At 62.2% G+C, this 113,001-nt stretch carries 104 protein-coding genes, 4 pseudogenes and 1 riboswitch (1 of these 109 only partly in view); of the genes and pseudogenes, 46 read left to right on the forward strand and 62 right to left on the reverse strand.

Annotated elements, in window-relative coordinates:
* The 5 genes from C5J24_RS23635 to C5J24_RS23655 all read right to left on the reverse strand — a co-directional run.
* Positions 1 to 3,135 (reverse strand): M10 family metallopeptidase C-terminal domain-containing protein (locus C5J24_RS23635; RefSeq protein WP_371674785.1); only part of this gene is annotated, 3,135 nt, incomplete at its 3' end.
* Between the two features lie 801 nt (positions 3,136 to 3,936).
* Positions 3,937 to 5,394, reverse strand: a complete 1,458-nt coding sequence (locus C5J24_RS23640) for an HlyD family type I secretion periplasmic adaptor subunit (RefSeq protein WP_105421458.1) — start codon at positions 5,392 to 5,394, stop codon at positions 3,937 to 3,939.
* Positions 5,391 to 7,538 carry a type I secretion system permease/ATPase gene (locus tag C5J24_RS23645; protein ID WP_105421460.1) on the reverse strand — a complete coding sequence of 716 codons (2,148 nt, stop codon included), beginning with the start codon at positions 7,536 to 7,538 and terminating at the stop codon, positions 5,391 to 5,393. The genes C5J24_RS23640 and C5J24_RS23645 overlap by 4 nt, the downstream gene beginning before the upstream one ends.
* A 528-nt stretch (positions 7,539 to 8,066) precedes the next feature.
* Complete coding sequence (locus C5J24_RS23650) at positions 8,067 to 8,630, reverse strand: YdeI family protein (protein WP_105421462.1); 564 nt, start codon at positions 8,628 to 8,630, stop codon at positions 8,067 to 8,069.
* A 108-nt stretch (positions 8,631 to 8,738) separates the two neighbouring features.
* Positions 8,739 to 9,068, reverse strand: coding sequence for a hypothetical protein (locus tag C5J24_RS23655; RefSeq protein ID WP_105401654.1), 330 nt, complete (start codon positions 9,066 to 9,068; stop codon positions 8,739 to 8,741).
* Positions 9,069 to 9,246: 178 nt separating this feature from the next.
* Here C5J24_RS23655 and C5J24_RS32045 point away from each other — a divergent pair, with 178 nt between their 5' ends.
* The 4 genes from C5J24_RS32045 to C5J24_RS23670 all read left to right on the forward strand — a co-directional run bounded on the left by C5J24_RS32045 (position 9,247) and on the right by C5J24_RS23670 (position 11,297).
* Positions 9,247 to 9,387 carry a hypothetical protein gene (locus C5J24_RS32045; protein ID WP_172724118.1) on the forward strand — a complete coding sequence of 47 codons (141 nt, stop codon included), beginning with the start codon at positions 9,247 to 9,249 and terminating at the stop codon, positions 9,385 to 9,387.
* Between the two features lie 505 nt (positions 9,388 to 9,892).
* Complete coding sequence (locus C5J24_RS23660) at positions 9,893 to 10,171, forward strand: type II toxin-antitoxin system ParD family antitoxin (protein ID WP_105401655.1); 279 nt, start codon at positions 9,893 to 9,895, stop codon at positions 10,169 to 10,171.
* A complete protein-coding gene (locus C5J24_RS23665) occupies positions 10,161 to 10,472 on the forward strand; it encodes a type II toxin-antitoxin system RelE/ParE family toxin (protein ID WP_105421464.1) in 312 nt (103 codons plus the stop codon). Before C5J24_RS23660 ends, C5J24_RS23665 begins: the two co-directional genes overlap by 11 nt.
* A 228-nt stretch (positions 10,473 to 10,700) precedes the next feature.
* A complete protein-coding gene (locus C5J24_RS23670; protein WP_172724119.1) occupies positions 10,701 to 11,297 on the forward strand; it encodes a hypothetical protein in 597 nt (198 codons plus the stop codon).
* Between the two features lie 55 nt (positions 11,298 to 11,352).
* Here C5J24_RS23670 and C5J24_RS32710 read toward each other — a convergent pair whose 3' ends face one another.
* Positions 11,353 to 11,544 carry an SEC-C metal-binding domain-containing protein gene (locus C5J24_RS32710; protein WP_172724120.1) on the reverse strand — a complete coding sequence of 64 codons (192 nt, stop codon included), beginning with the start codon at positions 11,542 to 11,544 and terminating at the stop codon, positions 11,353 to 11,355.
* Between the two features lie 110 nt (positions 11,545 to 11,654).
* Between C5J24_RS32710 and C5J24_RS23680 the strand changes: the two genes are divergently transcribed.
* Positions 11,655 to 11,855 (forward strand): hypothetical protein, encoded by a 201-nt coding sequence (locus C5J24_RS23680; protein WP_105401659.1) that lies wholly within the window; start codon positions 11,655 to 11,657, stop codon positions 11,853 to 11,855.
* Positions 11,856 to 11,902: 47 nt separating this feature from the next.
* Positions 11,903 to 12,214 (forward strand): annotated as a pseudogene (locus tag C5J24_RS32715) (ArdC-like ssDNA-binding domain-containing protein); the annotation flags it as partial.
* Here C5J24_RS32715 and C5J24_RS32720 read toward each other — a convergent pair.
* The gene (locus C5J24_RS32720; RefSeq protein ID WP_371674825.1) at positions 12,196 to 12,501 is read right to left on the reverse strand and encodes a hypothetical protein; all 306 of its coding nucleotides are present in this window, start codon (positions 12,499 to 12,501) and stop codon (positions 12,196 to 12,198) included. The pseudogene C5J24_RS32715 and the gene C5J24_RS32720 sit on opposite strands and share 19 nt — an antisense overlap.
* Here C5J24_RS32720 and C5J24_RS32725 point away from each other — a divergent pair.
* From C5J24_RS32725 to C5J24_RS23700, 3 genes are all read left to right on the forward strand, one after another.
* Positions 12,385 to 12,708, forward strand: coding sequence for a zincin-like metallopeptidase domain-containing protein (locus C5J24_RS32725; RefSeq protein WP_371674821.1), 324 nt, complete (start codon positions 12,385 to 12,387; stop codon positions 12,706 to 12,708). The two genes, C5J24_RS32720 and C5J24_RS32725, sit on opposite strands and share 117 nt — an antisense overlap.
* A 1,591-nt stretch (positions 12,709 to 14,299) precedes the next feature.
* Positions 14,300 to 14,602 carry a BrnT family toxin gene (locus C5J24_RS23695; RefSeq protein ID WP_105401660.1) on the forward strand — a complete coding sequence of 101 codons (303 nt, stop codon included), beginning with the start codon at positions 14,300 to 14,302 and terminating at the stop codon, positions 14,600 to 14,602.
* A complete protein-coding gene (locus tag C5J24_RS23700; protein ID WP_105401661.1) occupies positions 14,586 to 14,864 on the forward strand; it encodes a BrnA antitoxin family protein in 279 nt (92 codons plus the stop codon). Before C5J24_RS23695 ends, C5J24_RS23700 begins: the two co-directional genes overlap by 17 nt.
* Before the next feature lie 289 nt (positions 14,865 to 15,153).
* Here the strand turns inward: C5J24_RS23700 and C5J24_RS23705 are convergent, their stop codons facing one another.
* From C5J24_RS23705 to C5J24_RS23720, 4 genes are all read right to left on the reverse strand, one after another.
* Complete coding sequence (locus C5J24_RS23705; protein WP_105421466.1) at positions 15,154 to 17,370, reverse strand: 3-hydroxyacyl-CoA dehydrogenase NAD-binding domain-containing protein; 2,217 nt, start codon at positions 17,368 to 17,370, stop codon at positions 15,154 to 15,156.
* Between the two features lie 25 nt (positions 17,371 to 17,395).
* Entirely contained in the window at positions 17,396 to 17,596 is a 201-nt protein-coding gene (locus tag C5J24_RS23710) for a hypothetical protein (protein WP_105401663.1), read from the reverse strand.
* Between the two features lie 28 nt (positions 17,597 to 17,624).
* A complete protein-coding gene (locus C5J24_RS23715) occupies positions 17,625 to 18,833 on the reverse strand; it encodes an acetyl-CoA C-acetyltransferase (protein WP_105401664.1) in 1,209 nt (402 codons plus the stop codon).
* A gap of 108 nt (positions 18,834 to 18,941) precedes the next feature.
* Entirely contained in the window at positions 18,942 to 20,735 is a 1,794-nt protein-coding gene (locus C5J24_RS23720) for an acyl-CoA dehydrogenase C-terminal domain-containing protein (protein WP_105401665.1), read from the reverse strand.
* A gap of 490 nt (positions 20,736 to 21,225) precedes the next feature.
* Here C5J24_RS23720 and C5J24_RS23725 point away from each other — a divergent pair, with 490 nt between their 5' ends.
* The 3 genes from C5J24_RS23725 to C5J24_RS23735 all read left to right on the forward strand — a co-directional run bounded on the left by C5J24_RS23725 (position 21,226) and on the right by C5J24_RS23735 (position 27,120).
* A complete protein-coding gene (locus C5J24_RS23725; protein ID WP_105401666.1) occupies positions 21,226 to 25,143 on the forward strand; it encodes a peptidoglycan-binding protein in 3,918 nt (1,305 codons plus the stop codon).
* A gap of 247 nt (positions 25,144 to 25,390) precedes the next feature.
* Entirely contained in the window at positions 25,391 to 26,317 is a 927-nt protein-coding gene (locus C5J24_RS23730; protein WP_037086641.1) for a sulfite exporter TauE/SafE family protein, read from the forward strand.
* Positions 26,317 to 27,120 (forward strand): TIGR02186 family protein, encoded by an 804-nt coding sequence (locus tag C5J24_RS23735; protein WP_105401667.1) that lies wholly within the window; start codon positions 26,317 to 26,319, stop codon positions 27,118 to 27,120. The genes C5J24_RS23730 and C5J24_RS23735 overlap by 1 nt, the downstream gene beginning before the upstream one ends.
* Here the strand turns inward: C5J24_RS23735 and C5J24_RS23740 are convergent, their stop codons facing one another.
* Entirely contained in the window at positions 27,121 to 27,639 is a 519-nt protein-coding gene (locus C5J24_RS23740) for a helix-turn-helix domain-containing protein (RefSeq protein ID WP_105401668.1), read from the reverse strand.
* 94 nt (positions 27,640 to 27,733) lie between these two features.
* Here C5J24_RS23740 and C5J24_RS23745 point away from each other — a divergent pair, with 94 nt between their 5' ends.
* The 4 genes from C5J24_RS23745 (at position 27,734) to C5J24_RS23760 (ending at position 30,262) form a co-directional block, all read left to right on the forward strand.
* Complete coding sequence (locus C5J24_RS23745; RefSeq protein WP_105401669.1) at positions 27,734 to 28,294, forward strand: dihydrofolate reductase family protein; 561 nt, start codon at positions 27,734 to 27,736, stop codon at positions 28,292 to 28,294.
* Positions 28,295 to 28,504: 210 nt separating this feature from the next.
* Positions 28,505 to 29,374, forward strand: coding sequence for an alpha/beta fold hydrolase (locus C5J24_RS23750; protein ID WP_371674822.1), 870 nt, complete (start codon positions 28,505 to 28,507; stop codon positions 29,372 to 29,374).
* A gap of 82 nt (positions 29,375 to 29,456) precedes the next feature.
* Positions 29,457 to 29,894 carry a universal stress protein gene (locus C5J24_RS23755; RefSeq protein ID WP_046665450.1) on the forward strand — a complete coding sequence of 146 codons (438 nt, stop codon included), beginning with the start codon at positions 29,457 to 29,459 and terminating at the stop codon, positions 29,892 to 29,894.
* Between the two features lie 116 nt (positions 29,895 to 30,010).
* Complete coding sequence (locus tag C5J24_RS23760) at positions 30,011 to 30,262, forward strand: hypothetical protein (protein ID WP_041364525.1); 252 nt, start codon at positions 30,011 to 30,013, stop codon at positions 30,260 to 30,262.
* A gap of 141 nt (positions 30,263 to 30,403) precedes the next feature.
* On the opposite strand, the gene pdeM is transcribed toward C5J24_RS23760, so the two are convergent.
* Positions 30,404 to 31,144, reverse strand: coding sequence for a ligase-associated DNA damage response endonuclease PdeM (gene pdeM / locus C5J24_RS23765; RefSeq protein WP_172724129.1), 741 nt, complete (start codon positions 31,142 to 31,144; stop codon positions 30,404 to 30,406).
* Between the two features lie 32 nt (positions 31,145 to 31,176).
* On the reverse strand, positions 31,177 to 33,711 hold the full coding sequence (locus tag C5J24_RS23770) for a ligase-associated DNA damage response DEXH box helicase (RefSeq protein WP_105401673.1): 2,535 nt from the start codon (positions 33,709 to 33,711) through the stop codon (positions 31,177 to 31,179).
* Positions 33,712 to 33,911: 200 nt separating this feature from the next.
* Here C5J24_RS23770 and C5J24_RS23775 point away from each other — a divergent pair, with 200 nt between their 5' ends.
* Positions 33,912 to 34,199, forward strand: coding sequence for a glucosaminidase domain-containing protein (locus C5J24_RS23775; protein ID WP_256386075.1), 288 nt, complete (start codon positions 33,912 to 33,914; stop codon positions 34,197 to 34,199).
* A gap of 156 nt (positions 34,200 to 34,355) precedes the next feature.
* Here C5J24_RS23775 and C5J24_RS23780 read toward each other — a convergent pair whose 3' ends face one another.
* Together C5J24_RS23780 and C5J24_RS23785 are read right to left on the reverse strand one after the other, a co-directional pair.
* Positions 34,356 to 34,883 (reverse strand): RES family NAD+ phosphorylase, encoded by a 528-nt coding sequence (locus C5J24_RS23780; RefSeq protein WP_105401675.1) that lies wholly within the window; start codon positions 34,881 to 34,883, stop codon positions 34,356 to 34,358.
* Entirely contained in the window at positions 34,880 to 35,269 is a 390-nt protein-coding gene (locus tag C5J24_RS23785) for a hypothetical protein (protein WP_105401676.1), read from the reverse strand. The genes C5J24_RS23780 and C5J24_RS23785 overlap by 4 nt, the downstream gene beginning before the upstream one ends.
* 268 nt (positions 35,270 to 35,537) lie before the next feature.
* Here C5J24_RS23785 and C5J24_RS23790 point away from each other — a divergent pair, with 268 nt between their 5' ends.
* The 3 genes from C5J24_RS23790 (at position 35,538) to C5J24_RS23800 (ending at position 37,131) form a co-directional block, all read left to right on the forward strand.
* Complete coding sequence (locus C5J24_RS23790; RefSeq protein WP_105401677.1) at positions 35,538 to 35,957, forward strand: hypothetical protein; 420 nt, start codon at positions 35,538 to 35,540, stop codon at positions 35,955 to 35,957.
* A gap of 161 nt (positions 35,958 to 36,118) precedes the next feature.
* The gene (locus C5J24_RS23795) at positions 36,119 to 36,619 is read left to right on the forward strand and encodes an Rrf2 family transcriptional regulator (protein ID WP_105401678.1); all 501 of its coding nucleotides are present in this window, start codon (positions 36,119 to 36,121) and stop codon (positions 36,617 to 36,619) included.
* A gap of 47 nt (positions 36,620 to 36,666) precedes the next feature.
* A complete protein-coding gene (locus tag C5J24_RS23800) occupies positions 36,667 to 37,131 on the forward strand; it encodes a carboxymuconolactone decarboxylase family protein (RefSeq protein WP_105401679.1) in 465 nt (154 codons plus the stop codon).
* 33 nt (positions 37,132 to 37,164) lie between these two features.
* On the opposite strand, the gene C5J24_RS23805 is transcribed toward C5J24_RS23800, so the two are convergent.
* The 3 genes from C5J24_RS23805 to C5J24_RS23820 all read right to left on the reverse strand — a co-directional run bounded on the left by C5J24_RS23805 (position 37,165) and on the right by C5J24_RS23820 (position 39,766).
* A complete protein-coding gene (locus tag C5J24_RS23805) occupies positions 37,165 to 37,806 on the reverse strand; it encodes a YitT family protein (protein WP_105401680.1) in 642 nt (213 codons plus the stop codon).
* A 476-nt stretch (positions 37,807 to 38,282) separates the two neighbouring features.
* Complete coding sequence (locus C5J24_RS23815; RefSeq protein WP_105401869.1) at positions 38,283 to 38,615, reverse strand: hypothetical protein; 333 nt, start codon at positions 38,613 to 38,615, stop codon at positions 38,283 to 38,285.
* A gap of 200 nt (positions 38,616 to 38,815) precedes the next feature.
* Positions 38,816 to 39,766 (reverse strand): class I SAM-dependent methyltransferase, encoded by a 951-nt coding sequence (locus C5J24_RS23820; RefSeq protein ID WP_105401682.1) that lies wholly within the window; start codon positions 39,764 to 39,766, stop codon positions 38,816 to 38,818.
* Positions 39,767 to 39,894: 128 nt separating this feature from the next.
* On the opposite strand from C5J24_RS23820, the gene C5J24_RS23825 reads away from it, so the two are divergent.
* From C5J24_RS23825 to C5J24_RS23835, 3 genes are read left to right on the forward strand one after another with little or no spacing between them, the layout of a single operon-like run.
* Positions 39,895 to 40,161 carry a DUF6460 domain-containing protein gene (locus C5J24_RS23825; protein WP_105401683.1) on the forward strand — a complete coding sequence of 89 codons (267 nt, stop codon included), beginning with the start codon at positions 39,895 to 39,897 and terminating at the stop codon, positions 40,159 to 40,161.
* A 1-nt stretch (position 40,162) separates the two neighbouring features.
* Positions 40,163 to 40,651 (forward strand): CAP domain-containing protein, encoded by a 489-nt coding sequence (locus C5J24_RS23830; protein WP_105401684.1) that lies wholly within the window; start codon positions 40,163 to 40,165, stop codon positions 40,649 to 40,651.
* A 3-nt stretch (positions 40,652 to 40,654) separates the two neighbouring features.
* Positions 40,655 to 42,013, forward strand: coding sequence for an MATE family efflux transporter (locus tag C5J24_RS23835; RefSeq protein WP_105401685.1), 1,359 nt, complete (start codon positions 40,655 to 40,657; stop codon positions 42,011 to 42,013).
* Here C5J24_RS23835 and C5J24_RS23840 read toward each other — a convergent pair.
* On the reverse strand, positions 41,989 to 43,080 hold the full coding sequence (locus C5J24_RS23840; protein WP_105401686.1) for a quinone-dependent dihydroorotate dehydrogenase: 1,092 nt from the start codon (positions 43,078 to 43,080) through the stop codon (positions 41,989 to 41,991). The two genes, C5J24_RS23835 and C5J24_RS23840, sit on opposite strands and share 25 nt — an antisense overlap.
* Complete coding sequence (locus tag C5J24_RS23845; RefSeq protein ID WP_105435395.1) at positions 43,077 to 43,427, reverse strand: DUF952 domain-containing protein; 351 nt, start codon at positions 43,425 to 43,427, stop codon at positions 43,077 to 43,079. The genes C5J24_RS23840 and C5J24_RS23845 overlap by 4 nt, the downstream gene beginning before the upstream one ends.
* An 82-nt stretch (positions 43,428 to 43,509) precedes the next feature.
* On the opposite strand from C5J24_RS23845, the gene C5J24_RS23850 reads away from it, so the two are divergent.
* From C5J24_RS23850 to C5J24_RS23860, 3 genes are all read left to right on the forward strand, one after another.
* Positions 43,510 to 43,929 carry a hypothetical protein gene (locus tag C5J24_RS23850; RefSeq protein ID WP_105401688.1) on the forward strand — a complete coding sequence of 140 codons (420 nt, stop codon included), beginning with the start codon at positions 43,510 to 43,512 and terminating at the stop codon, positions 43,927 to 43,929.
* Between the two features lie 87 nt (positions 43,930 to 44,016).
* A complete protein-coding gene (locus C5J24_RS23855) occupies positions 44,017 to 44,664 on the forward strand; it encodes a response regulator transcription factor (protein ID WP_105401689.1) in 648 nt (215 codons plus the stop codon).
* Positions 44,665 to 44,884: 220 nt separating this feature from the next.
* Entirely contained in the window at positions 44,885 to 45,550 is a 666-nt protein-coding gene (locus tag C5J24_RS23860) for a helix-turn-helix transcriptional regulator (protein WP_105401690.1), read from the forward strand.
* 33 nt (positions 45,551 to 45,583) lie between these two features.
* Here the strand turns inward: C5J24_RS23860 and C5J24_RS23865 are convergent, their stop codons facing one another.
* Positions 45,584 to 46,468 carry a transporter substrate-binding domain-containing protein gene (locus tag C5J24_RS23865; protein ID WP_105401691.1) on the reverse strand — a complete coding sequence of 295 codons (885 nt, stop codon included), beginning with the start codon at positions 46,466 to 46,468 and terminating at the stop codon, positions 45,584 to 45,586.
* A gap of 1,055 nt (positions 46,469 to 47,523) precedes the next feature.
* Here C5J24_RS23865 and C5J24_RS23875 point away from each other — a divergent pair.
* From C5J24_RS23875 to C5J24_RS23890, 5 genes are all read left to right on the forward strand, one after another.
* Positions 47,524 to 47,808, forward strand: a complete 285-nt coding sequence (locus C5J24_RS23875; protein WP_172724130.1) for a helix-turn-helix domain-containing protein — start codon at positions 47,524 to 47,526, stop codon at positions 47,806 to 47,808.
* Positions 47,798 to 49,120: a type II toxin-antitoxin system HipA family toxin gene (locus tag C5J24_RS23880; protein ID WP_105401694.1), complete on the forward strand. Its 1,323-nt coding sequence runs from the start codon at positions 47,798 to 47,800 to the stop codon at positions 49,118 to 49,120. The genes C5J24_RS23875 and C5J24_RS23880 overlap by 11 nt, the downstream gene beginning before the upstream one ends.
* 259 nt (positions 49,121 to 49,379) lie before the next feature.
* Positions 49,380 to 49,616, forward strand: coding sequence for a hypothetical protein (locus C5J24_RS32050; RefSeq protein ID WP_172724121.1), 237 nt, complete (start codon positions 49,380 to 49,382; stop codon positions 49,614 to 49,616).
* Positions 49,617 to 49,628: 12 nt separating this feature from the next.
* Positions 49,629 to 49,910 carry a hypothetical protein gene (locus C5J24_RS23885; RefSeq protein WP_245441137.1) on the forward strand — a complete coding sequence of 94 codons (282 nt, stop codon included), beginning with the start codon at positions 49,629 to 49,631 and terminating at the stop codon, positions 49,908 to 49,910.
* Between the two features lie 333 nt (positions 49,911 to 50,243).
* Complete coding sequence (locus C5J24_RS23890; protein ID WP_105401695.1) at positions 50,244 to 51,086, forward strand: DMT family transporter; 843 nt, start codon at positions 50,244 to 50,246, stop codon at positions 51,084 to 51,086.
* A 194-nt stretch (positions 51,087 to 51,280) separates the two neighbouring features.
* Here the strand turns inward: C5J24_RS23890 and repC are convergent, their stop codons facing one another.
* The 3 genes from repC to repA all read right to left on the reverse strand — a co-directional run bounded on the left by repC (position 51,281) and on the right by repA (position 54,914).
* Positions 51,281 to 52,555: a plasmid replication protein RepC gene (repC, locus tag C5J24_RS23895; protein WP_105401696.1), complete on the reverse strand. Its 1,275-nt coding sequence runs from the start codon at positions 52,553 to 52,555 to the stop codon at positions 51,281 to 51,283.
* Between the two features lie 153 nt (positions 52,556 to 52,708).
* On the reverse strand, positions 52,709 to 53,716 hold the full coding sequence (gene repB / locus C5J24_RS23900; RefSeq protein ID WP_105401697.1) for a plasmid partitioning protein RepB: 1,008 nt from the start codon (positions 53,714 to 53,716) through the stop codon (positions 52,709 to 52,711).
* A 4-nt stretch (positions 53,717 to 53,720) separates the two neighbouring features.
* Positions 53,721 to 54,914 (reverse strand): plasmid partitioning protein RepA, encoded by a 1,194-nt coding sequence (gene repA, locus C5J24_RS23905; RefSeq protein WP_105401698.1) that lies wholly within the window; start codon positions 54,912 to 54,914, stop codon positions 53,721 to 53,723.
* 345 nt (positions 54,915 to 55,259) lie between these two features.
* Between repA and C5J24_RS23910 the strand changes: the two genes are divergently transcribed.
* Both C5J24_RS23910 and C5J24_RS23915 read left to right on the forward strand, forming a co-directional pair.
* A complete protein-coding gene (locus tag C5J24_RS23910) occupies positions 55,260 to 55,556 on the forward strand; it encodes an Imm53 family immunity protein (protein ID WP_105401699.1) in 297 nt (98 codons plus the stop codon).
* Between the two features lie 50 nt (positions 55,557 to 55,606).
* Positions 55,607 to 56,341 (forward strand): annotated as a pseudogene (locus C5J24_RS23915) (IS5 family transposase).
* A gap of 1,149 nt (positions 56,342 to 57,490) precedes the next feature.
* Here C5J24_RS23915 and C5J24_RS23920 read toward each other — a convergent pair.
* Together C5J24_RS23920 and C5J24_RS23925 are read right to left on the reverse strand one after the other, a co-directional pair.
* Complete coding sequence (locus tag C5J24_RS23920) at positions 57,491 to 58,369, reverse strand: MBL fold metallo-hydrolase (RefSeq protein WP_105401700.1); 879 nt, start codon at positions 58,367 to 58,369, stop codon at positions 57,491 to 57,493.
* Positions 58,362 to 59,861, reverse strand: coding sequence for an aminotransferase class V-fold PLP-dependent enzyme (locus C5J24_RS23925; protein WP_105401701.1), 1,500 nt, complete (start codon positions 59,859 to 59,861; stop codon positions 58,362 to 58,364). Before C5J24_RS23925 ends, C5J24_RS23920 begins: the two co-directional genes overlap by 8 nt.
* A gap of 98 nt (positions 59,862 to 59,959) precedes the next feature.
* On the opposite strand from C5J24_RS23925, the gene C5J24_RS23930 reads away from it, so the two are divergent.
* Together C5J24_RS23930 and C5J24_RS23935 are read left to right on the forward strand one after the other, a co-directional pair.
* Positions 59,960 to 60,442, forward strand: a complete 483-nt coding sequence (locus tag C5J24_RS23930; RefSeq protein WP_105401702.1) for an Lrp/AsnC family transcriptional regulator — start codon at positions 59,960 to 59,962, stop codon at positions 60,440 to 60,442.
* A gap of 246 nt (positions 60,443 to 60,688) precedes the next feature.
* The gene (locus C5J24_RS23935) at positions 60,689 to 62,563 is read left to right on the forward strand and encodes a methyl-accepting chemotaxis protein (protein WP_105421470.1); all 1,875 of its coding nucleotides are present in this window, start codon (positions 60,689 to 60,691) and stop codon (positions 62,561 to 62,563) included.
* Positions 62,564 to 62,710: 147 nt separating this feature from the next.
* On the opposite strand, the pseudogene C5J24_RS23940 reads toward C5J24_RS23935, so the two are convergent.
* The 12 genes and pseudogenes from C5J24_RS23940 to C5J24_RS23995 all read right to left on the reverse strand — a co-directional run.
* Positions 62,711 to 63,112, reverse strand: a pseudogene (locus C5J24_RS23940) (IS6 family transposase); the annotation flags it as partial.
* A 345-nt stretch (positions 63,113 to 63,457) separates the two neighbouring features.
* Positions 63,458 to 63,859: a type II toxin-antitoxin system VapC family toxin gene (locus C5J24_RS23945; protein WP_105401704.1), complete on the reverse strand. Its 402-nt coding sequence runs from the start codon at positions 63,857 to 63,859 to the stop codon at positions 63,458 to 63,460.
* Complete coding sequence (locus tag C5J24_RS23950) at positions 63,859 to 64,095, reverse strand: antitoxin (protein WP_105401705.1); 237 nt, start codon at positions 64,093 to 64,095, stop codon at positions 63,859 to 63,861. The genes C5J24_RS23945 and C5J24_RS23950 overlap by 1 nt, the downstream gene beginning before the upstream one ends.
* 397 nt (positions 64,096 to 64,492) lie before the next feature.
* Positions 64,493 to 65,196, reverse strand: a pseudogene (locus C5J24_RS23955) (IS6 family transposase).
* A 145-nt stretch (positions 65,197 to 65,341) separates the two neighbouring features.
* The gene (locus C5J24_RS23960) at positions 65,342 to 66,898 is read right to left on the reverse strand and encodes a flotillin family protein (protein WP_105401706.1); all 1,557 of its coding nucleotides are present in this window, start codon (positions 66,896 to 66,898) and stop codon (positions 65,342 to 65,344) included.
* Between the two features lie 23 nt (positions 66,899 to 66,921).
* Entirely contained in the window at positions 66,922 to 68,400 is a 1,479-nt protein-coding gene (locus C5J24_RS23965) for an aldehyde dehydrogenase family protein (protein WP_105401707.1), read from the reverse strand.
* Positions 68,401 to 68,412: 12 nt separating this feature from the next.
* The gene (locus C5J24_RS32730) at positions 68,413 to 69,756 is read right to left on the reverse strand and encodes an ABC transporter ATP-binding protein (protein WP_105421472.1); all 1,344 of its coding nucleotides are present in this window, start codon (positions 69,754 to 69,756) and stop codon (positions 68,413 to 68,415) included.
* On the reverse strand, positions 69,749 to 70,480 hold the full coding sequence (locus C5J24_RS23975) for an ABC transporter ATP-binding protein (RefSeq protein ID WP_046606564.1): 732 nt from the start codon (positions 70,478 to 70,480) through the stop codon (positions 69,749 to 69,751). The genes C5J24_RS32730 and C5J24_RS23975 overlap by 8 nt, the downstream gene beginning before the upstream one ends.
* Positions 70,477 to 71,418, reverse strand: coding sequence for a branched-chain amino acid ABC transporter permease (locus tag C5J24_RS23980; protein ID WP_105421474.1), 942 nt, complete (start codon positions 71,416 to 71,418; stop codon positions 70,477 to 70,479). The genes C5J24_RS23975 and C5J24_RS23980 overlap by 4 nt, the downstream gene beginning before the upstream one ends.
* Complete coding sequence (locus C5J24_RS23985; RefSeq protein WP_105421476.1) at positions 71,415 to 72,281, reverse strand: branched-chain amino acid ABC transporter permease; 867 nt, start codon at positions 72,279 to 72,281, stop codon at positions 71,415 to 71,417. Before C5J24_RS23985 ends, C5J24_RS23980 begins: the two co-directional genes overlap by 4 nt.
* A gap of 65 nt (positions 72,282 to 72,346) precedes the next feature.
* Positions 72,347 to 73,549: an amino acid ABC transporter substrate-binding protein gene (locus C5J24_RS23990; protein WP_105421478.1), complete on the reverse strand. Its 1,203-nt coding sequence runs from the start codon at positions 73,547 to 73,549 to the stop codon at positions 72,347 to 72,349.
* Between the two features lie 44 nt (positions 73,550 to 73,593).
* Complete coding sequence (locus tag C5J24_RS23995; protein ID WP_105421480.1) at positions 73,594 to 75,039, reverse strand: aldehyde dehydrogenase family protein; 1,446 nt, start codon at positions 75,037 to 75,039, stop codon at positions 73,594 to 73,596.
* A 142-nt stretch (positions 75,040 to 75,181) separates the two neighbouring features.
* On the opposite strand from C5J24_RS23995, the gene C5J24_RS24000 reads away from it, so the two are divergent.
* The gene (locus tag C5J24_RS24000; RefSeq protein ID WP_105421482.1) at positions 75,182 to 76,105 is read left to right on the forward strand and encodes a helix-turn-helix domain-containing protein; all 924 of its coding nucleotides are present in this window, start codon (positions 75,182 to 75,184) and stop codon (positions 76,103 to 76,105) included.
* On the opposite strand, the gene C5J24_RS24005 is transcribed toward C5J24_RS24000, so the two are convergent.
* Positions 76,090 to 77,205 carry an FAD-binding oxidoreductase gene (locus C5J24_RS24005; RefSeq protein ID WP_105421484.1) on the reverse strand — a complete coding sequence of 372 codons (1,116 nt, stop codon included), beginning with the start codon at positions 77,203 to 77,205 and terminating at the stop codon, positions 76,090 to 76,092. The genes C5J24_RS24000 and C5J24_RS24005 overlap by 16 nt on opposite strands.
* The gene (locus C5J24_RS32055) at positions 77,196 to 77,423 is read right to left on the reverse strand and encodes a hypothetical protein (protein WP_172724122.1); all 228 of its coding nucleotides are present in this window, start codon (positions 77,421 to 77,423) and stop codon (positions 77,196 to 77,198) included. Before C5J24_RS32055 ends, C5J24_RS24005 begins: the two co-directional genes overlap by 10 nt.
* Here C5J24_RS32055 and C5J24_RS24010 point away from each other — a divergent pair.
* From C5J24_RS24010 to C5J24_RS24025, 4 genes are read left to right on the forward strand one after another with little or no spacing between them, the layout of a single operon-like run.
* Positions 77,422 to 79,506 carry a hydantoinase/oxoprolinase family protein gene (locus tag C5J24_RS24010; RefSeq protein ID WP_105421486.1) on the forward strand — a complete coding sequence of 695 codons (2,085 nt, stop codon included), beginning with the start codon at positions 77,422 to 77,424 and terminating at the stop codon, positions 79,504 to 79,506. The two genes, C5J24_RS32055 and C5J24_RS24010, sit on opposite strands and share 2 nt — an antisense overlap.
* A 6-nt stretch (positions 79,507 to 79,512) precedes the next feature.
* The gene (locus tag C5J24_RS24015; RefSeq protein ID WP_105421488.1) at positions 79,513 to 81,501 is read left to right on the forward strand and encodes a hydantoinase B/oxoprolinase family protein; all 1,989 of its coding nucleotides are present in this window, start codon (positions 79,513 to 79,515) and stop codon (positions 81,499 to 81,501) included.
* Complete coding sequence (locus C5J24_RS24020) at positions 81,498 to 81,821, forward strand: (2Fe-2S)-binding protein (RefSeq protein ID WP_105421490.1); 324 nt, start codon at positions 81,498 to 81,500, stop codon at positions 81,819 to 81,821. The genes C5J24_RS24015 and C5J24_RS24020 overlap by 4 nt, the downstream gene beginning before the upstream one ends.
* Entirely contained in the window at positions 81,818 to 83,185 is a 1,368-nt protein-coding gene (locus C5J24_RS24025) for an NAD(P)/FAD-dependent oxidoreductase (RefSeq protein WP_105421492.1), read from the forward strand. The genes C5J24_RS24020 and C5J24_RS24025 overlap by 4 nt, the downstream gene beginning before the upstream one ends.
* A gap of 18 nt (positions 83,186 to 83,203) precedes the next feature.
* Here C5J24_RS24025 and C5J24_RS24030 read toward each other — a convergent pair whose 3' ends face one another.
* Together C5J24_RS24030 and C5J24_RS24035 are read right to left on the reverse strand one after the other, a co-directional pair.
* On the reverse strand, positions 83,204 to 84,109 hold the full coding sequence (locus C5J24_RS24030) for a LysR family transcriptional regulator (protein WP_105421494.1): 906 nt from the start codon (positions 84,107 to 84,109) through the stop codon (positions 83,204 to 83,206).
* A 56-nt stretch (positions 84,110 to 84,165) separates the two neighbouring features.
* Entirely contained in the window at positions 84,166 to 85,491 is a 1,326-nt protein-coding gene (locus C5J24_RS24035) for an FAD-binding oxidoreductase (RefSeq protein ID WP_105421496.1), read from the reverse strand.
* A gap of 235 nt (positions 85,492 to 85,726) precedes the next feature.
* Here C5J24_RS24035 and C5J24_RS24040 point away from each other — a divergent pair, with 235 nt between their 5' ends.
* Positions 85,727 to 86,203 carry an Lrp/AsnC family transcriptional regulator gene (locus tag C5J24_RS24040; protein ID WP_037086105.1) on the forward strand — a complete coding sequence of 159 codons (477 nt, stop codon included), beginning with the start codon at positions 85,727 to 85,729 and terminating at the stop codon, positions 86,201 to 86,203.
* Between the two features lie 53 nt (positions 86,204 to 86,256).
* Here the strand turns inward: C5J24_RS24040 and C5J24_RS24045 are convergent, their stop codons facing one another.
* From C5J24_RS24045 to C5J24_RS24075, 7 genes are all read right to left on the reverse strand, one after another.
* Positions 86,257 to 87,915, reverse strand: coding sequence for an ABC transporter ATP-binding protein (locus tag C5J24_RS24045; RefSeq protein WP_105421498.1), 1,659 nt, complete (start codon positions 87,913 to 87,915; stop codon positions 86,257 to 86,259).
* On the reverse strand, positions 87,916 to 88,764 hold the full coding sequence (locus C5J24_RS24050; RefSeq protein WP_105421691.1) for an ABC transporter permease: 849 nt from the start codon (positions 88,762 to 88,764) through the stop codon (positions 87,916 to 87,918).
* Positions 88,761 to 89,753, reverse strand: a complete 993-nt coding sequence (locus tag C5J24_RS24055; RefSeq protein ID WP_371674798.1) for an ABC transporter permease — start codon at positions 89,751 to 89,753, stop codon at positions 88,761 to 88,763. Before C5J24_RS24055 ends, C5J24_RS24050 begins: the two co-directional genes overlap by 4 nt.
* Before the next feature lie 78 nt (positions 89,754 to 89,831).
* Positions 89,832 to 91,442, reverse strand: a complete 1,611-nt coding sequence (locus C5J24_RS24060; protein ID WP_105421502.1) for an ABC transporter substrate-binding protein — start codon at positions 91,440 to 91,442, stop codon at positions 89,832 to 89,834.
* Between the two features lie 78 nt (positions 91,443 to 91,520).
* Entirely contained in the window at positions 91,521 to 92,237 is a 717-nt protein-coding gene (locus tag C5J24_RS24065) for an HAD-IA family hydrolase (protein WP_172724123.1), read from the reverse strand.
* A gap of 235 nt (positions 92,238 to 92,472) precedes the next feature.
* Positions 92,473 to 93,849, reverse strand: a complete 1,377-nt coding sequence (locus C5J24_RS24070) for an aspartate aminotransferase family protein (RefSeq protein ID WP_105421506.1) — start codon at positions 93,847 to 93,849, stop codon at positions 92,473 to 92,475.
* 13 nt (positions 93,850 to 93,862) lie between these two features.
* Complete coding sequence (locus C5J24_RS24075) at positions 93,863 to 94,699, reverse strand: GNAT family N-acetyltransferase (RefSeq protein ID WP_105421508.1); 837 nt, start codon at positions 94,697 to 94,699, stop codon at positions 93,863 to 93,865.
* Between the two features lie 326 nt (positions 94,700 to 95,025).
* On the opposite strand from C5J24_RS24075, the gene C5J24_RS24080 reads away from it, so the two are divergent.
* Both C5J24_RS24080 and C5J24_RS24085 read left to right on the forward strand, forming a co-directional pair.
* Entirely contained in the window at positions 95,026 to 95,694 is a 669-nt protein-coding gene (locus tag C5J24_RS24080) for a haloacid dehalogenase type II (protein ID WP_105421692.1), read from the forward strand.
* A gap of 15 nt (positions 95,695 to 95,709) precedes the next feature.
* On the forward strand, positions 95,710 to 96,984 hold the full coding sequence (locus tag C5J24_RS24085; RefSeq protein WP_105421510.1) for an FAD-binding oxidoreductase: 1,275 nt from the start codon (positions 95,710 to 95,712) through the stop codon (positions 96,982 to 96,984).
* 90 nt (positions 96,985 to 97,074) lie between these two features.
* On the opposite strand, the gene C5J24_RS24090 is transcribed toward C5J24_RS24085, so the two are convergent.
* The 6 genes from C5J24_RS24090 to argE form a co-directional block, all read right to left on the reverse strand.
* Positions 97,075 to 98,532 (reverse strand): NAD-dependent succinate-semialdehyde dehydrogenase, encoded by a 1,458-nt coding sequence (locus C5J24_RS24090; RefSeq protein WP_105421513.1) that lies wholly within the window; start codon positions 98,530 to 98,532, stop codon positions 97,075 to 97,077.
* A 23-nt stretch (positions 98,533 to 98,555) separates the two neighbouring features.
* A complete protein-coding gene (locus C5J24_RS24095; RefSeq protein WP_105421515.1) occupies positions 98,556 to 99,596 on the reverse strand; it encodes a tartrate dehydrogenase in 1,041 nt (346 codons plus the stop codon).
* Positions 99,597 to 99,607: 11 nt separating this feature from the next.
* Positions 99,608 to 101,071 (reverse strand): aldehyde dehydrogenase, encoded by a 1,464-nt coding sequence (locus tag C5J24_RS24100; RefSeq protein WP_105421517.1) that lies wholly within the window; start codon positions 101,069 to 101,071, stop codon positions 99,608 to 99,610.
* A 160-nt stretch (positions 101,072 to 101,231) separates the two neighbouring features.
* Positions 101,232 to 101,588, reverse strand: a complete 357-nt coding sequence (locus tag C5J24_RS24105; protein WP_105421519.1) for a cupin domain-containing protein — start codon at positions 101,586 to 101,588, stop codon at positions 101,232 to 101,234.
* Positions 101,589 to 101,612: 24 nt separating this feature from the next.
* Complete coding sequence (locus C5J24_RS24110) at positions 101,613 to 102,536, reverse strand: glyoxylate/hydroxypyruvate reductase A (RefSeq protein ID WP_105421693.1); 924 nt, start codon at positions 102,534 to 102,536, stop codon at positions 101,613 to 101,615.
* Positions 102,537 to 102,555: 19 nt separating this feature from the next.
* Positions 102,556 to 103,689 (reverse strand): acetylornithine deacetylase, encoded by a 1,134-nt coding sequence (gene argE / locus C5J24_RS24115; protein ID WP_105421521.1) that lies wholly within the window; start codon positions 103,687 to 103,689, stop codon positions 102,556 to 102,558.
* Between the two features lie 279 nt (positions 103,690 to 103,968).
* On the opposite strand from argE, the gene C5J24_RS24120 reads away from it, so the two are divergent.
* Positions 103,969 to 104,844 (forward strand): GNAT family N-acetyltransferase, encoded by an 876-nt coding sequence (locus tag C5J24_RS24120; protein ID WP_371674801.1) that lies wholly within the window; start codon positions 103,969 to 103,971, stop codon positions 104,842 to 104,844.
* 203 nt (positions 104,845 to 105,047) lie between these two features.
* Positions 105,048 to 105,602: a DUF3299 domain-containing protein gene (locus C5J24_RS24125; RefSeq protein WP_105401734.1), complete on the forward strand. Its 555-nt coding sequence runs from the start codon at positions 105,048 to 105,050 to the stop codon at positions 105,600 to 105,602.
* Positions 105,603 to 105,679: 77 nt separating this feature from the next.
* Here the strand turns inward: C5J24_RS24125 and C5J24_RS24130 are convergent, their stop codons facing one another.
* From C5J24_RS24130 to aztD, 5 genes are all read right to left on the reverse strand, one after another.
* Positions 105,680 to 106,444, reverse strand: coding sequence for an ABC transporter permease (locus C5J24_RS24130; protein ID WP_105421525.1), 765 nt, complete (start codon positions 106,442 to 106,444; stop codon positions 105,680 to 105,682).
* Entirely contained in the window at positions 106,444 to 107,358 is a 915-nt protein-coding gene (locus C5J24_RS24135; protein WP_245446783.1) for an ABC transporter permease, read from the reverse strand. Before C5J24_RS24135 ends, C5J24_RS24130 begins: the two co-directional genes overlap by 1 nt.
* An 8-nt stretch (positions 107,359 to 107,366) precedes the next feature.
* The gene (locus tag C5J24_RS24140) at positions 107,367 to 108,863 is read right to left on the reverse strand and encodes an ABC transporter substrate-binding protein (RefSeq protein WP_105421527.1); all 1,497 of its coding nucleotides are present in this window, start codon (positions 108,861 to 108,863) and stop codon (positions 107,367 to 107,369) included.
* The gene (locus C5J24_RS24145) at positions 108,860 to 109,669 is read right to left on the reverse strand and encodes a (2Fe-2S) ferredoxin domain-containing protein (protein ID WP_245446767.1); all 810 of its coding nucleotides are present in this window, start codon (positions 109,667 to 109,669) and stop codon (positions 108,860 to 108,862) included. Before C5J24_RS24145 ends, C5J24_RS24140 begins: the two co-directional genes overlap by 4 nt.
* 96 nt (positions 109,670 to 109,765) lie before the next feature.
* A riboswitch (cobalamin riboswitch) is annotated at positions 109,766 to 109,960 on the reverse strand.
* Between the two features lie 93 nt (positions 109,961 to 110,053).
* Positions 110,054 to 111,292, reverse strand: a complete 1,239-nt coding sequence (gene aztD, locus C5J24_RS24150; RefSeq protein ID WP_105421529.1) for a zinc metallochaperone AztD — start codon at positions 111,290 to 111,292, stop codon at positions 110,054 to 110,056.
* 344 nt (positions 111,293 to 111,636) lie between these two features.
* Here aztD and C5J24_RS24155 point away from each other — a divergent pair, with 344 nt between their 5' ends.
* The gene (locus tag C5J24_RS24155) at positions 111,637 to 112,620 is read left to right on the forward strand and encodes a substrate-binding domain-containing protein (protein WP_105421531.1); all 984 of its coding nucleotides are present in this window, start codon (positions 111,637 to 111,639) and stop codon (positions 112,618 to 112,620) included.
* A 75-nt stretch (positions 112,621 to 112,695) separates the two neighbouring features.
* Here C5J24_RS24155 and C5J24_RS24160 read toward each other — a convergent pair whose 3' ends face one another.
* On the reverse strand, positions 112,696 to 113,001 hold the final stretch of the coding sequence (locus C5J24_RS24160) for an ABC transporter substrate-binding protein (RefSeq protein ID WP_105421533.1). It continues 960 nt past the right edge of the window; 306 of the gene's 1,266 nt are visible here — the last part of the coding sequence; its start codon lies off the right edge, out of view — the gene reads right to left on this strand; the stop codon is at positions 112,696 to 112,698.

Consider the following 113,001-nt stretch of genomic DNA (forward strand, 5'->3'; position numbering starts at 1 on the left):
GTCATTGCCCGCCCCACCGGTGATCGTGTTGGCGAGCCCATTGCCGGTGCCGGTGAAGTTTTCAGATCCCGTGTAGGTGAAATTCTCGATATTCGCCAATGCAGCAATCGAATAGGTAGCGAGCGACGTCCGGATCTCGTCCGTGCCGGCACCGGCTGCCTCCGTAACCACATCGGTCGCCATGTCGACGATGTAGATATCGTTGCCGAGCCCGCCGACCAACGTGTCGGCGCCGGCGCCACCGTCAAGGGTATCATTGCCGGCGCCGGCAATGATGGTATTCTTCTGCGAATTGCCGGTGGCGCTGAAGTTGCCAGCACCGGTAAAGATCAGATTCTCGACGTTCGAGAATTGCACGAGAGAGTAGCTCGCGAGCGTCGTCTTGATGAGGTCAATGCCTCCTCCGACATCTTCGATCACCAGATCATCGACATTGTCGACAATGTACGTGTCGTTCGCGCGACCACCCTGCAGCGCATCCGCCCCAGCACCGCCATCAAGCGTATTCGCAGCCAGGAGAGAGCCGACGATCGTATTGTTCAAGCCGTTGCCTGTTCCAGTGAAGGCAGCCGTCCCCGTATAGCTGAGGTTCTCGACGTTGGCCCTCGACGCCAGCGAATAACTGGCCAGCGCGGTCCTGACGGTATCGATGCCCTCGTCGGCGTTTTCGGTGACGGCGTCGGCGGCATTGTCGACGATATAGGTATCGTCGCCGGTGCCGCCGATCAGGACATCGGCGCCGGCCTTGCCGTCCAGCGTGTCGTCGCCACCGCCGCCCGACAGCGTGTCGACGGCAGCCCCGCCGGTGATGACGTTGCTGAGGGCATTGCCCGTCCCGGCATAGGCCACCGCCCCGGTGAAGGTCAGGTTCTCGACATTGTCGGCAAGCGTGTAGCTCGCCAGTGCCGTCTGCACCGTGTCGGCGCCCTGCGCGGCACTCTCGACGATGGCGTCGGCAGCGTTGTCGATGACGTAGATGTCGTTGCCCAGACCGCCGATCAGCGTGTCGGCGCCAGCCCCGCCGTTCAGCGTGTCATTGCCGGTGCCGCCGGTGATCGTGTTGGCAAGTACATTGCCGGTGCCGGCGAAGTTGCCGCTGCCGGTATAGACGAGGTTCTCGACATTGGCGGCAAGCGTCAGCGCGGCAAGTCCGGTCTGGACCGTGTCGCTGCCCTCGTTTGCCAGCTCCGTCACCACGTCGGTGGCGATGTCGACGATGTAGGTATCGTCGCCGGTGCCACCGATCAGCGCGTCGGCGCCTGTCCCGCCATCCAGCGTGTCATTGCCGGAACCACCGGAAACGACGTTCGCCAGAGCATTCCCGGTCCCCACAAAGTCGCCGGCGCCAATGAAGGTCAACTTCTCGACATGGGCGATACTGGTCAATTCATAAGTGGAAAGCACCGTCTTGATCAGATCGGTGCCTGCGTTGGCGGCTTCGGAAACGATGTCGTCCAGGTCATCGACGATGTAGGTGTCGTTGCCAACGCCGCCAATCAACGTGTCGGCGCCGGCGCCGCCGTCGAGGATATCGGCGGCCGCGCCGCCCCGGATCGTGTTGTCGAGGCCATTGCCGGTCCCGGTGAATGCCGCCACGCCGGTATAGGTCAGGTTCTCGACATCGGCGACCGCCGCCAGCGTGTAGCTGGCGAGTGCGGTCTTTATCGTATCCGTGCCTTCATCAGCGTTTTCGGTGACGATATCGCCGACGTTGTCGACCACATAGGTGTCGTCGCCGCTGCCGCCGATCAGCGTGTCGGCGCCGGCCCCGCCGCTCAGCGTGTCATTGCCCGCCCCACCGGTGATCGTGTTGGCAAGCACATTGCCGGTGCCCGAGAAGTTGCCGATGCCGGTGTAGGTGAGATTCTCGACATTGGCACTGAGCGCATAACTTGCAATCGCTGTCTGGACGGTGTCGGTTCCTCCATTCAGGTTCTCGATCACAATGTCGGTCGCGATATCGACCACATAGAGATCGTCGCCCACCCCGCCCGACATCGAGTCGGAACCAGCGCCTCCAATCAACGTGTCGTCGCCTGCACCGCCGCCAAGCGAATCATTTCCGCCGTTACCCCAAAGGGTATTGCTTACTTCGTTGCCGACAATCGTGTCGTGGCCGGAGCCTGCCTGAACATTCTCGACCAGCGACGCAAGGTTGTTGTGATAAAGCAGCGCGTTGAAAATGTTACCGCGGGCATAACCATTGTTCAGGCTACCGCCCAGGTCGGCCAACTGGGCTTGGGAAAAGAAAGAGTAGCCCCCGGCTCTCAGGTCGATTCTAAGCCGGGTGGTATAGGCGCTCAGGTCATAGGTATCGACGCCGCCGCCGTCCCAGATCGTTGCGAATATCCTGTTAGCATTGGGCGTGATGGCCGCGACGCCATTGACATAGGTAACGCCCTCATTCGGATTCCACTTATAGGTGGTATCGTCACCGTTGGTCGTATAGTCCGCGCCATACATTTCCTGCAGAGCGGCGATGTCGAGCATCATGAAGCTCTGTGGCGCACTATTCTGCTCGTATTCGTAGCCGTTCGGAACGTCTCCGATATATGTGCGGTAGGTCATGATCGTATATTCGAGAGAATCGTAACTGCTCGGCACGATCTTCGGATTGCCATTGCTGTCCGGTTCATGAGCATGTTTCAGGCCCAGAGCGTGACCCAGTTCATGCGCCAACGTATGTCCCGCATAGTTGCCGAACTCCGGAAACCGATAATCATCGTTAGTGCCAGCATATTCCGTCCCGAACCAGATATCGCCGCCGGCGCTGCCGGTGCTGGGAAAATAGGCCCATGCCGTCGAAAGATCAGGGTCGGATGACTGAGCAAATCGCACCGTTGCAGTGTTTACGTCTCCGACCACAAAATCGGCGTTGGTAAATCCTTCTATGGAGAAACCGTCATTCGCCGTGTTTCCATAGGATTGTTCCATGAGGATCAAGGCAGCAGCCTGCTGCTGCGAAGAAATCGAGGAGAAACCGAAATCTCTCTCTCCACTATACGAGTACGAGGTCGAGCTGGTGGGAAACGCATAGGTTATCGTACCGTCCCACGCGTAGCCGCTGATAAGCCCGTCGATTTTCTGATCTCCGGTCAAAGGCACATTCTTTGTGGAAGTGATAATGCCCGTCATAAAATCCCTGCCTGCTATTCTACTCGATCATGGGTTATGCAGCTTCCCTGTGCTCCAGGTGAGCGGCCGAAGCATTTATTGGGGAACCAGTGGACTACATATCCTAGTTCCCGATTCGAGTGAGGTTACGGATTCGTGCAATAAGCTCCAGAATCTGCATCGAACATATCCAAATTAACACTGACGAAAGCCCGAAGGCCCAAAAGTAATATATAATATCATAGTTCTTATCACCAAGTACATAGCTTGCGACTCTGCAGTTTTTATCAACGCAATCCCTTTGCCTGTACTTGTAAATCGCGAAACAAACAAACAACGGTGGAATAAAAATTAGAAGTAGTCTAGTTACTATTGTTGAAGTCAATTCTTCAACTGGTGCTGACCTTAATTTCGAGTAGATTCCTGACATATTTACCATTAACACCAAAAGAAGAAAAGCCGAAAGAGAGGCAACCGAGAATTCACGAATATTAGGCTCGGATCCAAACACAAGGAGCGCTATTGATACGCAAAATGAGCAAATTATAGTTGCAGATAGCAGCACCACTCCCGTCGGCATCGATCTGAACAGAGATAAAGTATAGAAAAATGCCGCGGCACAGAGCATCGCGATTGATGCGGGTCCAAACGGCCAAGGGAGCGAAAGGTCCATTACATGTCCTTTTCCAAAGGGCGGCACTTAAGTCTCAGTACATTCCACGACACGCCGTTGCGTCCACCGCTTTTCCCTGTTCGATCGCGACCTGAGGAGAATGGTGCTCGGGGCCGGTAGCGCGAGTTGCCGGTATAGCCGCAAGCGGTTCATCGTTCATGCATCGCTTCCTCCGCGACCTCAACCAGCGGCGAAAACACATACTCGAGTATCCGGCGCTCTCCCGTGCGAACCTCCGCGGTCGCCGACATGCCCGAACTGAGCTTGAACTCGCGTCCGTCCGCCGAAACCCGGTCGGCATCCAGGCTCAACGTCACCGGAAACACCAGGTTCTGCATTCTTTCGGCGCCGCCGAAGACGCTCCCCGCAAGCCTTGCTGCGGCATCGCCTTCACGGCGCGCGGCGTCGGGTTCCGGAATGGCATCCGCCGCAATTTTCGTGACACGGGCCGGGATGGTGCCATAGCGGGTAAAGGGAAAGGCTTCGAGCTTGACGACGGCCTCCTGGCCAAGCTTGATAAAGCCGATATCCTTGTTCAAGACGTAGACCTCGAGTTCCAGTGCGCTGCCCTCGGGCACGACGCGCATGACGTCCTGACCGACGCTCACCACTTGCCCGACACTGGTGATCGACGATGCCTGTACCGTGCCGGCAATCGGGCTGCGCAGCGTCATCTGCTCCCGCGAATTTCTTGCCTTCGTCAGGCGCTGCTCAAGCTCCTCGACCCGACGCTCCGCATCGCCGAGTCGCGCGAGGTGGTCGCTTAGAAACGCCCGCGTTACCCTGTCCTTCTCCCGCGCAAAGACCTCGATGCTTGCCACGGCGTCGGCAAGCCGGCCCTCCTGCATTGCAAGCTGCGTCGCCTGCTCCTTCAGCGTTTCCGTCGCGTCGATGACGCTTGCCATCGTCCCGGCATCCTTTGACGCGAGTGCGCTACGCATCGTCACGCGCTCGTTCAGCGTTTCGACCAGGGAATTCTGAGCCGCAAGCGTCACATTCAGACGATCGCGTTCCACTTCCTTCTGGTGCTTCTGAGCCGCAAGCGAGGCGACTGCGGCCTGGTGTTGTTCAAGATCTCCCCGGAGAATGCCGTCTTCCCTCCGGCGCAGCTCATCGGGCACATCCGCGTCCCAGTCGATCATCGGCAACGGCGCGTTCGGCACGCGCGAATGGACATGATCCACGATCGCTTTGCGGCGCCGGACCTCGGCACGCATGGACGCCAGGCCCTTTGCCGCATCCGTCTCATCGGCAATGGCATCGGTCGGATCGAGCCCAAGGAGGATATCGCCCTTTTCGACATGGGTACCGTTTGGCGGCGGAAGCTCCTTCACCTTGCCGGTCAGCAGCGGCTGGACGACCTTGACGCGCCCGGTCGGCTGGAGTTTGCCGTGGGCGGCAGCGATAATGTCGATGCGGCCGACATAGGACCAGACCAAAGCCGTTGCGGTGAAGGCGCAAATGATCAGGATCAGCGCCATGCGCACCGGCGAGGGTGGCGTCTCCAGGACTTCCAGAGCGGGCGCCAGGAACTCGTGATCGGACCGCTCTGCGGGCCTCATCGGAAGGTCGGCATATCGGGCGGTCGTGGCGGGCGCTTTCCTCATGCCCCGCCCCTGTCGTTCTGCAGGGCCCAAAGCCGCGCATAAAGCCCGTCCGGACGCTTGAGCAGTTCCTCATGACTGCCCATTTCGGCAATCCGCCCATCCGCAATGCCGATGATCCTGCTGCACGGCCTGATGGCGGCGAGCCGGTGTGCGATGATGATCACCGTCCTGCCCCGAGCGATCTGGTGCATGTTCGTCTGGACGACCCGCTCGCTCTCATAGTCAAGCGCGCTGGTCGCCTCGTCGAAGATCAGGATCGGCGGGTTCGTCGCAAGAGCTCGGGCAATCGCGATGCGTTGCCTTTGGCCGCCGGAAAGGTTGGCGCCCCGCTCCTCGATCATCGTGTCATAACCCTGGGGCAGCCGGGTGATGAATTCGTCTGCGCCGGCGAGCTTGGCAACGGCGATCACCTGGGCGCGGTGCATCGCAGGATTTGAGAAGGCGATATTGTCGTGGATCGTCCGATTGAAGAGAAGGTTCTCCTGCAGCACGACACCGATGTGGCTGCGCAGCCAGGCCGGGTCGAGCTGCGAGAGGTCGGCGCCGTCGAGCAGCACCTGTCCCTCTTCCGGGATATAGAGGCGCTGGACGAGCTTGGTGAGGGTCGATTTGCCGGAACCGGAGGCGCCGACGATGCCGATGACCTCGCCGGGATGAATGTCGAGAGAGATGTTCTTTAAAACCTCGGGCAAACCGGGCCGGTAGCGGAATGTGACATTGCGAAACTGGATCATACCCTTGGGTGGCGGAAGCGCCATGCGGGCGCCGGGGTGCCGTTCGATCGGCGTGTTCAGGATGTCGCCAAGGCGGTCGATGGAGATCTGCACCTGCTGAAAATCCTGCCAGAGCTGCGACAACCTCAAAACCGGCTGGGTCACCTGACCGGCGATCATATTGAAGGCGACGAGCGAGCCGACCGAAAGTTCACCGTCGATGACCGCCTTGGCCCCGAAAAGCAGCAGGGCCGCCGTCGAAAGCTTGCTCACGTACTGGATGGCGTTCTGGCCGCCGGCACTGAGCAGCGTGGTATCGAAAGCCGTCCGTACATAGGCCGCAAGCTTTTCTTCCCATTGCGCCTGCATGATCGGCTCGACGGCTGAAGCCTTGACGGTGTGGACGCCGACGATCGCTTCGACGAGGAACTGCTGGCTAGCGGCACCGCGATTGAACTTCTCCTTGACCAACTCCCGCAGCGGCGGACGCACGACCATGCCGATCAGCATATAGATCGGGATCGCGGCAACCACGATCAGCGTCAGCTTCCAGGAATAGGCGAAGAGCACCGCGATGAAGACGAAGGTGAACAGAAGGTCGATCGCCGAAAACAGCCCCTGCCCGGTCAGGAAAGCGCGGATGGTCTCGAGCTCGCGGACACGTGCCACCGTCTGGCCGGCGGACCGGGTCTCGAAATAGCCAAGCGGCAGCCGCAATAGATGGTGGAACAGCCGCTGACCGAGTTCGACGTCGATCCTGTTGGTCGTATGGGCCAGCGCGTAAGTCCGCAGATATTGAAGCACGACATCGAAGAGGCCGATGATGGCGATGCCGGCCACCAGCACGAACAATGTCGAGTAGCCTTTGTGCGTCAGGACCTTGTCGACGACGACCTGGAAAAATAGCGGGGTCACCAGTGCGAATATCTGCACGAAAAGCGAGGCGAGCAGAACATGCGCCAGCGGCTTTCGATATCGCCAGATGGATGGCACAAACCACTTGAACCCGAATTCCCGCGGATCCGAGCCCTCGCCGCCGAGCCGCCGCCCGACGAGAAGGACACTCCCTCCGATCTCCGATGCGATGTCCTCTGGCTCGATTTCCCGATCGACCCGCGTGACGGGATCAATCAGCCGGTACTTTCCGGAGGGATTGAGGCCGCCAAGCACCTGGAAAGCACCGCCTTTCACCCGCACGATTGCCGGCACCGGAATTGTCCGCAGCCGACGTTCGCTGACCTTCTCGACCGGGCGGGCTTTAAGGCCAATCAGCCTGGCGGCACGCTGCAGATCAAGCGCCTGCGAGGGCCGACCCTTCAGGGCGAGATCATGTTGCAGTTGCTGAGGGTCGGCTGCGATCCGGTAGAAAGCCGCAATGCCGCACAGCGCACGGAGGCCGGAGTCGAGCTGCTGCGAAACGACGCCATCCATGCCGCGAAACAATCCCCTGAGCGTTTTCTTTGCCTGTGCAAGGCACCCTTCCCCGCAGCCGTTGCCGACGGTTTGCGCCTGCAGATGTAGGCGGATTCACATCTGCAATCTATGGGAATATTGCACTCGCGAGATTTCGGGATGGCGTGTGACGTATTACCCACGACTCACAACCACGGCGCGACGCTTGCTACTCCATGATTAGCGATACGGACACCCCGCTCCCTTTTCTCATTGTCTCGATAAGATCAATCTATGGCGTCGCAGTCACCTTGGATTTATCGCCAGAGATATCCCTAAGATATACAACTGTGATAAATTCTGATGCGAACGGTCGGTGCTAATGGACTTCCACGCTTTTCGCCGAACCGCTGCGATCTTCTTGATGTAGCCAAGCCTTTTGAGGCACTGGATGAACGCCGCGTATGCTCGTAGCGGAACTTTCCGCTATCAGCCCCAAAGCGGATCGGGAGGCCTCATTTCCTGGACAAGGTATAGATTCTTTTTTGAATCGCCGCCTTGGGCCGCCTATTTGGGTTTTTCTAGTTTCGCGACCGCCTTTTCGAGCCGCGCGCCGCGGATTTCCGGGGTCCTAGCCTTGAGGAGCGGAAGCACCACCGCATACTGGCCGGTCTTGTCGAGCTTTTCGAAGGTTGCGGCGGCGGTGGCATTTTCAGCGAGCGCCGCCAGCAGGTCGTCCGGCAGGCCGGCCTCGCGCTGCGGCGCATAAGCGGCCGCCCAGCGTCCGTCGGCTTTGGCCGCCTCGACCTCCGCCAGCCCCGCCGGCTGCATCCGCCCGGCCTGCGTCAGCGCTGCCACCCGATCGACATTGAGCTTCGACCACGGGCTTTTGGCACGACGCGGCGAATACCGCTGCAGATAGGAGGTCGCGTCGAAGCCTTTGCGCTGGCTGTCGATCCAGCCATGGCAGAGCGCCTCGTCCAGCGCCTCGTCGATGGTGATCAGGGTCCGCTTCGGATTCTTCTTGCCGATCTTCAGCCAGACGCCGGACGAGGTGGCATGGTGAGCGGAAAGCCAGGAGGCCCAATCCGCGGGATCGGTGAAGGCGACGGCTTCGGTGGCAAGGTCCATGGGCGGCTCCCGGTTGGCGAACTGCCGATCCAGATGGCAGCCATTGCTCGTTGGGTTGGAAGATTGGCGGGGTGGCGGTCGGATGACAAGCCCCGGCGCCTGGCGCGATCAGTGGTAGCCGAGCGACCTCAACGTCATGTCCATCCAGAAGAAACCGGTGACCGCAGCCACGGCGATGATCGCAAACAAGATCCACCCCGCCGTCGTCAACGTGCTGCGCTCGACATCGCGATAGGGATAGCGGTTGCCGGTGAAGAGCAAATAGAGGCCGAAAACCGCGCACACCGCCAGCAGAACAACGACGCGCGGCATCCATGTGACGGTGTCGGCGTCCAAATTCGCCTGCTGAAGCGGCTGCCATATGGCCGACCACCCCACGGCCGCGCCGACAACCAGGGCCAGCAAGCCACCCAGACGATATTTTACCTCTCCAAACATGACCCCTCCTGCAACCTGAGATTTGCGAATGCGGGGAAGATAGAAGGAAAAACGGCGTTGGGGAAGCGCGCCGGGAGGCGGCAAGGAGTGCACATAGACGACGGACCCTTTCTCCGTTCCCCTGCAATTTCTCGATTTCGGCAGTGCCCAGTCCTTCCCGCTTTAGCAGGATGTCGTCATGAACCAGATTGTCATAAAGATCGGGAAACACGGCCATCCGCCAGTCATCCAGGCCCAGCATGAAAAGCGGGTCCAATTGCGACGAAAAGGTGCGCTGGATAGAGGCATATCGATTGAGGAGGGTGCCTATAATTTGTAGATCATACGATTCCTTTAGCTTGCCACGCAAAGGCTCACCACTATCGGGCATAAGAAGTGTGCCCATGCTCTGGTTTAACGCCAAGACAGGAAGAATATCGGCTGGAAACGGCGCGGCCAGATGGATCATCAGCACCGCCTCGCGCGCGTAGGCGGTGCGCTCCATTTTAGGTAAATGTTTCCCCGATCCGTTTCGAAGCGATGGATTTTTGCCCCGGTACAGCACGGATCAACTTCGGTAGGCTCAACACGCGATAGGCGTGAGCCGCCAACCATTCTTCCGCCCAAATAATTGTTGGATCCATGCTGAAGACTAGCGTTCCGACGGCTACCTCTGGCAAGCGTCCCGCCTGCACACGGTCTGGACTGAAAGGACTTCACTACCGAGCATGCAGCAGTAGGTGGCGATAGTGAAGAACGGTCAACCTAAGCCAGCCTTCCATAATTGTTGCCGGCGCTGTCAGTTGGTGGTAATAATTACTACCATAAGCGGATGGAGGTCAACCATGGCCAATGTTGAAAAAGTCAGCGTCTCGATGACACCGCAGCACGCCGAGCTGTTACGCGATGCCGTCAAAAGCGGCGCTTATGCCAGCGGAAGCGAAGTCGTCCGCGAAGCCATGCGCGACTGGTCGGCCAAATGGATGCAGAAGCGTGAGGATATCGCCAAACTGCGAGCCATGTGGAACGAGGGCAAGGCCAGCGGTCCCGCTATCGACGTGGATTTTGACGCTGCGCTGGATGAAGCGCGCGAGGAACTGTCTGCCGCGACCGATGCCCGCTAGACTTGTTTGGACACCGAAGGCCCGTGCCGACGTCAAGAAAATCTACGTCGATATCGGCAAAGACCAGCCCCGCAGCGCGGAGCGGTATTTCGCCAATTTCCGCTACAAGGCGGAAATGCTGATCGAGCATCCTCGCTTGGGCGAGCGCCATCCGGAAATCTTCCGTACCGCCCGGATGCTGGTCGAAGCGCCTTATGTCATCCTCTATGAGACCCTGCCGGACACTGACGAGGGCAATATCCATATGGTCGAAATCGTGCGGGTGGTGGATGGTCGGCGCGACCTTTCAGCACTGTTTTAACGCCGAACGGCGTCTGCGGAACGCACGGTGCCGTCTGGCACTCCAAATAGAGTTTAAGGTTTTGCGAGCCAGATCTCCGCAGGCACCTGCGCCTCGACCCCCTAAAAACCGGCGTCGGACGGCGACCCATAGGCTGAAACCGGTTCAGGCCAGAAATGCCCATGAATCATGAACCAAATCGCAACTTACACCGCCTATTTTCCATTGTGGTGATAGGGGGCGAATGACATGATTGCAGATATCGCACGGGCAGCGACAACAGGATTCGGTGCCAGCTTCGGGCGTGATGTGTACAGATCAGCGAAGAAGAATCCGTTGTTGTTCGTCGCCATAGGGGCGGGCCTGCTTGTATTCGGTTGGCGCAACCTCTTCATGGGTATCGGCCGTAGCGCCCTTTATTTCTTCTTCGTGAACCTGATCGGCTCCTTGGTGATGATTGTCGTCGGTGGAGGCTTAGTCATGACCGCGGCCCTGATCTTCGAAGATAAGCATTCGGCATCAAATGCGGCGGTTGGCTGGGGATTCCTTGCAGTGAGTGTCCTTTCTCTGGTCGGCATCCTCTGGGGCCTCCAGAGCCGCCGGGCCAAGGCGCACCGCATCGGAATCGAACGCCGAAACGTGGCATTCCTCGCGGCGCACGGTTTCACCGACGCCGGTTTTGAAAGCACGAATCTTCAGGACGCCGAGGGGCATATTCTCAAGTTAATCGAGCAGACGGACGATCGCCTGGTATTTTCCGTTGCAGGGCGGCGAGGTTTGCGAGCCGCAATCCGTATCGAAGACGGTGAGATGGTATCTTATACGGGCGTCGTGAAAGCCGCCTGAGGGAAGAGATTTCGCCCCCCTGCAGTCCCGTATCCATCGTCTATCAATCCACCGACTACCTCCCCGCGATCCCGCCGTGGCAATGCTTGAATTTCTTGCCACTTCCGCAAAAACAACGGTCATTTCTCTTCGTATACCTTATCGCCAGCTGGTAGCTGATGCGGGCATTTTCCGCTTGCAGAAGTTCTATCCGCCTGCTGAGCTCCGGTGTCACCTGGATCTGCCCAACGCCACGCAGCGTGTTCATCAGGCCATTGTGCCTCTTCGCATTGTCAAAAAGAGCCTGGATTAACGGGGCATGGGCGAGTGCAAGAGGATGATTATCGTGGCGCACTCCTTCGTTTTCGAAATCATAGAATGCAGTGGGATCTTCAAAAAAAGGCGATGAGTGATGTCGGGAAACTGGGTGGGCGTAACATCCAGTCAATTTCCTGCGGCATCTTCATGAACGGCATGATGCTCAGCTCCGAGATACACGCCCGGCCACTCTCAGATCGCCCAGCCGAAGACAACCCGACCACCTTCGTTCTGGACCTTAAGGGCACCGGTATCCGGTAAGATTGGCAAAAGGCTTGACCTGCCTGCTTCGCAGGCGAGGCTTTCCCATGAAACAGGACATTTACGAGAAGATCACCAACCACATCGTCGCCGAACTGGAAAAAGGCGTCAGGCCGTGGATGCAGCCATGGAACGCAGAACATACGGCAGGCCGGATCACGAGGCCCTTGCGGGCAAACGGTGTTGCCTATCGCGGCATCAACACGATCATGCTCTAGTCGGAGGCGGTCACAAAAGGGTATGCCGCGCCGATCTGGATGACGTAGAAGCAGTGCGCGGAACTTGGCGGGCATGTCAGGAAGAGCGAACAGGGCAGCCTTGTCGTCTATGCCAGCACGCTTCACCGCAGCGAGGCCGACGAGGCGAGCGGGGAAGAGGTCGAGCGCGATATTCCCTTCATAAAGGGATACACGGTCTTTAACGTCGAGCAGATCGAGGGATTGCCGGAACAGTACACCCGACCGGCGCTGGCGATCCTTGATCCGGTGCAGCGCATGCGGATGCGGAGGCCTTCTTTGCTGCTACCGGCATCGAGGTTGGCCATGGCGGCAACCGGGCGTTCTATTCCGAAAGCGTTGACCGGGTGCAGATGCCATTCGTCGAGACGTTCAGGGATGCCGAACGCTATTACGCCACGTTGGCCCATCAAGAAATTCACGCGACAAAGCACAAGAGCCGCCTCGCCCGCGATCTTGGCCGAGCCAGCTCTGTGCGCATCTGGCATGGGCGTTTTACGAATTCAGGCTGGATTTCCTATGGCCTATTCGACGGCAAGACGTTTCGGACCCATATAGACAACTTCTTTAATCGCCGGAGGCTTGCCGGGGTGCCACCTTCCCCAAATCGTAGGTGACCTGGGAACGGCGTGCGAAGTTGGCTTTTGGAACGTGGTTTAACGGCACCATGGACGTGGTGTCGGCGGACATCCGTTTGCGCCACAGACAAGAGGAACGGCTAGGCCCTCAGAGATCAAGGTCTGCCCAACATCGCGGCCGTTCACCTTAAGCGTCCCGCAACTCCTACCATGATTGCACTTCTTGGTGCCCTCGGTCCCAGGCGCACATGCACAGGCAACAAGCTTCACATCGGTTGAGGTTGCCGTCGCCACCAATTCCCTGAGACGCTCGGTTGCCCTGTTTCCAAGCGCGGCCTCACGGGAGCATCGCGGTTCGAACTTCTCTGGCGTGTTGAAGCCTACCAAACGAACCCGAGTCCCGTCATCCAGACGTATCGTATCCCCGTCAGTAATGGAGAAATTTGCACCACCCCGCTTCGCCGAAGCTCCGGGCTGCGGCGCGACGGAAGAACTCTTGAGCGTAATGTCCTCGGTGGTCGCATCAGGGGCCAAAAAGATTCCGAGAAAACCAACGATCATCACCATTACCAACGAACCGAGCGTGAGCCCACGTCCAAGAGTGGGCACTGAGCGGAACGCACGCGGGGGCCGCAAGAGATAACGGGGACGGAATGGATTGCTGACGCGGAAGGGGTTGCGGTGCAGAGGATTTCGCCCGCGTGGGCGCTGAACTCTTGATGGGCCACGCGGCGACGGTGGATACGGCTCAGGTCGCGGATTGTCAGCAACAATCCCAAGGTTCGGCCGTTCCGTTGGCGTCTGCGTAAGGCGCTTCAACATGGAAAGCTGTTTGTCACTGAGCCTGGTTCGAATCCCGTAGCGACTGATCTTATTTCGAATATCGCTTAGAAAGCGCCTCTGCCAATCTGTCAGAATCTCGTTTGAGAGCACTTCATCGATTCGACCTTTCATTTCAGCAATTTCAGTCTCGCTTAGCATTCCTCATCCCGGACGGCTGTATCTCAGTGGCTTACACCAGGTCGAAGTTCTTTAGAATTGGCCGGAGCAAGCGTTAGCTCGTCTGCCTGCTGATAGTTGATGGCGAGACAGTAGATCACCTGCGATACCTTAAGTCTCTGACATAGGAATCGGACGATACCAGTAGCGAAGCTTAGATCACGCAGTTGCTCGAGGTCTTGGGGACACTTCTCCCGCACTTAGCGGGCGCTCGTCAATCCGGCCAGACTTCGCTCACGCGCAGGTCAGTATTGAGGATGCATATATGTTGTGAGGCAAGGGATAGCTGCCTGATATCCTCCGCCCGGCATGCTGTGCTGACGAGAACAAATCATCCGCACCACGTCTCCAAAGGCTCGGCAAGCAATGGTGGGGTATTTCTCATGCGGGCACGCAAAACCTGGGACAAGAAACGGTAAGACTACGCTGGCCTCACACGCACACTTTCTCGCACAGCTCGATTTCTGCTATATTTATTTCTTTATCGTCATATACATAGCTATTGGCCACATGGATTTTGATACCGCCGTTAAGCACCAACGGGGCGCAGGATCCGGTTTTGGAAAAGCATCTTCCTCCTTCATTTCTCCTCCTGTCTTGAACTCAGCGTATATTATGGCAATATACATCGATGATCGATTGGGAACGGATTGCCGGATTCGAGTGGGACGAAGGAAATGCCCGCAAGAGTGCCGACAAACACGACGTAAGCCAGAGCGAAGCCGAGCAGGTGTTTTTTAACGAACCGCTGCTGATGGTGCCCGATCTGAGGCATAGTTTTTCAGAGCAGCGCATTCATGCGCTTGGTCGCACCGATGACGGAAGGTTGCTCCATATTACCTTCACGCTTCGGGCAAACGAAACGAGAATCCGGGTGATCTCCGCCCGGGATATGAGCCGGAAGGAGCGGAGCTATTATGAGCAGGAGGCCTGATCCCGTGCCGCACTTCAGTACGGAAGCCGAAGAGCGGGCTTATTGGGAACACAATGATTCCGCCGATCATGTCGACTGGAGCAAGGCAGCCAAAGTGCGATTGCCGAACCTGAAGCCGTCGTCCACGTCAATCTCATTGCGTCTGCCCAACTCGCTTCTGGAACAGATCAAGGTCGCCGCTGGCAGGCGTGATGTCCCATACCAGTCGCTGATCAAGATCTGGCTTGCCGAGAAGATCGAGACATCTGGAGCAAAGCGATAGTCTCTCGAGCCGGCGTGGGACACGGCAATGAGGGATCCCGGTGGCACAGGACATGGCGGCCGGAAGCCTCTACCGCGAGAACCACGCTAGATATGCCGTGAGCGCAATTTTGCCTCCTATCGGTACAAAAGGCGCACGGGGTTGATCTTCGCCAAAGAGTGCGCCTAATGCATCCACGCAGCCGCCAACGGCGACGAGCATTGGGTGCCTGGTTCCTCAGACGCCGCAGCTCGATGATACGACCAGCACTGCCGGGTCCAGCCTGTCCTTGGAACGCCTGTTCGCAGCCTTACGCCGCCTCCCCCACCTTCGCATAGGGGTCAAACCGCCCGTAAAAGGTCTCGCCCTTCGCCGCCATGTCCTTCAGGAGCGGCGTCGGCTTGAAGTGCGGGCCGCAGCTTGCGGCCAGTTTTTCGCAGAGCGCGACAAAGTTCTTCACGCCCATGCCGTCGATGTAGGAGAGCGTGCCGCCGGTATAGGGGGCGAAGCCGAAGCCGAGGATGGAGCCGACATCGGCTTCGCGCGGATCGGTGACGATGCCTTCCTCGACGGTGCGGGCGGCTTCGAGCGCGATCGTCACCAGCAGGCGCTGTTTGAGGACGGCGACATCGACCTCCGAGGCCTTTTTCTGCGGGTAGAGGGTTTTTAGCTCGGGCCAGAGGAATTTCTTGGCGGGCTTGGCCGGGTATTCGTAAAAGCCCTTGGAATTCTTGCGGCCGCGACGGTCGAACACGTCGACCATCTGGTCGACCAGCGCCATGTGCTCCGCCTTGACCGCATTGGGGCCGAGATCGGCGATCGAGGCCTTCATGATCTTCTGGGACAGATCGACGGCGACCTCGTCGTTGAGCGATAGCGGACCGACCGGCATGCCGGCCATTTTCGCGGCATTTTCGATCATCGCCGCCGGCACGCCCTCGGTCAGCATGTCATAGGCTTCGTTGATATACCGGAAGACGCAGCGGTTGACATAAAAGCCGCGGGTATCGTTGACGACGATCGGGGTCTTCTTGATCGCGGCGACGAAATCGAGCGCCACGGCCAGCGCCTTGTCTCCCGATTTTTCGCCGAGAATGACCTCGGTCAGCATCATCTTTTCGACCGGCGAAAAGAAATGCACGCCGATGAACTGGTCGGCGCGCTTCGAATTCTCGGCGAGGCCGGTGATCGGCAGGGTGGAGGTGTTGGAGGCAAAGATGGTGGTTTGCGGGATGACCGCTTCGACCGCCTCGATGACCGCCTTCTTGACAGCGCGATCCTCGAACACCGCCTCGACGACGAGGCTTGCATCCGACAGCGTCTGGTAATCCGGCGTCGGGGTGATCAGCGACAGCAGCTTTTCGCCCTCCTCCTTGGTTATCCGGCCCTTGCCGACCTGATCGGCCACCAGCTTTTCGGAATGGGCCTTGCCCTTGTCGGCGGCTTCTTGTGTCTGGTCGATGAGGGTGACGGGAATGCCGGCGGCGGCCGTCACATAGGCGATCGAGGCGCCCATGAAGCCGGCGCCGACGACGCCGATCTTGGAGAATTCCGTCTTCGGGATACCGGCCGGGCGGCGAGCACCCTTGCCGAGTTCCTGCATGGAGACGAACAGCGAGCGGATCATCGAAAACGCTTCGGTGGTGCGCAGGATCTCGGTGAAATACCGCTGCTCGACCTTGAGGCCCGTATCGAAGGGGAGCTGCAGGCCTTCATAGACGCATTTCAGGATGGCGAGCGCACCCGGGTAATTGCCGGCGCTTTCGCGGCGCAGGATGGCGGGGGCGGCCGGCCAGAGCTGGGCCGCGGCCGGGGTCCAGATGCCGCCGCCGGGGACCTTGAAACCCTTTTCGTCCCAGGGGGCGACGGGTTTCAAGCCGTCCTTGATCATCTGCTTGGCGGCGTTGATCAGCTCGGCGGGCTCGACGACCTGGTGCACGAGGCCCATGGCCTTGGCACGCTGGGCGGTCAGCGACGAACCCGTCGTCATCATCTGCAGGGCATCCTGGGCGTTGGCGAGCCGCGGCACGCGCTGGGTGCCGCCGGCGCCCGGGAAGATGCCGACCTTGACTTCCGGCAGCGCGATTTTCACCGACTTGGAATTGGCGGCGACGCGGCCATGGCAGGCGAGCGACAGCTCGAACGCGCCGCCCATGCAGGTGCCGTTGATCGCCGAAACCCACGGTTTGCCGTTGGTCTCGACCTTGCGCCACAGCCACGACATGCGGCCGGCGGCATCGAACAGTTTTTGGGCGGCGGTGGCCGGGTCCCTTGCCTGTTCCTCGGCGAGCATCGAGAACATCGACTTGATCATGGTCAGATCGGCGCCGCCGGAGAAGGACGACTTGCCGGACGTGAACACGACGCCCTTGACGGCCGCATCCGCGACCGTCGCGTCGACGATCGCGTCGATCTCGTCCATCACCTCCATGGTGAAGACGTTCATGGATTTGTCCGGCATGTCCCAGGTAACGAGAGCAATGCCGTCCGCGTCGGTTTCGACGGTGAAGTTCTTGTAGGTGCTCATGATGGGATTTCCTCTTCCCTGAAATTCAGAATACGCCGAATGCGAGGCAAAGCCAGCCGACGAGAAGGAGCAGAACGACGAGAAGAACGAGATTACCGAGCTTCAGCGACCGGACATGGCCCGCAGAAACGGGGAGCGAGGCCTTTTCGTGCGCCTTTGCCATGTCCTTCGCCAGGTTATGCTGGGCGAACTGTTTCTCGACGTCGTTCTTCTGGCTCTCATACATGCCGCGTGCCTCTTGCTTTGCCGGCAGATCAGACCCGTTCGATAATCGTCGCGGTGCCCATGCCGGCGCCGATGCAGAGCGTGACCAGCGCGGTGTTGAGATCGCGGCGTTCGAGCTCATCCAGGACGGTGCCCAAAATCATCGCGCCGGTGGCGCCGAGCGGGTGGCCCATGGCAATGGCGCCACCGTTGACGTTGATCCTGTCGTGGGGAATCTCGAAGGCTTGGCAGTAGCGCAGAACCACGGCGGCGAAGGCTTCGTTGAGCTCGAAGAGGTCGATGTCCGAGATCTTCATGCCCGAGCGCGCGAGCAGCTTTTCGGTGACGTCGACCGGACCGGTCAGCATCAGCGCCGGGTCGGAGCCGATATTGGCGAAGTGGCGGATGCGAGCGCGCGGTTTCAGGTTCATGGCTTCACCGCCGGCCTTCGAGCCGATCAGCACGGCCGCGGCACCATCGACGATGCCCGACGAATTGCCGGCATGGTGGACATAATTGATCCGCTCGATTTCCGGATGGGCCTGGATGCCGACCGCTTCGAAACCGCCCATCTCGCCCGGCATCTGGAACGACGGGTTGAGCGAGGCCAGCGATTGCATGTCGGTGGTCGGGCGCATGTGCTCGTCGCGGTCGAGAATGGTCAGGCCGTTCTGGTCCTTGACCGGAATGACCGAGTTCTTGAAGTAGCCGGCGTCCCAGGCCTTGGCCGCGCGCCTCTGGCTCTCGACGGCATAGGCGTCGACGTCGTCGCGGGAAAACCCGTATTTGGTGGCGATCAGGTCGGCCGAGACGCCCTGCGGCATGAAGAAAGCCGGGAAATTGACCGACGGGTCCATGTACCAGGAGCCGCCGGACATGCCCATGCCGACGCGCGACATCGACTCGACGCCGCCGGCAATGACGATGTCGTCGGACCCGGCCGCGACCTTGCCGGCCGCGAAATTGACCGCATCGAGGCCCGAGGCGCAGAAACGGGAGATCTGCATGCCCGGCGCCCTGGTGGAATAACCGGCTTCGAAGGCGGCGGCCTTGGGGATGACGGCGCCAGCATCCATGACCGGATCGACGCAGCCCATGATGATGTCGTCGACATAAGACGTGTCGAGGCCGTTGCGGTCGCGGATCGCTTCCAGCGTCTTGGCAGCGAGCCGCACGGACGGTACTTCGTGCAGCGCCCCATCCTTCTTGCCGCGGCCGCGCGGCGTGCGGACGTGGTCGTAAATGAAGACTTCGGTCATGGTGTCATCTCCCTGGGTGGCAATTTATATTGCCTCAAATCTCGGACATGGGAGGAAAGCCCCTCCCCAGCCCTCCCCACAAGGGGGAGGGAGCGCGTCGGCGCAAAATCAAAACGCGTCGGCGGCCAGTTCCATCACGCTGTCGGCGCCGGCTTCGATGCGGACTTTCCGCATCGCGGTTTCCGGCATGATCTTTTCCATGAAAAACTTCGCCGTCACCAGCTTGTTCTTCAGGTAGTCGGCGCGGGCGTCGCCGGCGGCAAGTCCGGTCTGGGCTGCCTTGGCGATCTTGGCCCACATGTAGCCGAGCGTCACAATCCCGAAGAGGTGCATGTAGTCGGTCGAGCCGGCGCCGGCATTGTCGGGCTTGGCCATGGCGTTCTGCATGAACCACATGGTGGAGGCCTGCAGGTCGTTCAAGCCCTTCTTGAGACCCTTGGTGAAAGGAGCCATGTTCTCGTCGGCGCGGTTTTCCTCGCAGAAATCGCCGATCTCCTTGAACATCGCCATCACGGCGCGGCCGCCGTTGAGCGCCAGCTTGCGGCCGACGAGGTCGAGCGCCTGGATGCCGTTGGCGCCTTCGTAGATCATGGTGATGCGGGCATCGCGGACATACTGGCTCATGCCGTGTTCCTCGATATAGCCGTGGCCGCCGAAGACCTGCTGGGCCATGACGGCATGCTCGAAACCCTTGTCGGTCATCACGCCCTTCAATATCGGGGTCGCAAGGCCGAGGAGATCGTCGGCATTCTGGCGCTCGGCCGCATCCGGCGAGCGGTGGGCGATGTCGGATTTCAGCGCGGTCCACAGCAGGAAGGCGCGGCCGGCCTCGTTGAAGGCGCGGATGGTCATCAGCGTACGGCGGATGTCCGGATGAACGATGATCGGGTCGGCTTTTTTGTCGGGCGCCTTGGCGCCCGACAGCGAACGGCCCTGGATGCGCTCGCGGGCATAGGCGACGGCATTCTGATAGGCCGTCTCCGCAATCGACAGCCCCTGCAGGCCGACGCCGAGGCGCGCCTCGTTCATCATCACGAACATGGCGGCGAGGCCTTTGTTCTCGGGCCCGATCAGGAAGCCGGTCGCCTCGTCATAGTTCATGACGCAGGTGGAGTTGCCGTGGATGCCCATCTTGTGTTCGATCGCGCCACAGGTAGCGCCGTTGCGCTTGCCCAGCGACCCGTCGGCATTGACCATGAACTTCGGGACGATGAAGAGTGAGATGCCCTTGGTGCCCTCCGGCGCGCCTTCGATGCGGGCAAGCACCAGATGGACGATATTGTCGGTCATGCCGTGTTCGCCGGCGGAGATGAAGATCTTCTGGCCGGAAATCTTGTAGGACCCGTCGGCCTGCGGCACCGCCTTCGACCGGAGAAGGCCGAGATCCGTGCCGCAATGGGGCTCGGTGAGGTTCATCGTGCCCGACCAGGTGCCGGCGACCATGTTCGGCAGGTAGGTCTTCTTCTGTTCTTCGGAACCATGCACGAGGATCGCGGCAATCGCGCCCTGGGTGAGGCCCGGATACATCATCAGCGACATGTTGGCCGACGACATATATTCGCCGACGGCGGCATGCAGCGTGTAGGGCAGGCCCTGGCCGCCGAATTCCTCCGGGACGGCAAGGCCGATCCAGCCGGCCTGGCAATACTGGTCATAGGCCTGCTTGAAACCCTTGGGCACCGAGACCGTGCCATCGTCATGGCGGGTGCAGCCTTCCTGGTCACCGGAGAGGTTCAGCGGAAAAAGGACGTCTTCGGCCACCTTGGCGGCTTCTCCGATGATCGCTTCCAGCATGTCCGGAGTGGCATCGGCAAAGCCCGGCAGATTGCCGTAGCGCTCGATGCCGAGCACATCGTTGAGAATGAACAGCGTGTCGTTCACCGGGGCCTTGTACACTGGCATGGTCGAGCTTCCTCCAAATCCTCGTCTTCCGGATCCGCCTCGTGGCCCATGGCTCACGGCAGGATCCGTATTCCTCCTACCACAAATAATTGACGTTCGCGTAAACGTCAATTGCGACGACGGGAACTTCGGCGATCTACACCGCCGCCATACCTCCGTCCCGGGCACAGTCTTAACGGACCGAACAGTTGCGAGGCTGGATGGGAAAGCCGGAAGATAGAGGCGGCAGGCGCAACGTCATCATCGCAAAGCCGCCAAAGACATCGAAAAGGTTAAAATTTTCGTCCGGGTTAACGACTTGTTTACCACGTCTCGCGAAATAGTGGGCTCTTAAGCGACGCAGTGCATTTATCACCAAGACGTCCCGCGTCCGCTGAAATGGCAGTCCTGCGCAAGGCATTTCTAATATACGACCCTTTGGGGATCATCCTATCCCTGAAACAAGGCCGGTACGAGAGCCAGCAGGTACAACGTCGAAACGAGCGAGCACATGAACGGATCACGACCGACCCCTTCCCGTCCCGGCGACCGCTCTTCCCTGGATGCGTTGAACCGCACCATCGAAGGGCTCGAGGCGCGTATCGAGGGGTTGATGTCTGGTACCGCACGCGACAGCCGCGCGCCGAAGCCTGCCGAGCCGCGCCAGGAGCGCCGGCCGACCGCGGCTCCTGCCTATCGCGAACCGCCGCTTGCAAGCGATCCGCTCGCCCAGATCCGCGAGCGCCAGCGCATGCTCGAGGCCAGCCGCGACCGTGCCGCCCGCCCCGAGCGCCAGCGTGCACCGGATCTGCGCCGCGAAGAACCGCGTCATGCCGAACCGCGCCGAACCGAGCTGCGCCCGCCTGAGGCCTACCGCCCGCCGGCGCGCCAGGCCCCCGTCCGTGCGGAAGCGCCCCGTTACACCGAACAGCGCCCCATCGCGCCGGCGCCGCGCCGCGAAGAACCCCGTCGCCCGGCCGCACAGCCGCGCATGCCGGCACCGCCGCCGCAGGTCGACAATGGCATGCGGGACATCGCCCAGGCGCTGATCGGCCTGCGCCAGGAGCTGAAGCAGGATATTTCCGACAGCGTCGCGCGCGAAATGACGGCGCTGCGCTCCGAAATCCGCTCGATCAAATCCATCGCCGAGGACCAGCATTTCACCGAGGACCTGCGCAGCGACCTTGCCCGGCTTGCCGAAGGCATCAGCCAGCTCGGCTACCAGGCGACGCCGGAGGCCGCCGGCCTGCGCCACGAATTCGAGGAACTGCGCGCCGTCATGGACGGCCTCGCCCGCGAAGATTCCGTGCGGCGGATGGAAACCCGCTGGCAGGGTCTCGAAGATCGCATGCACGGGCTGGACTCCACGGCCCTGCGCGAAGAGCTCGTCTCGCTCGCCTACCGCATCGACGACATCAAGGGCCAGCTCGGTGAAATGAGCGACAGCCCGGTGATCCGGGCGCTCGAACAGAAGCTGATCACGGTGGCGAGCGCCATGGAACAGCTCGGCTCGCGCATGCAGCCGAACGATTCGGTCATTGCCGAACAGTTCGCGACATTGGACGAGCGGCTGGACGAGATCAGCCGCGCGATTGCCGCCGGCAGCCGCGCCTCGGCCTCGGCCTCGATCGACCAATCCTTCCTGCAGCGGCTGGACGGACGGATCAGCGCGCTTGCCGACCAGATCGATGCGATAAGCCAAGCGACCCATGCCCAGTTCGATCCGACGGAAGCGCTGTCCGCCCGCATCGAGGCCTTGACCGGCCGCATCGAGGAACTCACCGACGAGCAGGCCGCGATGCGCCTGGAGGAACGGCTCGAACAGCTTTCGCTGATCCTGGAACAGGCCCAGAAACCTTCCCAGGACCCCGACCTTTCAGCCTACCTCGCCGATATTTCCCGCAAGATCGACGGCCTTGAGCAGGGGAGCGTCAGTGACGTGCTCGCCGAACGGCTCGACTATCTTGCCCGCCGGATCGAGGAAATCGCCTATCAGCCGCCGGCCCAGCCGGCGATCGACGAAAACGCCTTCGGGCGGATCGAAGACCGGCTGACTGACATTGCCGCCCGGCTTGACGAGGCCACGGCGTCGCCGCGCGGCGACGACGGCGCGCTCCGCAGTCTCGAAGACCAGATCGCCCATCTTTCGGTGCTGATCAGCCAGCCGCAGCAAGGTGCCGGCACCCTTCCCGCCGAATTCGAAAACCGCATGACGGCGCTCGAAAGCTATATGGCGACCAATGACGAATACATCATCGAGGCCGCCCGCCAGGCGGCCGAGACGGTGGTGGAAGCCTATTCGCGCAACGGCATGGCGGGCACGCCGGGCGCCGCCGCCGACATGGCGGCACTTTCGGCGCTTGCCGACGACCTTCGCCATCTCGAAGACCTGACCCGGCATTCGGACGACCGCACCCACCAGACATTCGAAGCCCTGCACGGCACGCTGGTGCAGATCGCCGACCGCCTGGACGGCATGGAAGAACGGCTCGTCGCCTCCGCTCATGCGGAGCGCGATCGCCATCACGAAGAACCGGCCCGTTACGAAACCCGCCCTGCCCCGGCCATGCCGGCGGCCGCGCAGCTTTCCGTCGCTGCAGCCGAAGAGCTGATGCGCTACGAGCTGGCGGAGGCCGAGGCGGACGAACAGCCGGCAGCGACCTTCGGTCACCGTGCAAAAGCCCCGGAAGAAGCATCCTCCGACGAAACGGTGCTTCGCGCCGACTATGCCGACACCAAAACCGCCGCCAAGGGCAATCCCGCCAGCGAAAAGCCCGCCAAGACCAGCCTTCTGACCGAGCTTTCCCGCCGCTTCCTGCCCGGCGGCAAGGGCGAGGCGCCGAAGGGTGGCCGCACCGTGATCGAGCCGACGCCGCCACTCGACCCCTCCGACGTGCTGCCGGCGGATCGCGAAAACGACCTTCTGGAGCCCGGCTCCGGCGCACCCGACGTCAAGAAGATCCTCGAGCGGGTTCGCGCCAGCCAGGTCGCCGGTGAATTCGATACCGACCGGACGAGCGCCGCGGAACGCGCCGACTATATCGCGGCCGCCCGCCGCGCTGCCAAGGCCGCTGCCCAGGAAACCGATCCTTCGCAGGGCGGTTCGCCCTCCAAGGATTTGCGCAAGGCCGCCAAGGCCTCCGCCAACAAGGGTTTCGGCGCCATGCTTTCGCAGCATCGCCGTCCGATCCTGATGGCCGTCGGCGCCGTGCTTCTGGTGCTGATGGCGATGCCGCTCGCCAAGACGCTGACAAGCGGCACGAAGGCTCCCGCGGCACCGGCCCCGACGATCGAGGCCCCCGCACGGCCGGCCGCACCGGCCAATATGAGCGGCAGCAACGGGATCCCGGCCGTCGAGGATCAGGCTGCGACCGACGGCGCCGAAAGCGACGCGGATATCGCCGACGCACCGACGCGACCCGTCGAACAAGCGCCGGCCCCCGCGATGGCGAACCATCTGACCGATCCGCGCCCGGCAACGGGCCAGCCCTCCGTGATGGAGCCTGCCGGCAACCCGCTTCCGGCCCAGAACAGCTTCGCGGCTGTGCCCAAGGCCGAGGCTCCGGCCGCGATCGTGGTTCCGGTCGGCATCGAACCGAAGTCGCTTGCCGACGCGGCCGCTGCCGGCGACCCGAACGCGCTTTTCGAGATCGGCGCTCGTTTTACCGACGGAAAAGGTGTGAAGAGCGATCTCTCGGAGGCCGCCAACTGGTACAAGCTCGCCGCCGACCGCGGCCTGGCGCCGGCGCAATACCGGCTCGCCAACCTCTTCGAAAAAGGCACGGGCGTTTCCCGCGACCTGACCAAGGCGATGACCTATTACAAGCAGGCCGCCGATGCCGGCAATGCCAGCGCCATGCACAATCTCGCCGTGCTCCAGGCTTCGGGCGCCGCCGGCCAGCCGGACTATGCCGCAGCCGTCTCCTGGTTCGCCAAGGCCGCTGACTTCGGCGTCGCCGACAGCCAGTTCAACCTCGCCATCCTGCTTGCCCGCGGCAACGGCGTGAAGCAGGATCTCGAGGAATCCTACAAGTGGTTCGCGGTCGCGGCCAAGGGAGGCGACAAGGACGCCGCCCAGAAGCGCGACGAAGTGGCCAACGCCATGCGCAAGGAACAGCTCGAAAGCGCCCGCGCCAAGGTCGACCAGTGGAAGGTGAAGCCGCTCGATCCGAAGGCCAACTCCATCAATCTCCCGGACGAATGGGCCTCCGGCAAGCCGCTCACCACGGCTTCGGTCGACATGGAAAAGGCGATCCGCAATATCCAGGCGATCCTGAACAAGAGCGGTTTCGACGCCGGCACCGCCGACGGCAAGATGGGCGCCAAGACCGTGACCGCCATCAAGGCCTTCCAGACCTCGGTCGGCCAGGAACCGAACGGCAAGATCACCGACGCGCTGGTCAAGGAACTACTTGCGAAGAACAAGTAAGTCTACTTACCCGACCGGGATCGGGGAGTTGCGCGATATTAATCACGCCACACAAAAACGGTAAAATTGCCGCATTATCCAGCACTTGCGAATTGACTTGCAGCGGCGCCCGGGCGCATGACGGGTGACACCCTTCATGCCCTGTTCACATGGCATGTGAGATCACGTTTCCTTCGCCGCACCGGGCGGACAACCACATCGCGAACACCCGCGAGGGCGTCGCTTTTTGCCGTGTCGAGGTTCTGCCGTGACTGTCTACCTGCCGATCGCAGAGCTGTCGGTGAACATCTTCATCATTCTGGGCATGGGCGCGGCCGTGGGCTTTCTCTCCGGCATGTTCGGCGTCGGCGGCGGCTTCCTGATCACGCCGCTGCTGATCTTCTACAACATCCCGCCTGTCGTGGCGGTCGCGACCGGCGCCAACCAGGTCGTCGCCTCCTCGATTTCCGGCGCGATCACCCATTTCAGGCGCGGCACGCTCGACATGAAACTCGGCTCGGTCCTGCTTGTCGGCGGTCTAGCGGGCGCGACGGCGGGTGTCTGGGTCTTCTCGTGGCTGAGGCGGATCGGACAGCTCGACCTGTTCATCTCCTTGCTCTATGTCGTGCTGCTGAGCTCGATCGGCGCGCTGATGCTGCAGGAAAGCGTCCGGGCGATGCGCCGGGCGAAGAACAACAATCCACTGCCGATCAAGCGTCCCGGCCAGCACAACTGGGTGCACCGGCTGCCGCTCAAGATGCGGTTCAAGAAATCGAAGATCTATCTTTCCGCCATTCCGATCGTCGGGCTTGGCTTCGGCATCGGCGTGCTGACCTCGATCATGGGCGTGGGCGGCGGCTTCATCATGGTGCCGGCGATGATCTATCTCCTGCGCATCCCGACAAACGTGGTGGTCGGCACCTCGCTGTTCCAGATCATCTTCGTGACCGCCTACACGACCATGGTGCAGGCGGCGACCAACTATTCCGTCGATATCGTGCTGGCGACGATCCTGATGGTGGCGGGCGTGATTGGCGCCCAATACGGCGTGCGCGTCGGGCAGAAGCTGCGCGGCGAACAGCTGCGCGCGCTCCTGGCGCTGCTCGTGCTTGCCGTCGGCATTCGCCTGGCGGTCGGGCTGATCGTCACGCCGAACGACGTCTATTCGGTCGCGGTCGGGGGGATGTCCTACTGATGCGCCGTTTTCTCCGCACCGCCCTCCTCCTGCCGCTCCTGGCGCTCGCCTTCCCGGTCGAGGCGCAGGTGCCGTTCGGCCAGGCATCGGGCGTCAAGGAAGGGTTGGAGATCGGCACTTCGACCAGCGAAATCGCCATCGCCTCGGATTTCCGCGGCGCCGACCTGACGATCTTCGGGGCGCTCACCAATGCCGACGAGCTGTTCCTGGCGATTGGCCAATACGACGTGGTGGTGACGCTCGAAGGGCCGAAGGACTATGCGACGGTGCGCAAGAAGGAGCGCGTCTTCGGGATCTGGATGAATACCGAGGGGCTGACCTTCGAACAGGTGCCGGAAAGCTACTCGCTCGCCAGCACCCGGATGATCGACAGCATCGACGAGGCGCCGAGCCTCAACAATATCGGGGTCGGCATCGACCACCTGGCGCTGAACCCGGTCGGCTACATCCCCGATTCCGGCATGATCGGCGAGTTCCGCGACGCCTATCGGCGCCTGAAGCTGTCGAACGGACTTTACCAGCGCGACACGAGCGGCGTGCGCTTCGTCTCGTCGAGCCTGTTCCGCGCCTCGCTGAAACTGCCGGCCAACATCCCCGACGGGATGCACATGGTGCGCGCCTACCTGTTCAAGAGCGGCCAGTTGATCAACCAGCGGGAAATGCCGCTGCGGGTCGTCAAGACCGGCATCGAACAGGCGATTACCGACGCCGCCCACGACCGACCGCTCGCCTACGGTTTCCTCTGCGTGCTGATCGCCGTCATCACCGGCTGGGGCGCCAGCATCGTCTTCCGCAAGGACTGATCATTCCGCGGCATCGGCCGCCGCCGCGTTTCGAGCGACGACTTCGAGATAGGCGGCGCGCAGGCGGTCGAACACGGAAGGTTTGGCCGGATCGCGCGGCGCATGCAGATGCAGGACGCGCAGTTCGTCCATGAAATCCTCCCAGAGCGGCCGGCCGCCTTCCTCCAGCAGTTGCGCGCGGATCGAGAGTTCTTCGGAGACCGGCATGAAACGGCGGCCCCAGGCGCCCATTTCCGCAAAGATCGGCACCAGGCGGATCGACATTTCGGTAAGGCTGTAGATTCCCTTCTGCTTGTGGCTCGGGTCGTCCTCGCGGGAAAGCAGGCCCCGCTCGACCAGCCGCTTCAGCCGGTCGGCAAGGATGTTGGACGCGATGCCTTCCTCGGAATTCTGCAGCAGTTCACGGAAGTGACGGCGATTGCCGAACATGATGTCGCGGATGACGATCAGGCTCCAGCGGTCTCCCAGAACCTCCAGCGTCAGATTGATCGGGCAACCCGACCGATAGGTGTCGTTCATTTTTTTCTCCAATACCGCTTGCATTCTACAATCAGTTTGGCTAACTTTCAACCACTTGCATTTTGCAACTGGTTTAAACGCGATGGAGGATGACATGAGAAAGCTGGTGGCCTGGAACCTGATGAGCCTCGACGGTTATTTCGAGGGGGAAAAGCCGTGGGATCTCGCCTTCCACAACTATGCCTGGGGGCCGGAACTGGAAAAGCTTTCCGAACAGTTCGGCGAGGAAGGCGACCTCCTGGTATTCGGCCGCAAGACCTACGAGGGCATGGCAGCCTATTGGCCGACCGCCGAGGAAGGCAGCAAGGTCAAGAACTACATGAACAATATCGCCAAGATCGCCGTGTCGAAGACAATCAAGGATGCCCCCTGGAACAATACCCGGGTCGTCAGCGATCCGGTCGCTGAACTTACCAGGCTGAAAGGCGAGGACGGCAAGACGATCTTCATCTTCGGCAGCGCCGACCTGGTGGCCTCGCTGATGAAAGAAGGCCTCGTTGACGAATACCGGCTGTGCATCGCGCCGGTGCTTCTCGGCTCCGGCAATCCGCTCTTCAAGAAGGCGGAGCAGCAGACCGAGCTCAAATTGCTGAGCTCCAGCACAACGGCCAACGGCGCCGTGATCCTGGCTTACGCGGTGGCCAAGGCGGCCTGACGCCGCAGGCGAAGGGCGGGCTGCGCTGCGCGGCCGGATCTTCAGATCTGAGCCGCCTTCTCCCTTCGGCTAATTGCGCCTCACGGAGCGCGATATATGGTCACCGTTCCAGGGAGAAGGACGATGGCCGATACGGAATGCGAAGCGCCTGCGGATCGGGAAAACGACGGCGACGCCCGTTCGTCGCGGCCCGCCGGGCAGCCTGTCGGCATGGCCTGCCGGGACGGTATCACTCTCCACGGACACTTCTGGCAGGCACGGTCCCCGGCCATCGGCAGCGTCGTCGTCAATCCGGCGACCGGGGTGCTTGCCCGTTATTACCACTATTACGCCGACTTCCTGGCCGGCGAAGGTTTCGACGTGCTGACCTACGACTATCGCGGCATCGGCCTTTCGCGCCCCGAAAGCCTGAAGGGATGCGGCTATCGCTGGCGGGAATGGGGCGAGCAGGATTTCGACGCAGCGCTGAGGTTCATGGAAGCGGCAAGGCCGGGGCAACCGCTTTATGTGGTCGGCCACAGTATCGGCGGCTACCTGCCCGGGCTTTCGCCGATGGCCAAACGTATCGACCGGATGCTGACCATGGGCGCCCAATATGCCTACTGGCCGGACTATGCCAGCGGCCGCCGCCTGCGGCTGTTTCTGAAATGGCATGTGGTGATGCCAGCCCTGACTGCCGCCTTCGGCTATTTCCCCGGAAAGCGTCTCGGATGGCTGGAGGACCTGCCGGCGGGGGTGGCGAACGAATGGAGTTTTCGCGGCGCACGGATGGAGGCGACCCATCCGGCAGCGGAACGAGGCGATGTGCTGCGGCGGTTCGAAGCGGTGACGGCGCCGATCCTGGCGGTGACCATGTCGGACGACGACATCGGTACGGTGGCGGCAATCCGGCGCACGCTCTGTTATTATCGCAATGCCCAGGTGACGCAGGTGCTGCTGAACCCGGAGGATTACGGCCTGGCCGCCATCGGACATTTCAGCCTGTTCCACTCCCGGCACCGGGAAGGCTTCTGGCAGGATAGCCTTCGCTGGCTGCGGGACGGCATCAATCCCTGGTCCGGACATGTGATAACGTCGTAACGCCCGGGCCTGCGGCTTGCGCTGGATCAACGAATGATCCGAGGCACCTGCGATGATGTCACCAGATGAAAAGGAGGCACAAATGTTCAAACATGTTCTCATCCCGACCGACGGCTCTCCGCTTTCGACCAGCGCGCTGGAAAAAGCGCTCGACTTCGCACGTGAGATCGGCGCCGAAGCCACTGTTCTGGTGGTGATGGAACCGTTGCAGGTCCTAACGCTCAACCCGACGGGCATGGAAGTCGCCTATGCGGAATACGACCGCCAGAACAACGAGGCGGCCGACGGCATTCTCGCCGACGCGAAGGAAGCGGCGAAACAACGGCTGGTCGCCTGCGAAACGGTAAAGCTTGGCAGCCTCGATCCGGCGAGCACCATCGTCGAGACCGCCGGCACCTACCATTGCGACGTCATCGCCATGGCCTCGCACGGCCGCTCCGGTTTCAAGGCCTTCATGCTCGGCAGCGTGACGATGAAGGTGCTGGCGCATTCCAAGACGCCGGTGCTGGTTTATCGGTGAGATCTGGTCTACGCCGGCGCTGGCTGCGGATGTTCGTTCAAAACCGGCCGGTCATGCGGTGCTTTACACCTTCGATATTGCGGCGCACAATGCTCCCTTGGCCCGGGGGACAGCGAATGATGACCGTATTTGAAGGCCTAAAAGGGGAACTCGCCGCCGGCACGACCGTCTTGGCGCTGGTCGACTACAATGTCACCGAATTTCGCGACGGCGACAGTTGCCGTTATGTCGGGCACGTTCGCACCAAACCGTCCATTCTACGAACTGCACTGAACGCTCCGACCCTCCGGCTCGGCGGTCACCGCATAACCCTCAATGCGGTCGAGCATGAGGATTGGGTATCGTTTCATCTGGACAGGTTTCCTTAGAGCGGAACGCTGGTTGTTGGATCTGGTGAGATCGTAATCGTTGTCAGTCCAGCCTGTTCGGCGTCGTCAGGGCTGTCGATGATGGATGGCATCCGCGTCCGCGCATGTGGTAGGGCGCTTGGACAGGTTTAAACCAGACGGTCAGCCGATCAGATTGGCGTAGCGCACCGAATAGATGCGGTCGCGGCCGAGAAGATGTGCGACCAGGGCTTCGCGGTCGAACAGGCCGTGCATGGCCCGATGGCGCAGATCGAGACCGCCGGCAAGCACGCCGAAGGCCGGCATGAGGAGGCGGCTGCCGTCGCTGGCGAAACACGGGCGGCGGACGGATTTTTCGCGACGGCGGACGGTGGCCGACGGATGCAAGTGGCCGGCGATCTCGCCCTTGCTTCCCCCCGGGCCGGAAATCAGGCTCGGCTCGTGGCGGAAGACGAGGCCGCCATAAAAGAGTTCGTCGGTGCAGGTGCCGGGCAGGTCGACCGTGCCGTCCGGATCATGGTTGCCGTTGATCCAGACCCACTCGCGGCCGCACGCCATGGTCGTGATCAGCGAACGCAGGTCGGCGGCAAGATGCTCCGATCCCTTGCGGTCGTGGAAATTGTCGCCGAGCGAGACGACGGTCTTCGGATCATAGCGGGCGATGACGGCGGACAGGATGTTGAGCGTGGCGATCGTGTCGTAGGGCGGCAGCATCATGCCGCGGCGGGCAAAGGCAGCACCCTTTTCCAGATGCAGGTCGGAGACGACGAGAACGCCGGTTTCGGGCAGGTAAAGACCTCCGAGCGGATCGCAGACGGCGAGGACGCCGTTCACGACGATCTCTTCCGCACCGGTTGCGGCAGGTCCCCCTGAAATCGTTCGCGCCAAGGCGAGGCGGTGCATCAATTCAACGTCTTCCAGTCCAGCGTACCGCATCAGCCAAGCGCCTCCGCGATCAGTTCGTCGGCGGCTTCCTGCAGCACCGCGTCGTGCGCCTCGCCCGGTACTGGCTCCTTGCCGATTTCCAGCATGATCGGAACGGCAAGCGGCGAAACGCGGTCGAGATCGCGGTGGGTGATGTGCCCCCTGATTCGCGCCAGCATATCGCCTAATCGGGCAAGATCCAAAAGACCGGATGCCGCATCCCGCCGCGTCGCTTCCAAAAGCACGTGGTCCGGTTCGTGGCTACGCAGCACGTCGTAGATGAGATCGGTCGAGACAGTAACCTGCCTTCCGGTCTTTTCCTTGCCCGGATGGCGCCGCTCGATCAAGCCGGAAATCACGGCGCAATTGCGGAAGGTGCGCTTGAGCATATACGATTCGTCGAGCCAGGCTTCCAGGTCGTCGCCGAGCATGTCCTCGTCGAAAAGGTCGGAGAGGCTCAAGGCACCGGCGCGGATCATCGCGCCGATATCGTTGAGGCCCCAGACGGCCAGCGAATAGTCGGTGGCGACGAAGCCGAGCGGCCGGGCGCCGGTCCGTTCCAGACGGCGGGTGAGCAGCATGCCGAGCGTCTGGTGGGCGAGCCGCCCCTCGAAACAATAGGCGATCATGAAGAACCGTTTTCCGCGCGGAAAGGTCTCGATCAGCAGTTCATCCCGGGCAGGCAGCATCGAGCGTTCGCGCTGGATGTTCAGCCAGTCGCGCACCTGGTCCGGCAACACGCCCCAGCGATCGGGATCGGCGAGCATGCCGCGCACCTGGTCGGCGAGATAGGTGGAGAGCGGAAATTTTCCGCCGGCATAGGCGGGGATTTTCGGATCCAGCGAGAAGGCGTTGGAGACGAGGCATTCGTTCTCGCGGATGCCTTCGAAGCGCAGCACCTTGCCGGCGAACAGGAAGGTATCGCCCTGCACCAGCTGTTCGAGGAAATATTCCTCGACCTTGCCGAGCGACATCCCGCCCCGACCGACGGTTCCCTTTGCCAGCCCTTGGGCATTGCGCTTCACCAGCCGGACATTGAGCTCGGTCGCCTCAACGATCGTGCCGAGGTTCAGGCGGTATTGCTGGGCGACCGCCGGATTGGAGACCCGCCAGCGGCCTTCCTTGGTTTTCCTGATCTTGGCGTAACGCTCGTAGGAGCGCAGCGCATAACCGCCGGTCGCGACGAAATCGACGATGCGCTCGAACATCTCCCAGGAGAGGTTGGCATAGGGCGAGGCGCTGGTGATCTCGTCGTAGAGTTCGACCGGATCGAAAGGTTCGGCGCAGGCCATGCCGAGCACGTGCTGGGCGAGCACATCGAGCGCGCCCTCGCCGACCGGCGGCGTATCCTGGGCGCCAAGATAATTGGCGTCGAGCGCCGCCTGGCACTCCATCACCTCGAAGCGGTTGGCCGGCACCAGGATCGCCTTCGACGGCTCGTCCATGCGGTGGTTGGAGCGGCCGATGCGCTGGGCGAGGCGGCTGGCCCCCTTCGGCGCGCCGACATGCACGACGAGATCGACATCGCCCCAGTCCATGCCGAGATCGAGGGTGGAGGTAGCGACGACAGCGCGCAATCTGTTGGCGGCCATGGCGGCCTCGACCTTGCGGCGCTGGCCGGCATCGAGCGAGCCGTGATGCAGCGCGATCGGCAGGTTGTCCTCGTTGATCGTCCACAGCGTCTGGAACAGCAATTCCGCCTGGAAGCGGGTGTTGACGAAGATCAGTGTCGTCTTGTGGCGCTTGATCTCCTCGTAGACCTCGGGAATCGCGTAGGTCGAGACATGCCCGGACCAGGGGATGCGGTCCTCGGTGCGCATGATGGTGATATCGGGTGCCGCGCCACCTGTGACATGCACGAGGCCGGCGGGCGGGGCTGGGTTTTCACCCTGCGGCACCAGCCAGCGCTGCAGGTCCATGGGATCGGAGACGGTGGCCGATAGGCCGATCGTGCGCATGTGCGGCGCGTGCCGGCGGATGCGGGCAAGGCCGAGCGACAGAAGGTGGCCGCGCTTGGAGGTGACCAGCGAATGCAGTTCGTCGAGGACCACGTATTTCAGGTCCTTGAAGAAACGCTCGGCCTCCTTGTTGGCCAGCAGCAGCGCCACCTGTTCCGGCGTGGTCAGCAGGATATCCGGCGGGTTGAGCTTCTGGCGCTGGCGTTTGGCCTGCGGCGTGTCGCCGGTGCGGTTCTCGATCGAGATCTCGAGGCCCATTTCGAAGACGGGCTTCATCAGGTTGCGCTCGATATCGACCGCGAGCGCCTTCAAGGGCGAGATGTAGAGCGTGTGGATGCCGGTGAAGGCGGAGCCGGGCGGGATCTTGCCGCGCCGCGTCAGATCGGTCAGCGACGGCAGGAAACCGGCGAGCGTCTTGCCGGCGCCGGTGGGCGCAATCAGCAGCATGTTTTCGCCGGATGTGGAGCGCGACAGCAATTCCAGCTGATGGGCGCGCGGCTGCCAGCCCTTCTCCGCGAACCATTTCTGGAACGGCCGGGGCAGAAGCGCGGCGTCACGGCCGGAGGAATGGGTTTCGACGATATCCACGCCGTTAAGTTAAGAGCGCGTCGTCGACATGGAAAGTGAGAGGATAAAATTCAACTCAAAAACGAATAAGCATCCTCTTCCACTTCTGGTTATTTACGATATTAAACAACCTATAGGGATATTTAAAAGGGGAGCACAAGCATCCCTTTAGATAACCAGTTTTCCACCCTGATCCAACCATACCGGACATCCGATGTGGAATTTCCGCATTTGAAGCCGTTACACTTGCGATGTGGATTCTCGAATCTGGCTGGGGAGCGTCGATTCTCTCCCGAGAGCATATGAACTACGCGGGTATGAAATATCGCAACCAGATGCAGTCATACGCCACGCCCATCGAATACGAGGCGCATGACGGGCGAGACACCTATTGCAAATTCGCTTCGCTCGAAAACTTCATCCTGGGCTTCTGGGTCTTTCTTGCCGCGTGCCTTATAACGGATGGCGGAGGAAAGCGGCTGATCCCGCTGAATTTATCCATTTCGTAGGCCCGATATGGGCACAAAACACACAACATGCTAAGCAAAGATCTCGTCGATGCCATGAACTACGGCGGGATCGGCGACCGAGATCGGAGGACAGCCAGTCCGTCGTTGACGAATTCCGGAGCTGATCTCCGCGACAAGTCAACTTGAGGGATGTGGCTAGTGCGGCCAAGAAGATTGGTCACGCGGCAATCGGTTGTCTGGATCGTAAACGCATACTTCATCGCCTGTAACGAGGTTCGCTGGAAAAATCACAAGATTGGTTCCGCCAGCATGTCGTAGGGACGGAAAAAGAAGCCCGCGATAGCTGGCCGAGATTACCTCATCGGCCAACTTCCAAGACGGAGGCACCTTCTTATCAATGCGGGCGATCTTTCGCCATGCGCAGTCCCACTGTGCCCAAGCGACGTCCCAATGAAGCGGATCGAAGCCTTCCGACAGGTCGGCGACCTCGCCAAGCGTGATCTTGTACGCGGCAAGCGTAGCCGGCGGTGTGATGCTCGCGCCCTGTCGATATTCCTCGAGCGCGGTCTGGGGTCCCACGGAAAGATAGAGAGCCTCCACGCCGGGGCGATTGAAGCGGCCACCATCAATGGCAGCGCCGGCTCCGCTGGTCGGAAGAAATGCCCATTTCGGTGTCAGGTAGCGATGAAAGACCGCGTCCGGGCCAATGCCGGTGATCTTCACCCGCGCGCTCCATTCTCCAGATCTCGGATATAGGCTAGCACAGCCTCGATCTCACCATCGGCAACAAGCTCTGCCGCTGTGCGATAACCATAGTCGGCAATCGGTTCGTTTCGATACCAATAGATTGCCTTTTGAAGATCGCCGCTTAGCTCGGCTGCCGCCGAGATTGCCTTGATCACTTCCCGCATCCTGCCCTGCAGGCGCTCGGAGGACGGATTACGCAAGGTGTTGCGGTGAACGCCGGTCAACTCCGCGAGGTTCGCCACCTTGACGCCGAGCGCCTTCGACAGGCGCGACGGCGAAATATAAGGTGTCCGCGGCTCCTGAAGGCTATCGACAAACCCCGAAACGACTGCGTAAGGAGATGCTACCTGAGCCTGTGCCATTTCTAATCTCCGCTCACTTCAAAGCACAATATATGCACATTTTCACGCACATCAAGTTTCTTTGACAAGTAGAGCCTTTTCCTCGACGAATATTACAGCCACTCGCTCAGGGCCTGCGCGTCGAAACGGAGCTTGCGCTTTCGAGCGCAAGCCCTCGGCTGCCTGGCGCCAGCAGCGGGTCACTCAACTGCGACCATTTTAGTAGTAGCCGGTATAGTCGGGACCAAGATCGAAAGCCCTGGCCAGCTCCTCGAGAACGACGAGAACAATGGAAAGCAACATCTTCGGGCGCTCCAGACTTAAAGCCGTCGTTGCTACTTTTCCCATCGTGAAAGGGGTTGTTCCGTACGGTCTGGCAAAAGCCGATGACCTGCCAAAGCTCAGATGTGCCATCAGGAAAGGCCACTGGTCTAAAAGCCAGCGATCTATCGTCGCCGACGATCTGCTTTTTCGGGTTCGCCGCGATCAAAGCCGCAGCCGCTTCACATATTTTATTTTCTCCTTCCCATCGCTCTCGAAGTTGTCGCCATCCAGCCTCAGCGGGCGGACCAGGCTCCGTTCTCTTGAGGTAGCTGTTGGACTTAAGCGCATATTCAAAACGCGCGAAAAAGTAGAGAAAGTCAAAGGCGAGAGACTCCAGATCCTGACCAACGTCGTTTCTTCGCATATGCCCACCCACCGTTCCTAGAGAACTGTAATGCCGACGCCCAGGGAACTCATGGACGCCGCTTTTTAATCCATCAAATGCGGCACCGGAGATAATGCACGCCCCTTCTCCGGTTTTGGAATCAGGCTTGACTTACGCGTCCATATCGTGGATAAGTTTTATCCACGATATGGAGATGAGCGATGAAACTCGGCGACGGTGTCGAACAGGCGATCCACAGCATCAGCATGATGTCCAGCCTCACCGAAGGCGGGGTCCTGTCGGCCGCGGCGCTGGCGGAATTCCACGGGGTTTCGACCAGCTACCTGCTGAAACATCTCCAGGCGCTTTCGGGCGCCAGGCTGGTGGAAACGGTGTCGGGTCCGAAAGGCGGATACCGGCTCGCGAAGAAGCCGGCGGAGATCACGCTTCTCGATATCGTGCTTGCCGTCGAAGGACCGGCGCCGGCCTTCCGCTGCGCCGAGATCCGCCAACGCGGGCCGAACCCGCTGCCGGGACGGTATTTCACCAAACCCTGCGGCATCAACGCCGCGATGCTGAAGGCTGAAAAGGCCTATCGCGCCGAACTCGCCAAGGTGACGATCGCCGACATCCTGGCCGACCTCAACGCAACCGACGACGGCGGCATCGCCGCGCGCGGCTGCGCCTTTTTGGAACTCAACGAACGCAGAACCGCCCGCTAAGGGCCATAGGCACGCCGAAGGCGGCCAAAACCCCAAGGAGAAGACCCATGCATCAGCGTCTCAACATGCTCAAGGCCGCCCCGGAAGCCGTCAAGGCCGTCACGGCGCTCGAAAACTACGTGCAGGCTTCCGGTCTGGAGCGCCGCTTCATCCACCTCATCAAGCTGCGCGCCTCGCAGATCAACGGCTGCGCCTATTGCGTTGACATGCATGTGAAGGAATCACGGCATGACGGCCTTTCGGAACAGTGGATCAACATGATGTGCGTCTGGTGGGAATCGCCGGTCTATGACGACAAGGAACGCGCCCTGCTCGGCTGGGTCGATGCCGTGACCCGCATCGCCGATACCGGCATTCCGGATGCCGCCTTCGACGCGCTGAAGGCGCATTTCACGGAGGAAGAGATCGTCAAGATCACCGTCGCTCTCGGCGTCATCAACACCTGGAACCGACTGGCCGTCGGCTTCCGCAACCAGCACCCGATCGACAAGCCGGCCAGCAAGGCCGCCTGATCGGGGGCCGCCTGACGAAAGCTCCCGCCTCAATCACCGCGCGACGATATACCGGTCGGAGCGGTGATTGATGGCCAGCACGAGATTGAGCACGATGGCGCCCAGCACCGACCATGCGACGGTGATGGGCGAAACGACGGCAAAGGCGCAGAGCATGACGCAGAGATCGAAGGCGAGCTGGATGAGGCCCGCCTGGATGCCGAAGCGCTCCTGGATATAGATCGCCAGGATGCCGACCCCGCCGAGCGACGCGCGGTGGCGATAAAGTCCGAGCAGGCCGTAACCGAGCACCAGGCCGCCGAGCAGGGCTGCCCAGAACGGGTGCAGGTACTGGATCAGGAAGAAATGGCTCTCCAGTTCGGTGATCACCGAGACCAGCGCGATGGCGATGAAGGTCTTCAGCGAGAAGGCAAGGCCGAGCCGCTTGAACGACAGGTAATAGAACGGCAGGTTGACGATGAAGAACAGCAGGCCGAACGAAATCCCGAACGCATAATGCAGCAGGAAGGCGACCCCCGCCGTGCCGCCGGTCAGAAGGCCGACCTCGTTCAGGAAATAGAAGCCGAGCGCCGACACCATGGCGCCGATGAAGAGGCCTTGCCCATCTTCCAGCAACGTGTGTTGTGCCGGATCGGCGCTGTAAAATCCGAGACCGCGCCTCTGCTGCTCAGCCAATTTGAACCCCTCAGGTTTTCGGTGATATTGCACTGCAATAAAACTGTCGGCAAGGATCTTCAAGTGTACATCGGCGGGCGCGGAAAAAAGCAGGAATCGGCGGGTTCAGCCCAGCCACTTACCTGGACGTGGAATCCCGCGAATATATGCTGAGAACATCGACTCTGTGGAAGCCCGTCCCTTTAGATCAAGGCTTCCACGAACTGCCAATTGAGGCGGCTTCATCGATGCCATCCGGCAGGTCAGTAACCTTCTGGCGTCTTCAGGTCTTCTACCAGGATTGCTGGGGTGGAGAGTTGTTGTCGATAAAATCTTTGACCTCGGAGTCCTCGGGGCAGGAGATATCGCTTGTTAGTTCATCGTAGACGGCATCGACGATGACAATCCTCATGTCCAGTGCAAGCGGAAGATCAAGCCGATCAGCCATCCAGGGCTGTTGATCGGACCCGCATCTGGCGGGACGATCGTGCACCTCTTCATTCCATTCTCCAGAGCTTGGCGAAGGTGGCAGCTTGATTTTCGATCTCGTGTGCCGGGGGAAGCGGCATCGGAAGGTCAGCATCCCCTAGCGCGACCAGCAGGTCCGCATAGTCTCTTAGCCCAAGGCGGCGGACGACCTCGCGCCGAGAGAGCAAGCCCTTGGAATAGGCCAGCAGTGGGTCCTGGTCGGAAATTTCCTTCTCCGGCTCGGTGATTACCTCAAAATGCTCACGGACAATGGCCGTCATGGTTGTCCGGTTTTGTGCTGCGTACGCTCTTACCCTGGCGACCAGTTCATCTGGCAGATTCATGGTCGTGTTCTTCAACATGCCGCAATCCTCCATCCTCTTCACATATAAATGTGAGATGCATGCGGCCAACAAGAATTTCCTTGGGAGAGAAGGGCCGCATGCAGTATGGGGCCTATGAAAAAACTCGGTATCGGGAATGCTGCTTGAGCGGCTGCAATCCTATGGGTTACTTCTGCCCCATCATTTAAGATTCCACATTTGAGTTCGTGGCTGGGCGTTCAGCCGCGCTTTTTCGACAGAAACAGAACGCCGTGCACAGGTTTTCCGGCATCCATGCGAATGACGGTGTTTTCCACGCAGAGCAGATCGAAGCCGAAGCGGGAAAGCAGCGCGCGGATATAAGCTTGCGAATGGGCGTAACGCAGAGAATCCCGCAGCACGAAACCAGCCCCCCGGCCCTCGTCCTCGCCCGCATCCTCGGCCGAGAACGCGAAGACACCGGCCGGCGCCAGCAGTTCCAGGACCAGCGGGAAGACGGTTTCGAGCGAGCCCAGATACATCAGCACGTCGGCCGCCGAGACCAGATCGGCACGGTGGACCGTCAGGTCGCCGAACAGGCCGGAATCGTCCGATGCAAGGCTGAGGTCCGACTGGCCGAGATGGTCGTAAAGACCCTTGGCCTGCGCCTTCGCCAGCATGTTGGTCGACAGGTCGAACCCTTCGAGGCGCGCGGTCCTGGTTCGGATTTCGGCACCGAACAGGCCGGTGCCGCAGCCGAGATCGACCGTATTGCGGAAAGGTCCGTGCGGCGCGACCAGCGTCGCCAGCTTGCCGGGCACGGAGTAGCCGAGCTTCTCCACCAGAGCAGTATCGAACCGGTCGGCATAGTCGTCGAACAGGCCTTCGACATAACGGCTCGGCGGCCGGTCCGGCGTCTGCTCGGCGCCGATCAGCGCGAGTTTCAGGCGGGCGCCAAACACATCGTCCGGCCGCAGTACTAGCGCTTGGCGATAGGCATCCGCGGCCGTGCCGAGACCGGCCTTGCCGCGATACTCGCCGAGCCGGAACCAGCCGGCCGCCCAGCCGGGTGCCAGTTCGAGCGCCTGTTCGATCAGCTCCGCCGCAGCCGCGAAATCTCCGCCCTCCGCCAGCATGCGGGCGTAATCGGCGCGGCGATCGGCGGTGGCATCGCCCGAGGAGAATTGACTGGAAAACGGGCTGGGCGGCATGGATGATCCTCCGAGGTGGAGGTTCTTTGCCGAAGCCACAAAAAAACTCAAGTTCTATCTGAGGGGAAACGCTTGCGGCGGCAACGGCTGCCGATTATCTCTCATGGGAAATTCGGAGAAGGACAAGGATGGCGGACGGGGTCAACAAGTTCCTGGGCGATACGCCAGGTCGCACGATCATCAAGCTGATCGTGGTGTGCCTGGTGGTGGGTTTCGTGCTGGCATTCTTCGGCTTCACGCCGGACAATATCGTCGACACGATCCGCTACTGGTTCCTGGACCTCTGGTATAACGGTTTCCGGGCGCTCGGCCGGGTCGGCAATTATCTCGTGCTCGGCGCGATCATCGTCATCCCGATCTTCGTCATCCTGCGCCTGATGAGCTACCGCCGCTGACATGACTTCACTGATCAAACCTTCCCGGCGGGACCTCCTCGTCTTTTCCGGCCTGGCGCTGGTGCTTGCCGGCTGCTCCACCACATCAGTCCTGACCCCGACTGCCGGCGCCGAGGACGAGACCCAGGCAGCCCTTCCGATGGTCAACAAGTTGCGGCAGAGCCGCGGCCTGTCCGCGCTCGCGCTCGACATGCCGGCGCGCAAGGCGGCGGCCCGCCAGGCGGTTCGCATGGCGAAAGCCAACCAAATGAAGCACCTGATCGGCTTCGGCGACAGCTTTGGCGCCCGGATGAAGAGCAGCGACGTGGCGCTGCCGGCGGCCGAAAACATCGCCAGCGGCCAGGATACGGTCGCAGCTGCCGTGCAGGCCTGGATCGATTCGCCCAAACATCTCGAAAACATGCTCGGCTCCTACCGCGGCCTCGGGGTTGCCATGGCGCGAACCTCTGCCGGCGCCCAACCCTATTGGGCCATGGTCCTTTCCGGCTGACCCATGGAGAGCGGGGGGCGTAACCAGGAGACCGGGGTGGCCAGGCCGTTCGACGTGACGCACCGGCTGGTGCTTGGCATCGCCATCCCGATGACGCTCGGCTTCCTGACGACGCCGCTGCTCGGTCTCACCGATACCGCGGTGGTCGGGCAATTGGGCCAGGCAGAGTCACTCGCGGGTCTGGCGATCGGCGCCATCCTCTTCGATCTCATCTATGGCAGCCTCAGCTTTTTCCGCACCTCGACCACTGGGCTGGTGGCGCAGGCCTTCGGCCGCGGCGACCGCCGGGAACAGCAGGCGGTGTTCTGGCGAGCCTTCTTGAGCGCGCTCGGCCTTGGGGTAATCATGCTGGCGTTCTCGCCACTGATCCTTCGATACGCGCCGGACCTGATGACCAGCGATCCGGCCGTGGCCGACGTGACGCGCCACTATTTCGGCATCCGGGTGCTGACGAGCCCGGCAACCTTCGCCAATTTCGCCATCCTCGGCTTCGTGCTCGGGCGCGGCCAGGGCATGCTCGGGCTGACGCTGCAGATCATCCTCAACGGCACCAATATCGTGCTCGCCATCCTGTTCGGCCTGGTGCTCGGCTGGGGTGTGGCGGGTGTCGCCTGGGCGACCGCGGCAGCGGAAGTGACCGCCGTGGTGATCGGCCTCGTCATCGTCAGCCGGCAATTTTCCGCCGCCGACCGGCCAACGCGCGCAGACATTTTCGACGCTACCAAGCTGCGCCAGCTCTTCCAGCTCAACGCCGACATCCTGATCCGCTCGCTGATATTGAACGGCGCGTTTGCGGTACTGACCCGCGTCGGGTCGAGCTTCGGGGCGGTGACGCTGGCGGCCAACGCGGTGCTGATGAACATCTTCATGCTCTCGGCCTTCTTCCTCGACGGGCTCGCGGGTGCCGCCGAACAGCTCGCCGGCCGGGCGGTGGGCGCGCAGTACCGGCCGTCCTTCGATCGGGCGCTGAAGCTGACCGGCCTCTGGTCCTTCGTGATGGCCGGCGTCGTCGGACTTTTCTTCATCGGCTTCGGCCAGCCGATCATCCAGCTTCTCACCACGTCGGAAGCGGTGCGGCAGGAAGCCTATGTCTATCTCGGCTGGGCGGCGGTGACGGGGCTGACCGGCGCGCTCGCCTTCCAGATGGACGGCGTGTTCATCGGCGCCACCTGGTCGCGCGAGATGCGCAACATGATGCTCGTCTCATTTGCGGGCTATTGCGTCAGCCTCGCCGTGCTCGTGCCGATGATGGGCAATCACGGGCTCTGGCTGTCGCTCAACCTGTTCCTGTTGATGCGCGGCTTCTTCCTGGCGGCCATGGTGCCGCGCAAGGCGCGTCAGAGCTTTGTCCCGGCCCATTGATCGAGGCGGGCATCCCGCAGCTCGCGGATCGAGGAGACCTTCTCCCGGTCGACAAGGCCCGAAAGCCCCTTTACGATCGTCGCCGGCAGGCCGGGGCCTTCATAGACCATGCAGGAATAGAGCTGCACGAGGTCGGCACCGGCGCGGATCTTTTCCAGCGCATCCGCCGCACTCGAGACGCCGCCGACGCCGATGACGGCGAGGTCCGGGCCGACGCGCTTGCGTACTTTTGCAAGGACTGCCGTCGAGCGCTTGAAGAGCGGGGCGCCGGAAAGACCGCCCGCTTCCTTCGCCTGGGCCTGGTCCTTCAATCCATCTCGGGCGAGCGTCGTGTTGGAGACGATCAGCCCGTCGAGCGGATGCGCGGTCGCCTCGGCCGCGATATCGTCCAGGCCCTCCTCCGTCAGATCGGGTGCGATCTTCAGGAAGACCGGAACGGTCCGGCCATGGCGCAGCGCCTCTTCGGCGCGGGTGGCCAGAATGGCGTCGAGCAGCGCCTTCAGGCTGTCGCGCGCCTGAAGATCGCGCAGGCCCGGCGTATTGGGCGAGGAGATGTTGACGGTGAAATAGGTGGCGAGCGCATAAAATTTTCGGATGCCGGCGACGTAGTCGGCAACCCGGTCGGCCGCATCCTTGTTGGCGCCGATATTGACGCCGACGATGCCTGGCGCATTGCGCCGTGCGGTCAGGCGCGTGAACGCCGCCTCATGGCCCTCGTTGTTGAAGCCGAGCCGATTGATGACGCCGCGGTCCTCCACCAGGCGGAAGATGCGCGGCTTGTCGTTACCCGTCTGGGCCTTCGGCGTCACCGTGCCGATCTCGGTAAAACCGAAGCCGAGCTTCAGCATCGCATCCGGCACCTCGGCATTCTTGTCATAACCGGCCGCAAGCCCGATCGGGTTCGGAAACCGAATGCCGGCGACCGTCTGGGCAAGCCGCGGATCGAGGGCCAGGCGGCAGGCGGGCACGAGGCCGGTTTTGAGGGCAGCGATCGACAGCCCGTGCGCAGTTTCCGGATCGAAAACGAAAAGGCTGCGCGAGGCAAACCCGGCAAAGGGGCCGATCATGGCATTTTCTCCGGAAAGGCATGCAGGCCATCGACGCCGATCAGCAGCGGCATTTCCCAAAGGACGGCCGAAACAGGCAGGGTGCCGTAAAGATGCGGGAAAAGATCACCGCCGCGTGAGGCTTCGTATTTCAGCGCCTCGCCGAGACTGGGCGCATTGACCGCGACCAGCATCAGGCCGGCGACGCCGGCAAAGTGCAGCCTTGCGGTCTCCTTCGCCTGCGTACCGGTGGAAAAATGGATAAAGCCGTCCTTGAGGTCGATTTCGGCGCCTTCGAAGACACCTTTTTGCTTTGCCTGGCGCCAGAGCGTTTCCGGCACGATCTTGTACACTATATCCGTCATCATCAACTCTCGGGGACCTGCTATTCTCCGACCGTTTGCCGCAAAGCCCGGCGCTTGTCCACCGTTACAGCAGGAGGACCACAACATGAAAACGCTCGCATTGGTGACTTGCGTACTGCTCTTGCCGCTGGCCGCCACGGCGCAACAAGCGCCGACGAACCGTTTCCAGCTTCAACGCACCGAGACCGGCATCGTCCGGCTCGATACCGAAACCGGCGCGATGACGCTCTGCCGCGACGAGAACGGCACGCTCGCCTGCCGCATGCAGCCCGACGAGAGGGCAGCCTACGAACAGGAGCTCGACCGGCTGGCCAAACGGGTCACCGCGCTCGAGGAGCGGCTGAGCAACATTCCGCCGGACGCCTTGCCGAAAGCGCTGCCGAGCGATGCGGAAGTCGATCGCTCGCTGTCGATCATGGAGAAGTTCATGCGGCGCTTCATGGCGATCGTCGGCGAGTTCGTGGACGAACGAGAAGCCGATAAACCACAACCCAATCGTACGTGATCTCCCGCACTTGTTTCGGGTCTGCGAGAGGTTTACAACTTTCTAAGATTCATTGGCACGACTATGCTCTTGGGAGGGGGCGTGGACATGCAGACACTCACGATCATCATAGCAGACGACCATCCGCTGTTTCGCGGCGCGCTCAGCCATTCCGTGCGCGGCATTGGAGAAGAACTCGTGATCATCGAGGCCGGCGATTTCGAGGCGGCGCGGCGTGCGGCCGAAGACAATCCCGATGCCGACCTGATGCTGCTCGATCTCGCCATGCCGGGCGTCAGCGGCTTTTCGGGACTGATGTCGCTGCGCGCCGAATTTTCCGGCCTGCCGATCGTCATCGTTTCGGCCAGCGACGATTGCGCCACCATCCGCAGGGCGCTGGAACTCGGCGCTTCCGGCTTCATCTCGAAATCCTCCGGGCTCGACGATATCCGTGCCGGCATCCAGACGGTGCTGGAAGGCGACATCTGGGCGCCGAAAGACTACCTCGCCGGACCGGAAGAAGATTCGGGCCTCACCGAGATCATTGAACGGCTGAAGACGCTGACGCCGCAGCAGAACCGGGTGCTCTCCATGCTCGGCGAGGGACTGCTCAACAAACAGATCGCCTATGAACTCGGCGTCTCCGAGGCGACCATCAAGGCGCATGTCTCGGCAATCCTGCTCAAGCTCAATGTCGACAGCCGCACCCAGGCGGTGATCAAGCTCGGCAAGATCAACATGGCGCTGGTGGCCTGACACGGTTGCGACTGGAACAGGATTTTATTCCTTTCGTCCCTTTACGCGAGGCTGAGGTTCCGTTAAAATTCGGGGTGCGCGCGAGCCGGCAGCCCGCTGGAGCGAGGCGTTCAAGGAACCGGTCGACAAAAGTCTGATCGGTAGGGTTCTGATCGAGAGGTTCGCAGAGCGCTGGATTGTCCGGCCTTGTCTCGCGCACCGGTCACGGGTACGGACGACGATGCTGTCACATGATACGATCTGGAGCGCGATAGATACTCTCGCCCAACGCCACCAGCTGACGCCTTCCGGGCTGGCGCGACGCGCCGGTCTCGATCCCACCTCGTTCAACAAGTCGAAACGGCTCGGGCCGGACGGACGGTTGCGCTGGCCGTCGACGGAATCGATTGCCAAGGTGCTCGAGGCGACGGGCGCCACGATCGACCAGTTCATGAGCTACCTGCCCGCCGTTCCCGGCCGCTCCTCGATCCCGGAAGGCAATTTCCCGCCGCAGAACGGCTCCATCCCGCTGCTCGGTTTTGCGCAGGCCGGCGCCGGCGGCTTTTTCGACGATGGCGGGTTTCCGGCCGGCCAGGGCTGGGACGTGGTGGAGTTTCCGGTCGATCCGTCCCGCAAGGCCGGCGTCTATGCGCTGGAAGTCCAGGGCGAATCGATGATGCCGCTTTATCGCGACGGCGACGTGCTGATCGTCGAGCCGGGCGCGCAGGTGCGCCGTGGCGACCGTGTGGTCCTCAAGACCAAGGAGGGCGAGGTGATGGCAAAAGTGCTCGCTCGTCAGAGCGCCCGGACTGTGGAGCTGCTCTCCCTCAATCCGGAACATCCGAACCGCAGCTTCGACCTTTCCGAGGTGGAATGGATAGCCCGCATCATCTGGGCCAGCCAATAAGCGAGGGAGTAGGAAACTGCTCCTACCCGGCCATCAATAAAGCCCGTTCGGAAAATAGCGCAGGTAGATATCCTGCAGCCGGCCGTTGCGCGACAGGACGCTGAGCGCCTGATCGAAGGCGGCGACCAGGAGTGGGTCGTCCTTGCCGAGCATGATCGACAGGCCTTCACCGAGGAATTTCTCCGAGAGATAGGGGCCGTCGAAGAGGGCGCAGCATTTCGCCGACCCTTCGCCCGCCACCCAGAAGGGCAGTCTCAGGCCATCGGAAAAGGCGGCATCCACCTTGCCCGTCTTCAGGGCTTCCAGCACCGCCTCGTAATTGTCGAACGGTACGGCGGCGATCTTCGGAAAAAACGCCTTCAGCATCAGCTCATGGGCGGTACCCCTGACGACACCGACCGGTTTGCCGGAAAGCGCTGCCGCCGTATCGCCGTCGATCCTGGCCTTCAGGTTGCGGGCGAAACGCGCCGGCACGCCGAGATAAGGCCGCGAGAAGGCAAACCGCTGGCGCCGCTCCGGCGTCACGGCCATGCCGGCCATGACCGCTTCGCCGGCGCCACCCTCCAGGGCCTTTTCCAGTTCGTCGAAGGGCAGCGCCTGGATCTGGCACTTCGCCTCGATCTTCAGCTCGGCGCAGATTTCGCGGGCAAGGTCGACATTGAAGCCGGCAAGCCTGCCTGTCTGGTCGGCGAAGTTGAACGGCGGGAAATCGACGCTCGTCAGGATGCGGACCCGGATCACGGTGGAAAGATCGGGGCGGGCGAGCCGCTCCTTGGCATCGAACATCAGGGGCAGCGGGCTGCTGCCTTCGGCAGCCCGAGCCGGGACCGCGGCGGCAGCAATTCCTCCGGTCAGAAGGCAAAGCCGCAGAAGACGGAAGAACCCCTTGATTTTCGGGGATGCAATCATGGGATGCATCTCTATGATCCAGATCGGGACAGGTTGGGGCGCTCGCCTGCGGGCGGTGTAGCAGAGACATGCGCTTGAGGGAATATCCGCCAGCAGCGCTGCCGGTGCAAGATGATGCGCGGAACAATTCGGCGCCGTCCGGAAACCCGTCGGCCGACGACGGCAGCGCTGCCGGCGATCCGGAATTCCTCGCGCTGTCGGCGCTCGGCTTCTCCAAGCCACTGCTTTCGACGCTGACCGACAGGGCGCGGCGCAACGGAACCAGCATCGAGAGCGAACTGCTTCACAGCGGCCAGGTCGACGAGCGGCCTATTGCGGTGCCATGGCGCGTTACCTTCGCCTGCCCTTCATCCCAGCGATCGATCCGGCTCGGTCGCCGACATGCCGGGCTTGGAAACCAGTTGCCACGCCCGAACCGGGTCAGGATCAACCATCGCCGCCAGGCGCCCACGTGGCGGGCGTACCCGAGGCGAGAAGGCTTGCGGACCGGAAGGCGGCACTGCTTGCAATGCCGCTGCTCGGACAGGACCTTGCGATCGCCATTCCATCTTGGGCACCCCGGGCCGTCTCGAGATCAGGCGCGACGCGACGCGTCCGCGAGACGATCAACGGGCTGTTCGAGCGTTTCCTGAGTTCTCGGCCCGCGTGGTACTCTCAAGCTCCCAGGTTTTCCGCCGGGCTCGGATTGGCCGCCCTCCCCACTGCGCTGATCGGGACGCTGCTTTTTCTGCACATTGTTCTGCTGATCTATTTCGCGTTCGCCGCCGTCAACCGGCAGCAGTTCGCACGCCCGTGCCTCCTCCGCCGGGTCGTCCGAAGCCTGACGGACCGCGCTCACGCCGATCAGCCTTTACCGAGGAACCCGGCTACGGATTGCCGAAATTATGACCACGAACGAGCCTCAAGACCAATCTATTGAAGGAAATTTGACTTGGTCCCTTACTCACGGCACAATGCCTAAAATTATGTACATAAGCGCGAGCTGTGTCCATTTGAATGAACAAAGGTAACTAACCTTGCCCCGCAAGAGAAGCTATTCGCGAGTGACGCGCCAAGCCCTCACCATGCTTGGAAAGCTGATCCGCATCGGCCGGGCCGAGCGCGGCCTGACGGCGCAGGAATTGGCCGACCGAGCCGGCATCAGTCGGACAACCCTGTCCAGTATCGAAAAAGGCGCGCCAGGCCCCGAGATCGGTATCGTCTTCGAGGTCGCCTCACTCGTCGGCCTGCGTCTGTTCGAATCTGACGAGCGCATGTTGCAGGTTCACAGTTCCCGCGTCGACGAAAAGCTGACGCTGCTTCCCAAGAGCGTCCGCCACGCCGTGAAGGAGGTTGATGATGATTTCTAGGGCGAGCGCCACGGAAGCCTTTGTCTGGATTTGGCTCCCCCAGGCAACGGAACCGGTTGTGGCAGGGCGCCTCGTACAGGATCGCGAGCGCCTGCTCTTTGCCTACGGCGCCAGCTACCGGAGCCGAAAGAGCGCCATTCCTATCTATGACCCCGAACTTCCCCTTCGGGAGGGCGTAATCAGGCCCATCAACGGATTGCCGATGGCGAGCTGTATTCGCGATGCCTCGCCCGATGCCTGGGGCCGCCGCGTCATCATCAATAGGCTGACCGGCAAGACGCCCGACGCCGTCGGCGTGCCGGAGCTCAGCGAGTTGACCTTCCTGCTCCAGTCAGGCTCCGACCGGATTGGCGCCCTCGATTTTCAGGCATCGGCAACAGAATATGTCCCCCGCCTTGCCGCGCAAGCCTCTCTCGACGAACTCATGGAAGCGGCCGAACTGATCGAAAAGGGAGTGCCGCTTCCCCCGGCGCTCGACCAGGCTATCAATCACGGCACCTCGATCGGCGGCGCGCGCCCCAAGGCGCTTATCGACGACGGCACCACGAAGTTCATCGCTAAATTCTCGGCAAACAACGATACCTACAGCGTCGTGAAGGCTGAATTCATCGCGATGAAGCTGGCATGCGCCGGCGGGCTCAACGCGGCATCCGTGTCGATAACCCGTGCCGCGCATAAGGACGTGCTGCTGATCGAGCGCTTTGACCGCGGGCGTACAAAGGACGGGTGGACGCGGCAGGCCATGGTCTCGGCGCTGACGATGCTTGGCCTTGATGAGATGATGGCCCGTTACGCTTCTTATGAGGACCTGGCGGAACTGATCCGTCATCGCTTCACGGCCCCCAAGGATACACTCAAGGAGCTCTACGGGCGGATTTGCTTCAACGTGCTGTGCGGCAACACCGACGACCATGCCCGCAACCATGCCGCGTTCTGGGATGGTAAGATGATGACACTGACGCCCGCCTATGACATCTGCCCGCAAAACCGTACCGGCACTGAAGCCACACAGGCCATGCTGATTAAAGGCGACCGACGCGCCAGCACGCTGGCAACCTGCCTTGCGGCCGCGCCGGATTACCACCTGAAAGAGGCGGAAGCCGCCGCGCTGATCGAACACCAGATCATGGCCATAGCCAAACAGTGGCAACCCGTCTGCGAGGAAGCCAGGCTGAGCCCTGTCGACCGCATGCTGTTCGCCGGACGTCAGTTTCTCAATAGCTATGCCCTGGAGGGGCTCGATGGCCACAAGGCACTGCACGATGCATTTGCTGCCGCCCGGAATGCACTGATCGCAAGTGGAGACGCCTAAAGAGGTGAGCACCGCAGCGGCTCAGAAGACGCGCTTAGGGCGGGCATTTCTCAGCTCAATAGACCACGCATCATGGGCTGCTGAGCAGAACACATCAGGGATCAACTTCCAACGGTCGTTCGGGACAAACGACCACTTGGCCCGGAAATGCGTACTCACAACGAGATCCTGCGCCAAATCTGACGGGTGTGCTGCGATCCGATCGGCGCCCTTCAAGAGTGCGTCCCCGTTAGGCACCGATCCAGGCGCCAGCACGAGATTGTCGGCTAGGTCCGCTGTAGCTTACGGCTTCACTGAGGAGCGCTCCAACTCGAAGCGGATCGGCGTGCCACTCTACTGGATGATGAACTCTCCGGCGACGTGGCGGGCGGAGGATCGAGATGCGGTCGAAAACCTCTCCTGGAACAAGACGCCGCATCAGCCGACCGGCAAAACAAGCGGATCCTCAGTCACGCGTGGCATGCCGGAACATTTCCGCTCCCTGGGCGTCAGGTAGGAGGCTCTGACAATGGAGGAGATAATGCACACCTACTACCGTTATGACGGCGGCGCACCCGCACCCGCGCCCGGCGCCCTTATCATCAGGTTCTACCACTCCGGCGACGAGATCCGCGGCTTTGTCCGCAAGATCGCCGAACCCTCCGAAGACGACGCGATTTTTCCGGGAGAGGAAATGGAACCGGAAGCCGCCTTCCGGACGGCCGAGAACAGGAACCGCGGACCGGACAAGCCGCCGATCTTCGTCGAGCTTTCGGAAGGGTTCAATGGGACCCAGCCTGGGGCAGATTGATGTGATGTCGGGGCTTGAGACCTAGACCCGGCCTCATGCCGTTCCTTGCGCAGAAAGCGGGTTGCGCGCTTGTCACTTCTTCATGCCCACGTGAGCCGGGGTAACCATCGCGCCGATCCGCCCGCTCCCGCTGGTTAATGCTTGGGCGTTGTCAGGGAGACGCTGATGCTTCGAATTGGACTATTCACAACGACAGACCTTCCGTCGTATCTACCCCGGCCAGGACAAGCCGCCCCGGTGCATGGCCGAGCCCGGTTGTGATCCTCGTGCTGCGCGGCGGGATGAAAGACAGACGTGGAAAATAAGCAGTCAAATATCAGGGCGGCCGCATGGATGATGACATCCATCGCATTGCTCCTGCTCATGGCCGTCTCGGGTCGTGCCGTAACCCGCGAGATCGACGTTTTTCAGGTGATGGAGATGCGCTCCGTCATCGCCTTTTTCATGCTGCTGCCGCTTGTCCATCGCGAAGGCGGCATTAAGGCGATGCGAACCGGCATTCTGCCGAGCCACATAGGCCGCAACGTTGCCCACTACGTTGGCCAGTTCGCCTGGCTGATGGGCCTTACACTGATCCCGTTGGCGCAGGTCATCGCCATCGAGTTCACCGCCCCAATCTGGGCAGCTCTGATGGCCGCGGCGTTTCTCGGGGAACGGCTGACCTGGCGTAAAAGCGTGGCGATCCTGTTCGGTCTGGTCGGCGTGGCGCTGATCGTGCGCCCGGGCGCGGCAGCGCTCAACCCGGGTCACCTCATCGTGCTCGGAGCAGCCTTCGTATTCGCCATATCCTTCATCACCACGAAGGCCCTGACACGTTCCGACAGCGCAACGAAGATCATTTTCTGGATGCTCGTCATTCAATCGGTGATCGGAATAGTACCGGCGCTGAACGTTTGGGTCTGGCCGTCTGCAGCAATATGGCCGTGGATTTTCCTGATCGCGTTTACAGGTACATTCGCTCATTATTGCATGGCGAGAGCATTGTTTCATGCCGACGCAACGGTGGTGATGCCGATGGACTATCTGCGTGTGCCGTTGTCGGCCCTCCTTGGTTACCTCCTGTATGCCGAGGCGATCGACAGCTTTACCGCGATTGGCGCAGGACTGATCCTCGCAGGCAATCTTTTCAACCTGCGCCGACCCCATGCCAACCGGATACAGGCCACTCCGTCCTGATGGTCGTCCGCAAAACCTGCCCTATTCCGCGTCCCGGTGGTTCTCCTTGAGCAAATCCCTTGCTGACGCCCGGGTCATCGGGGCCATCCATTTGGGCGGTTTCATTCATTTATGCAGTAGATAACCGCACACCCCGTCGACCGAAAAAACATGCCGATTCTGCATCTCCGCGGCCCCGAGCGCTTTCCCCACGCTCAGCCCGCGAGGCGACGACCGTGAACGCCTGCCCGCGCAAGGGCCATCAGCATCGGGCCGACAGCGAACTCGCCTCTTTCGGTACGGCGGGTGAGATCGCACAGATAGCCGCCGGCCGAGTTGATGTGCCCTCCCCTCTCGAGAATGCAGGCAATGACGGTTGCGGCATTTTCCCTCCCCATCGCCACACACGCTTGCTCATAGGCGGTAGGGCTGACCCCCAGCATGGTACGGACAACGACCGCCGCCGCCATCAGGTCGCGCCAGTTGTCGATTCTCCCGCCTGGCCCGTAGTCTGCGATCTGCGGGCAGGCCTGGAGCACGAGCCCAAGTGGGAAGGATTGCAGAGATCCTCTGGCGACACCGTCGTTGCGGGACCCCCTTTCGCTGCTTTGGTTAGCTCCAACGCGTCCGCTCAACGGCTTGGGTTCGTTCGGCAAGGGTGCGACACGCGTGATCTCCAAGCGGGGTTCAGATTCAAAATGGTAGTTAAGATTAGAATTCTGTTTGTGGCGCTCAATCTGAGACTCCCTGCCGTCGATTTTTTGCGTTTTTACCCGGATTTCCAGGAGGTTGATGATCTCCGAGCGCAACATTTCCATCTCGTCCAGAATGGGAGCGAGGGTTTTGATGGTGGCGACACGCGGAATCCGCCCGACCAGCGCTCGGAACATGTCGAGGATCGTCGCCCAATCCCCGGGAACAGCTTCGTCGAAGGCTGCGGCAATCAGCTTGGCGACATCACGCCGGCAGACGGTGAGCCGGTCGCGGGTGATCCGCAACAGTTCTCGATCGGCGACCACCTGGGCGGCCAGGCTCTCGATCTCGGTGGCACGTGCCAGAAGCGGTGCGAGGCTGAAGCCGAACGCCTCGCGGATCTCTCCAGCCCTACTGCGACGGGCGTAACGTTTCCCGTTCGGGCTATCCTTGCGCAGGATGAGACCGGCCTCGATGAGAATGGCAAGATGTCGCCTGAGGGTCGCAGCCGTCATTCCACGGGCGCGGAGGGAGAGCTGGGCGTTGGAAGGGAAGACGACGAGGCCCCTCGCCTCAGTAATCTCGTCATCCGGATAGAAGGTCAACAGCGCATCAAGCACGGTTAGGGCGCGATCGGTCACGCCCAGCAACGGCCGTGCTTCGCAGACGGCTCTGAACAGTTTCCATTTGTTACGGGTGAATCCGGGTTCAATTGTCTCGGCAAGTTGCTGATTTACCAACATGCCAAGCGACATCGCCCGCCGCCCAAAGGGCGTCGTCACATACCTATTCTCCATCTGCCTTCACTTTCGCTAAGGCAAAAGAAATCCGCACGCCCAAACGGCGCCTAAACTCTTGACAGTGATTCGAGGAAATGCGATTCTTGATTTGCTAAGATCTGAGAAGGGCTTCCACGACCATGTCGCTTGGGGGCCTTTTTCTTTTGCGGTTTACGCTCCTTTATTCTGCTGGAATTCTGCAAAGAGGCCCTGGAGTCTCTCCTGCACGAATTGGTCGAACCCGGGCGCGGCCTTGTTATCGAAAACAAAGGTTGCGCTCGATGCGTTCTTCTTGAACTGGACCGGAACTCCGGAAATTTGCGGGTTGACGACGGGGGCCTCGGTTACGGCCGGCCTTCTGACGGCCAGCGCCAGCGCCAGCGCCCGGTGAAACCGCTCGTCACTTGATAGCGGCCGCGAGTTGTCCGCGGACAACTCGGCCAGAATCAGATCAGGCTCCACACTCTCAAGGCGCTCACCCAATTCCAGCCAGCGTCTGCGGCCGATCTCCGGTGCCACGCCGATGGCGGTGATCAAGGCGATCGGCACCTGCCGCGTCACGATCAGCATCTTGGAGAGCGCGGCTTTATCCACACCCAGCGCCGCCATGATGATGTCGCGCGTAAAGCCCCGTTGCTCGAGGCGCAAAGCGAAAAGCGCCCGCTCGATATAGGAGAGGTTGGTTCGGGCGCTGTTTTCCTGCCCTTGGCTGACCACCAGCTGATCATCGGTGAGTTCGCGGACAACGGCCCGTACACGGATACCAAGTTTCTTGACCGCAGCCAGCCGGCGATGGCCGTAGGCGACCTGATAGCGGCCTTTCGTCTGCGGGTGGGGCCTCACCAGGATGGGCACCTGCTGGCCATGCTCGCGGATCTGCTCCACCAGCTCGTTCAGCTGAACGGCGTCGATTTCCAGTCGGTCTTCGACGAAGGACGCATCGATAAGGCCAGGATCGATCTCGACGACCATCTGGCCCTGGGCCAGCTGCCGTTCAAGGTCGTTCGCCCGTTCGACCTTCTCGGTGATGTTGCCGAGGGTCTTGGTGATCCCGCCCACGGGGGCCGGATTGCGGGCCTGTGGCACAAAGCCGGCGATCGGGCGATTGTCCCTCAGGGCAGTGGGCTCGGGGCGCACCGCGGTGGACGAGGATATCTCGATGAGGTTTTTTCGTGCCATCTAATTACTTCCTTCCCCACGTGGATCGGATATGGGCCTCGATCTCTGCATTCACGAGATTGAGTGATTCCCAGGCGCGATCGTAGGTGCCGCGGACAAACAGCGACCTGTCCACTTCATAAAGCGTTTGCTTCGTCACCCCGGCATCGGCGATGGCGGTCGATTTCAGCATCGCATTCTGAAGCATGCGGTTGCCAAAGATGGCGCGCATGAAGCCCGTCATCTGGCTTTGCGGGCCGTCATTGGGTTCAAATCTGGTGACGAGATACCGCATCCAGTCGTAACTCGTCCGGCCCCCTGCCCTTTCGACCACGGACATGAGCTCGCTGGTCATGGTCAGGAACTGCGACATCGACATAACGTCGAGCATTTGCGGATGCACGGTGATCAACACGGACGTGGCAGCGCAGAGCGCCGACATTGTCAGGAACCCGAGCTGCGGCGGGCAATCGACGACCACGACATCGTAGAGGCTTTCGATTTCGGTCAGCGCCTCGCCGATCCGGGCGAAGAACATTGTCTCCGCGGTTCCGGATGCCATTGCCTTCGGGGTCTCATGCTCGAACTCCATGAGCTCAAGATTGCCAGGGATCAGGTGGAGATGGGGGGTATAGGTGGCGCGCACGATATCGGCAATCGGCCGCGGATCTTCATAGCGGATCGCGCCGTAGAGCGTCTCTGCCTCGCCGACGTCGAGTTCCGGCTGATGGCCGAACAGGGCCGAAAGAGAAGCCTGCGGGTCGAGATCGACGGCCAGAACGCGGTAGCCTCTCAAGGCCAGATATTGCGCCAGATGCGCGGCGGTGGTCGTCTTGCCCGAGCCGCCCTTGAAGTTCATCACCGACACGATCTGAAGCTTGTCGGTGCCCTTGCGGGCCGGGACGTATTTCGGCGTCCCGTTGCGTTCATCGAGAACCCGACGGATCCGATCCATATCGTCAGCACCATAAAGGCGCCGGCCATTGGCAAGGGGGTCCGGGCCGTGCCCCTCGGCTGCGACCTGCCTGAGATAACCCTCGCCGATGCCAATGAAACCCGCTGCCTCGGCAGGGGAAAAGACCCGCATCGTCTTTTGAGAAAGGGGTGGGAAGATTTTGGCCTGGTGCTGCTGGAGCTGATAGGACAGCTCCTGCGCGTCTGTTGCCAGAAGGGAAGGAAGATGCTCTTGATCGTCCTGGATAACGAGACTCGGCTGCATTTGATGTTTTCCCGGTTAACTGCGCAATTTCCACAAAAAGCGCTTTAACTGCGCAGTTACATTATGCTCCGATTCGTTACTGATTGACAAACGCTTAACCAAACCGTCGTGCTCTCCTGCTTTCCGCGTAAGTTGCACCCGTTGACGCGTCTTCTGGATTCATTTTTCGATGGTTATAGGCAGGTGGGTTTTGGATCAGGAGCTGAGTAGTCCGCGGACTACTCAGCTCCTCACCTCATCGATGAGGGGTATTCAAATCCGGTCCTGAACTGATCAAGGTGGACTGCACATCGGTAGGCGCGGTCAGTTCTTTCCAATCGGGCGCCTCACGGATGACCTGGCGCAATGGACGTTGTGGACTGGTTTGCGCGCTGGCACGAAGGGCAATGCGACGGAGATTGGGAGCACGGCGTCGGTGCTTCGATCGACACTCTTGATAATCCTGGCTGGTTGCTAAAGGTCGATCTCGCCGGCACGGACTGCGATGGCCGGATACTCGATCGGATCACTCAAAATTACGAGCATAAGCTGGACTGGTGGACGTGCTGGACGGAAGACAACGTGTTTTGTGGCGCTGGCGGCCCCCGTCAACTTCGGTCGCTTCTTGAGGCGTTTCGAGACTGGGCAACGAGCGTCCGCTAGGATGCCTGCAGGCATTTTGACGCCGCAGCAAATTCTGACCCGTATGCCGAATGAGGCGATATGATCCGGTCGACTTCGGGTGGCGCGCGACCGGCCGCTTCAGCCGAACAAGTCTGAAGGCGCTCCTCGCGTGAATGATCGTTGCGTGCTGAGCGGCACCTTCTGGGTTTTGCGATCACCTTCGGCGTCGCGTGGCCGAGCGTTTATGGCCACTCACCATTTGCTACAGCTGCTTCGTGGGATGAGGAAAGGCGAGTGTCTGGGATAGGAATGATGGGCGCCATCATCCGCAACCTCTGACGGCCGCATCCAGGTGACCGATAGGACGTCCGTCCGCGCTCACCAGCAGGCTGCCACGGCAAAGGGGATCGGGAGCATCGTCTCGTCGGCCCCGAGACGGGCTCGCATCCATGCGGTCGTCGAGGCACAACGGCTTTCGATCCGGCTCAAGCCTTACTCCTTGCCGAGCACACGATCGGCCTGTTGCCGACCAGCCGCGCGAGCACGTTGGTCGGGATGCGGTCGTTTGGCCGATAAAGCCCATGACGCGGATCGTATCGGCGCATCTCTGTGCAGCAGAGGTGCTTTGGCCACTGTCCACCCGGGTCCAGCCGGTGCTGGAAATTCCGCGTCAGCGCGGGCTAAACCGCGAGCGCAACCGGATCGAGCGCGTCTTTTCCAAACTGAAGCACGTCCGCCGCGTCGCCACTCGCTCCCACAGGCTTGACGAGAACGTCCTGGCAATGATCCAATTCGCCTCAATGCGGTTGCGGACGTGCGCTTGAGGCTGGGGATCGAAGGACGTCATCCTTGCCATTGGTAGTCCGCGGACAACTGAGAAATTATCCAAGAATCTTGGGTGTGCGATCGGTACGGGGGAGCGCGGATCCAGGGACTACCCTCGAGACCCTGTTCGGCAATCCAAACGTCCCGTTGATGATCGGGGAGGAGGCACCGGCGGCTGATATGGGTGCAACGACCTGGGGCTGAGAATGTCCCGTGGCAGGCCGGTGGTGCGGGGGACGTAGAGACTGCACGCCTCTACCTCTTCAACGAATGCAAACCCGACATGACGCCGCGAACACGTCAGGCTGCTGACCGTGTCGAGCTTCGAGCGAAACCGTCGCCGCGACAGGTGGCGCGGCGACGCGGTTCCCACCGGTCCGTGGGCTCTGAGAGAGAACCGTGAGAGCGACGGCCATTTGGTCGAGCCTGTCGCGGATCCCGCCGTCGGCCATTCGGCGGTCGGCGCGGGAGGGATCTGGCGATGAAAGGGGCCGCGTCCGACAGGCTGCCTCAGCGATCGAGCCGGGCGATGGCTGGGCCAGGCTTCTTTCCCGATGACCCCATGGACGAGATGAGCGCCGGCGATTTTAAGCAACGGGCTCGATCTGCGAACTGAGGTCCAGAAACACCACTTTGGTCGTCAAGGGACGGCGGGACGGCTCTCGCGCCAGGGATAGCAGTCTCCGTTTGGGCAAGCGACCGCGTCGGTGCTCGCATGGGTGAAGCGCCCGAATGAAACGTCGCCAAGTCTTTAGGTCCGCTATCGCCGCGTGCGGATCCCTGGATGCCGCAGGATCTTCCGGACTCATTTTAAACGGCGGCGGGCAGGGGAGGGGTGGTTAAACTCGCTTGGGACGATCGAGGTTGGAACTGCCACAAATCATTATGACGTTTGGGTTAGCGATAGTTCGACGAATCGAAATTTCATCCGCATAGTGCCTTTCCAGGATGAGATCGGATCCAAAGGCATCGACGGATTGCGATGTGGCCTCCGCGGAGGCGGCGGAGCCTTCCAAAACGATAAATTTTCGGTCGACACATCGTGCGGTTTCTCTAGCCAATTTTGCCAGAAACCGCACTCTCCCGGTCTATCCCACCTGAACTCGCTGCCAACCGTACCGCTGGCACTCAGACGGATCGTCCTGTACTCAGGACCAGGCGCAGCCTTGAAACGCACCGATGGGCAGCTTCAGGTATCGCATGCCGTTGGCTTCCGGTTCCGGAAGCCGGCCGCCATTGATGTTGATCTGCAGCGCGTGCAGGATCAGTTTCGGCATCGGCAGGGTGCGATCCCGCTTTTCGCGGATGGCGACGAACGCGTCCTTGTCGGAAGACTGCTTGAGATGGATGTTCTCCGTTCTCTGGCGCTCCACCGTGCTTTCCCACTGCGGCTGCCGGCCGCCGGGCTGATAGTCGTGTCCGACGAAAATCCGCGTATCTCCCGGCAGTGCCAGGATGGCCTGAATGCTGGACCACAGCGCACTTGCGCTGCCGCCGGGAAAATCCGTGCGGGCCGTGCCGCCGTCCGGCATGAACAGCGTGTCATGCACGAATGCTGCGTCGCCGGCGACATAGGTGATCGACGCAAGCGTATGGCCGGGCGAATGCATGACGTCGACCTCGATCTCGCCGATGGAAAACGTTTCTCCATCGGAGAACAGGCGGTCCCACTGGCTGCCGTCGACAGGCAGGTTTGTCCAATTGTAGATCTGCGCCCAGATTTTCTGGACATCGATCACGTGAGCGCCGATGGCCATCGGCGCGCCGGTCACGCCTTTCAGGTAGGCGGCCGCGGAAAAATGGTCGGCATGCGGATGAGTGTCGAGGATCCACTGCAGGCGCAGGTCGTGCCGGCGGACATGGTCCAGCAGGGCATCAGCGTTATGGGTCGCCGTCGAACCCGACTTCTCATCGAAATCGAGAACCGGATCGATGACGGCGCAGGCCCTGGTTTGCGGGTCGCTCACCACGTACTGGATCGAACAGGTACGCGGATCGAAGAACGCGGCGACGTCAGGTCTATGCATAACGAGCCTCCCGAAGGTCCGGCGTGCGCGGAGAAAAGATCGCCCGTGCGGGATCGAATGTATAAAACTCGGTATAGGAAGCCGCATCTCGCGCCAACTGTGCGACAGATTGAAGGATGAACTGGACTTTCTCGTCCGAAAGCAGAACGCTCAGATTGAGCCGTGTGAAGCCCGGCTTCTCGATCTCGTTGCCGCTCAGGATTGCCTGCCTGATCCGCTCCGACGTCTCGGGATCGATCGACAGCAGCCGGTGCACATACGGACCTGCGCAGGCGCAGCCCCCGCGGGCCTGAATGCCGAACCGGTCGCTGAGCATGCGGGTGACCAATTGCTGATGAACGTAGCCGCCCTGGCCGTCCCTGATGCGAAACGAGAATATCGGCAGCCGCGCCATCGCGGCGGAGCCCAGAAGTTCGATCTGCGGCACGTCCTGCCAGGCGGCGAGCGCCCTTTGCGTGAAGATGTCGTTCAGCCGGCGGATTTCCTCCAAGCCGATCGCATGCTTGACGAGGAAGACCAGTGCCGCCCGGATGTCGCCGACGACGTTGGGCGTTCCGGCTTCTTCGCGGGCTTCCAGGCTGTCGCTGTAATCGTGGCAGGTGGGCGATACGAATTTGACGGTGCCGCCGCCCGGCCAGGACGGCTTGTTGGTGACGACGGCGTCATGCCGCACGATCAGGACGCCGGAGGCGCCCGGTCCGCCGAGGAACTTGTGCGGCGATACCACGATCGCGTCGATCTCGGCGCCTTGCTCCGGCGTCATCGAGATCGGCATGTAGGGGCCGGCGCCGGCATAGTCCCAGACGATCTTGGCGCCCGCCTGTTTCGCAAGCCTGGTGACGGCGGCAACGTCGGTCGAGATCCCGGTTATGTTCGATGCGGCCGAAAACGAGCAGATTGTCAGGTCGGCAGCGGTGCCCTGAAGGGCCTCGTCCAGAAGGACAAGATCCGGGCCGCCGCCGCTGCCTTCGGAAATTTCGACAATCTCAGCGCCACTCTCGCGCCAGGGCAGGATGTTCGAATGATGCTCGTAGGGTCCGACGATCACGCAAACCCGCCGACCGGCAGCGATCGCATCGGTAATGCCCAGCAGGTTGACGAGCCGATTGAGGCCCGCAGTCGCGCCGGATCCCGCAAAAATGGCGGCATGCCGGCTGTCTGCTCCGCAGCATTCTTTGATGACCGACCGCGCCTCACGCCGCAAGCGGGTCATCATTCCCCCGCAATAGGAGGCCTCCGTATGGCTGTTGGCGTAATAGGGCAGGACCTCGTCGAGAACAAACTGCTCGACCTGCCTGAGCGCCCGTCCCGAGGCGACGTAGTCGGCATAAACGAGATCCTTCAAGCCGAACGGCCCGTCGACCTTCGCCTTCGAACCGATCAATCCGTCTTTCAACGCGGTGATCCGATCGGCGACTTCGAGGCTGCTTTTGAACTTGCCAAGAACGGTGACGAGTTCCTTTGATGGATTGAGATCGGCCTGTTCACGCATCGTCGGTTCTCCAGACAGCAATTGACAGCGATTATAATCTCGACCACCGTCTGAAACCTTCACCTATTTTTCAGGCAACAAGCGGAAATGCGGGTCACATGATCGATAAATCTGTCAGTTTTGATCATATCGATCTGAAAATCCTGACCTGCCTCCAGCGCAACGCCGCACTCTCGCAACGGGATCTGGCCGAGCAGGTGGGACTTTCGCAAAATGCCTGCTGGCGCCGGCTGCAGCGGCTCCAGTCAAGCGGCGTGGTGGGCGGTTCCCGCGCCGAGGTCGATCTCGAGATGCTGGGCTTTGACCTGACGGTCATCGTGATGATCCGGACCCGTCACCATTCCAAGGAATGGTCCGAGGATTTCCGCAAGCATGTCGACCGGCTGCCGGAAGTCATCGATTTCTATCGGATAGGCGGAGACTGGGATTATCTGATCAAGGTCGTCACCCGCGGAATTTCGGGCTACGACGCCTTCTATCAAAAGCTCATCACCAATTTCGACCTGGCGACCGTGACCGGATTTTTCGCCATGGAGGCCATCATTCGCAATCGGGCCGTGGACCTAAGCCGCCTGAGGTGAACCCACGAGGCCGGCGGCATATCCCGATCGGTCAACTCAAGCCTCTCCTGCGTTGACGCGAAATTAGGCGATATCCGCAGATTCAGCAAATGCGGGTGGGGGTTGGATGCAGCGGCGCGGTCTTCCGTTACGAAGGGGCGCGAGACGGGCAATCTATTTTAGTTAATTAGAAATTATCAATATGGTGTGACATTTTGCCCTGACGATCGAGCCGGTCGCCCCTAAGCGCCTTTGGAGAGCCGCAGCATGAACCGCCCAAGCATCAAGCAAGCCCTCGTCCTGAAGCTTTCGATTATCAGTGTGTTCATGATTGGTTTATCCTATGTCTCCCTCAGCACGATCGCGACACTCAGCGCCAATGCGGAGCAGATCGGGACCTTCTGGATACAGCGGCTGTTGACGGCCCGTGAGATAAAAGGCGATTTCCTCGATCTCAAGCTTGTCTATGCCAGCTACATCCTCGACGATACGGCGGAGGAGCAGAGTATCGGGAAGCGAAAGATCGACGCCGCTGTCGCTGCTGTCGAAAAGGTTATTGCTGACTACGAAAACGGCGTCCGGACTGAGCGCGGGAGGGAACTGATCAAGCGGATCAAGCCGGAGTTCAGCAAATACCGCGCCTCGGCTGAGCAAATGGTCGCACTTCATAAGAGCGGAAAGACACCGGAAGCGGTTCATTTATTCAAGAAGGACATGGAGTCGCAAGCCGAACTGGTGGACAAGGGGGTCACCGATCTGGTTGCGTTCATCCTCAACCAGGCTGAAGGCTTTGTGGCGGCAAGCGGTGCCTCCGCGAAGTCCGCTTTCCTGCAGACGGCGGCGATCGCCGTGCTTGCGGTGCTCATAGTTCTCGCCGGCATCGTGTTTGCGATCTCAGGCGTCGCGAATCCGATCCGAAGGATCACCTCCGCGATGAAGCAACTGTCGGACGGAGACCTTGATAGCGATATTCCTTACGCCGGGCGCGCCGACGAAGTTGGTGAAATGGCCGGTGCAGTTGAAGTTTTCCGTCACAACGCCCTCAACCTCGTCAGGCTCGAGAATGAAGCGGCAGAATCCCGCATCGAGATGGAGGCGGCGCGCGCTGCCGCCCAGCAGCGCGCAGAACGGGAGGCCGAACAATTGCGCTTCGCGACCACGACATTGGGCGGAGGTCTGCAGCGGCTTGCGGCGGGCGACATCTCATTTCAGCTTTCTGAGCAATTTGGGGCCGAATACGAGGCGCTGCGCGAGGATTTTAATGCTTCGCTCCGCCAACTGGGCACGACAATCGGCGCGGTACTCCAAACCGTACAGAGCATAGACAGTGGGACCGGTGAGATTGCATCCGGTGCTCAGGACCTTTCCAAGCGCACAGAACAACAGGCAGCCTCTCTCGAGGAGACGGCTGCAGCCTTGGATGAGATTACGTCCAATGTCGCGATGTCGACGAAACGTACCGACGAGGCACGCAATGTGGCCCTAGAAGCCAATGCCAGCGCCAAACGGTCAGCGACGGTCGTATCGGAAGCCGAGAAAGCCATGCGGCGCATCGAGGACAGTTCGCAGCAGATTTCGAACATCATCGGTGTAATTGATGAAATCGCCTTCCAGACGAACCTTTTGGCGCTCAACGCCGGTGTCGAAGCCGCCCGTGCCGGTGAGGCGGGCAAAGGTTTCGCAGTCGTCGCACAGGAAGTCCGCGAGCTTGCTCAGCGGGCTGCTCAAGCGGCCAAGGAAATCAAAGGGCTCATCCAGAAATCATCGACCGAAGTGGAAAATGGCGTGAAACTGGTTCTCGAAACCGGGACGTCGCTCAAGTCGATCGGTGAGTACGTTGTACAGATCAATCAGGTCATGGATGCGATTGCCACCTCGGCGCGCGAGCAATCGACCGGACTTGCCGAAATCAATACGGCCGTCAATCAAATGGACCAGGCGACGCAGCAGAACGCGGCGATGGTCGAGCAGTCGACAGCCGCCGTCGCTTCGTTATCCTCCGAGGCGAGCCGCCTGCGGCATCTTGTCAATCAGTTCCAATTGAAGAGCGACAATACGACCGACATCCAGCGGATTGCGCGGTCCTTGCAAACCGGCCGGCCCGTGGAGACGATCGCTCCCCGCCGCGCGAGCCAAAGATGAAGCGCGGCGGTTGTACGGGCACCACTTCGCCTTTGCCCTACAAGGGGCTTCCTGAGGCGGTGGTTCTACCCCGCGACGGGCTTCGCAACGCCACTTCCGGCCTCGACGCGGTCAGCCAAAAAGAGGTCGTCACGTTCCTGCAGGAGAACGCTTCGGCAAACATCCCTGCTTCTTCATCAGGCGGATCAGCAGGCGCTTGGCAGCCTTGGTACTGCGGCTGGTCTGAACGATCTCGTCGAGAACGTAGCCGTCCTGATCGACGGCCCGTCAGAGCCAGTGCTTGCGGCCACCGATGGTCACGACCACCTCGTCCAGATGCCAAATGTCGCCCGGGCTTGGCGGCTTGCACCGCAAGCGACCGGCATAGTCCGGGCCGAATTTCTTCGCCCAACACCGGATCGTCTCATGGGAAACGACGATGCCGCGCTCCAATAGCATTTCCTCTATCAAGCGCAGGCTCAGCGGAAATCGGAAATACAGCCAGACCGCATGGGCGATCAAAGACGGCGGGATATGATGACGCTTGTAGCTGATTGTGGATTGGATCATGATCGGCGACTACCGCCGAAACCTTCTGTACCGGTTAACCTGATATCATCGTTCAAACATAACTCAATTACCGCCTCTGTCTGACAGGGGCGGTTTTGTCGTTTGTGGCGCCCCGCCTCCCAGGACCAGAACCGCTGGCAGACCTCGGTGTCAGGCGAAATGAGAAACTGGCCCCCGCAAATCTTCACTTCGCTTGACACTCCGTGGAGCGGCAATCGGGTATCGCACTGAATCACTCGACGATCTGATCCGGGCCGCCATGGCTCGGCTGGCGCGATCGCCTCAAGGAAGCGGACCGGATCAGATCTCGATTCCTCAGAACCGCGACTAGGGTGGTGTTACGCTTCAGGCATCTAGCCAGTTCTCGGTGTTCAGCCCGGGATACGCCGCAAAGTCTCGCACATTGTTCGTAACCAGAATGGTGTTCAGCGCGATTGCATGCGAGGCGATCAACTTGTCCAAATGGTCTCTTTTCCGCTCTCGCGTCGCCATGCGAACCGGCCCATAGGCACGCGCCGCGATCATGTCGAAAGGTTCCACCGTAATCAGCATGGACAGTGCATCGAGGTTGGCGCGCTCGCGCTCCGGATCATCCGACGCGGAAACGCCATAGTCCAGCTCCGCGAAGGTAATGGCTGATATGACCACATCGCCCACATAACAACCGGCAAAGCGGCGAGCCACTTGTTCCGGCTGGTTCTTCATCAGGTAGATGCACATATTGGTATCGAGCATGTAGCGCGGCATCAGATCTGATCCCGCTCGGCCTGCTCATGGTCTTCCCTGCCGTCCTGCAGGAAGGTTGGCGAAAAACGGGCGAAGACGTCCAGAACGCCGGCGAGCGACTGGCGAACGGGTCGGATGCGTAGTTCGTCACCGACCCGTTCGATCTCCAGCTCGACATCCGTGCGATCAAAGGCCAGCTCGGCCGGGATACGGACGGCCTGCGAATTGCCGTTCTTGAAGGCTCTAGTGGTCTGCATGGCGCGCTCCTTGTATGTACGAGGATGTACTATATGCCTCAACCACCTAAATGTACATCCGACGTGTGTATTTCAACGGATCATGTCTTGTCAATTCTCGAGCCGTCGTTTGGACCCCGGCCAGATCCGTAGAAAAGTCTGGCTGGCCCGAATTCTGCTGCTTCGCACTCTCGCGAGTGACTAGGATGAGTTGCTGATGGAGCCGATGCGTCGATCATCCGGTCGCGAGTTTGTCTGGGGTTGATGGAAAAGCTGGCCTTACCGCGTTATCACCGATCGATGGTGTGCCACCGACGGTCATCAGAATCACCAAAGCGTGGGCGACATGCCGTTCGTCGTCGAGCTGGTGATGTCAGGTTAAGTCTGACAGTTGCGGATCGGGGATGCTCCGGAGTGATCAGGTCGCAATTCCGGCAACATCCTTCCAATGGGCAATCGCTGCAAGGCGATGCAGATGGATGGCGAAGGCGGAACGATTGGATCGTGCTGGACAAACAGATTTCGGACCGCAGAAAAGATGCTGACGAAACGTTGCAGCGCGCCCGGCGAACGGAACCGCTGCATCACTGGCTCCCGCTTCCGCAAAGGAAGATGGGAGTTCTCGGCGCGATTGTTCAGCCCCTTATGTGATCGATGCTCCCCGGCAGGTATGATCTGACGCCGCACGGCGCCATAAGAACCAAGCCTGTCGGTGACAATACACTTCGGCAAACATCCCTGCTTCTTCATCAGGCGGATCAGCAGGCGCTTGGCAGCCTTGGTACTGCGGCTGGTCTGAACGATCTCGTCGAGAACGTAGCCGTCCTGATCGACGGCCCGTCAGAGCCAGTGCTTGCGGCCACCGATGGTCACGACCACCTCGTCCAGATGCCAAATGTCGCCCGGGCTTGGCGGCTTGCACCGCAAGCGACCGGCATAGTCCGGGCCGAATTTCTTCGCCCAACACCGGATCGTCTCATGGGAAACGACGATGCCGCGCTCCAATAGCATTTCCTCTATCAAGCGCAGGCTCAGCGGAAATCGGAAATACAGCCAGACCGCATGGGCGATCAAAGACGGCGGGATATGATGACGCTTGTAGCTGATTGTGGATTGGATCATGACCGGCGACTATCGCCGAAACCTTCTGTACCGGTTAACCTGATATCATCACCGTGTGAGGTCGTCGGTCACGGCACCATCAGAGATGCCCGTGGCCGATCGACGCCGTTTCCCACGAATCCCTCGATTGGCTTGAACGTCTTTCTCAGCTCTTGCGCGGCTCCTCGGGGACAAGGCTTTCCAGGTTCAGGCCAAGCGCATCACCGAGCCTCTTCATGGTCGGCAGGGTCACGGCCATATCGAGGATCGAGCTGACGGTCTGGTCGACGGGGGAGGGCATGCGTTCGCCGGCCTCGCCTGAGCGGCCAAGGCCGGTGATGTGGTTGATCGAGATGCCCTTGATCTTCTCGGCCGGCTTGACCATCTCGCCGATGATAGCGGGCAGGGCGGCGAGCCGCGCCTTTTCCATCTCCATGGCCGCCAGTTCCGGCGAGCGGGTGTTTTCCGCCTCGATCCGGGCGGCCTCGCCGTCGGCCTCGGCCTTCTTCTGGATGCGCAGCGTGTCGGCCTCCTCCCGGCGGATCAGGCCGCGGGTCTTGGCGGCGATCTGGTCGCTTTCGGAAGTGATGCGCACGCGTGTCGCCTGCGCTTGCGCATCCTGTTCGGCCGCCAGCAGCGCCAGCCGCTTGCGGCGCTCGGCCTCTGCCACCTGGCGCACCGTCTCGAGATTTTCCTCCGCGGTGATCACGGCCGCGCGCGCGTCCGCCGCCTCTGCCTTGGCCTGGCTTTCCTCCTGGCTCTTTGCCGAAATCAGGATGGAGCGATCCTGCTCGGCGATTTCCAGCGCACGCGCCTGATTGATCTCGGCCTCGCGGATGATCTGTTCGCGGGCGATAGAGGCGGACTGGATGGCGCGTTCCATGCCGATGCGGGCTTCCGCCGCCGCGGTCTCGGCCTCCGCCTTGCGGCGGGCGACTTCCGTCAGTTGCTGTGCCAGCAGCAGTTCGATCTCCTGGGTCTGTTGAATTTCGGCGCGACGCTGTTCCAGCTCGATTTCCAGCTTGCGGCGGTTGGAATCCACCTCGGCGCGGCGCACGCTGACCTGGCTCTCGCCCTCGATCTCGGCCCGCTCCTTCTTTGACTTGGCAATCACCTCGGCGAGCTTGCGCATGCCCACGGCGTTGAAGGCGTTGTTTTCGTCCAGAGCCGAGAAGGGCGTCTGGTCGAACGAGGTCAGCGAGACGCTGTCCAGTTGCAGGCCGTATTTGGAAAGAGTGCCCGAGAGGGCTTCATGCACCTGTCGCACGAACTCCCCGCGGTTTTCATGCAGTTCGTCCATGGTCATCTGGGCGGCGACTGCGCGCAATGCATCCACCATCATCCCGTCAACGAGGGACTTGAGCTGATCGGCCTGGAAGGTGCGCCGGCCCAGCGTCTGCGAGGCCCGCACCACCGCGGCTTTTTCCGGAACGACCGAAGTGTAGAACTCGGCGCCGACATCGATGCGCATGCGGTCCTTGGTGATCAGGGCGCTGTCGCCGGTGCGCGTCACGTCCATGCGGATGGTCTGCATGTTGACGCGTCCGACCTCGTGGAAATAGGGGATCGCCAGCGTGCCGCCGTCGATCACCACCTTGCGGCCGCCGATGCCGGTGCGCACGAGGCTCACCTCATTGGTGGCCCGCTGGTAAAACAGGGCGGCCAGCACGATCAGGATGGCCGCAAGAATGAGTATGATGATGATCCAGCCCAGAGCGCTCATGGTAAAAGTCCTTTCGGTGCCGGTCAGAACTGCGGCGGGAAGTGGCGGCCGCCGCGATCGAGCGTGATCCAGCGCAGCTCGGTGAAGGCGTCGAGCGACCAGCGCCCGCCATATCGCCCGACGCCGCTGGCCTTGGTGCCGCCGAAGGGCACATGCGGCTCGTCGTTGATATTCTGGCAGTTGATGTGGCAGATGCCGGTTTCCAGCCGCTCGGCCAGCCGCAGCGCTCGCGCCTCGTCCTTCGACCACACCGCGGCGGTCAGCCCGTATTCTGTGTCGTTGTTGAGCGCTGCCGCCTCGCCATCGTCGCGGAACGGGCAGACCACGACCACAGGCCCGAAGGTCTCGTCGTGCCATATGTTCATGGAGCTGTTGACGTTCGTAAGCACGGTCGGCTCGACGAAATTCTCCCAGGCGCGGCCGCCGAGCTCCACCTTGGCGCCCTTGGCCACCGCATCGTCGATCAGTGCCTTGACGCGAAGCGCCTGGCGGGTGTTGACCAGCGGGCCGATGACATTGGAGGGATCGTTGGTATGGCCGGTCTTGAGCTTGCGGGCGCGCGCCAGGAAGCGTTCCATGAACGGTTCGTAGATCTTCTCGTGCACCAGCAGCTTTTCGGTGGACATGCAGACCTGGCCCTGGTGCATGAAGCTGCCGAAATTGGCGGCACGCGCGGCGGCGTCGAGGTCGGCATCCTCCAGCAGGATCATCGAATCCTTGCCGCCCAGCTCGACGCAGACCTTCTTGAGATAGGCGCCGCATTTGGCGGCGATCTGGCGGCCGACGGCGGTGGAGCCGGTGAAGCTGATCGCCTTGACCTTGGAATTGCCGATCATCTCGTCGCCCACCGCGCCGACGCTGTCACGCGAGCAGGTGACGACATTGAAGACGCCGGCCGGTACGCCGGCCTCCTCCAGGATCTCGGCAAAGTAGAGGCCGCCTGAATAGGGCGTGTCTTCCGAAGGCTTCAGCACGATCGTATTGCCGACGGCAAGGGCTGCGGCAAAGCCGCGCGAGGTCAGGATGCCCGGCATGTTCCAGGGGCTGATGACGCCGACCACGCCCAGCGGAAACCGGGTGGCCATCATGAACTTGTGGTGTTCGGATGGCAGCACGTCGCCGATCGACTGGTAGCAGAGCGCGGCCGCAGAACGGAACACCTCCGCCACATAGCCTGCCTCGAACATGCCTTTGCCCTTCCAGCCGCCGCCCTCGGCCATGGCCGCGGCACAGAAGTCCGCCTTGCGCTGATCCCACACGTCGGCGATCTTCAGGAGCAGGTGCGCGCGTTCGTGAAAGGCGCGGCCCGCCCAGTCGCCGAAGGCCGCCTGGGCGGCATCGATCGCCCGGCGCATGTCGGCAGCGGAGCCGTCCGGAATACGCGCATAGACGGAGTTGTCGGAGGGGTTGAGGTCTTCGAAGGTGCGGGCGGCAGGCACCCATTGCCCGCCGATGAACATGCCCCTGACGGAGGGGGTGGGGGACGTGACGACATCAAGCATAATGCAATCTCCTCAGTTGCGGTTGGGATCGTGGCGCCATGCCCGAGCGCGGGCGGCGGCTTCCTCGATCTCTTTCAGGACGGATTTCAGTCGATCCTGGCTGTTGCCCATCTCAAGGGAGGGCGAGGCCGGATAGGATGGCGGGACGGCGGTGTGGCCGCGCGGCGGCGCGGACGGCATGGCGGTGGCGTGTTCGGCCCGGCTGGCGCGGCTCGCCTCGGCGATGATGTCGCCGAGCGACAGGCCTCCGAGCAGGGCGTCCGCCGCGCCGCGCATGGCGGGGGCAGGGGATGCGACCGGACGAGGGATGGAAGCGGATCCGGCTGGTGTGGGCTGTTCCTCATCCCCCTGCCGGGACCTTCTTCCCGCCTGCGGAGAGAAGGGAGAAGCCGCGGCGTTTCCGTTCCCCCTCGCCCCGCTTGCAGGAAGAGGGTCGCCGAGCGCAGCGGAGGCGGGGTGAGGGGCGGCCGCATCCCGTCGCGCCGCCGTTGGCAGGGCAGCAAGAGCGGCGGCGGCGATATCGGCCGGTGACGCACCCGATGTCCGTGGCGGGACATGCGTGGGAGTTGTGGAGTGGGCGGGTGTGGACCCAGGCGCAGTTGGCGTCGCCGTACGCGCGCCCGGCCGTTGACCCGATGCCGAGGCCTTGCCGCCGCCCAGATAGGCGGCCTGCACCGCCGGATCGTTGCGCAGGTCCTGCGCCCGTCCCTCATGGATGATATGGCCATTCTCCAGCAGATAACCCCGGTCGGCGATGGCCAGGCTCTGCTTGGCATTCTGCTCCACGAGCAGGATGCCGATGCCGGTGTCGCGCACCACCTTCAACGCCTGGAACAGCTCCTTGCAAAGCAGGGGGGAAAGACCGAGCGAGGGCTCGTCCAGTGTCAGCAGAGCGGGGTTCGACATCATCGCGCGGCCGATCGCCACCATCTGCTGCTCGCCGCCGGACATGGTTCGCACGATCTGCCTGCTGCGCTCCTGCAGCTTGGGAAAGAGCCGCAGCACGCGCTCCAGATTGCCGGCCTCTTCGTCGCGGGCGCGGGGTGCATGGGCTCCGAGCCGCAGGTTTTCGGCGACCGAGAGATCGGCGAAGACGCCTCGGCCTTCCGGCACGAGAGCAATGCCTTCGTCGACGATCCTGTTGGCGGCAAGCCCCAGTATATCGCGACCCTGCATGGTGATCGTGCCGGTCGCGCGGCCCTCACAGATGCCGGAGACGGCCTTGAGCAGGGTGGATTTGCCGGCGCCATTGGCGCCCAGAATGACCACGATCTCGCCCCGGCCGACTTTGAGCGATGCGCCTTCCAGCGCGCGGTGCTGGCCGTAGGAGACGGACAGTCCCTTCACCTCAAGCATCGTCATCGTCTCCCAGATAGGCGCGAATCACGGCGGCGTCGGACAGGACTTCGGCGGGGGTTCCCTCGGCGATCTTGGTGCCGGCGGCCATGACGACGCAGCGGTCGCAGAGCGAGCGGATCGCATCCATCACATGTTCGACGAGGATAACCGTCCGGCCTTCGTCGCGCAGGCCGCGGATCAGGCGGATTCCCTCTTCCAGTTCGGTCGGGTTGAGACCGGCAAGCCATTCGTCCAGCAGCACGACGCCCGGCTCTCCGGCGAGCACGCGGGCCAGTTCGACGCGCTTGGTGTCGATATATGTCAGCTGCCCCACCATCATATGGCCCCGGCCGGCCAGACCCACCTTTTCCAACATGGCCTCGGCGACCGCATCCGCCTCATGGCCCCAATGGCGGCGATGGCCGAAGACTGCGCCGGCCTTGACGTTTTGCAGCACGGTCATGGAGGGCAACAGGCGCACAAGCTGGAAGGTGCGCGCCACGCCGCGCCGCGCGATATCCTGCGCGGCAAGATGCGTGATTGGTTGTCCCCGCAGGCTGATCGCCCCCGAGGTGACGGGAAAGGCGCCGGAAATCAGGTTCAGCGTGGTCGATTTTCCCGAGCCGTTCGGCCCAATCAGGCCCAGCACCTGATGTTCGGTCACGTCGAAATCCATGCGGTTGACGGCCACCAGACCGCCGAAGCGCTTGGTCACGCCGCGAAGGGATAGCAGGGCAGTCATACATAGCCCTCCGCCGATCGCATTCTCCTGGCTGCCAGGTCGATCAGCCCGACAAAGCCCTTGGGCAGCAGGTAGACGATGACGAGGAAGCAGACGCCGAGAAGCAGGGTGGTCTGGTTGGGGAACGACACGGAGATCGCCTCCCACAGGAAGGTGAAGGGGATGACGCCGACGAGCGGCCCCCACAGCCGGCCGGTTCCGCCCAGGAGCGCCATGATCACCACCTGGAAGGACAGCATCGGCGAGAAGGCGAGCGACGGCTCGATATAGACATAACGCGGAGCGAGCATGGCGCCGGTGATGGCGGCCACCGCGCCCGGCACCATGAACAGCAGGATCTTGGCGCGCGCCGTGTCGATGCCCGAATGCCGCGCAACCGCCTCGTCGTCGCCGATGATCCTGAGCGCGAAGCCCAGCCGCGAGCGGCCGATCAGCCAGCCCAGCAGCCAGACCAGTGCGGCAAGCCCCAGCAGCTGCCAGTAGATGTGCATCTCGCCGATCGAGGTCAGCACGTAGATGCCCTTGGTGCCGGAGATGTTCTGGCTCCAGGTGATGATCTGGCGCACGAATTCGGCCAGCCCGAGCGTGAAGATCACGAAGTAGACGCCGGACAGGCGCAGCGTCGCCAGGCCGACAAGGGCGGCCATGACGGCGCCGCTGAGGCCGGCAATCGGCAGCAAGGTCCAATAGGGCAGATACTGGATGCCGATGCCGGTCACATAGGTGCCGACGCCGAAAAACGCGGCACTTGCGAGCGAGATGTAATGGGTCGGCCCGGAGAACAGCGCCCAACTGGTGGCCAGCACCGTATACATGGCAATGGTGACGCCGATGCTCAGGCCATAGGCGCCTGCCGTCCAAGGGAGGCAGGCCGCAATGGCGAGCGCTATGGCGCACAGCGCCAGATTGCCCCAGTCGCGAGAGGAAAGAGCGCTCATGTGGTCGGCCTCCCGAACAGGCCCTGAGGGCGAAACAGCAGGATCACGACGAACAGCAGGTAGGCGGCTGCCAATGTCAGGCCGGGATCGATCAGGCGGGCGACGAAGGTTTCCAAGAGACCCAGCAGCAGGGCCGCAACGATCGTGCCGCGCACGTCGCCCACACCGCCCATGATGACGATCACCAGCGCCTTCAGCGTGAAAATCACGCCCGTCGAGGCATCCAGCGTCAGGAAGGTCGAGATCAGTGCGCCGCCGGTGGCCGTGACCGCGCCGCCGAGCGCAAAGGCCAGCGCCGCCGTGCGCCGGACATCGATGCCGACCAGCCGCGCGGCTTCCGGGGCAACCGAGATGGCGCGGATCGTCATGCCGGCCCGGCTGCGGTTGAGCCACAGCCACAGCAGGCCGCAGACGACGACAGCGGCCAGAAACGCCGCGACGCGATTGGCGCCGTAGGTATCGCCGAGGATATGGACGGGCTCCGAAAGATAGGAATAGCTGAAATAATCGCCGCCAAAAAAGGCCAGCATCAGGCCGACGGCCACGAAGGACAGACCGAAGGTCGTGAGGATGGAATCCACCTCCAGCTGGCCGCGCGAATTGGCGCGCTTTACCAGCGGGCGCAGGAAAATCAGGTAGATCAGCCAGTTCAGCAGAAAGGCGACCGGTGCCACGACGAACACGGTCAGCAGCGGGCTGATCTGGCTTCCGGTCCATAACCAAAAGGCGACGAACCCCCCGGCCACCAGCATTTCGCCGTTGGCGAGGTTCATGATCCGGGCCATGCCGTATTGCAGGTTCAGGCCCATGGCGATCAGCGCATAGGTTCCGCCCAGCAGTAGCCCTGTTATGAATATGTCCATGCCATTCCCCGGCTTGAAAGATGCCCCGGGATCCGGCTTGCGGATCCCGGGAATGCCTGTTGCTTTTACTTCCAGGCAGCTTTCTTCTTCACGTCGACAGCGCCGTCGCGACCGGTCGAGGCCACGCCCTTGAACACGCCGCCCTGCCACTGGCCTACCGTCCAGAACGAGGGGTTGTTGTTGTGTCCGTCGAACTTGATCGGGCCGATCACGGTGTCGAAGCTGTTTGCCTTGATGTGCTTGATGATGGCGGCATTGTCGAAGGAGCCGACAGCCTCAATCGACTTTTCAAGGACCTGGAAAGACGAGTAGACCATGGCGCTCGCCCAATAGTCCGGCTTGGCGCCCGTGACCTCTTCGTGGCGTTTGGCATAGGCCTTGAAGGCCTCTCCGTCGGCATTGACACCGCCGATGCCCAGCACACCGTCGACCGCCGTGCGGAACCGGCCCGCATACGCCGGGAATGCCGTGGCGACGGCGGTGAAGAATGCGCCGACCTTGAGATCTTCGACAATTGCCTGTTCGGTCAAAGCGAAGGTGTCCGGCGGATAGGACCAGGCAATGAAGGCATCCGGAGCGGCGGCCTTGGCGGCCTTCATGACCGGCGACAGGTCCTGGGTGCCGAGCGGATAGGACGTCTCGTAAACCAGCTCGAAGCCGGCTTTCTTGAAGGCGGGCTTGGCCTCGTTCATCAGTTCGATGCCGAAGGCGTCCGCGACGTTGACCATGGCGAGCTTCTTGCCGATATCGCCCCGATCGCGCAGCTTGACCATGGTGTCCACCACACCCTGCACCACCGGCTTGGCGCCGCCGAGCGTGATGAAGACGTTGGGGAACTGAGCGGATAGGGCGTCGGCCTTGTCGGTGGTCGCCGTCGAGGTGATCATCGGCAGGCCGTAGCGTGCGTAGATCGGAGCTGCGGCCAGGTTGAGGCCGGTCGAATAGGGCGGCAGCACGATCTTTGCCTTGTCCTGGTCGACGAGACGCTGCACGGCCTTGATGGTTTCGCCCGGATTGGTCTGGTCGTCGTATTCGATGGCTTCGAGCTTGTAGGTCTTGCCGCCGACCTTCAGGCCGCCGCGACCGTTCACGTCGCTGATCCAAAGCTTGACGTTCGGCCAGTAGCTGACCGCCGCCCCGCCGGCCAGCGGACCGGTTTTGGGCGCAACCGCGCCGACCTTCAGAACCTCCTGCGCCATGGCCGGAGCTCCGGCCACGCCGGCTGCAAGCGCCAAGGCGGCCAGCCGGGTAAATGTCCTGCGTTTCATTCTCTTCTCCTCCCGTTGTTGCATGCTAAGTCCGTGTGACGGGCTCATCCGACCTGGTCGGGCAGGTCCCGTTCGGTCATCCACTGGATTTCGGTGAACTCCTCGATCACCGCCCTCCCGCCAAAGCGGCCGTAACCGCTTGCCTTCACGCCCCCGTAGGGCATCGTCGGATCGTCGCAGACGGTCGTCCCGTTGATATGCACCGCCCCGACTTCTATCCGCCGCGCGATTTGCCGTGCGCGCGGCAGATCGACCCCGAAGACTGCGGCTGTCAGGCCGTATTCCGTATCGTTGGCAACGGTCACCGCCTCGTCGGCATCCGCCACCCGAACCACGCCGACCACCGGGCCGAAGGTCTCTTCCTCGTAGATCCGCATGCCGTAGGCGACATGGTCGAGTATGGTCGGCTGTATCAGCGTGCCGGCATTCTTTCCGCCCGTGACCAGCACCGCACCCTTGGCCAGGGCATCGTCGACCAGACCGTGGAGGCGCGCCGCGGCCTCCGGACTGATGACGTGGCCGTAGAGCGGCTGGCCGGTGGCCGGATCGCCGCACAGCCGGTCGGCCTCCACTTTCAGCCGCGCAATGAAGCTGTCGGCCAGGCTTTCCTCGACGATGATCCGGTCCGTCGACATGCAGACCTGGCCCTGGTTGAAGAAAGCGCCGTGGGCGACCGCCCTGGCGGCTCCGTCCAGATCCGCATCGGCGAGCACGACCGACGATGCCTTGCCGGAGAGTTCCAGCAGGCAACGCTTGAGATGCCGCGCCGCCATCTCGGCGATCTGCCTGCCGACCCGGGTCGAACCGGTGAAATTCACGCGCCGCACGGCCGGATGGGCAATCAGCGCTTCGACCACATCATGGGCATCCTCGGGCGCGCTGCTCACATAGTTCAGCACACCGTCCGGCAGGCCCGCGTCGATCAGGATCTGTGCCACGGTCTCGTGCACCTTGGGGCAAAGCTCCGAGCCCTTCAGCACCACCGTGTTGCCGAGCGCCATCGGCGCTGCAACCGCCCGGACGGCCAGGGCCACCGCCGCATTCCATGGCGCAAGCCCCAGGACCACGCCGGCCGGCCGACGGATCAGGCGGTAGCGCACGCCCGGCGGCCCGCCTTCCACCTCGTCGTCGCGGATGGCATCGACGAGGCTCGCAGCCTGACGCAGGGTCGCCTGGGCAACCTCGACATTGAAGCGGACCCATTCGGGGGTTGCGCCGACCTCGAGGTGAGCGATCGCACACAAACTGTCGACGCGTTCCATCAGCATGTCCGCCCCCCGCAAGAGCAGTGCCGAGCGCTCCTGCGGTCGAAGGCCGGACCAGGCCGGAAAGGCTCCGGCCGCAGCATCGGCGGCGGCTTCCGCTTCCGTCGCACCGAAGGCCGCGGCCTGCGTCAACACCGTTCCCGTGGCCATGTCGCGGCGTTCGTAACTGCGCTCATCCAGCGCGGAAACGGACGCTCCACCGACGATACCCCTAGCTACGAACATGCGTCCTCCCAAACGGCCGTTCGTTGATCCTCCCGCAGCCCGTCTTGTTATTTTTTCAGGGTTACGAGCCCTATTTTGATTGACATCGCCGCAGAGTAAATGACGTTCTGTGGGAATGTATTTCCTCGTTGTGGGATTTTAGATGCCCGACCGTAAACGGCTTTCGCCCAGCCCCGCCCCGCGGCCGGAAGCACCTGTTCGCGCAGAGCGGTTCCGGGCAGCGCTGCAGACGCGCGTGCTCGGCCGGGCGGGTCTTGGCGACGCGGAAAACTTCCGGGCGCTGATCCTCGAAAAGGGCGAGGCGGCCCTGCGCGACGGGGATGAGCTGGTTCTTCCCCTGTCCGGTCCGGTCATGGGCTGGATACCGTGGCGGGACGGCATGCGGCTGGAATTGGGTGCCGGCGCGCAGGGGACCCATCTGCTGCTGGGAGCTTCGACGCTCGACCGGGTCCTGCAGCGCCGGGCGGAAGCATCCCAGCTACGTTTCATGGTGGAGCGGTCCTCGTTCATGCGTCTGGGTGCCGGCAACAGTGCCAGCGATGCGGTCGCCGCCTGCTTTACCGGCATACTGGCCGAAACCCTGCGCCCGGGCCCGATGTCGGCGGCCGTGGTGGAATCGCTGCTGCACATTCTGCTCGTCCACCTTCATCGCAACCTGCCGGCCGGTCATGGCGCGGGCGCCCAACCCGGCGCCCCCAAGACGCTTTCCAGCCAGTTCACCGCATTGGTCGAAAGCCATTTTCGCAAGCACTGGACGGTCGCCCGCTATGCCGGCGAACTCGGCATTTCGCGCGACCGGCTGAACGACATCTGCCTGCGCGCCTATGGCCGGCCGCCGGCGCGGCTCATCCGCGAACGGCAGCTGATGGAGGCCCGCATCTATCTTGCGAGCTCGCCCCTGTCGCTGGGGCAGGTCGCCGGTGTCCTCGGTTTTGCCGGTGCCGCTCAGTTCAGCCGGTTTTTCAAGTCGCTGCAGGGCCAATCCCCCGCGCGCTACCGCCTCGATCTGCGCCGCTTCAGCCCGGTCGATGCGTCAAGCCAGAACGCTCTTCACGCCTGGCCGTGAAATCGCTCTATCCGGAAGTCATGGATGGGCGTCTCGGTCGCGCCGGTCGAGATCAATTCCGCCATCACGTCGCCGACGCCGGGGCCGAGCTGGAAGCCGTGGCCGCAAAAACCGAAGGCATGGAACAGCCCCGGCGTCGTCGCCGACCGTCCCATAATCGGAAGGCCGTCGCCGACATAACCTTCGCAGCCGGACCAGGTGCGGATCACCGAGACATTGGCGAGCGCCGGCAGGATCGGCAGCAGGGCACGCAACTGGCCGGGAAGCCGGGCGGGGTCGGCCCTGGCATGGCCTGTGTCGAGCGAAACATCGGTACGTTCCGCTCCGCCACCGAAGACGATGTTTCCGCGCTCCACCTGGCGCAGGTAACCGCCGCCGTGGTCATGGCCCCAGACGCCGACAACCGGCAGGATGCGATGCGGCAGCGGCTCGGTTACCCCCATCTGCGGCCCCTTCGCCACGATCGGGACGGCTTCCCCGAACTGCGCGGAAATCCGGGCGCCCCAGGCGCCGGCGGTGTTAAGGAGGCAAGCAGCGGCATGGACGCCGTTCGAGGTTTCTACCTCGAAGCCATAGGCGCTTCGCCGGATCGCTTTCACCTCCACGTTCTCGACGATCTCGGCACCGATACGTCGCGCGGCACCGGCGAAAGCCGGGGCGATCAGGCGCGGATTGCCACTTCCATCCTCCGGAGAAAAGGAGGCGGCGATCGCCTCGGGTCCGAGCCCCGGAAAACGTGCACGGAGTTCCGTCGCGGTAAGTTCCTCGAGGTTGAGACCCCAAGGTCTGGCGGCTGTCGCGAAACTGCGCATTTCCTCGAGACCCGCCTGGCTGAACACCAGCCGGACATGGCCGGTCGCCCGAAACTCGACGTCCCGATCCAGCATCTCCGCCGCCTTGCCCCAAAGCGTCAGGGATCGTCGGGCGAGGGGAAGTTGCGGCAGGTGGCGGCCGCTGCGGCGGATATTGCCGAATGAAGCGACCGTCGCGCCGCTGCCCACCCGGTTTCGCTCGATGAGCGTCACGCGCACCCCGCGCCGGGCGAGAAAATAGGTCGATGCGGCCCCCATCAGGCCACCACCCAGCACGATCACATCCATAAGGCCGTTTCCGCAATGTCTTTCATCATCGCCACCATTCCGGTGCGGGCGACCGGTGTCAAAGTCGAGGTTTTCATCATCCCATAAGCCGGACCTATGGGACGCCCCCCTGGCGAGGCATAAGCGGCACTTATGGGCAGCGGCTTTTTCGCTCTTGGACCGCCTTTGCCAATTCGTGCCAGCTTCATGACAAGCAGCAGGAAAGGATTGAGCGACATGGACAGTGCGGCCGCGCCAGGCAAAGGAACCAGCGATCAGCAGGACTGGAAGATCGGCGTCGATATCGGCGGGACCTTCATCGACTTCTGTGCACTGGAAACGCGATCCGGCCGGGTTGCCTCGCTCAAGGTTCTGACGACACCGGACAATCCGGGTGCGGAACTGATGACGGGACTATCGCTTCTGGCCGAACGGGAAGGGCTCGAACCGGCAGCCGTCAGCCGTTTTGTCCATGGAACGACCGTCGGCATCAACACCGTGATCCAGCGTCGCGGGGTGTCGCTGGCGCTGATGACCAATGCCGGTTTCGAAGACGTCATCGAGCTGGCTCGGTTGCGGATGCCGGACGTCTATTCCCTGTTCTGCTCCCGGCCGGACCAGCTCATTGCCCGCGACATGATCTTCGGCATTCCCGCTCGCTTGCGGGCGGATGGCAGCGAGATCGAGGCGCCGGATCTGGAGGCGGTCGTGGCAGCGGTCGCAAAGGCGAAGGCCAATGGCGCCGCCGGCATCATCGTCTCCTTCCTGCATTCGTGGCGCACCGACATCCATGAGGTGGCGGTCAGGCAGGAAATCGCAAGGCTCGCCCCGGAACTCTTCGTCTTCACGTCATCCGAGGTCTGGCCGGTGATCCGCGAATACGAGCGGACCACCACCGCTATCCTCAACGGTTACGTCCATCCGCGTGTCTCCGGTTATCTGACCGCACTCGAGGAAAAGCTGTTGTCGCGTGGCGTCACGGCGCCGGCGCTGCTGACCAAGTCGAACGGCGGCGTGATGAATGCCGACGAAGGCAAACGGTCCTGTGTGCAGATGCTGTTGTCGGGTACCGCCTCAGGTGTCATAGGCGCCGCCTGGCTCGCCCGCCGTGCCGGCGAGAAGCATATCCTTACCCTCGATATCGGCGGCACCTCGGCCGACTTTGCACTGATCATCGACGGCGAACCGCAATTCGGCACCGGCGAACTGGTCGGCGAGTTCCCGTTGCATATCCCGTCCGTGTCGGTCAGCTCGATCGGCATCGGCGGCGGCTCGATCGCCAGCGTCGATGCGCAGGGCGTGTTGCGGGTCGGGCCGGAATCGGCCGGCTCGACGCCCGGACCGGCCTGTTACGGACGCGGCGGGGAGCAGGCGACCGTGACCGACGCCATGGCCGTCTGCGGCTGGCTCGGTCACAGCCAGATGGCCTACGGGCAGCTACAGATCGACGTCGGCCTTGCCCGCGCGGCCGTCACGCGGCTCGCTGAAAAGATCGGACGGACCGCGGAGGAGGCGGCCCAGGCCATCCTCGACGTCGCCATCTCGGAAATGTTCGTGGAGGTCGAGAAACTCGCATCGCGCGCCGGCGTCGATCTCAGGGAATTCACGCTGATGCCGTTCGGCGGCGGCGGCCCGATGCTCGGCGCCTTCCTCGCCCGCGAATTTCATATGGCGAAGGTGATCGGCGCAACGCGCCCGGGTGTCGTCTCGGCGCTCGGAGGTCTGGTGGCAGATCTGCGCGGTGACTTCATCCGCACCGTGTTTACCCATCTCTCCGACCAGGCGGCACCGCAAATGCGCGAGGCGCTGGACGCGCTTGCCGTCGAGGGGCGCAACTGGCTCGCCAAGCAGGGGCATGCCGGCGCCGCGACGCTCAATGTCTCCGCCGACATGCGTTATGTCGGCCAAAGCTTCGAGATCGAAGTGCCGATCCAGCCAGCCTGGATCGCAGAGGGCAAGCTCGGTTCGATCGAGGAAGCCTTTCATGCCATGCACGAAAGACTCTACGATTTCCATGATCCCGACGGAGCGATCGAGATCGTCAACCTGCGGCTCTCGGCCATCGGTGCCGGCCCGGCACTGGAAATCCCGGTCAATGCCCGCGAAGACGGTGAGGCGGCTATTCCAGAGCGCGAGATCCCGGTCTTTACCGGCAAGAGTTTCGAATGGATCGGCCTCTATCGGCGTGATCGCCTGCGTCCCGGCAGCCGCTTCGCCGGCCCGGCGGTCGTTGCTCAGGAAGATACGACCTTTGCAATCCCGAGCGGCGCCCATGTCGAGGTCGATCGCCAACTGAATCTGCATCTCACCTTTTCGGAGTAACGGCCCATGTTCGATCCCTTGAACCTTCAGGTGTTTGCCAATCACACCCGCGCTGCTGCCGAAAACATGGCCTATACGCTGCAGCGGACCGCGCATTCCGCTTTCGTCAAGGAGACGGAAGACTTCACGGTCATGCTGGTCAACCGCAAAGGCGAGACGTTCGGCGTGCCGATGGGATTGGGAGCGACCTGGTATCCGGGCCTTACCTATACCCGCGCGATCGCGATGATCGACGATTACAAGCCCGGCGACGTGGCATTCACCAACGATCCCTATTCCTGCTTCGTGGCGACGCACGCGCCGGACACCCATCTGTGGAAACCGGTCTTCTACGATGGCGAGATCATCGCCTGGACCGGCGGTCATATCCACAACACCGACATGGGCGGCGCGGTGCCGGCCTCCCTGTCGCGAGCGTTGACGGAAATCCATCAGGAGGGCATCCGCTTCCCGCCGATGAAACTGGTCAATGAAGGTGTTTTCGACGAAGACATTCTGAAGATCATGACCACCAATGTCCGCAAGCCCGATCTCAATATAGGCGACATGAAAGCCCTGGTTGGGGCGCTCAACACGGGCGAGCGCAAGATCCTCGCCATGGTCGAGAAATTCGGCATTGAAGCCTTTCTAGAGGGCACCGAGGTCCTGCTCGACCATGCCGAAGCGCAGGCCCGCGATCTTCTGCGTGCGATGCCGGACGGGACCTGGGAATTCGTCGATTATGCCGACGAAGATTCGGTCGAAGCCAACCCGTGCCGCCTGAAGCTGACGCTGACGATCCGGGGCGACGAGGCGATCCTCGACTTCACCGGTTCCGACCCGCAGCTCGGCTCGTCGCTCAACGTGCCCTCGGGCGGCGACCCACGCCATACGATGCTTCTGGTCGGTGTCTATTACGTACTTTACACGCTGAACCCGAAGATCCTCCTCAATACCGGCCTAACGAGACCGTTCACCTGCATCACGCCAAAGGGCAGCGTGCTCAATCCGATCGCGCCGGCTGCCGTCGGCATGCGCTCGCTGACCTGCGCGCGGCTGCGCTCCGTCATATTCGGCGCCTTCTGCCAGGCCGTGCCTGAAAAGCTGCCGGCCGCACCGGCCGGCAACAATTGCATCGTCAACGTCATGACAACCGACGAACGGAACGGCCGCACGGTGATCGCTGCCGTCAATCCGGTGGTCGGCGGCGGCGGCGGCATGCCCCACCGCGATGGCACCAACGGCTCCGGCGCCGATGCCGCCTATCTCAAGAATACGCCGATCGAGATCACCGAGACGGAAGTGCCGATCGAGTTCGTCAAATATGGCCTGGCAAGGGACAGCGGTGGCGCCGGACGCTGGCGCGGCGGGCTCGCGACCGAAATGGCCTTCCGGGTCTTTTCCCCCGGCAGCCGTATCACCGCGCGCAACCGCGACCGCAGCTTCTTCCGGCCCTGGGGCACGCTGGGCGGCAGGGCTGCCGGCCTGTCCGACATGGTGCTGAACCCGGGCCGTGACGACTTCCAGCGGCTCGGCAATATCGATACCGCGGTTCTGCAGCCCGGCGATGTCCTGGAGATCCGCTCAGCCGGCGGCGGCGGGCGCGGCAACCCTGTCGCACGCGAGACCTGGCGCGTGGCGCAGGACGTCGCACGCGGTTATGTTTCTTCCGAGGCTGCCGAGCGTGACTATGGCGTCGTCATCCGCGGCGGCATCGTGGACGAGGCCGAAACCGAAAAGGTGAGAGCCGCTCGGACCGCGCCGACGCGATACTTTCACTATGGCCCCGAGCGCGAGGGCTACGAGGCGCAATGGACGCCGCAGGCCTACGACCTGCTGACCGACCTGCTGCAGGGCCTTCCCATACATTGGCGCTTCTTCACCAAGACGGAGATCTTCCGTCGGATGAAGGGGCGGGTCGGAGCCGAAGGCGTGGCCGCCGCGTTCGCGGATGTGCGCGCACGTTTCACGAACATGCCAAGCCCCGCCGAGGCTCGGAAAGAGGCTGCTGAATGACATCGGAATTGCAGCCTGCCGATCTCGGGGGCCGAATTGTGCGCCTTGCCGAAAAGGGCAGGCCGCAGGTTCGGTTCCGGCTGGATGGCGCCGATTGCCAGGCACTGGCCGGCGACACGGTGCTCACCGCCGTCCTGGTCTGCGCGCCTGCCGTGCGGCAGTCGGAATTCGGCCGAGAGAAACGGGCCGGCTTCTGTCTGATGGGAGCCTGCCAGGACTGCTGGCTATGGCAGGAAGACGGCGGGCGGCTGCGGGCCTGTTCCACATTGGTCGCCGAGGGCATGCAATTGCGGACTGTGCCACCGGAAACATGGCCATGACGGCGCCGGGCGGTGAAAAAGTGATGATCGTCGGTGCCGGCCCGGCCGGTATCCGCGCCGCCGAGCGTCTCGTTCAGGCCGGGATCAGACCCATCGTCATCGACGAGGGCATCAAAGCCGGTGGCCAGATCTATCGACGCCCGCCACACGGTTTCGCACGACCGCCGGAACAGCTCTATGGATCGGAAGCCCGCAAGGCCGTGGCACTCCATACGGTGTTCGACTACATGGTTGCCGCCGGACAGATCGACTATCATCCGCAAAGTTCGGTCCTGACGATCGCCGGCGATTTTCTACAGGCGCTGACGCCGGCCGGTCGCAGGGATTTCACCTACGACCGCCTGATCCTTGCCACCGGCGCCATGGATCGCCTGGCGCCGATCCCCGGCTGGCAGGCGCCGGGTGTCTACAGCCTCGGGGCGGCACAGATCGCCCTGAAGGCGCAGGGCGTCGCCCTCGGCAGCCGGATCGTTCTTGCCGGTTCGGGGCCGCTACTGACACTCGTCGCGACCCAGTTGCTGAAAGCCGGCGCCAAAATCGCCGCGATCCTCGACACGTCTTCCATCCGCAACCAGGCGGCGGGTCTTCCGGGCATGCTGGCAAGGCCGGGCCTGGTCCTGCGTGGCCTGCTGATGCGGGCAAAGCTCGGCCGGCTTTATCATGCCGGCGTGACCTTGGATCGGATCGAAACCGACGAACGCGGCCCCGTCGGCCTGTGCTGGCGGGATGCAAGCGGCCGGGCGCATGTGACGGCATGCGACATGGTCGGCCTCGGCTGGCATCTGCGCGCCGAAACGCAGCTCGCGGGCCTGGCAGGCTGCACGTTCGACTACGACGAAAGCTGGTCGCAATGGCTGCCCCGGACCGACCGGATGGGCAGGGCGGCCGAGGGACTGTATCTGGCCGGTGATGGTCTGAGAATTCTCGGTGCGGACGGTGCGGAGGTCGCCGGTCGGCTTGCCGCGACCGCCTGCCTTGTCGATATGGGTCTTCCTTCGCCGGACGCGAGATCGGATCTGCGCCGGTTGGGCCGCTACGAAGGTTTTGCCCGCGCCGTCGCGCGCGCCTTTCCCTGGCCGGGCGAAATGGTCCGCGCCGTTCCGGACGAGACGGTCGTCTGCCGCTGCGAAGGGGTGACGGCAGGCGAGTTGCGCGAGAGCGTCGTTTACGGCGGGGGCGAAGCCAACCGGGTCAAATCGCTGGCGCGCGTCGGAATGGGCCGCTGCCAGGGGCGTTACTGTCAGCTCGCCGGTGCCGACCTGATCGCCGAAAACGCCGGCATCAAGGTTTGCGACGCGGGACGGCTCCGCGAACAGGCGCCCGCCAGGCCCCTGCCGATCGGCCTCTGGGTTCGCGATGCCTGATCGGTTTGGCTAGGAGGTTTACGATTCCAGGCCGCTTGCCTTCAGGACGCTGGCACAGGCTTCGCGCAGATCGTCGCGCATGGCGAGATGGCTTCCCGTCAAAGGCCGGTCCCGGCTGGTGAGCAGGGCAATCGGCACGGAAATCTTCTGCCGCAGCTGCCTGAGGACAAGGCCGGGGAACTGCTGCCATGGCAGGAGCCCATCGACGATTGCGACACCAAAGCGGTCGCGGACGAAGGGGAGGGCGGTAATCGAGATATCGATCTCGATCGCCGGGTTGAATATCTGCATTTCCGCGGCCGCGGCGCTGACCAGTAGGCGGCCCGGCAGTGTGCCGGCCCGGTAGGAGATCAAAGTTTCGTCCTGCAGGTCGGCAAAGCCGATTTGATCCAATTCGGCCAGCCGATGGTGTTCAGGGACGATGCAGACAAGCTGCGTGTGCCCGAGTGTCTCCACCTCGATGCCCGGACGGGCCGTGTTGTTCATCACGATTCCGAGCGGCGCATCACCGTCGCGGATCATGTCGACGACGTTGACCAATGGGGCGATCAGCGAGCGCACGACGATATCGGGATGGGCCGCACGGAACGACAGGAGCGCCTTGGGGACGATCGCCATCGCCGGGGGTGCCGACGCGGCGACCCGGATCAGTCCGGTGCGGCCGAAACGCATGTCCGTGGTGCGGCGGCGAAGGGCGCCGAGTTCGGAAAAAATCCGTTCGCACTCCGGATAAAGCTCTTCGGCCTCCCGGGTCGGAACCAGCTTTCCGCGGACCCGGTTGAAGAGCTTGAAGCCCAGCTGGTCCTCGGCATGCAGCAGGATCTGGCTGAGCGCCGGCTGCGATATGTTGAGCATCGCCGCAGCCCCGGTCACCGTCCCGGTCCGCATGAGCATGCAGAATACCTCGAGCTGGCGTGCCTGCATCCGGTTCACCGTGTCCTTTGGTTCGCGGGTTTCACTCTAGTCTATAGGCCCCAGGATCAGAAATCCGCCACCTTGCCCCAGGCGGAGGTTTGAAAACGTTTCGGATGATAGGGTAGCGGATCGACGATCTGGTTGGCGGCGGTGACGATGTCGGCGATCAGGTGGCCGGCGCCGGGTCCGATACCAAAACCGTGGCCGCTGAACCCCGCGGCCAGAATGAAGCCCGGAACACTCGCGACTTCGCCGATCGCCGGAACCCCGTCCGGGGTCGAGTCGATATAGCCGGCCCAGCTGGCAGTGATGCGGCGCCCGCCGAGCGCCGGCAGCAGTTCGACGGCGCGCTCATAGGTCAGCTTGATCGTGCTGGCGTCGACGGCCGGATCGAGGATGCGCATATGCTCCATCGGCGTCGGCCGGTCCAGCCGCCAGCGGGCCAGGCTTTCATGACCGCTGCGCAGACCTTCAAGACCGCCGGGTGACAGGCTGCGCCAGCGGCGCATGAACATCGGCAGGAACTGCGCCGCGAAACGCATGTTCTGGGCCGTCAGGTCGATGCGTCCGCGCCCGCTGATGGCGAGCGTGTGGCCGCCGTCACCCCGGCGAGTCACCGAGACGCGGGCTGTGTGGAGCGCATCCGGCAGGTTCCCGTCACCGGGACCGACGGAGAGAATGGAGGAGCGGGTCGAGGCCTGCGGGAAACGAATGCCGAGCTGGCGGCAGAAGGACGACGCCCAGGCGCCGCCGGCCAGAATTGCGACCTTGGTCCGGATCGTGCCGTGTTCGGTTACGACGCCCGAGAGCCTGCCGCCTTCCATCTCAATGCCGCGCGCCGCGCAGTTCTGGAGCACCGCCCCGCCCAGCTTTACGATCGCGCGGGCGACTGCCGGGGCGGCATTGGCGGGGTCGGCGGTCCCGTCCGTCGGCGAGTACACGCCGCCTTTCCAGCTGCGTCGCGTCGCCTTGCCGCGCTCGCTTGCCTCGGCACTGTCGAGCATGTGGGTGGTGACGCCCACCGTGCGGGCGAAATCCCGCCAGCGGGCCCAGCCTGCCAGCTCTTCCTCGTTGTCGCTGAGATAGAGGAGACCGCAGCGCCGGAAGCCGGTATCCTCGCCGGTCTCGGCGGCAAAGCGTTCCCACAGGTCGAGGCTTTTGGTCGCCATCGGAAGTTCGCGCGCATCGCGGTTCTGCTGCCGGCACCAGCCCCAATTGCGGCTCGACTGCTCGGCGCCGACACGCCCCTTTTCGATGAGCACCACTTTCAGGCCGCGTCCGGCGAGATAATAAGCCGTGAAGACGCCGACGATACCGGCACCGATGACGACCGCGTCGGCGGAATGCGGCAGTCGGGCGTCGGTTTCGACAAGCGTGAGCGGTGCTGGCATGACAATCGATCTCCTGGCGCAAACGGGTCGGTGCGCCAGCATAATGGTGCAGCCCGCGTCGAGGTTACTGCACACGCCGCTTGAACCGCACAAGATTCCGCTCATGGCCGATGATGCAACTTATTGTGCTGGCTGTTCGTGCGCAGAATGGAATAGACAAGACAAGCCAATGCGTTAAAGTCGATCTCGGAAATCTGCGGCATAAAATGCCGCTGCCCTTGGGAGGTGTCCTCACGTGAAGCTCGATCGTATCGACATCAAGATCCTCTACGAGTTGCAGAAGAACGGTCGCATCACAAATGTCGAGCTAGCCGAGCTGGTCAATCTTTCACCCAGTCCCTGCCTGATGCGCGTCAAGAAACTTCAGCAGGAAGGTTATATCGAAGGTTATTCGGCCCAGATCAACATCGGCAAGCTTGGCCAGACCCTGACGGTCTTCACCGAGGTCACGCTCAAAAACCATCGGCAGATCGACTTCGCGCGTTTTCTCGCGGCCGTGGAAAAAGTCGACCAGGTGATAGAATGCCACCTGGTGTCGGGCGGGTACGACTATATGCTCAAGTTCGTCACCGCCGGTATCGGCGAATATCAGACGATCATGGAACGGCTGACCGATATGGATATCGGCATCGACAAATATTTCAGCTTCGTTGTCCTGAAGTCACCGATCGTCAAAGCCCATATGCCGCTCATCAGCCTGTTCCGGGTATAGCCGCGTACGGTCCAAGCCGAATTGTCTACGGACGTGAGACGGCAATTGCCGCCTCAGCCGTGCACATAGGTTTTGACGAGTTCCGGATCACGCTCCAGGCGATCGAGCCAGCTCGGATCGAGCTTCGGCACGGACGAGAACAGCAGTTTCGAATAGGGGTGCTGCGGGACCTTCGAGATCGCAGGCGTGATTTCCTCGACCTTGCGGCCGTTATACATCACGACGATCTCGTCGCAGATCGCTTCGACAACCGACAGATCGTGGCTGATGAAGATGTAAGAGAGGGAAAGCTCCCGCTGCATTTCCTTCAGGAGATCGATGACCGCCGCCGCAACGACGGTGTCGAGGGCAGAGGTGATCTCGTCGCAGACGATCAGTTTCGGCTCGGCGGCGAGCGCCCGGGCAAAATTGACGCGCTGTTTCTGACCGCCTGAAAGCTCGGCGGGGGTTCGGCTGCGAAGCGTTTTCGGCAGGCGGACCATGTCGAGAAGCTCGTCGATCCGGGCATCCCGGACCTTGCCTTTCATGCCGTGGTAGAATTTCAGCGGCCGCCCGAGAATTTCCTCGATCGTTTTCGCCGGATTGAGCGAGGTGTCCGCATGCTGGAAGACGATCTGCAACTCGCGCAACTGCTCCCGGCTTCTCTGCCGGGCGGAGCGGGCAAGTTCGTGCCCGTCGAGGATCAGTTGACCGGCTGATGCGGGCAGGATACCGGCAATCGAGCGAGCAAGCGTGGACTTGCCGCAGCCGGATTCGCCGATGATGCCGAGATTGCGGCCTCGTTCGAGGGAAAGGCTTGCCTCCTGCACGGCCTTGACGAGCGGCAGACCGTCGGCTTGGACCGGGCCGTATCCGGCAATCAGGCCATTGACCTTCAGGAGCGGCGCGTGTTCCGGCGCTGCAACAACGACGCTTTCGCCGCGAGACTTCGGTTCAAAGGCCGACAGCAGCTCGCGCGTATAGGGATGCTTGGCATCGGACAGGATATCGGCAGTGCTGCCGACTTCCTGCACATCGCCGCCACGCAGCACGACGATGCGATCGGCAATCTGTGCGACGACCGCCAGATCGTGGGACACATAGACGCCGGCAATGCCGCTTTTCTTCATCACCGCCTTGAAGGCCCGCAACACCTCGATCTGGGTGGTCACGTCGAGCGCGGTGGTCGGCTCGTCGAAGATGACGAGCTTCGGATCGGCGATAAGGGCCATCGCGGCGGCAAGCCGCTGCAACTGGCCACCGGAAACCTGGTGCGGATAACGGTTGCCGATCTCCTCGGGATTGGGCAGCGAAAGCGCCCTGAACAGGGAAATCGCCTTCTCCCTAGCCTGTGCCAGCGGCATCAGCCGATGAATGCGCGTCACTTCGACGACCTGATCGATGATGCGCTTCGACGGGTTGAACGCGGCTGCGGCGGACTGCGGCACATAGGAGACCTCGAGGCCGCGCACACGTGCGCGCTGACGCTCGCTCAGCGTCACCATGTCCTTGCCGGCCACTGTGACGCTGCCGCTCGAGATCCGACAGCCGGGACGGGCATAGCCCATGATCGTCAGCGCGATCGTCGTCTTTCCCGATCCGCTTTCTCCGATCAGGGCGACGATTTCGCCCGGCGCGACATCGAGATCGATGCCCTTGATAATCTCGATGCGGCGGCCCGCATCGGTCGTTGCCTCTACCCTCAGATCGCGAATTTCAACGAGATTTTCCATTCACGTGCTCCGATCGCGTATCTTCTTGGGCAAATTGTCGATCAGCAGGTTGACGCTGATGGTGAGGCTCGCAATTGCCAGCGACGGGACGATGACGGCGGGCGCCCCGAATGGCAGGCCGCCGATATTCTCGTGAACCAGTGCTCCCCAATCCGCATAGGGCGGCTGGACGCCGAGACCGAGGAAGGAAAGCCCGGAGAGAAGGAGGACGACGAACACGAAGCGGATGCCGAAATCGGCAAGCAGCGGCCCGGTGATGTTCGGCAGGATTTCCGAAAAGACGACATAAGGGATGCCCTCGCCACGGGTCCGGGCAACCGTGATGTAATCCATCGTATTGACGTTTACGGCAAGCGACCGGGCAAACCGATAGGCGCCGGGTGTGTAGATCACGGCCAGCATGAGGATCAGAACGGGGAGCGACGACCCGACTGCGGCAGCAACGACCAGACCCGAAAGCTTGCTCGGAATTGAGTTGAGGGCATCGAGCAGGCGGCTCAGCAGCGTATCGAACCAGCCACCGATAACGGCGGCTGCCATGCCGAGCGCCGCACCGCTGAAACACGCGAGGCAGACGGCGGCAAGCGAGATGCCGACCGTATAGCGGGCGCCCATGATGATGCGCGATAACATGTCCCGGCCCAGGTAGTCGGAGCCGAGAAGCAGTTTGCTGCTGATTGGGCCGAAATAGTCTTCGTCGATGATCTCGCCAACGGGATAGGGGGTGATGTGGGGCGCGAGAAGGGCGATCACCGCCCAGAAGAGAATGATCGCAAAGCCGATCATTCCAACCCAGCTGAAACGATAGCTCACTCTGCGGGGCAGCGTCGTGGAAGTCGTCATGGTCAGCGCACCCTCGGATTGGCCAGGATTGCAACAATGTCGGCGAACGTGATGAGTGCGAGGTAGCCGACGCAGAAAATGATGGCGCAGGATTGAATGAGCGGGAGATCCCGGGTGGAAACGCCGTCGACCATCAGCTTTGCGACGCCCGGGTAGTTGAAGATCGTCTCGACGATGATGACGCCGCCGACCAGGTAGGAGAGCGCGAGCGCAATCGCATTGGCGATCGGGCCGACCGCGTTCGGCAGTGCGTGCAGCAGGACGGCGCGCCGGCGTGACGCGCCCTTGAGGATCGCGGCCTCCACATAGGGCGTGTTGATCGTATCGATGACGGCGGCGCGGGTCATGCGGATCATCTGGGCCGAGACGACGAAGGTGAGCGTGACGACCGGCATGGCGTAGATCCTCAGCACCTGCCAGAAGGACGTGACGTCGCTGGCGAAAGAAAGCGCCGGCAGCCATTTGAGATAGACGGAGAACAGGAGCACGGCCGAGGTCGCGATCATGAACTCGGGTACCGAGATGATGCCGATCGTCAGGATTGTCACGATACGGTCGTAGACCGAGCCGCGAAACATGGCGGCGGTGATGCCAAGCGTCAGCGACAGGGGAACCGCAAAAAGCGTGACGATGCCGGCAAGGCGCATCGTGTTGACGAACCGCGCCCCGATCAGCTCTGCCACCGGCACGTTGTTGACATAGGATATCCCCAGGTCTCCCTGCAACAGGCCGATGAGCCATCGCCCGAAGCGGAGGAGGGCAGGTTCGTCGAGATGCATCGCGGCCCTGAGACCGGCAACGGCTTCCGGCGTCGCGGCCTGACCGAGCAGGATCGTGGCGGTATCGCCCGGCAGCATTGCCGTTGCGAAAAAGACCGCAAAGGACACGATCAGCAGCGTCAGCGCCGAACTGCCGAGCCGGTTCGTGATGAGTCCAAGGACATAGGTGCGCAATGGGGTTTCCTTGCCTGAAAAGTTCGAGATAGCCGGCACCATCCGTGGACGGACCAGGACAGCGCTATCAGGCGCAACCACGGCGGCAGAAGACAGCGCTCCTGCCGCCAGGGATCAGCCTCAGGCGTCGAGCCAGACGTATTCGGCAAAGGCGTAACCCATCATGCCGCCGAGCGGGTTGGCTTCAAGCCCCTTCAATTTCGACGAGATCGCATCCACGTTCGAAATGTAGACCGGGATGACCGTACCGGCTTCCTCGGAAATCATCACCTGCATCTGGCCGTAGATTTCCTTGCGCTTGGCCTCGTCGAGAAGACCGCGCGCCTCGACGAGCATATTATCGAATTTCTCCGACTTGTACTGGCTTTCATTCCACGGTGCGTTGGAGGCGTAGAGAAGCGAAAACAGGATGTCCGGCGTCGGCCGCGGGTTGATATTGCCGAAGTGAACCGGTGCCTTCAGCCAGTAATTCGACCAGTAGCCGTCGGAAGGAACGCGCTGAACGTCGAACTTCATGCCGATCTCCGAGCCCGACTGCTGGACGATCGTCGCCATTTCAACCGCCGAGGTCGCCGCTTCCGACGTGATCATCGGGATGGACTGGCCGAGCAGGCCGGCCTTCTGGAAATGGAACTTCGCCTTGTCCGGATCGTAGGCTTTCGGTTTGAGGTCGGCATTATGATAGACGCTGGCCGGCGAGACCGGCTGGTCGTTTGCGATCTCGGCAAGGCCGCGCAAAACGGATTTCTGAATCTGCTGCCGGTTGATCAGATACTTCATGCCGGCGGCGAAATCGGCCTTGTTGCCGGGGGCGAGATCGAGACGGATGTTGAGGTCGGTATAGTTGCCCGACGTGGTCTGCGACAGCACGAAGCCGGGCTGGCTTTCCACCAGCTTCATCGTGCGCGGCTTGATCGATGCCGCGAGGTGGATATCTCCCGAAAGCAGGGCGTTGACGCGTGCGTTGTCGTCGCTGATGGCGAAGAACTCGAACGAATCCACGTTGGGACCGCCAGCCTTGAAGTAGTTGGGGTTCTTGGTGAAGATCGATTTGACGCCCGGCTGGAAGGTCTCCATCTTGAACGCGCCGGTACCGATGCCCTTCGAAAAGTCGGTCGTCCCGTCCTGCACGATCATGAAATGGTGCTGCGACAGGATGGTCGGCAAGTCGGCATTCGGGCTGGCCAGGGTAATCTCGACCGTCAGCGAGTCGAGATCCTTGACGTCGGTGATCTGTTTGGCGATCGCGTTGACCTTGGAGCCGACGGCAGGATCGAGATGCCGCTTCAGCGAAAAGACCACGTCTTTCGACGACAGCGACTTGCCGTCGTGGAAGGTGACGCCGGAGCGAAGCTTGACGGTCCAGACCTTGGCGTCTCCGCTCTTGATGCTTTCGGCGAGTTCCATCTGAACGGTGCCGCCCTTGTCAAGGAAGGTCAGGCGGTTGTAGATTGCGCAACAGCGGACGTAGTCGGTCGACAGCGACGCCTTGGCCGGGTCGAGTGTATCGGCGGTCGACGACGACCAGCCGGCCGCCTTCAAATGCCCGCCCGACTTCGGGGTGGCAGCCACCGCGCTGGAAGCGCGGCCGAGGATCAGGCCACCTGCGGAAAGCGCAACGCCACCTGCCAGCATCATCGTCAGCAGTTCGCGGCGGCTTGCGCCCCGGCGGATGGCGTTCTCGATCATGGCGTCGTCGGACGTCGTCCAGTTCGTGATCTTGTCGTTCATGTCATTCCCCTTTTCGCTGGTTGGCGGGCAACCCATCTTCCGTGGTTTTGGCCCGATGCTTGAAAATCGTGAATTCTGTCAGTTGTCGTGCGCGGTCCTCACAGCCTCGGCCAATCCGGCCATGGACGTGAAATGATAGTCGGGTTCGGTGAACCGCGACGGCTCGATCGTGCCGCCATAGCCAGGCTGCGCATGTCGACGCTGGATCCAGCAATTGGTCATGCCGAGATCGCGGGAAACGCCAATGTCGTGATACTGGCTCTGGGCGACATGCAGGACGTCGCTCTTGTCGCCCCCATCCTTTGCAACGAAGTCGAACACCTTGTGGAAGAAGGCCGGATCGGGCTTTTCCGTACCGGTGTCGTCGGCGGTGAAGGCGGCATAAAATGGATTGCCGAGCGCCATCGCGAAATAGTCGAAAGCCCAGCGGCGCGCATTGGTCATGGCGATCAGGCGATAACGCCGGCCAAGCTCTGCCATCGCCGCGGCACTGTCGGGGAAAGCCTTCCAGATCTTGGCGGAATCGCGCAGGCGAATGCCATAGGCCTCCTCGGCCGGCAGCCCGAGCTTCGGCGCAATCGCAAGATAGACGCGCACCAGGTCGTCGGGGAAAAGATCGGCGTCTCCGGAATACCGGGCGGCGCGATACAGGGAAAGCGCCTCTTCGCTGTCGATGGCGACATCGGCTTCGGCGGCGATGCCCTGCAGGCAGGACGTCAGACCGCCCTCGAAATCGATGAGCGTGCCGACCACGTCGAAGGTCATGTACTTGAATTCCGGAAGAGCTTTCGTCAATTCCATATCCCCAGTTGATGCTGCTGGCGGAGCGCCGTCTGCGAAAGAATATGCTGTTCCCAACCTGGACCTTTTTCTAGCAAAAATCCCGGATTTTAGGGGCGTCAAGGCCCTCGTTAGCGACAATAGTGACAGTTCGGGGGAACGGTTTTCGCCGAATCGGTAGGGCCGCTCGGCACAAAATTTCGAAAACGGGCTGCCGACGATATTTCCGCCGGCAGCACCGAGGCTCAGGTCAACCCTTCACCGCGCGGCGGACATCGGGATCTTCCAGGGTCTGATCCAGGGTCTTTGCGGTACGTTCGATAATCGCGTCGATATCCGCCTCCGTGCAGCAGAGCGGCGGGGCATATCCAATGACGCCGTTCGCAAAGGCCCGGATCACCAGTCCATTGTCCCAGGCGCGATCGAACACCCGGCGGGCCGGCGCGGCTTCGGCCGGAAGCGGTGTCTTGGCGGCCTTGTCGGTCACCAGCTCGATGGCCGCCAGCATGCCGCGACCCCGGACATCGCCGACCAGCGGGTGGGACTTGAGGCTTTCGAGACCTGCCATGAGCCGCGCGCCGGCCTTGATGCCGTTTTCGAGCAGCCCGCCTTCGTAGAGCCTCAGCACTTCCAGACCCACGGCGGCGCTGACAGGGTGGGCCGAATAGGTGTAACCGTGCCCGACCGCCGAGGCACCGGCGCCATCGGCGATCACCTGGTAGACATGATCCGCCATGAGCACGGCGCCCATCGGAACATAACCCGAGGTCAGGCCCTTGGCCGTCGTCATGAAATCCGGGACGATGTCATCCTCGCTGCAGGCAAACAGCGGTCCGGTGCGGCCGAAGCCGGTAATCACCTCGTCGGCGACGAACAGGATACCGTATTCCTTGCAGAGGTTGCGGATCGCCTTCATCCAGCCCTTGGGCGGAACGATGACGCCGCCGGAACCCTGGATCGGCTCTGCATAAAAGGCCGCCACGCGATCGGCGCCGACCGCCTCGATTTTCGCTTTCAGGGCAGCAAGCGAGGCTTCGATGATCGATTTCGCGTCCTCGCCGACCGGGTTGCGATAGGGGTAAGGCGAGGGGATCTTGTGCTGCCAGTCGAAGGGAATGCCAAAGCCCGCATGGAAGTTCGGCAGCGCCGTCAGGCCGGCGCCGACCGTGGAGGAGCCGTGGTAACCCTGCTCGATCGAGATGAACTGATCGCGCTGTGGCTGACCCTTGGCAATCCAGTAATAACGGATGAAGCGGATCGTGCTGTCGACGGCGTCCGAGCCGCCAAGCGTGAAGTAGACATGGTCGAGATCGCCCGGCGCACGGTCGGCAAGCTCGGCGGCAAGCCGGATGGCCGGCTCGGAACCGAGGCCGAAATAGGCGGTCGCGTAGGGAAGCTCCCGCATCTGACGGGCCGCAGCCTCGACGATCGACTCATGCCCGTAACCGGCGTTTACGCACCAGAGGCCGGCAAAGCCGTCGATCAGCTGGTGCCCTTGCGCGTCGGTGACGGTCGCGCCCTTGCCTGAGGCGAGCACCCGCACGCCCTGTTTTTCATGGCCGCGATAGGACGCGACAGGATGGACGAGATGGGCGCGATCGAGTTCGATGAGCGAATTGCTGAGCATGGTCGTCTCCGGATCAGCCGAGGGCTTGGTTGGCCAGGGCAAAGGTGGTGAATGTCGAGGTGGCGGGACGGGCCACGATCGGGCGTGCCATTGCAATGCCGCCGCCCGCATGGGTGAGCGAATGCTCGGCCAGCCAGGCGGCGAGGCCGGCATCGCCGGTATCGACCCTGAGGAAGGCACCGGACCGGCGGCTCATGAAATGGCTGACGAGCGCCTTGGCATCCTCGAGATCCGTCGCGACGACGGGTCCGACGACCTCGCCGCGACCGAACGCCCTGATGCAGGCAAAGCCTGCGATCTTGCCATTGCGGCGGATCAAGGCGAACGCGCCGATTTCGGTAAATTTTGCGATCAGCGCCGAGCGGGAGGCGCCAAAGGCGTCGCGATCGATGGCGGTAATCTCGGAGAGATCGGCAGCCGTGGCGGTCTCGGTGTCGGTGGGCGCCGACACCTCGCCGACGGTGCCCTGATGCTGGAAAACGGCGCCAGTCTTTCGGAAACCCAGCTTTTCGTAAAGCGGCAGGCCGTCGGAGGTGGCGATCAGCCGAAGCGGGCGCTCGCCACCAAGTCTAAGGACTGCGTCCATCAGGCGGCGTCCGACGCCACGGCCACGCATGTTGGCTCCGACGATCACCATGTTGATGGTGGCGCAGTCATCGCCGTAGGGGGTCATCAATGCCGTGCCGACTACCTGGCCGGTCTCGTCCAACGCGACCACGCCCTGGCTCAGATGCAGGGCGACCTGCCAGTCCTGCAGGCGGTGCGGCCAGCCGGCTTCGCGCGAAAGGTGGGTGGCGCGATCCAGGTGCTCGATGCCGAAAGGTATGGTTTCGATGTCTCCGACTTGCATCGACAATGCTCTCCATTTTGAGCTTCGAGTTTCGAGGGGAAGGGGCCGGACGATTATCCGAAGGCGGGGCCGGCGGCGGTATCTTTCGCCAAACCGGCGGCATGGGACCGCATCTTATGCCGCGCGTCCGCAATCAGGGTCGAAAAAAGCCTGGTCGTTGGCCGCCGCGCCGGCCACGATCTGCAACCAAATGCCAAACCGGCGCCACGATACGAAACTTTCTGCTTCGGATTGGGGGAAATCAGTCGGCTCGGCTGCCATAAGCGGCCTTATGATCATGTCGTCAACCGAAAGGCTCGATGGGCCATCACGCAAGGACCAAGCGCATGACGACGTTCCGCCCGAAATACATCACCTTCGACTGCTACGGCACGCTGACCAACTTCCAGATGGCCGAAGCTGCGCGTGACCTCTATGGTGATCGTCTCGACGAGCCGCGCATGGTGAAGTTCATCAAGAATTTCGCAGCCTACCGGTTGGACGAGATCCTGGGCGACTGGAAACCCTATGCGGACGTCGTCCATAACTCGCTGGAGCGCAGCTGCAAGGCGAACGGCGTCGCCTTCAAGGATGAAGACGCCAGGATGGTCTACGAGCGCGTGCCGACATGGGGTCCCCATGCGGATGTGCCCGCCGGTCTTGCCAAGGTCGCCAAAGAAATCCCGCTCGTCATCCTCTCGAACGCGATGAACGACCAGATCCACTCAAACGTCGCAAAGCTCGGCGCGCCGTTCCACGCCGTCTATACGGCGGAACAGGCAAACGCCTACAAGCCGCGCTTTCAGGCCTTCGAATACATGTTCGATATGCTCGGCTGCGGCCCGGAGGACATTCTTCATTGCTCCTCGTCCTTCCGTTACGACCTGATGTCGGCGCATGACCTCGGCATCAAGAACAAGGTCTGGGTCAACCGGGGTCACGAGCCGGCCAACCCCTTCTATGGCTATGTGGAAATCTCCGACATTTCCGGCCTGCCGGGCGTGGTCGGTCTCTAAGGAGGGCCGAAGCCGATGCAATATGTCTCCTACTGGCATGATACGGCGCCCCGATTTACGGGCGCCGTCGACGGGCCGATCGAAGGTCACTACGACGTTGCCGTGGTCGGCGGCGGCTTTACCGGGCTCGGTGCGGCGCGGCAGCTCGCCATGGCCGGCGCGAAGGTTATCGTGCTGGAGGCGGAGACGGTCGGCTTCGGAGCGTCCGGCCGTAACGGTGGCCACCTGAACAACGGCCTCGCCCACAGCTATCTCTCGGCCAAGCAGGAGCTCGGCAAGGAGCGGGCGATCGCGCTTTACAAGGCGCTCGACAGCTCGATCGACACGCTGGAAGCAATCATCGCCGAGGAAGGCCTCGACTGCAACTTCCGCCGCGCCGGCAAACTGAAGCTTGCTTCCAAGCCGCAGCATTTCGAAGGGCTTGCCCGGAATTTCGAGGCGGTTCACGCCGAGGTCGATGCGGATACGGCATTGCTGTCGCCCCAAGACCTCGCCCGAGAGATCGGTTCACCTTTCCACGGCGCCATGCTGTCGAAGAAAAGCGCCATGATGCATATGGGACGCTACGTCGTCGGCCTCGCTGAGGCGGCAAAAAGGCGCGGTGCCGTCATCGTCGAGAAGGCGACGGTCACCGATGTTTCGAAATCGGGCGGCCGACATGTGCTGAAGACTGCCAAAGGCTCGGTCACGGCCGACAATGTCCTGATGGCAAGCGGCGCCTACACGACACCGAATTTTGGTTATTTCCGCCGGCGGATCATGGCCGTCGGCAGTTTCATCATCGCCACGCGGCCGCTTTCGGAGCAGGAAGTCGCCTCGACGATGCCGGGCAACCGCACCTGCGTCAATAGCATGAATATCGGCAACTACTGGCGTCTGTCGCCGGACAACCGGCTGATCTTTGGCGGCCGCGCTCGATTTTCGGCGACCTCCGACCAGCGTTCGGATGCCAGAAGCGGCGCAATCCTTCGCGACAGCCTGACCCGCATCTTTCCGCAGCTATCCCATGTGGAGATCGACTATTGCTGGGGCGGTCTGGTGGACATCACCAAGGATCGTTACCCGCGGGCGGGCTTCCATGACGGGTTATGGTACGCGATGGGTTATTCCGGCCATGGTGCGCAGCTTGCAACCCATCTCGGCATGACGGTCGCCGATGCAATCCTCGGCCGGCCTGACAGAAACCCGGTCAAGGGGCTGGACTGGCCGGCAGTCCCGGGTCATTTCGGCAAGCCGTGGTTCCTGCCGCTGGTCGGGCTTTATTACAAGATGCTCGACAAGGTCCAGTAACGGAACTCTTGCCATGCTGAGAACAAAAAAGGTGGGGTTGCGACCGCAACCCCACCTTTTTTGGATAAGCTTCCGGGTGCGGAAACGGGCTCAGTTGAGCCCGCCGATATGGAAGGCCTTCACTTCCAGATATTCCTCGATCCCGAACTGCGAACCCTCGCGCCCCAGGCCCGACTGCTTGACGCCGCCGAACGGGGCGACCTCGGTCGAAATCAGGCCGGTATTCAGCCCGACCATCCCGAATTCCAGTGCCTCGCCGACACGCCAAGCCCGCTTCAGGCTTTCCGTATAGAAATAGGCGGCAAGTCCGAAGGGCGTGCCGTTGGCAATGGCGAGCGCTTCCTCCTCGGTCTCGAAACGGAAGAGTGGCGCGACCGGGCCGAACGTCTCTTCGCCGGCAAGCTGCATGTCGGTGGTCGCTCCGGTCAGCACGATCGGAGCCGTGTATTGGCCACCCGCCGGCAGACCGGCCTTGGCCGTGACGATCGTCGCGCCTTTGGCGAGCGCATCCTCGATATGGCGGTTGATCTTGGCGATTGCGGCATCGTTGATCATCGGGCCGATCGAAACGCCCGGCTCGGTTCCGGGGCCGACCTTCATGGCATTCACCCGGGCGGTGAGCTTCTCGGCGAAACGATCGTAGATGCCCGCCTGTACGAGAATGCGGTTGGCGCAGACGCAGGTCTGGCCGCCATTGCGGAATTTCGAAATAATCGCCCCTTCGATGGCAAGGTCGATATCCGCATCATCAAAGACGATGAAGGGAGCGTTGCCGCCCAGTTCGAGCGACAGCCGCTTGATGCTGTCGGCCGCGCCGCGCATCAGCAGCGAACCGACCGGCGTGGAGCCGGTAAACGAGATTTTCCGCACGGTGGTGTTGGCCATGATCTCGTTGCCGATTTCCTTCGGCATGCCGGTGACGATGTTGACGACGCCTGCCGGAATGCCGGCCATTTCCGCGAGAACCCCGAGCGCAAGTGCCGAATAAGGGGTGAATTCGGAAGGTTTCACCACGACGGTACAGCCGGCGGCGAGCGCCGGCGCGATCTTGCGGGTGATCATCGCGTTCGGAAAATTCCAGGGCGTGATGATGCCGCAGACGCCGACCGGCTCCTTCAAGACGATGATACGGCGGTCCGGCGTCGGCGAGGGAATGGTGTGGCCGCCGATGCGGCGTGCCTCTTCCGCAAACCACTTGACGAAGGAGGCGCCGTAACGAATTTCACCGCGCGCCTCGTCGAGCGGTTTACCCTGTTCGGTGGTCAGCATCAGCGCCAGATCTTCGAGATGTTCGATCATCAGGCCGTACCAGGTTTCAAGCAAGGCGGCGCGCTCTGCGTGGGTACGCTTCTTCCAGGCCGGATAGGCCTTCTCGGCAGCCTCGATCGCCGCGCGTGTCTCGTCGCCTCCCATGTCGGGAACGGTGCCGATTACCTCTTGGCTCGCCGGATCGAAAACATCGACGGTCTTGCCGGACCGGGCGCCGACCCAGGTGCCGCCGATCAAACCTTCTTGCCGAAACAGGGAGGGGAGCTTCAAATTCCGCATATGTCCAATCCTCGATACGATGTTTAAAGTGCGGCGAGCAGCGCCGCAGTGATGGTGTCCGTCCGGTCCTTGCCGGGAACCGTGCCGATGCCGCTGGCCGTGACCGTTTCGATCGCCGTCATGACGGCGTTCGCCGTATCCTTTTCACCCAGATGATCGAGCATCATTGCGCCGGACCAGACCGTGGCGATCGGGTTGGCGATCCCGAGATGGGCGATGTCGGGCGCCGAGCCATGCACCGGTTCGAACATCGAGGGCGCATTGCGCTCCGGGTTTATATTGGCCGAGGCGGCAAAACCGAGGCCGCCCTGAATGGCCGCACCGAGATCGGTCAGGATATCGCCGAACAGATTGGAAGCGACCACGACGTCGAGCGTTTCCGGGGCCATCACCATGCGCGCCGCCATGGCGTCGATGTGATAGCTGGTAACCTCGACGTCAGGATATTCCGCCGAAAGCTGCCGGGTGACGTCGTCCCAAAACACCATCGAATATTTCTGGGCGTTCGACTTGGTCACCGAGGCCAGCTTGCCGCGCCGCGACCGGGCCTGTTCGAAGGCAAAGCGCAGGATGCGCTCAACGCCCTTGCGGGTAAAGATCGACGTCTCGACGGCAACTTCGTCGGCCGTGCCCTGATGGATACGGCCGCCTGCGCCGGAATATTCGCCCTCGGTGTTCTCGCGGATGCAAAGAATGTCGAAGGCGGTCGCCTTCAGCGGTCCTTCGACGCCGGCCAGCAGGCGGTGGGGGCGGATGTTGGCGTATTGCACGAAACTCTTGCGGATCGGCAGCAGCAGGCCATGCAGCGACACGGAATCCGGCACTTCTGCCGGCCAGCCGACGGCACCGAGCAGGATGGCGTCGAAGCTGCGCAACGTTTCGATCCCGTCGGCCGGCATCATTGCGCCGGTTTCCTTGTAGAAGGCGCAGGACCAGGGAAATTCGGTAGCCTCAAACGCAAAGCCATGCGCTTTGGCGGCCTTCTGCAGCACCGACCATGCGGCCGCTGTCATGTCGCGGCCGATGCCGTCGCCAGGGATCAGGGCAATCCGGTATGATTTCATGTTCTTCGTCCTCAAAGACTGATCAAGACGCTCTTGCTCTTGCGATTGGCGTGGAAGGCTTCCCGGCCTAGATCCTTGCCGATGCCGGACTGCTTGTAGCCGCCGGTCGGCAGGATATGGTCGCGCGAGCGGCCGTAGCGATTGACCCAGATGGTGCCGGCCTGCAGCCGGCGGGTAAGGCGGATCGCCCGCGAAAGGTCGCTGGTAAACAGGCCGGCGGCAAGCCCGTAGCTCGGATGATCGGCAAGCATCATGGCTTCTTCCTCATCCTCGAACGTCTGCAGCGTCAGAACGGGCCCAAAAATCTCCTCGATCACCGCTGGCGACGTCTGGTCGACGCCGGTGACCAGGGTCGGAGAGTAGAAATATCCGGGAGCGTCCATGGGGCGCCCGCCCGTCAGGCATTCCGCCCCGGCTGCGACGGAGGCCGCGATGATGTCGTCGATGCGCCGGCGCTGCCTGTCGGAGATGATCGGCGAATACTGGCTCGCCGCGTCCCAGGTCGGGCCGGGCACGATCCCCTGCATTTTCTTCAAGATTGCCTCGATCAGCGGCGCGGCAACGATTTTTTCGACGATCAGGCGCGATCCGGCGACACATGCCTGACCGGCATTGCTGGTGATGCTGGCGGTCACCGCGGCCGCGGCCCGGTCGATATCGGCATCGGCGAAAACCAGCTGCGGGCTCTTGCCGCCAAGTTCCAGCGTCATCGGCTTGATGCCGGTGCGGGCGATGTTTTCCATGATCGCCGAGCCGGCGCGGGTCGAGCCTGTAAAGCTTACTTTGGCGATATCGGGATGGCCGGTGATGGCGTTGCCGGTGGTCATGCCGTCGCCGAGCACGATGTTGATCAACCCGGCCGGGATGCCGGCGCGCACGGCGAGTTCCGCCAGGCGGATGGTCGAAAACGGCGTCATCTCGGACGGCTTCAGCACGACGGCATTGCCGGCGGCAAGTGCCGGACCGAGTTTCCATACGGCCATGTTGATCGGGAAGTTCCAGGGCGTGATGGCGCCGACGACGCCATAGGGTTCCGTCATGATCATGCCGAGATTGCCGTCGTCGGTCGGCACCAGGTCGCTGCCTTCCTTGTCGGCGAATTCGGCGAAGAAGCGGATCTGTTCGGCCGAGACGGCGATGTCGCCCTCGACCAGGTGGCCGACCGGGCGGGTGGAGGAGACGGCCTCCAGCCTTGCAAGCGCCACGGCGTCCTGTTCGATGAGATCGGCCCAGCGATGCAGCACCTTCACACGCTCGCGCGGGCGGATGCCGCCCCAATTGCTTTGCTTCAGCGCCGCCTTCGCCGTCTGCACCGCCTGGTCGACGAGATCCGCATCGGCGACGGGGCACTCTGCATAAGCCTTGCCGTCGGACGGCCGGTGCATTGCAATGACGCCTTCGGCCGCCACGAGGCGATCGCCGATGAAATGTCCCATCGGCAGGGCCAGGCTGTCGGGATCGAAACTCAGGCTCATCGGCTTATCTCCGGTCACTGGACGGCAATATTACCGGATCGGTGGAGCGGCTTGATCCGGTAGAGCGAAGGGCCGCAGCGGAAAAATCCGTTTTGGCGGTCAATCACGGCGTATTCTGCGGAGCGGCCCGCAAGCGGTTGCCGCGCTGCGGCCGCACCTATCAAGGGGTGACGGTGACGTAGATCTTGCGGACGGTCTCGATGGTCTTCCAGACGCCGACGAAACCCGGCTTCATGACGAAACTGTCGCCTGCCTTGTAGACAACGGGCTGGCCGCCTTCGGGGGTGAGTTCGACGACGCCGGACAGGATGTGGCAGAATTCGAAGGTCTGGCCCTTGATCGAATGTGTGACGCCGGGCGTCGCTTCCCAGACGCCGGTATGCACCAGTTCGCCATGGGCTGTGTCCTGCGCCCAGGTCTTGAACTGCGGATCGCCCGAGATCAGCCGGTCCGGTGCGGGAGCGTTTTCGCGCGGTGCAAAGGACGGGTGAGGCTCGATGGTCTTGAGAAGCGACATGGTATTCCTTTCGAGGTTGAAGATTCAGTAACCGCGCTGCCGATCGATCAAGCCGGCCGGGTCGAGCCCGGCGCGAAGCCGCTTGATATTGTCGATGACGGCGCGCGCGGCGGTATGGGGCTGGGTGATGCTGGCAATATGCGGGGTCAGCAGGATGCGTGGGTGACGCCAGATAGGATGGCCGGGCGGCAGGGGTTCCGGGTCGGTGACGTCGATCACGGCGCCGGATAGGTGCCCGCTGTCGAGGGCAGCGAGAAGCGCGTCCTGGTCGAGCTGGGGGCCACGTCCGACATGAACCAGTCCAGCGCCCGCCGGCAACCTGGCGAAAAGCTCCGCGTCGAGAAAACCGCGGGTCTCGTCGGTCAGCGGCAGGAGGCAGATCAGCACATCGGTCTCGGCAACCATGGTCTTCAGATCGTCCTCGCCTGAGAAACACCTGACACCTTCAATCGCGCGCGCGGACCTACTCCAGCCGGACAAGGGAAAACCGAAGGGTTTCAGGCGCTCAAGCACGGCCTGGCCGAGATTGCCAAGCCCCAGGACGCCGATACGGCGCTCTTCCGCCTGAGCCTGCGGCAGGACCTTCCAGACCTCCGCCTGCTGCTGTGCCAGATAGGCGGCCAGGTTGCGGTGGAGCGAAAGGACGCCGAGGACCACATATTCCTGCATCATCCGCACGATGCCTTCTTCGACCATGCGCACGATCTTCACGTCGTCAGGCACACTGGCGGTGCGGAACTGGTCGATACCGGCGCCGGTCGAAAACAGCACTTCGAGATTGCGGTAGCGCGCCAGGTTTTCCGGCACTGTCCAGGTCATGAGGTAACGTACCCGCTCGGGGTCCACCGTCGCCGGATCCATGGAGAACGGCAGGTCGGGGAGTTCCCGGGCAAAGGCATCCTGGAAAATCCGGCCGCGGGCCACATCGGAATTGAAGAGGAATGTCATGGTCGGGATACGTTCCTGCTCATTGGAGTTCTGCGCGGCAATGCCGACCAAGCGCTTCAATCATGGCCTGGCAGTCGTCGAGTTCGCTCGCCAGAATGAATTCATTGGGTTTATGGGCGCGGGCGATGTCGCCAGGCCCGCAGATGATCCCATCGATGCCGGCGCGCTGGTAGAGACCTGCCTCCGTGCCGTAGCTGACAGCCGCCAGCGGCTCGGCGCCCGTCAGATCTTGCAAAAGACCGGCGAGGGGAGAGGTTGGCGCCAGCAGCAGCGCCGGATAGGCGCTGAGAACCTGCCAGTCGACATCGAAGCCCTTCATCGCCAAGGCTTCGGTAACCGCCCGCACCGGGGCAAGCAGCGCTTCGGGATCGACCGAAGAGATGGCACGGGCTTCCAGTTCAAGACTGCAGATTTCGGGTATGATGTTGACCGCCTGACCGCCACGGATCGTGCCGATCGATAGAGAGGAGTAGGGTGGCTCGAATTCTGCCTCGAACGGTCCGCGGGAAAGACCGACGGCCGCGGCAACCGCAGCCTGCTGCACGTCCGTCATGGCGTGGATCGCGTTGAGGCCGAGATCAGGCCGGGAAGAGTGGCCCGAACGACCCTTGAGCGTCACCCGGGCTGCCGCCTTTCCCTTGTGGGCCATAATGGCGCGCATTCCGCTCGGCTCCCCGATGATCGCACCCAGCGGAGGGGCACACAGGTCCCGCAACCGTGCGAGAAGATGCGGCACGCCCCGGCAGCCGGCTTCCTCGTCGTAGGAGAAGGCCAGGTGGACCGGGCGGGAAAGCGGACTTGCGAGGAGCGCGGGCACGGCTGCCAGAGCGGTCGACAAAAACCCCTTCATATCGCTTGTTCCGCGTCCGTAGAGCCGGCCTTTCTCGTTCCTCAACGAAAAGGGATCGCTGTCCCAACCGGCCTCGGCGGCCGGGACCACGTCCATATGGCCGGACAGAATGTAGCCCGGGTGGTCGGCAGGACCGATCGTGGCAAAAAGATTGGCCCGGTCACCTTCAGGCCCCGGCAGGATATGCGCGGCGATCCCGAAGGATTTGAGATAGTCCGCAATCCATTCGACGATATTGCCGTTGGGCGTGCCAACGACCGAGGGAAAGCCGACAAGCTTTTCCAGGATGTCCAAAGCGCGCATCGACTGTTCCCGCCTCTAAAAAGCCATGACCTCGTGGCCGCCACACCTTGCTTTTGCAGAGCATGCGAACCAATCCTGGCAGGCAAGGTTAGAGGCAGAAGAAACCAATGGCTGCCGAAAGTGGACGCGATACGGTGAAATCTTGTGTTCGGTTTCGCTTCAGCAGTGAAATGTTTCGCGGGACCTCGACTAACGTGACTGCCGGGATATCCGAGCGGTTCGCCCCAGGGGATATACGATCTCGGCTGGATAATGATGGATAGCGAATTACCAGGAACCTTGAACGTCGATAATTTCGAGATGCGCTTTGCGGATATCTCGAGTGTCGAAATCTCCAAGCTGCAGGCTTTGTCGATCTCGGTGGGCTGGCCCCACAGGGCAGCCGACTGGCAGCATCTGCTCGACATCGGGAAAGGATATGTCGCGCTTGACGAGATCGGCCGCGTGGGAGCCTCGGGCATGTGGTTTCCCCATGGCGACGGCTTCGCCACGTTCGGAATGCTGATTACCTCCCCGAGGCTGCAGACCAACGGCGCGGCCAGGTGGCTGATGAATCGGATCATGACGGACAGCGGCCGCAACCGCATTCGTCTCAACTCGACGCGGGAAGCCCAGCGGCTTTATGCTTCGTTGGGATTGAAGCCGACGCAAACGGTTTATCAGTATCAGGGCACAGCGATCGCGCCGATGGCGCTTCCGTCTCTGGAGAAGGGGCTTGTTTTGAGGCGGCTGGACCGCGGCGATCTCGACACGGTGATCGCCTTCGATGCTCCTGCCTTCGGTGCTGATCGAAGCCTGCATCTCCTGCGATTGTTCGAGAGTTCGATCTGCTACGGTCTTTACCAAAGAGAGCGGATGCGCGCCTTTTCGATGCGCCGGCGCTTTGGGCGAGGGCATGTGGTCGGGCCGGTGGTCGCCGGCAACGACGAGGACGCCATCACGGTGACCCACCCGCATATTGCGGCCCATGCCGACGGGTTCCTGCGCGTAGATACACATTTCGATAGCGGCCCATTTGCCGCGCTCATCCAGCAGTCCGGGCTCAGCATCTGTGCCACCCTGACGACGATGGTGACCGAAGAGGTAGCCGGCTACGGCGCCGGACAAAATGGCAGCCCGAGGGTTTATGCCCTGGCTTCGCATTCCCTCGGATGAGCCTTCGTCTGTGGCGGCTCCCCCTGAAGTAGCGGTATGGAAATTCGAACCTGTCCACTCCAATGACCGTGGCCAGAGTTCGAGCGAAGGGCGAGAAGCAACCTCTTCCATCCTGGCTTTGACCTCAGTCGAGAAATAGAGCTAACATCCGGACAGCGGCGGCGGCCTGTCGGCTGGGGAACGCCCTGTGAACGGAGATGCAGATGAGGCGCGCGCTTTTCCTCCTGAAATTCACGACGATGATGATCGGCACGGTTTGCCCGGCATCCGGCGTCTTTGCAGGCGCTCAGCCGGTTCTTTGGAGCGCCCTGCGGCCTGCGGATCAATCGAGGTTGGATGCTGCCCTCCCGGGCATGGCGTCCAGCCGGCCCCAAGGAGAAACGCTTGCCTGGCGTGACGAAGCCCGGACTGTGGAGCTGACCGGGTTCATCCTGCCGGTCGACCAGGACGGCGAGAACGTCTACGAGTTCATGCTGGTCCCCTGGGCGGGAGCCTGCAGCCACAGCGCGGCGCCGCCGCCGAACCAGCTGGTGCATGTGGTCGCTGCCGAGCCGTTCCATCTTTCGCGAGTTTATGAAGTCGTCACCGTGACGGGAAATCTGCGGCCCGGTTTGGACAAGGCCCAGCTCTTCATCATGGACGGGGTCCGCGTCCTCGACTACGGCTACAGCATGAGTCAGGCCCAGGTGGCGAAGGCGACCGGCTTCGTGGACCCGGACCTGAAGACCATTTCGCCATTGGGGGTTCTTGCGCGATAAGAGAACCGCCACCGCCAACGGCGGCAGGGTTCTCCATTCTCCCGAATGGATGTGAAAGCCGGGGCCTTCGACCAGCGTCACGCTCGATCGTTATCAAAGAACCCGTTGAGCAAGACGGTGACCAGGGCGATCGCGGCGCCTGGCCAGATCATCAGCATTGGGTGGTCGAAAATGAACATGCGGTATTCAAACAGCATCGATCCCCAATCCGGCTTCGACGGATCGGCCCCGAGACCGATGAAGGCGAGCGAGGCATAGGCGACCGCCGCAAGTCCCGCCTGGTTGCCGACATAGGCGTACATCAGGGGCAGGGTGTTGGGCAGTAGATGCCGGGCGATCATCCGCAAGGGTGCAACGCCCAGGCTCCTCGCTGCCAGGATGAACGGCTGGCCAAGCACCCGCTGGCTCAGCGAATGCGCAAGCAGCGCATGCGGACCGATGCCGGCCAGACCCAGCGCCAGTCCGGCGCTGAGCGGCGAAAGGCCAAAAGTCGCCGCTGCCGTCAGTGCGACGATGAGCGTCGGCACCATGACGAAGAACTCGCAGAAGCGCAGGATCACCGTTTCGCGCCAGCCGCCAAGGACGGCGGCGGCGGTGCCCAGCAGGGTGCCAAACAAAAAACCGATGGCACCGACCGAGAGGACGACGCAGGCCGTCCGCCATCCGCCGGCCATGATGCGCGATAGAAGATCGCGACCGACATGATCGGTACCGAGCAGGTGGCTGGCGGTCATGCCGGAATGACGGGCAAGCATGTCCACCGCATCGGGGTCATGTGGCTGCCAAAAACCGCCGACGCAGAGAAAACCGGCGAGCGCCGCGAGCATGATCAGCCGGGGCATCAGGCGAGACGCGGATCGAGAAGGCGCATGGCGAGATTGGCGCCGGCATTCATCACAAGCATCCAGATGGCGATGACCATGACATAGGCCTGCAGCACCATCTGGTCGCGCGCCGCGATGCTCTGCACCAGGAACTGGCTGATGCCGGCAAGGCCGAAGAGGATTTCCATGGTCGCGGTGCTGCCGATCACCCAGCCGGCTTCGGAACGGACTGCCGACAGGAGGGCATAGAGAGCGCTGCGGTGGCCATGCCGCCAGAGAGCCTGCTTTTCCGACAGGCCCTTGGCAAGTGCCGTGCGGAAATGCGGCTGTTCGGCGGTCTCCTTCAGGTCGCGCCGATAAACTCGGGCGAGAACGGCAACCGAATGCAGCGCGATCAGCAGGACCGGCAGGACGATCGCGGTCCAATCATTGACGAAGGGTCTGAGCCAGCGCAGCTGCACGCCGAGCACCCAGAGAAGAACAAGGCCAAGCCAGAAGGCCGGCACCGCCTGAACGAAGACCGACAGAGCCCGGCTCATCCGATCGGCAGTGCCCCCGGGATAGGCCGCTGAGAAGAACCCGAGCGGGATTGCCAGCCCGATCGCCAGTGCCAGGCCGGCGAGGCCGAGCGTCAACGAGACCGGCAACCGCTCGGCGAACTCGGCAAGTACGGGCTCTCCGGTCCGGAAGGAGCGGCCCCAGTCGCCGCCGAGGAAATCCGCCAGCCAATGCAGATACCTGACCGGCAGCGGCTGATCGAGCCCCCACTCCGCCCTCAATGCGGCGACGGTTTCCTCCGTCGCCGGCAGGCTCCAGACGCGAATGGCGATCGCGACCGGATCGGCCGGCATCAAGGTGATGACCGAGAAAGAGGCGAGCGAAACCGCCAGCAGCCCCGCTATCGATTGTATGCCGAACCGGGCCAGTCGCATCACGTGGCCTACTCCGCCTCGCCGATATCGGCGCGCAGGACGTGGTAGTCGGATCCCCACGGCTCGTAGTTCTTCAGCCGCTTCGACAGGCCGACATACCACACGGGCGATACCAGGAAGGAGGCGGGCGCATCGGCGAAGAGTTTCTGCTGGGCATCCAGCGCGATCGCCACCCGCTTTGCCGGATCGCCCTCGGTCGCAAATCGGTCGAGGATCGCGTCGAAGTCCTGCGAGGCGTATTTCGCATAGTTCAGCGAAGCGCCGCTTCTCAGCATCGAGTTCAGGAAAAAGGCGGCGTCGCCGCTCGGGGCCGTGTGCTGCGCCCAGAGCGCGATGTCGAAGTCGCCGCCCGAAGCGACCTGCTGGATGTTCTCCACCACCTGCGTATCGACCGCGATGCCGATCTTGGCGAGTTCCGCCTTGACCACCGGCAGCATGGTGACGAGATCCGGGCGCTGCGGATAGGTGATGACCAGCAGACGCAGCGGTGTGCCGCCCTTTTCGCGCATGCCGCCGCTGCCTCTCGCCCAGCCGGCTTCGTCGAGCAGCGCGCCAGCCCTGGCAAGATCGGTCGGGCGGGCCTCCTGGCCGGCAAAGGGGAAATAGGCGGCGTAGGCACCGGTGGCCGGTTCGCCGCCGTTGATGGCGGCTGCAAGCTCCTTGCGGTCGAAGGCCAGATCGATCGCCCGGCGCACCTTGACGTCAGCCAGCAGCGGCCGGGCGGTATTGAAGAAAGCAAGATACTGGTACCCGACCGGGAACGACTTGATCGTCAGGTCTGGGTTGGTCTTGAGCCGGCTCACGACCTCCGACGGCAAGCCGAAGGCCATGTCGAGTTCGCCTGCTTCCAGCGCCAGCGTCAGGGTCTGGGCATCACCGAACTTGCGGAAATTGACCGGCGAACGCCGGTCGGCGCCAGCGAAATGCACGTTGGGCTCCAGCGTGATCGAGGCATCCGTCTTGAAGGCGGAGATCCGGTAAGGACCGCTGAAGACGGCATTGCCGGCCTCGGTTGGTTTGTAGGCAATCAGCGGCCATTCGGCGAAGAGTGCCTGAATGAACGGCACCGGCTTTTCGGTCGTCACCTTCAGCGTCAGGTCGTCGCCCGCCTCGAAGGTCAGCTTGCCGCCGGTCGCGAGCGCCGCCTTGTTGTTGGCGAGCGTGGCATCGAAACCGGCTGCCAGTGCCTTGGCGGTGACGGGCGTGCCATCGGAGAACAGGCGGCCGGGTTTCAGGGTCACGGTCCAGATCAGGTCCCCGATGCGCTCCGCCTTCTCGGCCAGCTCCGGCACGAGCTTGCCGTCCCGATCGACGGTGAAGAGGTTCTCGCCGACGCCATGGCTGACCAGCGCCCAGCCGTTCGAGCCCTTGGCGGGGTCCGTGCCGCTGGTGATGTAGGTGGCACCGACGCGAAGCGGCTCGCCTGCGAAGACAGTGCCTGCGGCGGCCAAGGTGGTGGCGGTGAACCAGGCGGCGGCTAGGCGCGATAGCGTCTGCGACGTCAATTCTCTCTCCTCTTGTTCTGTTCGGATGGGATACGAAGCCGCTGCTTGCGGCCCGTTGGGTGATAGGCGAAGTTCTCGACGATCCGGCCGCCAAGCAGGTGCTCGCCGACGATCCGGTCGATCGCATCTTCGGTGACGCCGCCGTAATAGGTGCCTTCCGGAAACACCTGCAGCACGGGCGCCAGACTGCAGGGACCGAGACAGGTGGATTTTGCGGTCATCGTGCCGTCGCCGGCAGCGCGCAATTTCTGCCGCTCCTGTTGGTTGCGCAGATGTCCCCAGATCAAATCGGCTCCGGCCGCGTTGCAGGGGCCGCCCTGGCAGACGAGTGCGCGGCGTTTCTGGGCTGGCACGAGTGAACCTTCGATGACGGGTGGGTTTTCGGTTTTCGGGACATCCAGCTCCTCGGCCGTCTCCAGCAGTTCGCCGAGAAGCTGCGCCATCAGCGTGCTGGAGGCGATATCCTTGGCGACGGACAAGGCCGGCCAGGGGCGGCTGTCGGCGGCCTTCCAGCGCGTCAGCGATTTCGTTAGCCAGATATGGAAGCTCGGCTCCATGGGCAGGACGAGCGGCACGATGACGACGGTTTCGACATCCTCGTCGAGCAGATTGGACAGCGCTTCGCGCAGCGAGGGGGTTCCCTGTTCGGTAAAGGCGAACCGCACCGTTCCGGCCCCGGTCATGCCGGCCGCAAGTTTCGCGAGCCGCTGCATTTCCAGATGCGGCGATGCCGCAAAGGCGGATTTGGCGATCAGGAGGACGGCGCGCCCGGATACGTTCTGGGAAGATAATCCCTGTGTTTTCACTGCCTTCGTCTCACTCAAGGAGGCGGCAGCAAAAATGAAGGTTGCGGCAGGCACGATGGCCCGACGGAACCGTCATTCCTGTGGCACACCCCGACCACGGAACTTCTATCGTCAGGCAGGTCTCCTGGCTCGCGGGTCAAAGCCTTCATCGTCCGTCTTCCCGGCATTGACTGCCAGTGACATGTTGGACGAACGGCTCACCGCTCACAGTTGCGGGACAGCTCCGGTTTTTACCGGATTCCCTCTTAGCTTCCATCGCGGGATGGAAGAACCTTGACGCCGCCAACCTACACTCCCGCTGCCGACTGTCAACGGCGCCGCTTCATGCAGCATCACGCGGCTGGTCCGGAACTGCCGTAACAATTCCGGACCAAGGTTATTGCATCAATGCGATGCGCCGGAGCCGCCGACGGCAACGATCGTAAAGGGTTTTCCTTCGACGGGAATCGTCCGGACCTCCTTCAGGCTTTCCGCATCGACAACGCGAACCAGCGAGTGCCGCGGATCGGTAATGACGATATGGCCGTCCGCAACGGCAAGACGCGGCCGCGGATCACGCCAATGGCCGTCCTTGCTGTAGGGCTCGGTGACCTTGGCTTTGCGAACGATCTCGCCCTTGATCACGTCCAGCACATGAAGATCACCGTCCTCCGTCAGGATGTAGGCACTGCGCGGCGTTGCTGGGTCCAGCAGGAAGTCGACGCGGCGGGTGGGCAGGGCGATCAGTCGGAAGTGCTTCTCGGCGTCCGGATCGATCAGGACGATTTTGTCCTCGCCGTAGTTGCCGAGGAAAAACTGCATCGCCTTGCCACCAAGCAAGGTCCCGGTGCTGCCCTTTGGCAGATCCGCCGGGTAAGCGAGCATGTCCAGCTTCGGGCCATCAATGCCACCGGGCCGGGCAACGAGAACTCCTTCCTTGCAACCGAAGGCAACCAGCCGGGCCGAGGTGGCCTCGCCGTGAAGATCGGTGCATTTCGCGACGTCGCCGAACTGCTTGCCCGCCTGATCGACGACCCGAAGGCCGACCCTCGGCGGCAGTTCGTCGGGCTTGGTTTCGATTTCAGTGTTTGGGACCGACACGAGCACGAAACGACCCATCGTCACCGCTACGCCGTGATGCGGCTTCGTCGTGTCGACTGTCTTCACGTGAGCCCTGCCTTCGAGAAGAGCGGTTTCGTCGATGATATCCGCCTTGCCGCCTCGATCGTAAAAGAGGATCGCATGGTCGTCATGCGGAACGACGTGGAAAGGACGCTTGCCCTCGAAAGTCACGGGCAACAGCCCGACGTCGGAAACCTCCAGATCCCGATGCTCCCCGTGATCGGAGAAATCGATGCCAGTCCTGATGACGTGCACGATGTCATCATCCGACTGGGTAACGAATACGGTCTGGCCGGACGCGCTGGCGGTCAGTGCCGCGGGGCCCTTGACGTCATGGCGGCCGAGTTCTTTGCCGTTCTCGAAGTTGATGGCACGCACGACGGGGTTCGTGTGATCGCCGACAAACAGACGCCATGCCTCCTTCGTCTCATGATCTTCATCGGCAAACGCTCCGGACGCCGCGAAGATCAGGCCTGCCGCGACAGCGCCTAGCAGGCGGCTTGTAGTGAGGGACAAATTCATGAGGTTCCTTCCTTATTGTTTGAACTTTTGTAGCGCCGAGCGCTTATCCAGCACATGGCTATGTACGTAATATCGTTACATTCAATGTTGAGAGTGTAATAACATTACATAGGCGGCCGTTGTCAATCCCTGCGATGGCGACATTTGCCTCGTCCACGCTGGTAGGGCATGCAGCCTGCGGGTTTGACGCGGCAGGACAAATGGACCTCAAAGATTGCCTGGCGGCAGTCGGCCTTGCCGTTTGAGGAAAATCCGTCGTTGCTGACATAAAACTCTTACATATCGGGAGGAAATCTGCTGTCGGCAGGCCGTGGGGCCTGGCAAACGGCAGAGGACCTTCTCCGATGAAGACATTGCAACAGGTGGCGACACGAGCCGGATGTTCGCTGGCGACGGCGAGCCGGGCGCTCAGTCGCAACGGCAATGTCAGCGATCGCATGGCCCGCAGGGTCCGTCGCGCGGCGGCAGAGCTCGGATATCGGCCGATCAATTCGACGGCCGGCAGGCCCGGGCAACGGCCGGTCGTCGGCGTGCTGATCCCCAGCATCACCAATCCCGTCTTCGCCTCGTCGCTTTCCAGCATCCAGAACCGCATGCTGGTCGCCGGCCACGGCGTGCTGATCGCCCAGTCGAACTACGATCCTGCACGCGAGGCGGACGCAGTCGCCTCGCTTCTCAACGACCGGCCGACCGGGCTGATCCTGACCGTCTGCGATCCCGCCACAAGCGTCACCCTCACATCCTCGCTGCCGCCAACCGTGCTTCTCAACAACATGCCGACCTCGCTGTTTCCCGCCGCCGTGACCGTGGACAATCGGGGTGCCGGCCGCGAACTGACGCAGATGCTGATCGGTCTCGGCCATCGGCGTATCCTGTTCGTCTCCGGAAATTTCGCGGCCTCTGACCGCGCGCGTCGCCGGCATGAGGGTTATCGCGATGCGATGAACAGGAATGGCGTCGAACCCTTGGGAGCGGTCGAGATTTCCTTCCTCAGCGGCTACGATCAGCTCGATCTCAGCGTGGCGCTCGCGACCGTGTCGCCGACGGCGATCATCGCCTCCAACGATCTTCTGGCACTTGGCGTCATCAGCGCGCTGCGGCGCGAAGGACTTTCCGTACCCCGTGACATTTCCGTGGCCGGTTTCGACGGGATCGCCATTGGACGGCTGATGGACCCGCCGCTGACGACTGTGGAGATGCCGGATGCGAGCATGGGGGCGGCGGCGGCCTCGCTGTTGCTGGACATGGCCGAGAATGCGGCACCCCCCCGGCATCTCGACGTTGGCTATATGCTGCGCCGGGGCGGCACGGTGCGGGCAATCCGCTAGCGCTTCGTGCAAAAGGAAAACCGCCGCTTCCGATCGGAAACGGCGGTTCGTGGTGTGGTTGGGCCGGGCTGACGCTTAGCTGCGCGGCAGCAATCCCTTCACTTCGGAAGCGGCATCCTCCAGCGCTTGCCTCGGGGTGGCCTGCTGTTCGACGATCCGCGACAGGTTTTCAACGATCGCCTGGGTGACCTTGACGCCGTTGGTGCCCGGGAAGGCGTACCAGGGAACCATGCGGTCCATCTGGCTGAGGCCGGCGACGAAGAGCGGGTTTTCCTTGTAGAAATTGCCGAGATAGTCCGGCGACTTGGCGGCAAGCGCATTGTTCGGAACGTAGCCGGTGCCCGGAACGACGACGGAGGCGCCATACGGACCGGCGGCGAA

The organism is Neorhizobium sp. T25_27, assembly GCF_002968565.1.
GTDB classification, from domain to species: domain Bacteria; phylum Pseudomonadota; class Alphaproteobacteria; order Rhizobiales; family Rhizobiaceae; genus Neorhizobium; species Neorhizobium tomejilense.

Coding starts and splice junctions, on each gene's coding strand:
- C5J24_RS23640 (WP_105421458.1), bottom strand. CDS start 5,394: ATGAGGAAAGCGCCCGCCACGACCGCCCGATATGCCGACCTTCCGATG.
- C5J24_RS23645 (WP_105421460.1), bottom strand. CDS start 7,538: ATGGATGGCGTCGTTTCGCAGCAGCTCGACTCCGGCCTCCGTGCGCTG.
- C5J24_RS23650 (WP_105421462.1), bottom strand. CDS start 8,630: ATGGACCTTGCCACCGAAGCCGTCGCCTTCACCGATCCCGCGGATTGG.
- C5J24_RS23655 (WP_105401654.1), bottom strand. CDS start 9,068: ATGTTTGGAGAGGTAAAATATCGTCTGGGTGGCTTGCTGGCCCTGGTT.
- C5J24_RS32045 (WP_172724118.1), top strand. CDS start 9,247: ATGAACCAGATTGTCATAAAGATCGGGAAACACGGCCATCCGCCAGTC.
- C5J24_RS23660 (WP_105401655.1), top strand. CDS start 9,893: ATGGCCAATGTTGAAAAAGTCAGCGTCTCGATGACACCGCAGCACGCC.
- C5J24_RS23665 (WP_105421464.1), top strand. CDS start 10,161: ATGCCCGCTAGACTTGTTTGGACACCGAAGGCCCGTGCCGACGTCAAG.
- C5J24_RS23670 (WP_172724119.1), top strand. CDS start 10,701: ATGATTGCAGATATCGCACGGGCAGCGACAACAGGATTCGGTGCCAGC.
- C5J24_RS32710 (WP_172724120.1), bottom strand. CDS start 11,544: ATGAACACGCTGCGTGGCGTTGGGCAGATCCAGGTGACACCGGAGCTC.
- C5J24_RS23680 (WP_105401659.1), top strand. CDS start 11,655: ATGCAGTGGGATCTTCAAAAAAAGGCGATGAGTGATGTCGGGAAACTG.
- C5J24_RS32720 (WP_371674825.1), bottom strand. CDS start 12,501: ATGGGCCAACGTGGCGTAATAGCGTTCGGCATCCCTGAACGTCTCGAC.
- C5J24_RS23695 (WP_105401660.1), top strand. CDS start 14,300: ATGATCGATTGGGAACGGATTGCCGGATTCGAGTGGGACGAAGGAAAT.
- C5J24_RS23700 (WP_105401661.1), top strand. CDS start 14,586: ATGAGCAGGAGGCCTGATCCCGTGCCGCACTTCAGTACGGAAGCCGAA.
- C5J24_RS23705 (WP_105421466.1), bottom strand. CDS start 17,370: ATGAGCACCTACAAGAACTTCACCGTCGAAACCGACGCGGACGGCATT.
- C5J24_RS23710 (WP_105401663.1), bottom strand. CDS start 17,596: ATGTATGAGAGCCAGAAGAACGACGTCGAGAAACAGTTCGCCCAGCAT.
- C5J24_RS23715 (WP_105401664.1), bottom strand. CDS start 18,833: ATGACCGAAGTCTTCATTTACGACCACGTCCGCACGCCGCGCGGCCGC.
- C5J24_RS23720 (WP_105401665.1), bottom strand. CDS start 20,735: ATGCCAGTGTACAAGGCCCCGGTGAACGACACGCTGTTCATTCTCAAC.
- C5J24_RS23725 (WP_105401666.1), top strand. CDS start 21,226: ATGAACGGATCACGACCGACCCCTTCCCGTCCCGGCGACCGCTCTTCC.
- C5J24_RS23735 (WP_105401667.1), top strand. CDS start 26,317: ATGCGCCGTTTTCTCCGCACCGCCCTCCTCCTGCCGCTCCTGGCGCTC.
- C5J24_RS23740 (WP_105401668.1), bottom strand. CDS start 27,639: ATGAACGACACCTATCGGTCGGGTTGCCCGATCAATCTGACGCTGGAG.
- C5J24_RS23745 (WP_105401669.1), top strand. CDS start 27,734: ATGAGAAAGCTGGTGGCCTGGAACCTGATGAGCCTCGACGGTTATTTC.
- C5J24_RS23750 (WP_371674822.1), top strand. CDS start 28,505: ATGGCCTGCCGGGACGGTATCACTCTCCACGGACACTTCTGGCAGGCA.
- C5J24_RS23755 (WP_046665450.1), top strand. CDS start 29,457: ATGTTCAAACATGTTCTCATCCCGACCGACGGCTCTCCGCTTTCGACC.
- C5J24_RS23760 (WP_041364525.1), top strand. CDS start 30,011: ATGATGACCGTATTTGAAGGCCTAAAAGGGGAACTCGCCGCCGGCACG.
- pdeM (WP_172724129.1), bottom strand. CDS start 31,144: ATGCACCGCCTCGCCTTGGCGCGAACGATTTCAGGGGGACCTGCCGCA.
- C5J24_RS23785 (WP_105401676.1), bottom strand. CDS start 35,269: ATGGCACAGGCTCAGGTAGCATCTCCTTACGCAGTCGTTTCGGGGTTT.
- C5J24_RS23790 (WP_105401677.1), top strand. CDS start 35,538: ATGGAAAGCAACATCTTCGGGCGCTCCAGACTTAAAGCCGTCGTTGCT.
- C5J24_RS23795 (WP_105401678.1), top strand. CDS start 36,119: ATGAAACTCGGCGACGGTGTCGAACAGGCGATCCACAGCATCAGCATG.
- C5J24_RS23800 (WP_105401679.1), top strand. CDS start 36,667: ATGCATCAGCGTCTCAACATGCTCAAGGCCGCCCCGGAAGCCGTCAAG.
- C5J24_RS23815 (WP_105401869.1), bottom strand. CDS start 38,615: ATGTTGAAGAACACGACCATGAATCTGCCAGATGAACTGGTCGCCAGG.
- C5J24_RS23820 (WP_105401682.1), bottom strand. CDS start 39,766: ATGCCGCCCAGCCCGTTTTCCAGTCAATTCTCCTCGGGCGATGCCACC.
- C5J24_RS23825 (WP_105401683.1), top strand. CDS start 39,895: ATGGCGGACGGGGTCAACAAGTTCCTGGGCGATACGCCAGGTCGCACG.
- C5J24_RS23830 (WP_105401684.1), top strand. CDS start 40,163: ATGACTTCACTGATCAAACCTTCCCGGCGGGACCTCCTCGTCTTTTCC.
- C5J24_RS23835 (WP_105401685.1), top strand. CDS start 40,655: ATGGAGAGCGGGGGGCGTAACCAGGAGACCGGGGTGGCCAGGCCGTTC.
- C5J24_RS23840 (WP_105401686.1), bottom strand. CDS start 43,080: ATGATCGGCCCCTTTGCCGGGTTTGCCTCGCGCAGCCTTTTCGTTTTC.
- C5J24_RS23845 (WP_105435395.1), bottom strand. CDS start 43,427: ATGATGACGGATATAGTGTACAAGATCGTGCCGGAAACGCTCTGGCGC.
- C5J24_RS23850 (WP_105401688.1), top strand. CDS start 43,510: ATGAAAACGCTCGCATTGGTGACTTGCGTACTGCTCTTGCCGCTGGCC.
- C5J24_RS23855 (WP_105401689.1), top strand. CDS start 44,017: ATGCAGACACTCACGATCATCATAGCAGACGACCATCCGCTGTTTCGC.
- C5J24_RS23860 (WP_105401690.1), top strand. CDS start 44,885: ATGCTGTCACATGATACGATCTGGAGCGCGATAGATACTCTCGCCCAA.
- C5J24_RS23865 (WP_105401691.1), bottom strand. CDS start 46,468: ATGCATCCCATGATTGCATCCCCGAAAATCAAGGGGTTCTTCCGTCTT.
- C5J24_RS23875 (WP_172724130.1), top strand. CDS start 47,524: ATGCTTGGAAAGCTGATCCGCATCGGCCGGGCCGAGCGCGGCCTGACG.
- C5J24_RS23880 (WP_105401694.1), top strand. CDS start 47,798: ATGATTTCTAGGGCGAGCGCCACGGAAGCCTTTGTCTGGATTTGGCTC.
- C5J24_RS23885 (WP_245441137.1), top strand. CDS start 49,629: ATGGAGGAGATAATGCACACCTACTACCGTTATGACGGCGGCGCACCC.
- C5J24_RS23890 (WP_105401695.1), top strand. CDS start 50,244: ATGATGACATCCATCGCATTGCTCCTGCTCATGGCCGTCTCGGGTCGT.
- repC (WP_105401696.1), bottom strand. CDS start 52,555: ATGGAGAATAGGTATGTGACGACGCCCTTTGGGCGGCGGGCGATGTCG.
- repB (WP_105401697.1), bottom strand. CDS start 53,716: ATGGCACGAAAAAACCTCATCGAGATATCCTCGTCCACCGCGGTGCGC.
- repA (WP_105401698.1), bottom strand. CDS start 54,914: ATGCAGCCGAGTCTCGTTATCCAGGACGATCAAGAGCATCTTCCTTCC.
- C5J24_RS23910 (WP_105401699.1), top strand. CDS start 55,260: ATGGACGTTGTGGACTGGTTTGCGCGCTGGCACGAAGGGCAATGCGAC.
- C5J24_RS23920 (WP_105401700.1), bottom strand. CDS start 58,369: ATGCATAGACCTGACGTCGCCGCGTTCTTCGATCCGCGTACCTGTTCG.
- C5J24_RS23925 (WP_105401701.1), bottom strand. CDS start 59,861: ATGCGTGAACAGGCCGATCTCAATCCATCAAAGGAACTCGTCACCGTT.
- C5J24_RS23930 (WP_105401702.1), top strand. CDS start 59,960: ATGATCGATAAATCTGTCAGTTTTGATCATATCGATCTGAAAATCCTG.
- C5J24_RS23935 (WP_105421470.1), top strand. CDS start 60,689: ATGAACCGCCCAAGCATCAAGCAAGCCCTCGTCCTGAAGCTTTCGATT.
- C5J24_RS23945 (WP_105401704.1), bottom strand. CDS start 63,859: ATGCCGCGCTACATGCTCGATACCAATATGTGCATCTACCTGATGAAG.
- C5J24_RS23950 (WP_105401705.1), bottom strand. CDS start 64,095: ATGCAGACCACTAGAGCCTTCAAGAACGGCAATTCGCAGGCCGTCCGT.
- C5J24_RS23960 (WP_105401706.1), bottom strand. CDS start 66,898: ATGAGCGCTCTGGGCTGGATCATCATCATACTCATTCTTGCGGCCATC.
- C5J24_RS23965 (WP_105401707.1), bottom strand. CDS start 68,400: ATGCTTGATGTCGTCACGTCCCCCACCCCCTCCGTCAGGGGCATGTTC.
- C5J24_RS32730 (WP_105421472.1), bottom strand. CDS start 69,756: ATGCTTGAGGTGAAGGGACTGTCCGTCTCCTACGGCCAGCACCGCGCG.
- C5J24_RS23975 (WP_046606564.1), bottom strand. CDS start 70,480: ATGACTGCCCTGCTATCCCTTCGCGGCGTGACCAAGCGCTTCGGCGGT.
- C5J24_RS23980 (WP_105421474.1), bottom strand. CDS start 71,418: ATGAGCGCTCTTTCCTCTCGCGACTGGGGCAATCTGGCGCTGTGCGCC.
- C5J24_RS23985 (WP_105421476.1), bottom strand. CDS start 72,281: ATGGACATATTCATAACAGGGCTACTGCTGGGCGGAACCTATGCGCTG.
- C5J24_RS23990 (WP_105421478.1), bottom strand. CDS start 73,549: ATGAAACGCAGGACATTTACCCGGCTGGCCGCCTTGGCGCTTGCAGCC.
- C5J24_RS23995 (WP_105421480.1), bottom strand. CDS start 75,039: ATGTTCGTAGCTAGGGGTATCGTCGGTGGAGCGTCCGTTTCCGCGCTG.
- C5J24_RS24000 (WP_105421482.1), top strand. CDS start 75,182: ATGCCCGACCGTAAACGGCTTTCGCCCAGCCCCGCCCCGCGGCCGGAA.
- C5J24_RS24005 (WP_105421484.1), bottom strand. CDS start 77,205: ATGGATGTGATCGTGCTGGGTGGTGGCCTGATGGGGGCCGCATCGACC.
- C5J24_RS24010 (WP_105421486.1), top strand. CDS start 77,422: ATGGACAGTGCGGCCGCGCCAGGCAAAGGAACCAGCGATCAGCAGGAC.
- C5J24_RS32055 (WP_172724122.1), bottom strand. CDS start 77,423: ATGTCGCTCAATCCTTTCCTGCTGCTTGTCATGAAGCTGGCACGAATT.
- C5J24_RS24015 (WP_105421488.1), top strand. CDS start 79,513: ATGTTCGATCCCTTGAACCTTCAGGTGTTTGCCAATCACACCCGCGCT.
- C5J24_RS24020 (WP_105421490.1), top strand. CDS start 81,498: ATGACATCGGAATTGCAGCCTGCCGATCTCGGGGGCCGAATTGTGCGC.
- C5J24_RS24025 (WP_105421492.1), top strand. CDS start 81,818: ATGACGGCGCCGGGCGGTGAAAAAGTGATGATCGTCGGTGCCGGCCCG.
- C5J24_RS24030 (WP_105421494.1), bottom strand. CDS start 84,109: ATGCAGGCACGCCAGCTCGAGGTATTCTGCATGCTCATGCGGACCGGG.
- C5J24_RS24035 (WP_105421496.1), bottom strand. CDS start 85,491: ATGCCAGCACCGCTCACGCTTGTCGAAACCGACGCCCGACTGCCGCAT.
- C5J24_RS24045 (WP_105421498.1), bottom strand. CDS start 87,915: ATGGAAAATCTCGTTGAAATTCGCGATCTGAGGGTAGAGGCAACGACC.
- C5J24_RS24055 (WP_371674798.1), bottom strand. CDS start 89,753: ATGGTGCCGGCTATCTCGAACTTTTCAGGCAAGGAAACCCCATTGCGC.
- C5J24_RS24060 (WP_105421502.1), bottom strand. CDS start 91,442: ATGAACGACAAGATCACGAACTGGACGACGTCCGACGACGCCATGATC.
- C5J24_RS24070 (WP_105421506.1), bottom strand. CDS start 93,849: ATGCTCAGCAATTCGCTCATCGAACTCGATCGCGCCCATCTCGTCCAT.
- C5J24_RS24075 (WP_105421508.1), bottom strand. CDS start 94,699: ATGCAAGTCGGAGACATCGAAACCATACCTTTCGGCATCGAGCACCTG.
- C5J24_RS24080 (WP_105421692.1), top strand. CDS start 95,026: ATGACGACGTTCCGCCCGAAATACATCACCTTCGACTGCTACGGCACG.
- C5J24_RS24085 (WP_105421510.1), top strand. CDS start 95,710: ATGCAATATGTCTCCTACTGGCATGATACGGCGCCCCGATTTACGGGC.
- C5J24_RS24090 (WP_105421513.1), bottom strand. CDS start 98,532: ATGCGGAATTTGAAGCTCCCCTCCCTGTTTCGGCAAGAAGGTTTGATC.
- C5J24_RS24095 (WP_105421515.1), bottom strand. CDS start 99,596: ATGAAATCATACCGGATTGCCCTGATCCCTGGCGACGGCATCGGCCGC.
- C5J24_RS24100 (WP_105421517.1), bottom strand. CDS start 101,071: ATGAGCCTGAGTTTCGATCCCGACAGCCTGGCCCTGCCGATGGGACAT.
- C5J24_RS24105 (WP_105421519.1), bottom strand. CDS start 101,588: ATGTCGCTTCTCAAGACCATCGAGCCTCACCCGTCCTTTGCACCGCGC.
- C5J24_RS24110 (WP_105421693.1), bottom strand. CDS start 102,536: ATGACATTCCTCTTCAATTCCGATGTGGCCCGCGGCCGGATTTTCCAG.
- argE (WP_105421521.1), bottom strand. CDS start 103,689: ATGCGCGCTTTGGACATCCTGGAAAAGCTTGTCGGCTTTCCCTCGGTC.
- C5J24_RS24125 (WP_105401734.1), top strand. CDS start 105,048: ATGAGGCGCGCGCTTTTCCTCCTGAAATTCACGACGATGATGATCGGC.
- C5J24_RS24130 (WP_105421525.1), bottom strand. CDS start 106,444: ATGCCCCGGCTGATCATGCTCGCGGCGCTCGCCGGTTTTCTCTGCGTC.
- C5J24_RS24135 (WP_245446783.1), bottom strand. CDS start 107,358: ATGCGACTGGCCCGGTTCGGCATACAATCGATAGCGGGGCTGCTGGCG.
- aztD (WP_105421529.1), bottom strand. CDS start 111,292: ATGAATTTGTCCCTCACTACAAGCCGCCTGCTAGGCGCTGTCGCGGCA.
- C5J24_RS24155 (WP_105421531.1), top strand. CDS start 111,637: ATGAAGACATTGCAACAGGTGGCGACACGAGCCGGATGTTCGCTGGCG.